Below are 115,343 nucleotides of genomic sequence, written 5' to 3' on the forward strand. Positions count from 1 at the left end.
CTGGCCCGTAATGGCCGCGACTGGCACACACTTCTGGAGTTCTGCACGCTGGTGAACAGCCTGATCATTGATGAGGACGGCGTTTACGATCCAAAGCTCACCAATGACCGACTGCTGCTAGGTATGAAGGGGACGTTCAGCGAACTGGAACTAACGATCTTGCGCCAGCGCTCACAAGAAGCACTGCGCCTCAAGGCAGTACGTGGCGATCTTCACACGAGTGTGGCCGTCGGCTACGTGCGCAGCAGCGACGACAGGCTTGAGCTGGATCCGGACAGGCGGGTGCGCGAGGCGCTCCATTTGGCGTTCCGTAAGTTTGCCGAGTTTGGCAGCGTGCGCCAGGTCGCGATTTGGTTATGCGATAACGGCATCAAGATGCCGATTGTCGTGTATGGTCCACGCGGCCGAATGGTGGAGTGGCGGCTGCCACGCTACAATACGATTCACCGGCTGCTGACCAATCCGATCTATGCTGGCGCCTACGTATTTGGTCGGACCGGCTCGCAGGTTCGAATCGAAGCCGGCCGCAAGCTGGTCACCCGTAATGTACGGCGAACGCAGAAAGACTGGGAAGTTCTGATTCGTGATCATCACGACGGCTACATCTCCTGGCAGGATTACGAGAACAATCAACGGACCATCAACGGGAACGCTAACATGAAGGGCGCGATGGTGCCGGGATCGGTGCGCAATGGCGGTGGATTGCTGGTCGGCCTGTTGCGTTGTGGACGTTGCGGTCGCAAGCTCAAAGTGCAGCATAATGGGCTGCGAGGTGTTGCGCGCTACCTTTGCAACGATGCCAGCGTTAATCACGGAAGACGAACGAAGTGCATTGCGTTTGGCAATGTGCGAATCGATGCAGCTGTGTCGGCCGAGGTATTATCGGTGATTGCGCCTCTCGGCCTTGACGCTGCTCTGCAAGCAATCGCGGACCGCGAGCGCGCCGGCCGAGAGCGGCTGCAGCACATAGAGCTTGCGCTCGAGCAGGCACGCTATGAAGCGGCTCGCGCACACCGACAATATGATGCGGTTGATCCAGAAAACCGCCTGGTCGCTGGAGATCTCGAGCGGCGGTGGAATGAACGGCTTGCGGAAGTGGCGCGCCTCGAAGATGATCTTCGCATTGCCCGCGACAAACAGCCGCCCACTCTAACCGACGCAGAACGCGCAGAGATTCTTGGACTAGGGACAGACGTGGAGCGCCTGTGGAGCCATCCGGCAGCCTCGGCCGCGACACGAAAGCGGATATTGAGAGCGGTTCTCGAAGAGATCATCGTCACCGTCGAGCCACGAATATTGCACCTAAAATTGCACTGGAAGGGGGGCGACCACACCGCGCTCGAAGTTGTGAAGAACCGGGCCGGACAGCATCGGTGGAAGACCGATGCTTCAACTGAACAGCTGATCTGTGATCTGGCTCGTTTGCTGCCGGACGGGAGCATTGCATCCGTTCTTAATCGGCTTGGCACACGCACGGCCAAAGGCAACACGTGGACCCAGCAACGCGTTTGCGTCTTCCGCAACGACCACAACATCCCTGTCTACCGAGATGGCGAACGCGCCGAGCGTGGAGAGCTGATCCTGCACGAGGCTGCAAGCCGTTTGGGTCTCAGCAAGATGACGGTGGTACGACTAATCAAGGATGGTATCCTGCCGGCCAAACAGAGTTGCGTAGGCGCACCGTATGTGATCCGGGAGATTGACCTGAATCGGCAGGAAGTCCGTCATGCGGTGACCAATGGTCGCGCAGTATCACAAGATCCGCGGCAACGAAGCTTCGATTATCAATGACATAGCGAGATGTGCATCATGCCACCAGCCCGGTCAGGCCGGTGATGATGAAGTTCTCATGGGCTTTCAGCCAGGCGCCTTGCGCCAGCTGCAGGGTGTTGCGCCGGTCAAGGCCGCGGCGGGACGCGACGTCGACGTCTTCGATACAGGCGTCGACGAAGCGCAGCTTGGCTGCGGCCAGCCGATTGGTCAGGCGCCGGTCGGCACGCATGGCGGCTTCGCGATCGAGCATCAGGCCGAGCCACTCATCCCGGCTGAGATCGGCGGCATTGTCCTGTTCGGCTAGTTGCCGGTAAGCGGCCGCCATTCCGGCAAGGCCGAGCGCCTGCATCTGCTCGAGGGTCGGGTGGGTCAGCATCGCGATGTTCCTTTCCTTCATTGATAATAGCCCCCACCACGGATGTTGGCGTGCGAGGGGGTGGCTTTGACGGGTGCGGCAGCAGGGCTCGCGCGGTCGAGCCCGGATTTGAGGATCGCGCTCACCGAGGAGTAGCTGATCGCGTTGATGACGAGTGCCCGCTCGCAGGCCGCTTCGAGCCGATCGCGCTCGTAGCGCCGTGCCAGGGCGATGATCCCCATGGCGGAGCGATAACCCTGCTCGGGATGCGGGCGCTCACGCATCATCCGCTCGACCAGAGTGGCGGTGTTGACGCCGATCCGCGCTGCCATCTTGATCAAGCTCGCCGGCGTCATATTGGCATAACGCTGATGGGCCTTGGGCATGTGCTCGTTCACGGTGACATGGCCGCTGCGCTGAGAGCGGCGCACATGGCTGGCGACACGCGTGTGATCCTGGAAGATCTCGACGGCTCGATAGGTGAGCCGGACGTCCACCCGACGGCCGATCAGCCGGTGCGAGACCGAGTAAAAGGTCTTGTCGACTTCGACGTGATAATCGGGGTGGACCTTCGCCGTTTTCCACTCGGCGTATTCGAACGGCTCGCCCGGCAGCGGCGTCAACGCAGCGCGCTCGATCTCCTCGAACAGCTGCCGGCGGGATTTGCCGATATGGCGCATCGGCCGATGGTTCAACTCCTCCAGCAGACCGGCGATCGCAGTATTGAGATCGGTCAGGTTGAAGAACCGCCGATGGCGCAGCCGTGCCAGAATCCAGCGCTCGACAATCAGCACCGCGCCTTCAACCTTGCCCTTGTCAAAAGTCGTCGACTGCAGGTCATGCGGGTACGGCCCGGCAAAAGGTGCGGATCACGCATCCGTTCCATCCGCTTTGCGGTCGCAAGTTCGAGCTGATCTGCCGACGCCGTCATTGGGGCGAAGACCGGGTGGTCTATGAGGGCCAGAACGGTCGACTTTGCACGATCGCGAGCGCGTGGACCGATATCGATCCACCCGATGAGTTCCGGCTGATCGCTACGGGCAGAGCAGCCTTTTGCGTGGCTGACCTGTTGGCGCTTTGTGACGCGCTGGACCGACTTGCCGAGAGCATAGGCGCCAGCGATGCGTAAATATAAATACGCCGCCTATGTAAAGATAATAATGCCATGCCGTCGACGCGATGCGGCGTATTACTTCGCGATTATTAGCGCAAAATCCTCATATAGCGTTGACGTTTCCATTGACGCCCAACATATAGAGGCGTATTTATATTTACGTCAGATTGAGACCGAGCATGGCCACGGCGAAGAAGCGGGATCCGAAGAGCGAGGCGTTGGCGCAAGACGGCGTTCTCAATCCAAATCCGGAAGCAGTCCGCGACACCTCGTTCGTCAGCAACCCATTCTTCGATGCGAAGGACCTGGTGCAGGTGCGCTACGAGATGGTGCGACGCCACCAGGTCGACGGCGTTGCGATCAGCGAGGCCGCCGAGACATTCGGCGTCACACGGCCGACCTTCTACAAGGCGCAGAGCGCCCTGCAGACCGTCGGGCTTGCCGGCCTGTTGCCGAACCGGCGAGGCCCCAAAGGCGGCCACAAGGTCTCCGCCGAGGTCGTTGCGTTCGTCGCCGCTCTCAAAGCTGCAAGGCCCGAACTGACCACGTCGCACTGCCTCGATGCGATCGAGGCGCGATTCGGCGTCAAGGTGCACCGACGCAGCCTGGAGCGGGCGCTGGCGCGCAAAAAAAAAACGACTCAACCCAGCCTGATTGTCGCGCCGGACGCAACAGACAGCTACGAGAAGCTGCGCGCCGCCGCATTGCGTGCCGAGTTCACGGCCTGCCCGGGTCTCGCCATTCTTCGTCGACGGGGATTGGCAGCGTGGATCCGAGCACGCGGACAGGAGGTCGATGCCGAGGAGGCCTACCGCGACCATCGGCTCGCACACTCGGCCCTGGACGATCCGTCGCCTGCAACAAGCGACGTCACGCGCCTCATCGCCGGCATCCTCGTCGCCATCGCAATGGAGCCCTTCCATGCCTGAGCTTAAAGTCACCGCCGACCATCTCAAGCGCGACGCCTACCTCTATGTCCGCCAATCGACCCTTCGCCAGGTCGCCGAGCACGGCGAGAGTACCCAGCGCCAATATGGGTTGCGGGACCGAGCAGTTGTGGCCGGCTGGCCGGTCGAGCGCGTCCACGTCATCGATCGCGATCTCGGCAAGTCCGGATCAAGTATGACAGCACGCGACGGCTTCCAGCGACTGGTGAGCGAGGTGGCGCTCGGCAAGGCCGGTATCGTCATGGGACTGGAGGTCTCGCGCCTTGCGCGCAACTCGGCTGACTGGCACCGGCTCATCGAGCTTTGCGCATTGACGGCGACGCTCATCCTTGACGAAGACGGTATCTACGATCCAGCCAGCTTCAACGACCGCCTCCTGCTCGGCCTCAAAGGTACGATGAGCGAGGCCGAGCTGCACATCCTCAAAGCGCGCATGCGTGGCGGTCAGCTCAACAAGGCCCGGCGCGGCGAGCTCGAGATGTGCCCTCCGGTCGGGTTGGTTTACCGGAACGATCGGATCATCGGCCTCGATCCCGACCTCCAGGTGCAGAACGCAATCCGTCTGGTGTTCGATACCTTCGAGCAGACCGGAAGTGCGATGCAGACAGTCCGCTTCTTCCGGGAGCAAGGTTTGCTGTTCCCACGCCGGCTCCGGACAGGGCCGAACAAGGGTGACCTCCTATGGGCTGCGCCGCACCATGCGCGCGTCCTGCAGGTGCTCCACAATCCGCGCTACGCTGGCGCTTTTGCGTATGGCCGAACGCGCATACGGCACCGGCCCGATGGTGGCACCAGTGTCGTCAAGGTTGCCAGGGCCGATTGGCAGTTCGTCATGCCGGGAATGCACCAGGGCTACATCGACTGGGAGCGCTTCGAGGCCAACCAGCGGCGGCTCGCCGACAACGCTCGTGCCTTCGGTGGCGAGCGGCGGTCAGGGCCGGCGCGCGAGGGACCGGCGCTCCTCCAAGGTCGCGTAGTCTGTGGCCTATGTGGCGAACGCATGGGTGTGCGCTACAGCCAGGAGCACGGCCGCACCGTCCCAACCTATCTGTGCCAGGCGAACGTAATACGCTGCGCGGGAGCGACCTGCCAAACGGTTCCCGGGAAGATCGTCGATGCGGCGATCGCGAGCCTGATGATCGAGCTGATGACGCCGATGACGCTGGCCGTCACCCTTGAGGTGCAGCGCGAGCTTGAGGCGCGCGCCGCAGAGACCGACGCTGCGCGTCGCCAGCATGTCGAGCGGATGCGCTATGAAGCCGAGCTTGCGCGTCGACGCTACATGAAGGTCGATCCCGACAACCGACTCGTCGCCGATTCGCTCGAGGCCGAATGGAACGACAAGCTGCGCCGTCATGCCGATGCCGCTGAAGACTACGAGCGCCGGAGCAAACAGCAGGCTGCGGCACTCAGCGCAGAAGCCCAACGACGCATCCTTGACCTCGCCGAGCAGCTTCCGCGGATCTGGCAAGATCCGCGAGTTGACTCCCGTGAGCGCAAGCGCATCGTGCGTCTGCTCATCGACGACGTAACCTTGATCAAGTCGCAAATGATCACGGCCCATGTCCGCCTGTCGGGCGGCGCCACGCGTACCTTGGTGCTCGACCGGCCGCTACCCATCGCCCAGATCCGCAAGTTCAAACCTGAACTCGTCGCCGAGGTTGATCGTCTTCTTGACGATCATTGCGATCGCGAGGTCGCCGAGATTCTCAATAATCACGGCTGGCGTACATGGGAGGCGAAGGCGTTCAATCTGAAGAAGGTTGCCTTCATTCGCGGCGCCTACAAACTCGCGAGCCGATATGAGCGGCTGCGTCGACGTGGTATGCTTACGACGCGCGAGATCGCCGCCAAATTCTGCGTCTCCGAGACAGCCGTACACACGTGGGGTCGCCAGGGGCTCATCATAAAATGCTATACCGACAGTCTGAACCGTGGCCTGTGGGAGGTCCCGCCTGGCATGACGATCCGCAAGGGCTGTGGTGGGCGCGGCGCCCGCTCGGCGCAGCTCACCGCTATCACCGCGCCATCAAAGGAATGAGGTGCAGTATGAAGCGCTCGCCTTGTCGCGCGGCTTGCGGCTGCGGGTCGGCAAAATCGTCGTGTCGTAGTGCTCGGCCATGGCGGCAAAGGTTTGGTTGAGCGTCGGCTCGAACCACAACGCCTTGACGACCCCGGCCTTCAGATTGTCGCAGACGATCGCCTTGGGAACTCCGCCGAAGTACGACAAGGCTCGGGTCTGGCCTTCGATCCAATCTGGTAGTCGCTGACCGAAGCTCCCCATAGCGAAGATCAGCGACGAGGCCCCGAGCACCGCGACAAATATCTGCGCCTGACGGATCTCGCCGGTTTGCGGATCGATCACCTCCACCGTCGGACCGGCATAGTCGGTCTGCATCACTGCACCCGCCGCGTGGCGATGACGGAAGGTCGGGTTCGCCCAGCGCCGATAGGCGTCAAACTTCTCGCAGAACCACATGTAACCATAGGCCGTCGGGATGCGCCGTCCGGTATTCCTGCCACAGCAGCGTCAGCGTCACGCCCTTGCGCTTGAGCTCCTGCGCCACCCGTGGCCACTCAGGCTCGCTCAAATCCTGCGGGGGGCGCCCGACCCGCCGGAACAAGGCTCGCTGCAAGGCCGCCTCGCTCTCGTAAATCGGCGGCAGCGGCCAGCTCAAACCCGCTTCACGCGCTCGCAGCAGGTAGGTGGCAACCGAACTCTTGCTGATCTGCAGCCGTTCCGAGATCTCCCGAACCGACAGGTCCTGCTCGTACGTCAGCCTCAGGATCGATCGTAGGTCCTTCACAGTGGTTCGTTTCGCTTGCTTCCGTCTCGGCATTGCCCCTCTCAAACTCAGCTTGAGAGAGAACATTGCCTGAACGGCGCTCCCGAAAACCAACCTCCCGCAACTGTCCGCGATTTAGCGGAATCCCTGTCCCGGAATTACTGAAATCGCTGTCCGCGAATTAGCGAAATTGCTGTCCGGAAATTGCCGAAACACGCAGAAATCTTGTGTTCACCATTCGCTTGAGACAACATGGGAGAAGGCGGGCACGAGTAATTCCAGGATTGCAAGTCGATGGTCATGAATCTCCGGCAGATGGAGATTTTCCGTGCTGTTATGAGAGAAGGCTCGATTACGGGAGCGGCGAAGGCACTGAATATCTCGCAACCGTCAATCAGCGAAATCATTCGCAATGCCGAGGCTCGTTGTGGTCTACAATTTTTCGTGCGCGAAAAGGGCCGATTGAGACCGACGCCAAATGCATCACGTCTCATAGACGACATCGATGCGGTGTTTCATCAGGTTACGAAGGTGAATCGGGTCATAGAATCCCTTCGATCTGACCGCGACGTCACCCTTATTTTGGGATGCACCTACTCATTATCGCTATCACTCGCGCCAAAAATAATCTCGTTTCTCCATTCGCTCGAGCCCAAGCTGAAGCTGCACATTATGGTGGAGCGCCGGGTGGAGAGCGCGAATAAAGTGGGCTCTGGATCGATTGATGCTGCCATCAGCTTTCTCGCAGAGACTTATTCAAACGTGGAAATCATTACGCTGACAACGGCAGCAGCGCGTTTCATTTGCCCGAAGTCACACCCACTCGCGCAAAGAAAGTCCGTATCCGTGAAAGATTTGCGAAAGGAGCGCTTCGTCGGCTATTTTCCGTTTCTTCAGCTGCGCAAGCGGATCGATGCTTTTTTTGGGGCGCATGGCTTTCCATTCAACCCGGCAATCGAAGTCGAACAAATTGCGCAGGCTTGGCATCTGGTCCGATCGGGCGAGGGAGTTGCGATCGTCGATCCCTTCTGTGATCTTCAAGTGTTTTTTCCGGAGATCGTTTCTCTTGCGCTGCGTGACGCGCCTCGCATTCCCCTACAGCTGCTCGTCAAGAAAGGAAGAAACCTCACTCCGACATTGTCTTTGCTGGCCTCGAAATTCACAGAACTTGCCCAGACGTCCTCCGGTGAAATGCCATAGAAGCACCGTCGAGTGGTCGGTAGACACCAACATCGAGGCGGTTGGTCGGACGTTTAACCGAGTTTCCCTTAAGAAGCAGGCGAGCGCGGTTTGAGCGTGGCCTACCGAAATTAGGCAGCGAGAAGCGCCTTCAGACCGAGCGCCAAATCCTCTTTGAGGTCGTCCGGATCTTCAAGACCAACATGAAGCCGAACGGTCATATCACGGCGATTTGCAGGGGCGCATCTGCGCGTATATCGGGCGGGCAACACCAGGCTTTCAAATCCGCCCCAGCTTGCTCCGATGCCGAACAACCGCAGACCATTGATGAATCTCTCGACCGCCTGCTTGTTGTCGATATCAAACGCGACGCCAAACACGCTAGACGCACCGGTGAAATCACGCTGCCATAAAGAATAACCACGGTCGCCAGGCAAAGCGGGATAGACGACTTCCCGGACGCCGGGCTGCTTTTGCAGCCAGCTCGCGACGTTCAAACAACTGGCTTGCTGATGTCGCAGCCGCAAGGTCAGCGTGCGACGTCCGCGCAATGCGAGATAGCAGTCGTCAGGGCTTGTGCTGAAGCCGAAATCGGCAACCCGCTCGCGGACCGGAGACCACCACTTCTCTGAGGTTGCGATAACGCCCATTAGAATATCGCTGTGGCCGTTCAGGTATTTAGTTGCTGCTTGAATTGAGATGTCGACGCCGTGCCCCATCGCATCAAAAAATACGGGCGTTGCCCACGTATTATCCAGGATCAGCGGGACGCCATTGCCTTGCCCAACTTTCACTAAGGCAGGGATATCCATGACTTCGAATGTCATGGAGCCAGGACTTTCACAAACGATGGCCTGTGTATTGGATCGGACAAGATGCTGCAGCTCAGAACCTGTCATGGGGTCAAAGTACTCGACCTCTACGCCCCCTTTAACCAAAGGACCGTCGCAAAACGAGCGAGGGGGCCCGTAGACGGAGTCGGCAACCAGCAAGTGACCACCGGGACTTACCACTGCGCCGAGCGAGGCAGTCACCGCCGCAAGGCCCGACGGGACTACGATGGCTCTGAAACACTGTTCAAGGGAGGTCAGTGCCTTTTCCAATTGGAAGAGCGTTTCCGTACCATAGACGCCATATCGAAGCCGGCTGACGCGGTCTGTTGACGCCAAATCGTAGCTGGCCATGTCTTCAAACAGGATGGTCGAGGCACGCATCACGGGTGGACTTACTGGGCCCGCTGCGGGGCGCCCTGCGTGGGCGAGCCGTGTGTCGAGCTTCATTCGCTACCGAACCTTCATCTAGATTGGATCTATCAGGAAATGCCACACTCGAGGGGCAAATGTCTCTGCAGGTGATGTTCTCGTGCACATTCCGCGTTGTTCCGCTTCTCATCCTTGGGAACGGCCGGCGACGCCCGATTGATGGTGTGCATGCGACCTCAATCGCTCCTCACCTGGTGATCGGTGCGCGGCGGCGATCAGGGTGAGACTTCAGCGACAATCAAGGTGAGACTGCGCCGATGGGGGCGGACCGAAGGGAGGGCGTAGCCCGACCGGAGGACCGTCCCCATCGGCGTCGCGCGTTTTTGGACCCGTCTGGCGGCCGGGTGCGGCTGGTGCAAGCTGTTGATTCGTCTCGACAAGAGGGAATCGATGCCTTGCCTGGCCTCCACATCACCGACCACCAGATGAGGCTGTACATGACCTACCGACAGACACTGTCCCCCGAGGCCGCCGCGGCCAAGGCGGGGTTCTCGAAGGCAAGCGCGTATCGAATCGAGGGCGATTGTCGCCCGCCATCGCAGAAGAAGACGCCGAGGGGCCGGCGCCGGTCCGATCCGCTCGCGCAGTATTGGGAGGCCGAGATCGTTCCGATCCTGAAGGCTGCGCCCGGCATCCGCGTGATCGGCGTGCTGGACGAGCTGCGCCGACGGCATCATGACCTGAACCCGAACATCCGCCGCACGCTGGAGCGGCGCATCAACGCCTGGCGGGCGCTCAACGGCCCCGAACAGGACGTGATCTTCCGCCAGCAGCACGAGCCCGGCCGCCTGGGTCTGTCCGACTTCACCGACGTGAGCGCGCTCGGTATTACCATCGCGGGTGAGCCGCTCGATCACCGGCTCTATCACTTCCGGTTGGCGTTCTCCGGCTTCGAGCATGCCCATGTCGTGCTCGGCGGCGAAAGCTTCGTCGCCCTGGCGGAGGGCTTGCAGAACGCGCTGTGGGCGCTTGGCGACGTGCCGCGGGAGCATCGCAGCGACAGCCTGTCGGCAGCGTTCCGCAATCTGGCCGCCGACGCACGGGAGGATCTGACGCAGCGCTACGCCGGGCTGATGGGCCACTATGGCATGGCGCCAACGCGCAACAATGCGGGCATCGCACATGAGAACGGCTCGATCGAGAGCGCGCACGGCCATCTCAAGCGGGCACTGGAAGATGCGCTGTTGCTGCGGGGGACGCGCGACTTCGCCAGTCTCGATGCGTACCGGGCTTTTGTCGACGAGATTGTCGGCCGGCGCAACGCCAACCTCGCCAAGCCGATCGCGCTCGAGAAGGAGGCATTGGCGCCGCTGCCAAAAGGCCGCACGACCGACTTCGAGGAGAAAGTGATCCCGGTGACGTCGTCAGGCGGCTTCATCCTGCGGCGCGTGTTCTACACCGTGCCTTCAAGATTGATCGGCCATCGCCTGCGTGTGCGCATCTTCGACGACCGGCTCGAATGCTTCCTTGGCGTCACACCGGTCGTGACGCTGCGGCGCGGTCGGCCTGTGTCCGAGAGCCAGGGCGGTCATGTCGTGGATTACCGGCATGTCATCCATGCCCTGCGGCGCAAGCCGATGGCGCTCCTCAATCTCGTTTATCGCGACCAACTCTTCCCGCGCGCAGCTTACAAACGTCTGTTCGAGACCTTGCGGGAGCATGGTGATGACCGGCGCGCCTGCAAGGTGACGGTCGAGCTTCTGGCGCTGGCTCACGAGCGCGCCTGCGAAGCAGAACTCGCCGAGGCGATCGCGATGGATCTGGACGCCGGACAGTTACCCGATCTTGCCGCGCTGCGCGACCGCTTCCGGCCCGAGGCGGCCTCGATCCCGCGTGTCGCCGTCAAGCTGGCGCCGCTCGACGTCTACGATGAACTCGCCTCCGTCAGCGTCATGTCGGGCCGCTCGAACCTGGGAGAGGCAGCATGACCGGTATCGCTACCTCCGTCGATGCTGCCCGTGTCGAGCTGCTTCTCAATGAGCTCCGCCTGCCGGGCGTCAAGGCGATCTGGCCGAAGCTCGCCGCACAGTCGGACAAGGAAGGGTGGCCTGCCGCCCGCTTCCTCGCCGCCCTTGCCGAGCACGAGGCCGCCGATCGCACCCGCCGTCGGATCGAGCGGCACATGGTGGAAGCGCGTTTGCCCGCCGGCAAGACGCTCGCAACCTTCGACTTCGAAAGCGTGCCGATGCTATCAAAGGCACAGGCGATGGCGCTCGCCGCCGGCGACGCCTGGTTGAAGGCCGGCGCCAATTTGCTCTTGTTCGGTCCACCGGGCGGCGGCAAGACCCATCTCGGCGCGGCGATCGGCCTGGCTCTCGTCGAGAACGGTTGGCGCGTTCTCTTCGCGCGAACCACTGATCTGGTGCAACGGCTGCAGGTCGCGCGGCGCGAGCTGGCGCTGGAGTCCGCGATCGCCAAACTCGATCGCTATGACCTCCTGATCCTCGACGACATCACATATGTGAGCAAGGATCAGGCGGAAACCAGTGTGTTGTTCGAGTTGATCGCCGCCCGCTACGAACGACGCTCGCTGCTGATCACGGCCAATCAGCCATTTGGCGAATGGGGGCGTATCTTCCCGGACCAAGCAATGACGTTGGCTGCCATCGATCGTTTGGTCCACCACGCCACGATCCTCGAGATGAACGTCGAAAGTTACCGTCGAAAAGTTGCCCTCGATCGCAAGCGCGGTCCAGGCCGGCCGCCTGTTCACACTACCCCAAACGAACTCGACAAGACTTTAATTGACGCTGGCAGCGCCGCTTGATTGTCGCGCAGCGTCAATCAACGCTTGCCAAGTCGACGGCCAGCGTCAATTATCTCCTGACTCGGCCGCCTCGTCTCATCTTGATTGACGGGCCGCTCTCATCCTGATTGTCGCGCTATAGTGATCGGGACCAACTGTTCGGAATTGCCTGACCGGCGGCGTGTAATCCAGTGGGAAGAACGTGCTTCTGGGCTCTTTGTCCGTGAGCGATACCGAACGGCGAGGCACAGTCGGATTGGCAACGGGAACGGCCGAAAGGAGACGGCGGGTATAGGGATGACCTGGCGTCGAGAAGACAGCGCTTCTGCTCCCTATCTCAACGATCTCTCCAAGATACATGACCGCGACGCGGTGGCTGATGCGCTCAACGATCGCCATGTCATGAGAAATGAAACGCATCGATAAGTTGCGTCGCGCCTGCAGCTCAAGCAAGAGGTTCACAATCTGAGCTTTGATTGACACATCGAGGGCAGACACCGATTCGTCGGCAATGATGACTTTCGGACGGGACGGCTATGGCGCGGGCGATGCAAATGCGTTGACGCTGTCCGCCGGAAAACTCGTGCGGATACCGGCTTGCCGCGGCGCGATCCAGCCCAACCTCCTCAAGTAGTTCTCCAACGCTGTGACGGATCTCTGCGCCGCTACCGGTTCCGTTGACAATGAGCGGTTCCGCAATCGACTCGCCCACCTTTAGTCGTGGATTTAAGCTCGCAAACGGGTCTTGGAATACCATCTGAATGACCCGCCGCCGCTCACGCAACTCGGACGCGTTGACGCCCATCAACTCTTGACCGCATAATTTTATTGATCCGGAGTCCGGCTCGACGAGACGCATAATTGAGCGGCTTGTGCTCGATTTGCCGCATCCCGACTCGCCGACCAATGAAAGCGTTTCACCAGATCTGATGGAAAAGGAGACGTCCTCAACCGCGTGCACGCGCCCGACAGCGCATGACAACAAGCCCTTGCGAACGACGAAGCGCGTGGTTAGATCGCGCACCTCCAGAACCGGGGGCCCATCGTCCTCAGCTAGCAGGGCGCTCGGATTCAGACACGGCCGTTCGGCGCCGGTTACGTCAAAAGGCTCAGGAAACGGCTTGCCGGTCATCGCGCCAAGCTTTGGCACAGACGAGATTAGCGCTCGTGTATAGTCGTGCTTCGGTTCTGCAAAAATCTTTGTTGTTGGCCCCACTTCAACGCCGTTACCGCGAAACATGACGAGCGTACGGTCCGCGACCTCTGCAATAACACCCATGTCGTGCGTGATGAAGATAACGGCCATACCTTCTTCGCGCTGAATGGCACGAATAAGGTCAATGATCTCGGCTTGAACCGTAACGTCCAGAGCAGTCGTCGGCTCGTCAGCGATCAGCAGCTTCGGCCCGCAAGCCAGAGCCATGGCGATCATGACTCTCTGACGCATACCGCCGGAGAATTTATGCGGATAGTCTGTCAGGCGGCTTCGCGCCGCTGGAATCCTCACTCGCTCAAGCAGCTCCACCGCCTGGTGCCTGGCCTTCCGACCACTGATGCCTCTGTGGATGCGCAAAGCTTCCGATATCTGATAACCGATACTAAGGACAGGGTTTAAGGACGTCATCGGCTCTTGGAACATCATGGCGATCTCGTCGCCACGTACTTTAGCCATCTCCTTCTCTGGTAGAGCCAGCAGGTCCCGCTGACCGAAGAGTGCTTTTCCTTTGATAGTCGCCGTCCTCGGCGAGACGAGCCGCATGATCGAGAGCGACGTTACGCTCTTGCCACTCCCGGATTCTCCCACGAGCCCGAGTGTTTCCCCAGCTTGCAGATCAAAGGACAGATCACGGATGACGGTACGCCAACCGTCTGTTGTTTTGACGCTTACCGTCAGGCCTTGAACTGAAAGCAGCGGAGACCGATCAGTGGTGTCTTCGTGGGAGCGGACCAAAAGGCTCATTCTTTTTCGATCGTTTGAGGAAGCGGTCGCCGGTTTTGTTTGAGGCGGCGAGGGTTCTTTATTGACACATCAGTGTGTCCCAGCACGTGGATCAAGCAGGTCACGAACGCCATCGCCGAGCAGATTCACCGCCAGAACTGTGACCGACAGGAACGCGGCGGGAAAAACGATAATCAGAGGTTGAACAAGCCAAAGCGTCCGACCGCCAGCCATTATATTGCCCCAAGACGGAATGGTCGGGGGAACGCCGGCTCCGATGAACGACAGAATGGATTCGACAACCATGGCGCTGGCGCAGACATAGGACGATTGAACCATAAGTGCCGGAAGTGCATTTGGGACGATATGTTTGAGGACAATTCGAAGGTGGAACACGCCGATCGACATCGATGCCTCGATGTAAGGTTGTTCGCGTAACGATAGAATCGTGCCGCGTACGAGACGCGCCGTTCGTGGTATCTCGGCTAGGCTGATAGCCAGCACCACGCTGCCCAACGAGCGGTTCCAGAGTGCCATGAGGGCGATCGCCAACAGCACGGACGGAATCGCCATCATGGCATCAACGAAGCGCATGATCAGACCGTCCAGCCGCGGGACAGAGCCGGACAGAAGGCCCAGAGCGAGTCCAAGAATACCGCTGATGGCAGCAACCGACATGCCCACGACCAGCGAAACCCGGGCGCCGTAGATCACACGAGAATAGACGTCCCGGCCGACCATATCCGTTCCGAACCAGTGCACAGCGCTCGGGGGCTTTAGGCGGTCCATTGGGGCGAAGACGGTGGGATCCGTTGTTCCCAAGACAGGTGCCAAGAGCGCGCAAGCGATCGCTAGCGAGAGGAGGCCGCCCCCTATGACGATCAGCTTATGCCGTCGCCATGAACGCATTGGCCTGCTTTCAAGTTGAATCATCTTGGAGGACACTGTCATCGATAACGGATCCGCGGGTCGACCAACACATACGAGATATCGATGATCAGATTGACGATCACATACGCGAACGAGAAGACCAGGACCACTCCTTGGATGATCGGGTAGTCGCGCATGGCGATTGCATCGAGAGTCAGGCGACCAAGGCCTGGAATGGCGAACACGGTCTCGGTCACCACGGCACCTCCAATCAAGAGAGCCACGCCAATTCCAATGACGGTGATGATCGGAACGCCAGCATTCTTCAAGGCATGAACGAACAGAATCGCGGATCGACTTGCGCCTTTGGCGCGCGCAGTTCGGATATAATCCTGCCCCAAGACCTCAAGCATAGACGCACGTGTTACGCGAGCGATAAGGGCAATGTATACAGTTGAGAGAGTGAGCGAAGGGAGGATGAGGTTGCGAAGCCAGGGCCACACGCCCTCCGTTATGTCCTTGTACCCTTGAACAGGAAGCCACTGTAGCTGCCGCGAAAATATGTACGCGAGAATATAGCCGAAAACAAAGACCGGAACTGAAAAGCCGATCACGGACAAGCCGACGACCATCCGATCGATCCAACCTCCCGCGCGCCATGCGGCGGCGACGCCGAGAGGAACAGCGATCAGCACTGAAATTATCATTGTTATCAGCATCAACGACATTGTCGCTCCAAGCCGGTCCAGAATTAGGCCGGTGACGGACGCTCCGTTGAACACGGAATGACCAAGGTCGCCGTGAAGAATGTGCCAGAACCACTCTGCAAATCGAACCAAGAACGGTCGGTCAAGGCCCAGCATCTCTCGGACGTGTCGGATTTCCTCAGGGCTCGCACGATCGCCGGCAATGACAACCGCAGGATCACCTGGCGCCACATAGAGGATCGAAAAGACGATGAATCCCACGAGAACGAGGACCGGAACAGCAGAGACCAGTCGACGCACGATTTGACTGATCATATCAGGCTCCCCTTGTATGAGGCCTTGAGACTGTCGGCTATCTTCTCTGCCATCATCAGGACCGGAACGTTGATATTGGCGCAGGGGATCGTCGGCATGAGCGACGCGTCGCAAACGATTAGTCCATCCACGCCGTATACGCGGCCATCGGAAGCGGTCACCGCCATCCGGTCGTCCGGTGATCCCATTCGAGCCGTTCCGCAGGGATGCCAGACACCGCCAACGTTATGCTTGAGGAATTCGTCCAGCTCGTGATCATCGTTCAAGAGCCGGGCCAGTGATGGCGTATCCCCTTGGATGACGCACACCAGCTGCCGACGAACAAGATCGCTGCGATCGATAAGAGGCGCTGCGAAATCGGTGATCATGCGATTTCGGAGGCTCGGAGCCAGCAGCTTCTTTATTCGTGCCGAGAAAGTTGATGGCACGGCAGCCCAGACGACGTTCGCAAGCCTTGGGTGCGTCACAGCTCTGGCGGACAGCCGAAAGGCGTCGGCCAGACGGCGCAGATCTCGGACGTCCGAAAGCATTTTAAACTCAATCTGAGCCGGCGTTCGGCCGTCGGCGGAGCGCAGCCGCACGTGGCCAGTGGAATATGACTTGTTGACCCATGAGAACAGGTTGGCAAGCTGGCCGCCGACGGCATGCCAGCCTGCGCGGGCGACGATGCCGGTGTGCATGTCGCCGGCGGGCGTGCCTTCAAGAGCGGACGTCCATCGAAGCAGACTTTGAATGTGATAATTCTCGCCGGCCGGCAGACGCGCTTCCGGAGCGATGAGCGCGGTCACACCGATGGAGGGATGTTCCATCAGGTTTCTGCCAACACCGGGCCGATCGGCCGCGACTTTAAGGCCCAGATTGACGAGATCTGCCCCTGGACCAATCCCCGAACGCAACAGGAGTGTCGGCGTTTGGAGCGCACCGGCACAGACGATGGTCTCGTGCGCGCGTATGATCTGAAGGTTTCCGCCTTCATCCATAAATTCGACTCCGGTCACCGCGCCGTGGGAGGCGATGAGTCGGGTCGCGAGCGTATTGCAACGGATCTCGAGCTGCGGCCTTCGTCTCACTTCGTCGCGCAGATAGGTCGTTGCGGTCGTGGCGCGGTGCCCGGCACTATCGAGGTTGACGGCGGTCGGGTAGATACCGTCCTGCCAGATCCCGTTCTGATCTTGTCTTCTCTGGTATCCAAATGATGAAAAAGCGTCATGGATGGCCTGGGTAAAGCCAGAGAAGCTTGCAGGATCGATATGAGTGATAGGCCATGGACCGTCGGTCCCGTGCAGGGCACCATCGCTCGAATATATCGCCTCCGTTTCGAGTTTACGAAAATAGGGTAGGACGTCGTCCCAGCCCCACCCGCTGGCGCCGGCGTCCCGCCATTGATTGTAGTCGTCCGGTGATCCGCGGTTCGATCCGATGCCGTTGATCAGCGAGCCGCCACCCAAGCCTCGAGCCTGTTCATAGGGGGTTTCTGATCGATTCGAGCGCCGAGCCTCTCCCGTAAGCCTGACCGTCAAACCTTCCCAGGTGAGATGTCTGTCGAAGTACGCGCGGCCCGGGTAGGGTGACCTCACGTGCGGAGGAAGTGTCTCCTCATCGAAACTAGATCCAGCTTCGATGAGGAGAATACGAAGGCCGTGGACCTCGCTCAGCCGCGACGCGATGACCGCGCCTGCCGAGCCGCCGCCAATGACCAGATAATCGTAAATGGGACCGTTCCCTGCCATGGTCTTCCTGTCCGAACGAACGGTCTGCGTTCGTCGCAATCATTTCTCGACGTTCCAGAACACCGGCATCGGGGTATTGAGGAAACCCTTCAGGCTCTTCTTGAAGGCGATCGGCGAAAAGAACTTGCCAAGCGGCACAACTGGAAGGTTCGCCGCTGAAAGCTTCTGAAGTGTGTCAATCGAGCTTTTAGCGGCCTCTACCATCAGGGTGGATCGCGTTGTTGTCAGGAAGACATCGATGTCGATACTACATTTCAGGCGACCGCTGACAAGGCTGAGCCAGGACGAGGTCGCGGCCGAAGCGGACCTGACCAGGCAAACTATTGTCCGGCTGGAACAAGACACATCTTCGGCTCAAGAGCGCACGCTCCGCAACGTGCGACCAGTGTTCGAGGCGCGGGGCGTTCAGTTCTTGTTCCGCGATGGTCTGGGGGTAGGCATCTTTCAATTACCCACATTTGACGTCGGATTTGAGCGAGGCGCGGCGGGCGAAACCTTGAATCGGTAGAATCTGTTGTGATTCCTTGTTGAGCACCTGATTCGGAAGCGCGGGGTGCTCGATGGGCTTGGTGAAGGGACGCACGGGGGCGCGTGCTCAGCGATTGACGACTGGTATCGAGACGTGGGTTGATCAGGAAGTTGCGGGATGCGAGTTTAAGGATGAGCGGCTTGGTCGCCGGTTCTGCAAATTGCTCGCACAAATCGGGAGCGACATGGGTCAAAGCATCCCGTTGGTTTGTCAGGATTGGGCCAACACGAAGGCCGCCTATCGCTTCCTCTCCAACGAACGGGTCAACGAGGCGGATATTCTTTGCGGTCATTTCGAGGCGACGCGCGGGCGCGTAGCGGCGACGGAGGGACCGATCCTCGTCCTCCATGACACGACGGACTTCAGCTTCAAGCGCGAGAAGCCGGACCTGATCGGCTTTACGGGCAAGACGGCAGGACGCACACAGTGCGGCATCCTGATGCATTCGAGTCTCGCCGTAACGACCGAGGGGCTTCCGCTCGGACTGTCGGCAATCAAGTTCTGGACCCGCAAGAAGTTCAAGGGGACGACGGCGCTGAAGCGAAAGATCAATCCGACACGAGTGCCGATCGAGCAGAAGGAGAGCATCCGCTGGCTCGAGAATTTACGGCAATCGACCGACCTTCTCGCTGCCCCTGAACGACGCGTTCATATTGGTGATCGCGAGAGCGACATCTATGAGCTGTTTTGCCTGGCCGAGGAGGTTGGAACGCATTTTTTGGTGCGAACCTGTGTTGATCGGCTTGCCGGGGACGGCAATCATACAATTGCCGACGAAATGGACGAGGTTACGATCAAGGGTCTGCATCGGATCAAGGTCAAGGACGACAAAGGCGATCCCGACGACGCCGTTCTTGAGATCAGGTACCGCAAGATATGCGTCCTGCCGCCGATCGGCAAACAGACGAAATATCCCGCACTCACTCTGACCGTGATCCATGCTCAAGAGCGGGGAAGGCCGAAGCGGCGAAAGAAAATCGAGTGGAAGCTCCTCACCGATCTCCCGGTCCGATCGCGCAAGGATGCCATCAAGAAGATCGAATGGTACGCGTTGAGGTGGAAGATCGAAGTCTTCCATAAGATCCTCAAATCTGGCTGCAAAGCAGAGGACTCAAAATTGCGAACTGCTGAGCGTCTGGTCAATCTGGTCGCGGTCTTCTGCATTGTGAGTTGGCGCGTCTTCTGGATGACGATGCTCAATCGCTCCTCACCGAATGCCGTACCGCAACGGCGCTGACGGATCCCGAAATCAGGCTTCTTGATCATTTTGTGAAAGACGGATTGCTCTCGACGAAGCACGCTCTCGCACTATGTCGTCAAGATCGCGCGGCTCGGAGGATATTTAGGCCGAGCCACCGATCCGCCTCCAGGAAATACCGTGATCTGGCGCGGACTATCGCGGCTGACCGACATCGAACTGGGAGCTGCGATCGAGGCAACAATTATGGGTAATTGAAAGCAAGCTGAGGCCGTCAGGCGGCGTGGTTCCATGGCATAAGCGCGTCGATTTGGCTGCTCGGCCAGCCGTTGGCTATTCGCGAGTCATCGAGGGCACGCGGCAATCGCTCGCGATCGGCTTCGGCGGCGCCGGCCGCGACACCACCCGTTGACGCCGGATCCGCCCAGAACATGTAGGACCGCAAGACAGCCTTCCTCAACGCCTCGACGGACAAGCGCACGGTCAGTCCGGACCGGCTCGAGGCCAAGGTCTCGCCTTATGTTGTGCAGGCGGGCACCGTGATCCCGGCGGCGCTCATCACGGGCTTCCGCTCCGATCTGCCCGGGCTGATCAGCGCGCAGATTACCGAAGCGGTCTATGATCGCCCGTCCGGCAAATATCTTCTGATCCCGCAAGGTGCGAAGCTGATCGGCCAGTATGATAGTTCCGTCGCGTTCGGCCAGAGCCGAATTCTCCTGGTCTGGACCCGCATCATCATGCCCGACGGCAACTCGATCGTGCTGGAGCGCCAGCCCGGCGCCGACACCGGTGGTTATGCTGGACTCGAGGACAAGGTCGACAACCATTGGGGCATGCCGTTCAAGGCCGCCGTTCTCTCGACGCTGCTCAGCGTCGGAGCCGAGGCGGGCACGAACCAGAATGAGAACAACCTTGTTCAGGCGATCCGCAGCGGCGCGTCCAACAGCGTCAGCCAGACCAGGCCGCAGATCGTGCAGCGCCAGCTCAACATCCAGCCGACGCTGACCATCCGGCCAGGTTTCCCGGTGCGTGTCATTATCACGCGCGACTTGGTGCTGGCGCCCTACGCGAAGGGAGGAGGGCCGTGACGAAGCTTGAGCTTGGACCACTCGAAGACGACAAGCCGGTAAAGCTCACGATCGAGCTGCCGGCGGCGGTCGTCAGGGATCTCAAAAGCTATGCCGAGATCCTGACGCGTAGCGGAGCAGCGACGACACCGACCGAACCCGCTAAATTGATCGCGCCGATGATCGAGCGTTTCATGGCAACCGATCGCGCCTTTGCCAAGGCATGGCGAAATGCTGCTCAGCCCGCACCTGGATCAGCCGAGAGGTCCGGATAGCGCTCGCGAAGCAGGTCGAGGAGCGGACGCAGCGATGGATTGCAGTTTGTCCGCTGCCAGTAGGCGCGGAAGCTCAACCGGGTCGGACCGTCGCCATCATGCACCTCGCGGAAGGTGACGCCCGGATAGGCCGCACCGGTCGCACCCTCGAATGCCAGCAGGATACCCCAGCCCGCGCCGACCAAGGTGAGGAGGCGGTCGAGCGCCACATCATGCCGAAGCAGCCGGCAAGGATCGGACCCTCCCATTTTGCTGATGAAGAGCTCGTGGAATTCCGATGCCGGGCCGCGCTGTGACAATAGAAGCGCTTCCTCCCTCAGTTCGCCCCAGTGCACCACATCACGTTCTGTCAGCGGACGGTTTTTGGGGAGAGCGACGACTACACGTTCGCTCCAGAGCAATAATGACTTGTCGCTCCAGCTTGGGATAGGTTCGGCCACGAAGGCGATGTCAATCGCCGAGCTGGCGAGGTCAGAGATCAGGTGGTCTCTCGAGCCGTCGACCAGATGCGTCTCGACATCGGGGAAGCGGTGCCGGTGGTCGAGGAGGGTGGCCCGGAGATTGCCGGTTGAAAATGAAACGTTGACTCCGATGGTCAATCGACCGCATTCGCCGCGCGAACGGCTCTTGACACGAACCGTGATCGCTTCCGTCTCATCCACGATGCGCCGGGCGGCATCGAGGAATTGCTGTCCCTCGATGGTCGGTCGCGTGCCGCCGTTGGTGCACTCGAAGAGAATGACGCCCAGTTTGTATTCGAGATTGCGCAGGCGGCGACTAAGCGTCGACTGCTTGATTCTGAGCGTCTCTGCCGCTTGGCGCAAGCTCCGGTGTTGGGACGCGATAATTGCCCAGCGCAGTTCTCGCAATTCCACTGGCACGGTTGAAACCTGGTGAGTTGCCGACGACTAGAGTCTTCCCTATCGTAGAGATTGGCCACGGAGGCACCAGTAATAGACTTGCCACGAGCGCCGGTGTGGGGCTGTTCGATCAGCGTCAGGACCTCGGCGTCGAGGAGCTCGCCGCCGCGGCCATTCGCCAGGCCTTCCTTTCTCGGCAGATCGTTCCAGGAAACTGTTTATCGAGCGACGATCAATCGATCTTGTCGGACTGGGGTAGATGCAGTCCATGCAAAAGTCGTGATCGTTGGAATCACAGCAAGAGCAGTCTAACTGCATTTTTGGTACAACACAGTGCGATAAAATTCGTCGTGGCGCTTTATGACTTCCTCGATAGTAAATTTGAGGACTCTCCCTTTGCGTCAAGGACGACGCTGTCGCATTGAACACGCAGAATTTAGGTAGGTGCGTCCGCCAGTCGTCGGGGTCTTGAGAACTGCGCTGTTTCCCGACTTCGATCCGCCGCCGCTCGCTGCCTTGAATTTTTAAACCAGATGGGTGCACTTAAACGCTCCGCGAGCATATAGATCAAGATCGTGATGCTATCGATGCTCTGACAACTCTCCGACACTGCTGTGCGCATGCCGTCACTAGCTTGATAGCAGACTTATTCCACCTCTTTGATGATTTTTGGCGTATCGGGGAGCGGGCTGCACGTGCACTTGGATTTCGACGGTTCGCGTATTTTGGATGGCGCTCCTTCGCACCTCTTCTGATTTCGTCATACCCAAAGTAACTGGACCGACTATTATTTCGGTGAAGGCTACCAAGATGTTGATCCGGTCCTACATCGCGCGCCTGGCGCCAGTGCCTCGCATGGGCATCTCGCGGCGGGACGATGGAAGAGCTAGGCGTAATTCTCGATATCAGGTCAGGAGCCGTAAAGTTTCATCTGGATAGTGCGCAGAAGATTCTGGCTGCTTCACGCTGTCGCGCTGCCCGTTCGTCTCGGCCTGTTGCCATAGCGGCGGGATCCGTGTGACGCAATTGTTAGCCGCGATCAAAATTCCAAAGAGTTGTGACGCCCTCCGGGACACGGATGAGTGCCGCTGCACGCGGCTGCATCGACTCGTGCTTATGCCGCCCAGTGTGTGAACTTGATTGTTAAAAATGCAAAGCCAAGGATGTACGCGAATGCCGTCGACCGGTCGAAATTTGGGCAAACAGATATAGTTGAACGCGTACTCCTGCTGAAGTTCGAGGAGTAGCACTGCGCAGCGCGACGTACGGAGCGGGTCTACGTAGTGGACTCTCAATCATGAACGGATACCGAGCCGATCAGGCAGGGGGATAGGTTCCTCTTGTCACGTTGGATTGACTGCATTGGCTTGCAAAATCGAACAGCTGACCGCGAAAAAATGAACGAATCTACGAACACCCAACGTTGATCTGTGCGAGAGACTATGCGTTGAATGAGTGCGGGCATTGGCCGAAGAAACGTTGGGCGGGTTCATGTCTGGAAATGCCGCTGGTTTGGTGGCCGATAATCGGTATGTCGCTTCGTCTAGCCTGAAATTCGACTATGCAGGTGTATCACCCTCCGTTGAGACGTTCTTGCGTAGTCAGGCCAATCGTATTCGTAGGCAATGTGCCAGCTCGATAATTCAAATCGGCAAAGCGCTTCTCGAAGTACACGCGCGACAAACCGTTGATCGCGGCCGTCGAAGGCTGCGCCTATGGTGGAGGCTTTGGCCTGGCTCTGCTGGCAGATCTGATCGTTGCAGGCGATACCGCGCGCTTCTGCATGTCCTTTGCCCGGGTAGGCCTTGTCCCCGACTCCGCGTCGCTTTACACATTGCCGCGCGTCGACGGCGCGCAGCGCGCCAAGGAGTCATCGTGACAGAGGTTGTCGCCGCAGGCCACGCCCTGGCCTCGTGCACTGTACTTGGCCGCGACCCTATCGCAAGCCTCCTCGACGGCGACGGCGCTCACCAAGACCGCGATCAACAACTCACTCTCATCGGACCTGCGTTCGTTGCTGGAGTTCGAGGCTGCAGCGCAGTGCGTGGCCTTCTGCTCCGACTTCCACCGCCAAGCCGTCGCACGGTTCCTCGCCAAACAGCCCAGTCAATTCCGCTGGCCGCCGTCAAAGGAGACGGCCAAGTGAATGGATGTTCCGGGCCTCTGTCGGGCATCGAGGTGCGCGATCTCGCGACCGTGTTCATGGGGCCCTTGACCAAGCAGATGATGGGCGACGTTGGCGCCAACCTCATCAAGGTGGAGGCGCCCAGTGCAGAGGCAACGCAGGGCGCGAACGGGGCCGTTCGGGATGGGAGGCTTCCTTAATGCGCACAATCAGGATCGGATCGGGTGCGGGTTATTCCGGCGATCGTATTGAGCCCGCGGTCGAACTCGCCGAAAAGGGCGAGCTCGACTACCTGGTTTTCGAGTGCCTCGCCGAGCGGACCATCGCCCTGGCGCAACAGGTCCGGATGAAGGATCCACAAAGTGGCTTCGACCCCTTGCTGGTCGCTCGCATGCAAGCCGTTCTGCCGATCTGCCACGCGAATAGGATTCGGGTTGTCACCAATATGGGCGCGGCCAATCCCGTCGGTGCGGCGGAGGCGACGCGGGAGGTCGCCCGCCAGCTCGGCCTGCATGGGCTGAAGATCGCCGCGGTGACCGGAGACGATGTCCTGGCGACAGCACGCGCAAGCGATCTGACGCTGGAAGATGGGAGCAAGCTCTCTGCGCTCGGGAACCGGATCGTGTCGGTCAACGCCTATACCGGCGCAAGGCCGATCGCCGAAGCTTTGGCGAGCGGCGCGGATGTCGTGATCACGGGTCGGGCGGCCGATCCCGCCCTGTTTCTGGGGCCGCTCGTCCACGAGTTCGGCTGGACCCTGGACGATTGGGACCTGCTCGGCAAGGGCACGGTGGCAGGTCACTTGCTGGAATGCGCGGGCCAGATCACCGGCGGTTATTTCGCCGATCCCGGGCCGAAGGATATTCCGGGCCTCGCGCGACTCGGATTTCCGATCGGCGAGGTGCGCGAGGACGGCGAACTGGTCGTCACCAAGGTGGAAGGCTCGGGTGGCCGCGTGACGCCCGCCACGGTGAAAGAGCAACTCCTCTACGAGATTCATGATCCGGCCTTGTACTATCAGCCGGACGTCATCGCGGATTTTTCTCAAGTGCGCGTCGAGGAGATCGGGCTTGATCGCGTCCGCGTGACGGGCGGCCGCGGCAAACCGAAAACGGGATTCCTCAAGGCATCAGTTGGTTACATCGACAGCTATATCGGCGAGGGGCAGATGTCTTATGCAGGTCCAGGCGCTGTCGAGCGCGGCCGCCTGGCGCTCGAGATTGTGCGCGAGCGGCTCGACATCATCGGCGTTCAGTCCACCGAACGGCGCTTCGACCTGATCGGCGTCAATGCGATGCACGGCGACGAACTTTCACAGAGCCGCGAGCCCTACGAGGTGCGCGCACGCGTCGTCGGCCGCACCGGAAGCCTGGCCGAAGCGATCAAGATTGGCAATGAGGTCGAGACGCTTGGCACGAACGGGCCCGCCGCTGGCGGAGGCGCCTGGAAATCGGCGCGCGAAGTCGTCGCGGTTGCCGCGACGCTGGTGCCCGAAGGCGCGGCGCAGCCGAACATTTCCATCCTGGAGGCTTGAGCGATGAAACTGCGCGCACTCGCCCATTCGCGCACCGGCGACAAGGGCGATACCTCCAACATTTCCGTCATCGCGTTCCGGGACGAGGACTACCCCTTCCTGTGCGCGCACGTCACGGCAGAGCGGGTGAAAGAGCACTTTCGCGAGATCGTGAAGGGTGAGGTGATCCGCTACGAACTGCCGGCAATCTCGGCGCTGAACTTCGTACTCAGAGGGGCGCTGGGCGGCGGCGTGACGCGCTCCCTTGCCCTCGACGGTCACGGAAAGGGCCTTAGCTCCGCCTTGCTTGACCTCGAATTGCCCAAGCGAGGCACAAGGGAGGGCGCATGAAAAGCCAAAAACTGGTTTTGGGGTGTATGACCCGCGTCCTGCGGGCCGGCAAGTCCTTGCAGGCAGCCGGCGCACCTTAAGGCTGAAGAGTGGCTCGTACGACACACGAAACCTCCATTGACCCAATGAATGACAAAGACACGGATGGCAAGACATGAGGAAAGATGAGACTGCCGGCCCGCTGGCCGGTGTGAAGGTTGTGGACATCACAGCGGTATTCATGGGGCCCTCGGCCACGCAGATGCTGGCCGACCTCGGCGCCGACGTGATCAAGGTGGAGTCGAAAGGGGGGGACAGCACACGTGGCATCGGCCCGTGCGGCGGCCAGAAAATGGGGCCGCTCTTCCTGGGGTTGAACCGCAATAAGCGCAGCATTGTGCTGGACCTGAAGGCGCCGGCGGGGCTCGAGGCTCTGCTGCGCCTTGTAAAGGATGCAGACCTGCTGGCGTACAACGTGCGTCCCCGGGCCATGAAGCGCCTCGGGCTGGACTATGAGTCGCTGGCGAAGATCAATCCGCGCCTGGTCTACGTCGGCATGTTCGGCTTCTCCCAGCGTGGCCGCTATGCACCGCAGGCAGCGTTCGACGACCTGATCCAGGCCGCGACCGCACTGCCGCTCGCCGTCTCGATGGGGAGCGGCGACATTCCGCGCTATCTACCCCTCACTATCGCCGACCGGTCGGTTGGTCTCTATGCGTTCGGCGTGATTTGCGCCGCGCTCTATTCCCAGGCGCGCACCGGGAAGGGGCAGCGCGTGGATGTGCCAATGTTCGAGACCATGGTGCCCTATGTGATGGGCGACCATCTCTATGGTGAGACCTTCATTCCGGCCAAGGACGGTTTCGGTTACCCGCGCCTGCTTTCGCGGGAGCGCCGCCCGTACAAGACAAAGGACGGGCATGTGTGCTGCCTGATCTATCACGATCACCATTGGCGCGCCTTCCTCAAGGTGATCGGCAAGCCTGACCTGTATGACGCCGATCCGCGCTTTGCCACCATCACCACCCGCACCGCGCATATCACCGATCTATATTCCATGGTCAGCGACGAACTGGCCAAGCGCACCACGGACGAGTGGCGTACGGCGCTGAGGGACGCGGACATACCGGTCTTCCCGATGCACACCTTCGAGTCCCTGCTCGAAGATCCGCATCTGAAGGACGTCGGCTTCTTCACCGAGTCCGATCATCCCGCCGTCGGCCGTATCCGCGAGATGGCGGTGCCGAGCGAATGGCACGGCACACCGCCGCAGATGCGCCGCCATGCGCCCCGCCTGGGCGAACATAGCCGGGATGTGCTGCGCGAAGCTGGCTACGATGATGCCGCCATCGATGTGATGATGGCGTCGGGTGTGTCGACGGAAGCTGGCGCGGCATAACAACCAGAGATCGACGCGAGAGGCCAATATGGATGAAGAACTCCTGAGCGACGTGCGCGGCGCGGTCCTCTATCTGACCATCAATCGACCAGAGCGCCGCAACGCGGTGAATCCGACAGTGCTCGCGGGGCTGCGTGATGGCATCGAGAGCGCCAATAGCGACGGCAACATACGCGCCGTGGTTATCACTGGTGCGGGAGACCGGGCCTTCTGCGCCGGTGCCGATTTACAAACGGGAAAGTCGTTCGCATTCGACTATTCCGAGCCCTATCAGGGCTTGGCTGATCTATTCCGCTGTGCCCGCAGGTCGACAGTGCCGCTGATCGCCCGTGTTAACGGCGCCTGCATGGCTGGGGGCATGGGACTGATGGCTATGTGCGATATGGCGGTGGCCAGCGAGCACGCAATTTTTGGACTGCCTGAAGTCAAGGTAGGCGTGTTCCCGGCACAAGTGCTCAGCGTGCTGCAGTGCCTGGTACCGCGCCGGGTGCTTAACGAGCTGTGCCTGTGTGGCGAGCCGCTCTCCGCCCGGGATGCCTTGTCCGCTGGGCTAATCAATCACGTCAGCGACGATCTCGACGCCAACCTCGACTGGTTGTTGGGCCGTTTGCTGAACAAGTCGCCTGCGGCTGTTCGACGTGGTCTCTACACCCTCAAGCATTCGGAGGACATGCCTTTTGAACAGTCGATGGCCTTCAACGAAAGCCAGATCGGACTGCTCGCGGTGACAGAAGATGCACGCGAAGGTCAATTGGCCTTCCGCGAGAAACGCCAGCCCAATTGGACGGGCAAATAAGGAGGATACATCGATGAGCGGGAAAACGGTACGCATCGGCGGTGCCTCAGGCTTCTGGGGTGACAGCAGCGTCGGTGCGCCGCAACTGGTCCGCCATGGCGACATCAATTATCTGGTGTTTGACTACCTGGCGGAGCTGACCATGTCGATTCTCGCGGCAGCCCGGCTGCGCAAGCCAGAACTTGGCTATGCCACCGACTTCGTGACGGTCACGATGAAGAGTCTGCTTCCGGAGATCGCCGCGCGCGGCATCCGCGTTATCAGCAACGCAGGTGGCATGAACCCGCAAGGCTGCGCGCAGGCCGTCGCGGAGCTGGCTAAAGAATACGGCCTGAGCTTGCGAATCGCCGTGGTGGAAGGCGACGATGTAATGCCGCTGCTACCCACGTTGCGAGAAGCCGGCGTGCGCGACCTGCAGAAGGGCCGCCCGCTGCCGGACAAGGTAGTCAGCGCCAACGCCTATTTGGGCGCGCTGCCGATCAAGCAGGCGCTCGACCAGGGCGCACAGATCGTCATTACGGGGCGTTGCGTGGACAGCGCCGTCACGATCGGCGCGCTGATGCACGAGTTTGGCTGGCAACGAGATGACTACGACCGCTTGGCGCAGGGTACCCTGGCCGGTCACATCATCGAGTGCGGCTGCCAGGCCACGGGCGGCCTGCATACCGACTGGGAAAGCGTGCCAGACTGGCCCAACATCGGCTATCCGGTGGTGGAATGCCGGGCCGACGGGACTTTCCTGGTGGGCAAACCGCCAGCGACAGGTGGATTGGTCAATACTGCAACTGTCGGCGAGCAGGTGCTCTATGAGATCCACGACCCTTCTGCTTATCTGCTGCCGGACGTGACGTGCGACTTCACGCAGGTCAGGCTGCGGCAAGCTGGCCCGAACCTGGTGGAAGTGAGCGGCGCACGGGGGCGTGCGCCTGGCGGCGCCTACAAGGTCAGCGCCACCTTCGTCGAGGGCTATCGCTGCGACGCGCAGCTTACCATCGTCGGCATTGATGCGGCGGCCAAGGCGGAGCGTACGGCTGCGGCGATACTAGAGCGTACGCGCAAGCTCTTCGAAGAAAATGGCTGGGGCGACTACACGCGCACTCGGATCGAAGCGCTCGGTGCAGAGTCTTGTTTTGGGCCGCACGCTGCCACGCGTCACACCCGCGAAGCAGTGATGCGCTTGGCCGTGATGCATTCCCAAAAGGCGGCGTTGGAATTGTTTGCCCGCGAAATTGCAGCGACGGGAACGAGCTGGTCGCCCGGCACGACCGGAATGGGTGGTCGCTCCCGCCCGTCGCCATCGATCCGGCAGTATGCCCTTCTGCTCGACAAGGGCGCGCTGGCCCCAACAGTTGTCATGGACGGCGTGCGCACGGCAGTGTCGATTCCGACGGGCGGGCCGGCGATTCCTGAGCCGGCATCTACGCCGGCGCAGGTTACGCACGAAAGCGCCAGCCAGCCCACGCAAGACACCGTTGAAGTTCCCCTAATCCGCCTCGCCTACGGTCGCAGCGGCGACAAGGGCGATACCTCCAACATCGGGCTCATCGCACGCCGGCCGGAATATTTGCCTCTTCTCCGCGCTGAGGTAACCGCGGCGCGCGTCGCCGAATGGCTGGGTCATCTGGTGGAAGGGCCTGTGACCCGCTACGACCTGCCCGGCTTCGATGCAATGAACTTTGTTTGTGAGTCAGCCCTCGATGGCGGCGGCATGGCATCGCTGCGCAATGACTCACTCGGCAAAGGCATGGCACAGATTCTGTTGACGATGCCGGTGCGGGTACCGCGAGGCGTATTGTCATGACCACGGGGTCCGGCGAATGCGGCCAGGCAACGACGGTGGCGCGCTTCCCGACGTCGCCTCCAGCGTCGTCACCCGCTGTCGCCAACCGGCGAGCATACAGAAGATCGCTTCGGGCGCACCGCTGGCCGTTCAGGACAAGCGTCGGACTCTTAGCGGTGGCCTTGCCGATGAAGTGCGCGGCGCTCGAGCGTGAACTGAACTGTCAGTTAGCGCACATAGGCAGCGCCGACTTCCGGGAGGGCATCAAGGCCGCGGCCGAACGCCGCGAGCCGGCGCTTGCCGGCCAGTGAGCTCCACCCAAAGGACAGGAAACACCCGATGACCGACGCCACAACCGTTACTGCCACTGCGTCCGTTCCAGAGGGGCCGCTTACGGCGTTATCGACCTGAGCCGCGTCTTTGCGGGACTGTGGTGCGCGCAGATCCTGGCCGAACATCGCGCTGACGTGATCAAGGTCGAAGTGCCTGCAGGCGACGAAACCCGCGATTTGGGCGCCAAGCTGCCTGGTGACCGGTCGAGCTACCGCGGGAGCCCAGGTATGACGGCGGGCGAGCAGGAAATTCTGTGCGACCTGCGCGCGGCGACGCCCCGCGCGGCATAGACCCAATACAGGGAGACGAGTATGTCACCGCATCGACGTTCACAGGCTGGCCGACGAGGCCAAGTTCAACCAGTTTCACGCCACCGTCCTGGCTTGGATCTTCTTGATCGTCGTGCTGGATGGCTACGACCTCGCCGTTTCGGGGATCGCCTTGCCGGGCATCATGAAGGAGATGGGTGTCGAAGCCACCAAGGCAGGGTTCATGGTGAGCTCCGCGTTGTTCGGCATGATGTTCGGCGCGATGGGCCTCGGCGTGCTCGGCGACAAGCTTGGCCGCCGCTGGGGCATTGCGCTCTGCGCTCTGCGTGCTGCTGTTCAGCGCCTTTACCGCAGCTGCGGGATTCGCCCGTGATCCAATCACCTTCAGCGTGCTGCGGTTCATCGCGGGCCTCGGTATCGGTGGTGTATTGCCGCTGTGTGTCGCGCACCTGACCGAATACGCGCCGGCCGGCGTCCGTGCGCGCCTCGTCACGATCGCGGCGGTCGGCTATTCGGTCGGCGGCGACATTTCGGCGCTGCTCGGCAAGGCGCTCCTGGGATCCTATGGCTGGCAAGCGGTGTTCTTCGCTGCCGGTGCGCCGATCGTGCTGATCCCGTTCATTTTGAGATTCGTTCCTGAGTTGCTGCAGTTCCTGCTCAAGAAAAAGCGCGATGCCGAGGTGCGCCGGATCGTCGGCAAACTTGCGCCCGGCCTGCAGTTGCAGGCGCAGGAGCAGGAGCAGGAGCAGTTTGTTGTCCCGCACGAAGACGAGGCGGCGCCGATCGGCAGGCTGTTCGAGGGCGGCCGCGCATTTAGCACGCTGATGGATTCTGCAGTCCAACAAGAACAGGAGATAGCGTGACGTCATCCTACGTACGACGGGCCGCCGATGCAGTCGTCTATTCGCCGGCGAACCATACGGGCATCGCCAATCAGCGCATCATCAGCAGGGAAACCGTCGGTGCATCCAGGATCGAAGTACTGATCGGCACCATCGCACCAGGGCACGGGGCGCTGCCGCATGCCCATCCCAATCTGGAGCAAGCTAGTTACGTGTTTTCTGGAAAAGGCCTTGCCCAGACGCCGGGCAAGCAGCAGATGCTGGACGCGGGTGGCTGGAGCTTCAGCCCCTTGGGCGTCTTTCATCGCTTTGAAGTCACGAGCGACGTGCCGGTGCGGCTCATGGTGATCTATGCGCCGCCATACAGCGAGAACCCGAATGCCGCCGTCGTCGTAACCGGCCTGGACGATCAACGTTGGCAGGCCGGTGCGAGCGGAGACGATATCAAGGACATCGAAGCCGCCGCTCTGCCTTACTACCGGCACGCACTCGCAAAGCCGATTGTGACAGGCCGAACCGTCAACGCCCGTTTTCTTGAGATTCATGACGTGGAAATCGCAGCCGATGGCGGTGTTGCGCCGCACTCGCTGCCGGAAATAGAGCAGGTTCTTTTTGTGAAGAACGGAGCCATCCGAGGACGGATCAACGGACAGGAGTTCGCTGCGGTCGCACAGGAATGGGTCTTCGTACCCGAAGGCGCGGAGTTCAGTTTCGATGCCGACCGCGCATCCTGCGGGATTTTCGTCATCCGTGCAGGCGACCCTCTGCAGGGCCAAGAGCTTGGCGCAGGTCGCTCAGGCCTTGGCCGATCATAACTCGGGGCGTGTCATTGCCGGTCACTCACCGGTTGAGACCGCACGCACGCCGGCACCGTTACCGGCGCCGCTGTACTTCGAGCGGGTCGCCCCATTCGTTGGAAGTGACCAGAGCAAAAACAACCACCAGGGAATCAGGAGACATTCATGGAGCAAGGACCAATGTTGGAGGTTGCGGCAACACATCGTTCGCAGGCGTTGCCCGCGGAGACTGCCGGACTGACTGGATCGCAGATCAAGATGCTCGGCATCGCGATGCTGGGAGGTGCGTTTGAATACTACGAGTTCATCGTCTTCGGATTCATGGTTCCAACGCTCAGCCAGGTGTTTTTCTCCGATTCAACCGAGCGATGGCTGAGCATCCTGCAGACGCTCGCGGTCTTCGCCGTGGGCTACCTCGTCAGACCCATCGGAGGGATCATCCTTTCGTCGCTGGGCGATCGATTGGGCCGCAAGCGCATGTTCATGGTCACCTTGGTTCTGATGGCCACACCCACGTTGTTTGTCGGCCTGCTCCCCACCTATGCGCAGATCGGCGCGTTTGCGCCGTTGCTGCTGCTTGTATGCCGGCTGTGCCAAGGTCTGGCAATGGGCGCGGAAATCCCTTCGGCACTGACGTTCGTCGTTGAGCATGTGCCCGAGCGTCGCAGCGGATTGGCCATCGGGCTCATGGGTTCCGGGTTGTCAGCCGGCCTGCTGCTCGGGATCATGGTGGTGTCCGTGGTCAGTCACGCGTTCTCCAAAGATGAGATCCTGGCTTATGCATGGCGGGCACCGTTTGTGCTGGGCGGCGTATGCGGCCTGCTATCGGTCGCGTTGCGGAGATTCGCACACGAAACACCGGTTTTTGCCGAGATGGCCGCTCGCAAAAGCTTGAATAAGGCCATGCCGCTACGAGGAATCTTGACGACGGCCCGCTGGGAACTGCTGATCGGCCTGCTCGCGAGCCTAATCGGCAACGGGATTGTCCAAACAGCAATTCTGTTCCCTACCACATACTTTCAGACGGAGATGCATTTTTCCGCAGCGACCGTGCATACAGCCCAAGCGGCATTGATTGCGGTGAGCATTTTTTCGCTACCGTTGAGTGGCTGGATGATGGATCGATTCAGCTGGACCACATGTATCGCCGTCACGGCAACCGTGCTTGTTGCAGCCCTGGTCAACGTCTATGCCGCGCCGACGGAGCATAACATTCTCGTCAATATGGCGCTGATGGGCATTCCCGGCGCGCTGCCGATCATGTTGAACAATCACACGGTCGGCGTGTTTCCTGCCCAGATCCGGATCACGGGGATTGCGGCCGCACACAATATCGCCACTGCGGTCGCAGGCGGAACGCTGCCGATCCTGATGGGATTGCTGGCTCACTTCGATCCACGCGCCTTGATCTATGTTCCTGCCGCCTTTGCCATCATCGCGCTCGCAATCACGCCAGTCGCGACTCGATATCGCAAGCCGCTGGCGTTCCAAGCGTGAAAGGCCATCGCCAACTTGAGCTAAGGGCCATTTGCCGCGCCGCAAATCCAGAGAGAGAGGACATGATACCCGTTACCGTAAATAGGCTTGTGATTGTCTCGGCGGCACCACTTTCGCTCATTGCCGCAACCACGGGCGGCGCCCTTGCACAGAAGAAATACGACACCGGCGCCAGCGACACCGAGATCAAGATCGGCAATATCATGCCCTATAATCCTTCACACGGTTGCCTATGATGGACGCCCGTTACATCTTTGAGCGTGGGTGGCGTATCGGACGTGGAACCTTTCGCGTTGAAGCAGGCCATTACCATCCTGTTCGGACCGGCCGCCATTAGCATTGCATCGCCGCTGCCTCGCGCGGCCTCGCCGTTCGGCCTGGAATACCCGTCCTATCGACTGTTCATCATGGCGATCTCGACCGCGCTCGTGGTCGCTACCTTACCTCTTGCTCTATGCCACTTCGATTGGTCTCCAAATCAGGGGCGTGATCGCCAATCGTGCAATGGCGGCTTCACTCGGGATCAATACCCGCCTGATGGACCGTGCGATCTTCGCCATCGGTGCCGGCCTCGCGGCGATCTCAGGCGCCGTCATGGCGCCGATCATGAGTGTCGATCCTCAAATGGGTGTTGGCTTTCTAATCCCGGCGTTCCTCGCCATTCTAGTTGGAGGTCTCAATTCTCTGGTGGGCACCATTCTCGGTGCGGGCGTTATCGGAGGGGCGACGACCGTCGTCTCGAGTTTCATGTCGCAGGCGTTTGCGCAAATCGCGGTGTTCGGTCTTGCGATCGCAATTATACGGCTGTTTTCCAATGGCCTTTCGAAAAGGAATCGCTGAATGGCCGCACGCCGATCGCTGCTCCTGACGGCAGCCGTCTGGCTCGCATTCCTGCTGGCACCCGCGTTGCTGGATGAGTGGCGGATCAGTCAGATGGCTCAGCTCGTGACCTACGGGCTCTTCGCAATGAGCCTCGCCCTGACCTGGGGGCAAGCGGGCATTCTCTGTTTCGGACAAGCGATCTTTTTCGGTGTCGGAGCTTACATTGTGGCGCTGGTAACACTGGGTAAGATGCCCGCCGTCGGCGACAGTCAATGGACCGACCTCTTGTTGGCCGTCGCCGGCGGTGGAATCGTGGCGCTGTTGCTCGGATTGTTCATGTTCGGCGGCCAGGGCCTGACAGGCGCGCATTTCGCTGTCGTGACGTTATGCGCCTCCGTCATCGCCGAGGTGGGTGCCAGACGATGGGACTTCATCGGCGGCTTCAATGGTCTGTTGGCGTGCCGCCACTCGTTTGGCCAGTCCCATGGCAGGACATGTATTTGCGCGGGGGCGAAACTTACTTGCTAATTCTCGTGCTGACCTTCGGCGCGTATCTGTTCCTTCAGTGGCCGAGCCGGACCCCACTAGGCACGTTGACGATGGCGATCCGGAGCAATGAGAACCGCACGCGGTTCTTCGGTTCCAATGTGACCAGCCTGAAGTTGTTCCTCTTCGTCGTATCGGCGATGCTGGCATCACTCGTTCGGTTTTGTGTCGCCACCGCTGGTCGGTTTTGCGCTATCGACCGAAGTGTTGATCTGGGTTGCCGTGGGCGGGCGCGACGTCTTATTGGGGGCGCTGATAGGAGCGATGCTGGCGCGCTCGGTCGAAAACGCGCTTTCCGATACACTCGGCAGCTACTGGTTACTGTGCACGGGACTCTTGTTTGTCGTTGTGGTGGTGTTTGCGCCGCAAGGGTTGTTCGGCAGGCTGCTATGCTTGCAAACGCCACCGAACGAACCGCACTAAACTGGAGCTGCGGCGTGCCGGACAATCTGGGCCGGAGCTGCGCTGTCCATTGCCTCCCTCTTCGCGTCTCGCGTGGTCGCATTCTTGGACTCTCTGGCGCGATCTCTGCGACGGTAACGAGTGATACCCGCTGCTGCACTACCGTGCTCGGGAAGTCCCCAACACATGGTGCAGAATTGCCAGTGCGCGGATGGGGCGCTGAATATTCGACATCGCCGTCGTTGAAGACGATCCCGCATTCGAGGTGACCATGGCGCGGCGTGCCGGCGCTTTTGCGGTCGGCGTCTCGACGGGCGTCGCAGGTCGCGACGCGTTCTGCCATTGCGCACGGGTCCGGCTGCCGAAAATCTCCGCGAACAGCGCCCGCCTCTCCTCGGGCGGGGCCATGCTGGTCAGCCAAGACCGTGGCCAGATAAAGCCAGCCCTGGTCGATCTCGACGTAGGTGATGTCGGCGAGCCAGATCTGGTTGGGCGCGGTGGCGATGAAGTTGCGCTTGAGCAGGTTCGGGGCGATCGGGAAGTCGTGACAGCTGTCGGTGGTCCGCACCCGTCGTGGCGTCGCCATGAGGGCCCTGATACCGTGGCGGCGCATCAACCGCTCGATGCGACCACGGCTCGCCCCGCGGCCCCGAGCCTTCAACTCGACATGGATACGCGGGCTGCCATAACGCCCGCGGGTGTCACGGTAGACCCGCCTGATGTCGTCGACGAGGTCACGATTGGCGGCAGATCGTCGGCTCTCCGGGCGCGAGCGCCAAGCATAATAGCCGGCCGGCGAGACGCCGAGCACGTCGCACAGGAGCGCCACCGGATAATCGGCGCGGCGATCTTCGATGAAGGGGAATCTCATGTCCGTGTTCCAGCAAAGATCGCGATCGGTTTAAAATGTCGCGCTCCATGCGCAACCGCTCTTTCTTTTGCTGCAAGCGCGCGCTCTCTGCCGCGTGGTCCACCGACGGCAGCGTCGCCTGCATTGTGGGGCGCCGCGTCGCCGCCGTCAGCTCCAGCCGCGCCCCGCGCTGCTCCACCCACCGCCGCAGCACGGAATCGCGCAGGCCAAGCTCCTTGGCAACAGATCCGATCGAGCGCCCGCTCGACGCTACAAGATCAACCGCTTGCCGCTTGTACGGGATTGCGTTAGCTGGCCCGGGCGATGGCGAAGGACACCAAGCCTAGCAACGTCGCTGTGGACCAGCTCATAGGGACGATTTACGCACTTTACTCAAAAAATGCCGGCCGATTCTAAAAGTCACTGACACTCGACCTTGCTAGCGGTTTTCGGCAAGCGTATTTGATCTCATGTTGGCGCGACATGCATGACTCGCTGCGGCGCCAAGTGCACCTTGCCGCCTTTTTCGAAGAGGGTTGCTTGCCATGACCGGATATGTCGCTCGCCATTGATTTTCTCCCCCAGCTTTTGGCCGGCCTTGCATTCGCCGGCGCCGTAGTCTGGTTGATAACCCGAAATGCGAGCAGTCGCTCCGTCCGAAATGCTGAGTGCCGGCAGGTCGCCGGGCTGACCATTGTCGACGTTGCGATGGTCGACAGTCGGCGTAGCCTCGTTCTGATACGTCGCGATAGTACTGAGCATCTACTGTTGATCGGAGGCCCAAACGACATCGTAATCGAGTCTAGCATCGCACGCCTTACGTTGTCTGGCGAGAGCCGACCAAGTGAAGTACAACGATTATCGGAAGCTACGCCACTTCCCAACGTCTTCTATTGGGATGATGTTGCCGCTATTGGTTCCGAAAGCGAACCGGCATCGTCAGCGTTGCAATCAGGTAAGACCGAGTTGCACGGCCAGTCGCGGGCTGTCGCCGAGAGCGGTGCCGCTGATCCGCAGGTGAGCGACGGACTTGCAAGCCTTGCCCAGGAGCCGATGGTGCATTCCAAGCCTCCCGGGTCAGGACACGAACCTCTAACCGACCACAGTGCCGCAGGGGCGCGAACCTCCCACACCCCGATCGCTCAGTTCCGCTGCATATCTTCCGATATTGCTGTCCCTCCGTCGCAGAGCAAGGATCAGATACCGCCAGTCAGCTTAGATGATGCGGTTCTCGACGAGCTCGAAAGCGGAATCATCAAGTTGGTCAAGCGCCTTAGCGCGATGCGGTGAGCCTCCGAACGCTGTATACATGCTTTGCCGTCGGAAGAACGTCGGGCTTCCATCGGGTTGAGGCAAGCGCTTTGGCTTGCCTGACCTATCAAAGAGATGTGCTGACCGGACCGAACGCCGAAACGCAATGCCAGATTCGTGCGGAGCTCTCCCGAGGCGCAACACCGCAGAAGTAGCTGATGATACTGCGTCGATCCGCCGCCAAGGCCGGGTCCCTCGCGGGAACGATCGTAAGCGTAGCTCTGCGGCCCTTTTGAATGGCGCTTGACGCCTATTTTGTTCGCGTGGCGCGTCGCCGCGGTTTCCATGTGTCGGACAACGCGTTGACGGCGGCTTCGAGCGCCTTCCGATCGACGACGTTGGGATCGAACCGCTCCGGGCCCCAGAGGCGCATATGTTCGTGCTCTGGATGGTGGGGTCGCCGATGGCTTCGAGGTATTCGGCATAGCCTGGCGCACCGCCGACGTCTTCCGGAGGACAACGACCGGCGGCCTCGAGCAGGAAGGGAAGCCCCTCCGTCGTGGTGTTCTCGAACCATTTTTCGAGCTTGATCACATGGTCCCAGCTGTCGCCGAAGTCATAGAGATATGGATCGTCTTGGCGCCGGTCTCTCGAACGATATCGCAAAGCCGCGCTTTGCGGGCGTCCATGGGCTGGTGGCCGTAATCGTTGTGGGGATCAGGAATCCCCCAACGGACCTCACCAGCGAAGAACTCGAAGAGGTGACTGTTCGTCCAGCCGAATGCCTCCTGAAGCGTCAGGTGCAACCGATCAAGGCGCAGGGTGAGCGGCACGACAAGGCGACGCATCACCTCCGGCTTCACATCCTTGAGGGTCACCTTGATCCGGACCGCGGTGTGTTCAGGCTCATGCCGCCAGCCTCGGATCGTGTGCATGCATCGTGTAGATCGACGCCCAGGGAAGCAGTTCGTCCAATCGCGCCGCAGGCCAACCATTGACGAGCTTGGCGAGAACGTCAGCGAGCCAGTGCTCGGCACTGACGCCATTGAGCTTACAGGTCTCAATGAGCGAAGCCAGCAATGCCCAATTCTCGGCACCTTCGTCGCAACCGGCAAAGAGGGAGTTCTTGGCATTGAGCTTGATCGGCCGCATCGCTCGCTCGACCGCATTGGTGTGTGTGCCTTGCAAGGCGCACTGTTCTCCCTGGTGTAAACCCAGGCCGGCAAACTCTCGCTCCAGCCGGAAGTATTCGGGGCGGGTCAGGAGGCGACGAATGACCTGAAGCACTCCGAAAATGTGCCCTTTCGAGGGTCGACGGTCCGCGCGGGCCGCAACGTGAGTGAACATTGAGCAGGCCTCGAAATGTCGTTGTGGGAGCCGACCCGCCATTCTAACGGGGAAAGCCGATGCCGTGGGGGAAGCGAGCGAGAAACGCACCCCAAGGTCCCACCGGGGTAGTGATGGCAGCACGCGCGGGACATGGACAGTGAGCAACAAGGGAAGTCTGCCGCCGTGGATGGGCGCAAGCCTGTATCCAACGGCAAACCCGTGAGGGGCAGTGCCGGCGATGGCAGATGGCGGATGGGTTCGTATTACCGGTGATGTCGGGTAACGCCGACGGAGGAAAGGGACCCTGACTCGATCCATGCGAGAACGACAGTTGAGAACACGGCGATTGGTGATGAACCTAGCAACACCGGAAATATCTGTTCAGAAACTTCAAACCTCGCTGCAGGCGAAAGCTAAGGCTGAACTATCGATTTTACTCTCTTTGGGACAAAGTCTGCAGACTGGATGTGCTGGAAGAAGCCTACAGGCGCTGCCGCGGAAATCGGGGCGCTCCTGGGGTGGACGACGTCACATTTGCTCAGATCGAAACCGAGGGACGCGAGCGATGGCTGGAAAATGTCAGAGAGGAGCTGATGTCGGGCAACTACCGACCACAGCCCCTGCTGAGGGTATGGATACCGAAGAGTAATGGCGGACGTCGACCGCTTAGCATTCCAACCGTAAAAGACCGGACGGTCATGACGGCAGCGATGCTGGTGATCGGCGCCATCTTCGAAGCGGACCTGCTGGACAACCAGTATGGCTTCCGTCCGAAACTGGACGCCAAGATGGCGGTGCGCCGCGTGTTCTGGCACATCAGAGACCATCGACGATCGGAGATCGTCGACGCGGATTTGAGGGATTACTTCACCTCGATTCCGCATGCACCACTGGTGAAATGCCTCACACGCAGGATCGCCGACGGTCGGCTCCTCTCAATGATCAAAGACTGGCTGACAGTCGCGGTCATCGAGAGAGACGGTCGGCGAACCACAAGGACGGCGGAGGCCCGTACGAAGAAAAGAGGAACCCCACAAGGCTCACCTTTGAGCCCGCTGTTGGCGAATCTCTACTTTCGTCGGTTCCTGCTGGCTTGGCGCAAACACGGACACCAAGACCAACTCGATGCGCATATCGTGAATTACGCGGATGACTTCGTGATTTGCTGCCGCCCAGGTTCGTCCGAGATGGCAATGACGCGAATGGAGACGCTAATGAGCAGGCTCGGGCTGGAGGTGAACGAGACCAAGACGCGTCTCGCCCGTATCCCGGAGGATAGCGTAACATTCCTCGGGTATACGATCGGACGCTTCTATGGAAAGGGAGGTCAAGCGTTCCTTGGTACAAGACCTTCCAAGAAAGCCGTTCGACGATTGCTCAGACAGATCCATGAGCGCACGACACGTCAGTGGTATCCGGACACACCGGAGAACACAGTCGCTGTCATCAACCGCTTTCTACGCGGTTGGTGCGGCTACTTCGACCAAGGGCCAGTGGTGGAAACTTACAACCTCATTCGGCAATACGTCGATCGCCGTCTGCGACATTGGTTGGTTCAGCGCACCGGGGCGCGCGGACGGGGCTTCAACCGTTACTCGCAGGAGTTCCTGCATGAAACGCTTGGCCTCTACCGCCTCCCCAGAGCACGTGCCGACATGCCGAGAGCGAAGGCTTGATAGATCGAGAGAAAGCCGGGTGCGGGAAATCCGCACGCCCGGTTTGACGAGCGGCGACTGGAAACGGAGCCATGGTCCGAAATGAGGCACCGGCGCATCAGCGAAAGCTGCCGGCCAACCGCAACTCCTCGGAACCTGTAGCCACCGCGCCAGTCGTCGACTCTACCCATCTCGATGCGCCCGTCATCAAGGTAGAACGTCAGGCCGTCCCAATGACGCAGCGCGTAACGCAGGGCCTTCGCCGTGTCGCTCTTCTGCGCAAGGTGAGCAAGCTTGGCCTCAAACCACTGCTTCAAGGCTGCAGCCAGAGGCCGGGCATGCGCTTGTCGCCCCGCGCGGCGCTCGTCCGCAGATCGGCCGCGGGGTGCCTTCTCGACCGCGTAAAGCTGGGCGATGCGCTCAAGGGCCTCGCGGGCAACCGGAGCTGGCGCCGGCGCAGCCTCCCGCTCGATCTTCACAAACTGGCGCCGCAGATGCGACCAGCAGAAGGCGAGCGTCCCGGACAGGGCGTCCGCACGCGTCTCTCGGGTCATGGTCTTGTAAGCCTGATAGCCGTCGCAGTGGATGATGCCGCGATAGCCCTCAAGCAGCCGCAAGCCATGAACGGCCCCACGGCCCGGTGCATAGGCATAGATCACCCCAGGCGGATCAGGTCCGGCCCAGGGCCTGTCATCGCGTGACAGCGCCCAGAAGTAGCCGGTTTTGGTCCTGCCGCGCCCTGGATCCAGCACCGGCGCCGGGGTCTCATCGACACAGAGCTTCGAAGAGGCGAGCAGAAGCTGGCGCAGACGATGCCACAAGGGCTTCAATTCCTGGGCGGCGTAGCCGACCCAAAAGGCGAGCGTGGAACGGTCGATGGCGATACCGTGCGTCGCCAGCATCTGCACCTGGCGGTAAAGCGGCAAATGCCAATGATACTTGGCATCGATGACATGCGCGACCAGTCGCTCGGTAGGCAATCCTCCCCTGATCAGTCGCTCGGGCGCGGCGTGCTGGAGGACGACGCCATGACAGGCGCGGCAGGCCAGCTTGGGCCGGCGGGTGACGATGACGCGATACCGCGCCGGCACGACGTCCAGCCTCTGGCTCTCATCGTGGCCGATCTCAAAGAGATCGCCTTTGCAGGACGGACAGCAGGTTGCAGCGGGCATCAGGGTCTCGACGATGCGCGGCAAATGCTCCGGAAGCTGACCAAGGTTGGTTCTACGCTCGGCCGCTCTCTTCTCGGAGGTTCTGGGATTGACGCGATCCTCGGCTGCTTCGAGAGCTGCAACCGCCTCTTCGATGTCCTCCAGAACAAGCTGTAGCTGATCAGCATCCAGCTTTTCCGAGGACCGACCGAACTGCGCATCCTTCGCAAGCTTGAGCAACCGCTCGAGCCTGGCGCAGCGATCCAGCAGAGCCGCGGCAAAGGCACGCAACTCGGCGGGATCGCTCGGCAGCTCATCAGGCAAATCACTCACGGGCCCGAGTCTGCCATGCTTCGCGCCCCGATGCAGCGAAGAGTTTATGTCCTACGCAAGCGCTTTCGGCTGCAGGATCCGAGGCGCGTGCATCCGCGTCCAATCCATGCCGGCCAGAAGCGCGGACAGCTGGGCGGCATTCATCCGCATCACGCCGGTCACGATGGGAGGCCATTTGAAGCCGCTGCCATCGAGCCGCTTCCAATACATCACAAGGCCGCTGCCATCCCAGACGACAATCTTCACTCGATCGGCGCGCTTCGCACGGAACACCACCGCCACGCCCTTCATCGGGTCATGGCCCAGCGTCTCCTTCGCCAACAGCGCCAAGCCCTCCGCACCTTTTCTGAAGTCCACAGGTTGCGTCGCCACGTAAATCATCAGGCTCGCGGGCGGCGTCAGCATGAACGTGTCCGTCGAAGCGCCAAGAACACATCACTCAACACAGCAAGGCCAGGCGTCCCTCGCACCTCCACTCGTGCCCCCTGCAGTTCAACCGTCAGAACGGCTGCTTCCGGTTCCGGCGACCCGGTGGGCTCTGCGGCCGCCGGTAGCGCCAATTCCGACACCACCGGCACGAACGACAGCGTGTCCGCCGAAGCCGGCAGCACCAACTGGCCCAAACGCGCCCGGCGCCGCCAGTCATGCACCTGCTGGGGCCGGCACCTATGGCGACGGGCGACGTCTGTGACAACCGCCCCCGGCTCGAGGCTTTCTGCGGCAATCTGTGCCTTCAAATCATCCGGCCAGCGCTTTCGACCTGCGCCTGCGTACACTTCGATACGCGGTGACAACGGTCGTCTTATGTCGTCAGAATGGTCGTCCATTGTGAGCCCCCTTCCAGAAGATGACTCTTCTAGCGGTGCTCTCAAGACTCCGCACAAACAATCCAAAGGGCCTCGACGCCACGCTTACGAACGATCACCGCTGCTTTGGAGATTAACTGTCGGAGGGCACCGCCCTCAGGTCGGTATCCGTCCGGTGGACACTTCGCCGGATGCGTACTCAGGTCGGCGAAGAACTCGAGAAAAGTTTGAGCTTTCGATGAAGGGTTTCAGCACCGCACTGGCGTCTTGCCACACTCGCCGCTCGACCCGCGGTGGCGCGCTGGGCCACTAGGTCGTGCGGAACTCGATGTTCATTCCTGCAGGAGGTGAGCTTCAGAGACGCGAGTCCAACAGCAGACCCATGGCCGGCTCTTCAAACCCAAACACCGAAACGACTGCAAAGGGGGGATGTCCCGCTCGCTGTTGAACTACGTCGGGCCGACGTTGCCGGAATGAATGTTACGCGGCGAACGTGACGTGGGCAACGGGCTTGATCGTCAGTCATGCGATCGTGGTGAGCTTGAAGGGCCGCCCGCAGAATCGACAATTGCTTATGCGCCTTCAATCGTCGGAAGCCTTTGTTGGCCTCGATCATGCCGGCACCTCTATCTTACCGCCGTGGAAACCGATCCGACCTCGCGTTCGGCCCCAACGATGCGCCCGCCTTCGTCGACAAGATGAGTGGCCTCCACATCAAGGTCCAGGAGTGCGTCGAAGCGTGGCAAGGACGGGATCGGTACAGAGAACACAGGAGAATGTGAATCCGCTTCGCTCTTCTTCTGGCGTCAGTGTCGATATCCCCCAGGCACATTGAAGGAGGGACCACGTTGGTTAAATCGTGAGAATTTGATCTAAACTTGAGTGAATTGAACAACGAGTTATCAGCTACGACAAGTGGGTACAGGACGAACGCACAAACTTCCGCTCCGATCTCAAAGCGTCCCTCCCAGTCTTGCTTTGAATGCGTCACACGGCGATGAACGCAGGGAATACATGGAAGCTCTATTGTTGAGTTGCATCGATTGTGACAACAGTGTCTTGGTGAGGGGAACGAATCTGGGCCCCGACACTTGGAGAAAGTTCTACTGTCGGACATGCCGATCCGTCGGCGCACGCGGCCGGAATATCATGATAGAGCGGGTCGACATCCTACGACAGCGATCGCTATCAGCCACGCAAAACGACATGGCCGTGCGGATCCGACCATGACAACCGGTTTCACGAATGGATGATCGGCCGTCCAGTCAAACCCCAGCTTGGGGTCGGGGGACAATGTATCTTGGAACTGTTGCAACGATAGCGGACAACGATGAGAACGCGTGGTGAGCAGGCGACGATTTCACAAGCTGCAAACACCGCTTCCCTTGGGGTATATCATTGCCCTGGGTCACAGCCTCGGGCGTACAGAAGCTCCCGAACGGCGAAGGTGATCTCCCACTCCTCAGTGTCGCTGTGTAGTGATCTGAGGCCGGCAAACTGAACCATTTTTGGCTAACGTTTTCGCTGCCGAATCCCCTCAGCTGGGAGGAGCGAAAGACGATGAGGGCCTCGACGTTTTCGGACGCCCAGAAGGCGTTCATCCTGAAGCAGGGCAACGATGGGGTTCCTGTTGCGGAGATCTGCCGCAAGGTCGGGATCAGCCAGGCTGACCTACTTCAGTTGGAAGAAGAAGTGTGACGGACTGCTGCCGAGCTGCCGACAGAGATGCTGCGGTTGAAGCAACTCGAGGGTAAGCGGCAAGGAGACCTTTCAATTACCCATAATTGTTGCCTCGATCGCAGCTCCAAGTTCGATGTCGGTCAGCCGCGATAGTCCGCGCCAGATCACGGTATTTCCTGGAGGCGGATCGTTGGCTCGGGCCAAATATCCTCCGAGCCGCGCGATCTTGACGACATAGTGCGAGAGCGTGCTTCGTCGAGAGCAATCCGTCTTTCACAAAATGATCAAGAAGCCTGATTTCGGGATCCGTCAGCGCCGTTTGCGGTACGGCATTCGGTGAGGAGCGATTGAGCATCGTCATCCAGAAGACGCGCCAACTCACAATGCAGAAGACCGCGACCAGATTGACCAGACGCTCAGCAGTTCGCAATTTTGAGTCCTCTGCTTTGCAGCCAGATTTGAGGATCTTATGGAAGACTTCGATCTTCCACCTCAACGCGTACCATTCGATCTTCTTGATGGCATCCTTGCGCGATCGGACCGGGAGATCGGTGAGGAGCTTCCACTCGATTTTCTTTCGCCGCTTCGGCCTTCCCCGCTCTTGAGCATGGATCACGGTCAGAGTGAGTGCGGGATATTTCGTCTGTTTGCCGATCGGCGGCAGGACGCATATCTTGCGGTACCTGATCTCAAGAACGGCGTCGTCGGGATCGCCTTTGTCGTCCTTGACCTTGATCCGATGCAGACCCTTGATCGTAACCTCGTCCATTTCGTCGGCAATTGTATGATTGCCGTCCCCGGCAAGCCGATCAACACAGGTTCGCACCAAAAAATGCGTTCCAACCTCCTCGGCCAGGCAAAACAGCTCATAGATGTCGCTCTCGCGATCACCAATATGAACGCGTCGTTCAGGGGCAGCGAGAAGGTCGGTCGATTGCCGTAAATTCTCGAGCCAGCGGATGCTCTCCTTCTGCTCGATCGGCACTCGTGTCGGATTGATCTTTCGCTTCAGCGCCGTCGTCCCCTTGAACTTCTTGCGGGTCCAGAACTTGATTGCCGACAGTCCGAGCGGAAGCCCCTCGGTCGTTACGGCGAGACTCGAATGCATCAGGATGCCGCACTGTGTGCGTCCTGCCGTCTTGCCCGTAAAGCCGATCAGGTCCGGCTTCTCGCGCTTGAAGCTGAAGTCCGTCGTGTCATGGAGGACGAGGATCGGTCCCTCCGTCGCCGCTACGCGCCCGCGCGTCGCCTCGAAATGACCGCAAAGAATATCCGCCTCGTTGACCCGTTCGTTGGAGAGGAAGCGATAGGCGGCCTTCGTGTTGGCCCAATCCTGACAAACCAACGGGATGCTTTGACCCATGTCGCTCCCGATTTGTGCGAGCAATTTGCAGAACCGGCGACCAAGCCGCTCATCCTTAAACTCGCATCCCGCAACTTCCTGATCAACCCACGTCTCGATACCAGTCGTCAATCGCTGAGCACGCGCCCCCGTGCGTCCCTTCACCAAGCCCATCGAGCACCCCGCGCTTCCGAATCAGGTGCTCAACAAGGAATCACAACAGATTCTACCGATTCAAGGTTTCGCCCGCCGCGCCTCGCTCAAATCCAACGTCAAATGTGGGTAATCGAAAGCTCAGCTTGCCGCTTACACTCGAGGAGGAACCCGCTTGCGTGATATCGAAGCGATCGTTCCGGTCGTCGGCAAGGCTTGCCAAGATCTTGAGTTCGCAGCTGTCTGCTCGCAGACACTTTCGTGGTTCAACCTAGATTAATAGATGCAACTCGTTCCACGAGCATGCACCTCGCCATGTTGCGTCAATCTTAGGCTTAGGTAATATCCGGTCAGATTGCTGTAGGCGATTTCAGGCAACGGCTAGTCCGAACATCCACCGGCAACGATCCCCAGATTGCGAATGTCCGCCCTAACCGACTCCAGGAATTTGCTGACCCGGGACTTCAGGCAAGCGCATTTTCTGAACAGTGCACGTGCAGAATTGGGCACCTGGCGACGAGGCGGGATGACTCGTTGGCACTGCTGCTCGTCGGCGATGTTCCAGGCAACTTCCTGCGTTCCTTGGGACGCCTCGGTCACTTTTTTCTGGTTCTCACCAGCTGTTTTTGCCCTCCTATTACCGCTGAACCTGCGCGCCAACTTCCTGAATGGCAAGCACAGAGTAGCGAGTCTCCTCGCCGCCTTTCCATAGGCTGATATCGGCACTGGGCGTCTCCCGTCGTGCTATCTCACCGTGCTGGCGATGGCCTATATTCTGGCCGCAATTCCGTGCCTGCACTTCAAGCCGCCCGTGTCTCTGAGCGTGATGGTGGTGAGGCGACAATTGCCGATGCGGCGTCTCCCGCCATATGTCGCCGCTCGGGCATCTTCGGTGTCGTTCTGATCATTGCGCTGGGCTCGACGGCCATCCGCACTACAATTCGGTTCGCGTGCTCTCGATCGGAGCTGTGCTGACAGGCCGTGGCGTTGATTCCACTGACGAACACGTCGCTCAATTCCGTCCCTTCAGTTTATCCGGTGTTCCTGATGGCAGACAGCGAGTTTGAGCGACTTGCTCAGACCGCTGGTTAGCAGCGCTGTCGTGCGATTGCGGAGGCATCGTGCGACCTGAGAAGGAGGACCAACGATCCTGACGGTTGCACTGGCGCAACAGCAGGCCGCGCTTCAGGGCCTTGATGTCCCTTGGACAAGAAATGTTCGAATTCGAAATATGCGGACCGATGATTCAAGTATATTATAGCACTTTCATTGAAATTCACTAATGCACGCCTTGCACGGCATTTGCTTCTTGCAGGCGCGGACATGTAAGAGCACGACATGTCAGCAAATTTCACCAAGTGAGTTTATGCAGGAGGGTTGTTGAAATTACTTTGACTCAAGTTTTCGGTCGCCATGGCAGTGTGGCGGTTTCCTTGAACTAAGGCACGTTCGCGGCTCCCGCAGGACAGGTCAATCTTCTGATCCCGTAAACACCGATTATTGGCGCGCGGTCCGCCCTCGCTCCGCTAAAATCGCGAGAAACCCGTGAGACCACTTTGATGCCGTCATCTGTTTCCAACAAGATCGCGCTCTTCATCGACGGAGCCAATCTTTTCGCTACTGCGAAGACGCTCGGCTTCGACATCGATTACAAACGTCTTCTCAAGGAATTCCAAGGTCGCGGCATTTTGCTCCGCGCCTTCTATTACACGGCGATCATCGAGGATCAGGAGTATTCGTCGATCCGCCCGTTGATCGACTGGCTCGACTACAACGGCTATACGGTCGTCACGAAGGCGACCAAGGAGTTCATCGACGCCAGCGGCCGTCGCAAGGTGAAGGGCAACATGGACATCGAGCTCGCGGTCGATGCCATGGAACTTGCCGAGCACATTGATCAGATGATTCTATTCTCCGGCGACGGCGACTTCCGCTCACTGGTCGAGGCGGTGCAGAGCCGAGGCGTCCGCGTCACCGTGATCTCCACCATCGCCAGCCAGCCGCCGATGATCGCCGACGAACTGCGCCGTCAGGCCGACGTCTTCACCGACCTCGTCGAGCTGCAATCCAAACTTGGCCGCGATCCGTCCGAACGTCCGGCCCCGCGCGAACCCCGCGAACCGCGTCACCACTCCCCGCAATTCCTGCAGCGCGCGACCACTACGATGGCCCCATAGGCATCCGGTAACCATCTCGGCGAGTAGTCTCGCGGTCCTTAATCAGCTGCTCGCTCTGCCCACGGCTCGTCACCCTTCGCATGACGGCCCGCGCGTGCGAGCCGGGCTGGTTCAATTCGTGGATTCGCTTGGATTGCCGGATCAGCGACTGTGAGCTGTGCGCCGCCGCAGATGCCGCGGAGATCAACACCTGTCCGCAGTTTCTGCTCAGATCGCACTTAGTTGCAGCTTCTCCGACTGCGCCCATTTATCGACGGTCTTGGAGCTGGCTCTGGAAGCGACACCCTCAACCTACAGGCGGCGACGCAGATAACACGTTGAATGGCAGAGCTTGGATGAAGCGCCGTTCTACTGAGGCCGGCATCGCCGATCTGTGCGCCCGACGGAGGGGGCCGGGACGCGCCGCCAGAACCGCGTGGTCCGAAATGGTGACCGATTTCAAACAAGACTGACCGATTATCAAGGCATCCTGAATGAGGGTGTGCTCGACGTTACAGCAGTCGCATCTCCACGACAGCGGTCACATGAGGATGCTGCCTCCACGAGCCTCCGCAGCAGCCTGCGGCTATCGGGCGTCGCTGGAGCCAGGTACAGATGGTGACGGCGCACAGTACCTCCCGCGCCAGTAACTCGAATGAAATTGGTAGAGGCGCGGATGCGTAAAGTGACATGTAACGACGGGAAAATGCGGGAGTGGCTCGTTCGGGCCGCGACAGGAATGGTCGGCGGCGCCTTACTGTCCGCAATCAGCGGGCCGGCACTGGCAAATAACGAATGCGGCACACCGTCGGGAAGTTCAATCACTTGCCGTGGGACAAGCTATTCATCGGGCATTTGGTATGGCGTGGCTTGGCAGTTTCCAATTTATTATCCGTCTGGCGCAACGCCGCCAGCGCCGACGCCGTCCTGGAGGGTACGTCCACAGTTCCCGAATGGATTCACGCTCGTTCTCGACAACCCCCAAATGGTGGTGGGACCTGACGCTCCGAGGGATTTTCATTATAAAATGCCTGAGATATTTCTCATGGATTCTACGCCGGCCCCTTTAGTGGTCGATGTCAGGAACGTGCAGTCGATCGGCGGTACCGGGCCTGGCGTCGGGCGTGGGATTCATGTGGCCAACGACGGCACGGGCGCGGCAACGATCTATTTCCGAAACGGCACGCTCATCTCGAACAACCCCTACCAACCGGAGCTGGGATTGTGGGCCACGAATGATGCAGGTCTCCAACTCAACCCAGCGAATCATAGCGATACGTCAATTTATATTCTGGGTGGAACAATCACAAGCTTGAGTCATGGCGCATTGTCCGAGAATTGGGGGCGGGGCGGGGATGCTATTATCGACATGTCCGCTGGAACGGTGGCCACGCAGAACGCCGGGGCCAACGGCCTTTACGCTCTTATCCTGGATTCCCAATCGACAGGCGCGGCGCGGGTGACGCTGTCGGGAGGCAGCGTGACGTCCAGGGGCGGCAGCGGCCTTGTTGCTCAGACGCCCGGCCTCGGCGCGGCGCTGGTGACGATCTCGGGCGGGACCGTCAGCGCGCAGGGAAGCAACGGCCACGGCGCCTTCGCCACCATCACCAATGCGGCGAACGCGAAGGACGCCACCATCACCCTGACGGTCGGCTCCGTGACGGCCACGGGCACGGGCGGCAACGGCCTCAACGCCACCACCGCCGGCACCGGCAATGCCGTGGTCACGGCAGGCGCCGGGACAACGATCGTCTCGCAACGGGGTGTCGGCATCAACGCCGTCTCGAACCGCGGCAACGTCGTCGTCACATCCAACGGCACCGTCACCGGTGCCACCGGCATTCGCGGCAGCGCCCCCGCCGGCACCGTGACCATCACCACCGCCGGCGCCACCACGGGCACCGCCGGCAGCGCCATTCAGGTCGACGGCGCGTTACGGGCGACCGTCAACAATTCCGGCAACGCGACGACCTCGAGCCTGACCGCCGCCGTGGTCGATGTGCGCGCCACCAACGGGACAATCATCAACAACCAGGCGGGCGGGCAGATCAGCGGTGCCAGCGACCTGGCCATCCTCAGCCATTCCGGCACCACCGTCATCAACAATAACGGCACCATCATCGGCTACGTCACGCTGCTGGGCAGCAACAACGTCTTCAACAACAACTCGCCCAATTCCTTCGACACGCGCGACTATGTCAACGGCGTGCAGCATGTCGCCGTCTCGCAGATCAATGGCGACTTCAACAACAACGCCAATGGCGTCCTGCGGCTGCTCTATGTCGACCGGCCGCAGAGCGTCGACAATACCGGGGCCTACCAGCCGGCCGGCAGCCTGCTGCCGACGCCCACCAACGGCGTTGCCCAGGGGCAGCTGCTGGGCGTCAGGACGTTCGACAACCGCGGGATCATCACGCTCCAGGGGGCCGACACCGGGGCGGGGCGCCCGATCGCCGGCGACGCGCTCGTGATTACCGGCGGCACACGTCCCGGTACTGACGGCGGCGGCGTCTTCATCTCCGACGGCGGCGGTCTGAGACTCGACACCGTCCTGAACGCCGGTGGCCCTCAGAGCCTGAGCGACGTGCTCGTTGTGGACTCGACGCGCCTTGGCTCCGGCGGCGCGACCCGGATCAGCGTCGCCAACGCCGGCGGCGCGGGCGCGCCGACGCTAGGCAACGGCATCATGCTCGTCGATGTCCTGAACAAAAACGCGTCCGCGCCCGACGTCTTTGTGCTCAACGGGCAGTACACGACCAAGGACGGCCGGCCGGCCGTGGTCGCCGGGGCCTATGGCTACACGCTTTTCCACGGTGGCGTCGGCGGCAGTGCGGCGGATGGCAACTGGTACCTGCGCTCGCAACTCGTTCCGCCCAATCCAGTCCCGCCCCCCCCAGCCAGTCCCGCCTCCCACGCCGCCGACAGTGCCTCCCGCGCCGACAGTGCCTCCAGCAGCGGCGTACCAGCCCCTCTACCAGCCGACAGTGCCGGTGGCTGAGGCCTATCCGCAGGTGCTGCTCGGCCTGATTGGCCTGCCAACGCTGCAGCAGCGGGTGGGCAATCGTTACTGGTGCGACGACCGGGAAAGAAGAGACGCGGCCGACGCCTCCGATCGGACGGCCCGTCCGTTCGGTTGCGAGAAGGATCCCACCATCGAGGGGGGTGGCTTCTGGCTCCGCACGGAGGGACGCCATGATCATGTCCAGCCAGCCCTCTCGACGGCGAGCGTGAACCGCGACGTGGACCAATGGCAGGTTCAGGCAGGCGTCGATGGGCTTCTTTATGAATCCACCTTTGGCGATCGCCTGATCCTCGGCGTGACTGGCCAGTACGGCAATGCCAGCGCCAGGCTGGTCTCGCCGCACGCCGACGGCTCCATCAATGCCGATGCCTATGGCATCGGTCCGACCCTGACCTGGTATGGCCGCCATGGCTTCTATGTCGATGCCCAGGGACGGGCGACCTGGTTCAACAGCAATCTGTGGTCCGATCAGGCCGGCCTCATCGCCCACAACAACACCGGCTTCGGTTACGCGTTCTCGCTCGAGATGGGCCAAGACCTGCACATCGCCAGGAGCTGGACGGTCACGCCGCAGGCGCAGCTGATCTATTCCTCCGTGACATTCGATGGCTTTACCGACCGGTTCGGGGCGAGGGTCTCGCCCGACAAGGGCGACAGCCTCCGTGCCCGGTTCGGCATCTCGGCCGGCTGGGAGAAGGCGTGGAAGGACGCGCATGGCAACGCCGAACGCCTCAAGCTCTATGGCATCGCCAATCTCTATGCCGAGTTCCTGGGGGGGACCCGGGTGAGCGTGGCCGAGACGTGGTTTGTCAGCCGCAACGCCTCCTCGACCGGGGAGCTCGGGTTGGGCGGGACCTATGATTGGGGGGACAACAAATACTCCCTCTATGGCGAGGTCGCCGCCTCCACGAGCCTCGGCAACTTCGGCAGCAGCTACGGCAATCGCGGCATTGCTGGGGCCAGGTACAGATGGTGACTGCACACAGGATCGCCCGCGCGAGTCGGACGCGTCCGCTCCGTCAGTGCGCGCGTCAACTCCACCGCTCACCTCGATGGTGGTGACGCTGTCGTGGGATGCCGCCCTTGGGCTTTGTCACCGGCCAGACCATTCCGGTCAACGGCGGCCACTCTTTCGCACTGTGATCGCTGTGACCAACCTCATCCGCTGATTTGCTAGATAAGGACGCCTTTGGATGACGATGACCGACCAACTCAAAGACTTCAAGCCCGCTGCAATCGACAAGGAGCGGCTGCGCCTGAAGTATCAGGAGGAGCGCAACAAGCGGCTGCGTCCTGACGGCAACGACCAGTATCTCCAGATCAGGGACCAGCTCGCGCATTATCTCGACGATCCCTACACGCCGGTCGTTGAGCGCGCGCCGAAGACTGATCACGTCACCTTCGCCTTCATCGGCGGCGGCTTTGCCGGGCTCGCCACCGCGGCGCGGCTGACCGAGGCCGGCGTCAAGGATGTCCGCATTGTCGAGAAGGGCGGCGATTTCGGCGGCACATGGTACTGGAACCGATATCCCGGCGCGCAATGCGACACCGCGTCGATGGTCTACATGCCGCTGCTCGAAGAGACCGGCCACATGCCGACGGAGAAATACGCGCATGCGCCCGAAATCCTGGCGCATTGCCAGCGGATCGGCCGGCAGTTCAATCTCTACGACAATGCGCTGTTCCACACCGAGGTGACGAGCCTCGATTGGGACGCCGCGCAATCGCGCTGGATCATCCGCACCACGCGAGGCGACGCCTTCACCGCGCAATATGTCGGCATCGGCACCGGTCCGCTGCACGTGCCGAAGCTGCCCGGCATTCCCGGCATCGAGCGCTTCAAGGGCCACTCGTTCCACACCAGCCGTTGGGATTACGACTACACCGGCGGCGATCCCAGGGGCGCCTTGATGAATAAGCTTGCCGACAAGCGCGTCGGTATCATCGGCACCGGCGCGACGTCGGTGCAGTGCATCCCGCATCTCGCGCGCGCCTGCAAGGAGCTCTACGTGTTCCAGCGCACGCCGTCGTCGGTCGACGTGCGCGGCAACGGCCCGATCGATCCCGACTGGTTTGCCGAGATCGCGACGCCGGGCTGGCAACAGCGCTGGCTGGAGAATTTCACCGCCAACCAGGCCGGTGGATCGGCCGAGGAGGATCTGGTGCAGGACGGCTGGACCGACCTGTCGAAGCGGATTCGCGCCAAGGTCATGCTGCTGCCGCGCGAGCAGCGGACCCTGGAAAACATGCGGGCCGCCTTCGAGGATTCCGACTTCGAGAAGATGGAGGAAATCCGCAACCGGGTCGACGCCATCGTAGCCGATCCCGAGACGGCGAAAAACCTCAAGGCCTGGTACGGCCAGCTCTGCAAGCGGCCATGCTTCCACGACGCCTATCTCCAGGCCTTCAACACGCCGGGCACGCATCTGGTCGATACCGACGGCAAGGGCGTCCAGGAGATTACTGAGAACGGGATCGTCGTTGCGGGCAAGGAATACACGCTCGACTGCATCATCTATGCGTCGGGATTCGAGGTCGGTACCGAATACAAGCGGCGCGCGGGCTTCGATCTGACCGGCCGCGATGGCGTCAAGCTGTCGGAGCATTGGGCCGAGGGCATGCGCACCAAGCACGGCATCCACGTGCACGGTTTCCCCAACGTGTTCTTCGTGCAGCCGACCCAGGGCGCCAATCTGATCTCCAACGTGCCGCACAATCTGACCGAAGCGGCGCGGACCATCGCCCTGATGGTCGGCCACGCGCAGGACAACGGCTTCAAGGAAATCGAGGTCAGCAGGGAAGCCGAGGATCGCTGGGTCGAGCTGCTGCTGACCGGCGTCGGCCGGATGATCGGCGGGCCCGATTGTACGCCCGGCTACTACAACAACGAGGGCCGCGAGCCGGGCCCGGCCGCGAGGCTCAATGTCGGCCATCCCGCCGGTGCGCTGGCCTACTTCGAATATATCGACGGCTGGCGCAGCAATGGCCAGTTCGAAGGCGTGCAGTTCCGCTGAGTGAAACGCGAACAGGACGTGATGTCCGCCAAGTGAGGGGGAGCTGAGTATGACAGAGACGACCGCAGGTGAAAACGTGACAGTAAATCCCGAAGACCGCATGGATAGGACAGCGAATGGCGATCTCGACATTCCCGCCGACATCGCGGCCACCCTCGTCGATCCCGTCGCCTATGCGGACGACCGCATCCACGACAGCTATCGCTGGCTGCGCGCCAACAACCCGCTCGGCATCGCGCGGCCGGACCAGTTCGATCCGTTCTGAGTGGTGACCAAGCATGCTCACATCCAGGCGATCAGCCGGCAGAACGAGTTGTTCCACAACGCCGACCGCTCGACCACGCTGACGAACCAGGCGCTCGACGAGCGGGTGCGCAAGATCACCGGCGGCCCCAATCTTGTGCGCTCGCTGGTGCAGATGGACGCGCCAGACCACCCGAAATATCGCGCGCTGACGCAAGGCTGGTTCATGCCGGCCAACCTCGGCAAGTTCGAAGGCCGCATTCGCGAGATCGCGCGCGCCACGGTGCAGCGCATGCTCGCGAGGGGCGGCGCCTGCGACTTCGTCGAGGACGTCGCGCTCGGCTATCCGCTGCACGTCATCATGGAGATCCTCGGCGTGCCCGAGGCGGACGAGCCGCGCATGCTCAAGCTGACGCAGGAGCTGTTCGGCCCGCAGGATCCCGACACCGCGCGCGTCCGCGACGCGCTGAGCGCAGAGCAGGTCTCGGCGATGCTGCAGGCGATCATCGCCGACTTCTCCGCCTACTTCCGCAAGATCACCGAGGATCGCCGCCAGCACCCGCGCGACGATCTCGCCACCGTCATCGCCAACGCGAAGATCGGCGGCGAGTACATGCCGGAGCACGATCAGACCAGCTATTACATGATCGTCGCGACGGCGGGCCACGACACCACCTCATCCTCGACCGCCGGCGCGATCTGGGCGCTGGCCAGGGACCCCGCGGAATTCGCCAAGGTGAAGGCCAACCCGGAGTTGATCCCGGGCCTGGTCGACGAGTCGATCCGCTGGATGACGCCGGTCAAGCATTTCATGCGCTCGGCCACCGCGGATACCGAGCTCGGCGGCCGCAAGATCGCCAAGGGCGATTGGCTGATGCTGTGCTACGCCTCCGGCAATCGCGACGAGGAGGTGTTCGAGGACCCCGATCGCTTCCGCAGCGATCGCAAACCCAATCGCCATGTCGCGTTCGGCTATGGCGCGCATCTCTGCCTCGGCCAGTACCTCGCCAAGCTCGAGATGCGCATCCTGTTCGAGGAACTGCTGCCGCACCTGAAGTCGCTGTCGCTCGACGGCGAGGTGAAGATGACGCAGGCCTATTTTGTCAACGGCCCGAAGAAGCTGCCGATCCGGTTCGAGGTGAATTGAGTACTTGTCATTCTGGGACGATACGAAGCATCGAACCTCAGGCGCGCAATTGCGCCAGCGTGCGCGAGCGCCGATCTTCGCGAAAATCGTGTATCGTCGCGCGATGCGATCGTAGAGATAACGCCTCTTGCGCGCGCAACATTCGAAATTCCATTTCATTGACGATGGTGATATCGCGCCGCATTCTATTTTGCCGAGCTGCGCAAGCGGATCCTCAGCCTGCTCGAGCTGGAGGCGACATACGGCTGCAAGGGAGGTCTCTCACCCAAGTGCGCCTGAGCACGTTGTGCGCGCCTTGCGGCTTGCCGAGGTGTTTGCCGCGCGTGCTCCGTCTCACGACCGCGATGCCAGCTTTCCGTTTAAGATTTTTGCCGACCTTTCGCGTGAAGGCCTGCTGGCCCTCACCGTGCCGGCGGCGCTCGGCGGGGTGGGGGCGGGCGCCCGCGATACCGCGCGCGTGCTTGGCATCATCGGCCGAGCCGATCCCTCGACGGCGCTCGTGCTGTCGATGCATTACATCCAGCATCTGGTGATGGTGCGGAGCACGCGTTGGCCTGCACGTCTCTCGCGCAAGCTCGCCAAGGAGACGGTCGAGGGCGTGGCGCTGATCAACGCGTTGCGCGTCGAGCCCGAACTCGGCTCGCCGTCGCGCGGCAGTCTGCCGGCAACGATCGCGCGTCGCACTGAGACCGGCTGGCGGGTACGAAGATTTATTCGACCGGAGTGCCGATCCTGAAATGGTATGTGGTGTGGGCCAGGGCAGATGAGGCGGAGACGCGGGTCGCACTGTTCGTGGTTCCGGCCGGCTTGCCGGGAACGCGGACTCGCCTTCCAGTTGGCGACGCCGAATGCGATTAGGCCAAGCGCGCCGAGCTCGCGGATTTCGTGCGACGACTGGTTGCGGCCCGTGCCTGGTCGCTCGCTCCTTCTCAGACGCGATCGTCAAGGGAGCGGGTTTGTAGAGCGAGATCGTGATCAAGAAATGACTCTGGTGAGCCGCCCGATTTCGGCGCCTAGGACCTACAGCCGGCGGCACTTCAGACCAGACGCGAAATTCCCTCGCTCCGATGCGCACTACCACATGCCAGCCGTCGGCGGCGCGGCGGCCCCACCGTTCCCGGTCGAAAGCGTCCCTCAAAGCCATGGCCGTGGAACCGCAGATGCGGCGGCGCTGGGAGGAATTTGATCTAGGGCAACGTGCCTCCCGGCCGGCCGCGCTACCTTGATCCCCGGAAAGTCACAATCAGTTTCCTGACAGCGATTTTGCTCACGGCAACTTAGCTATGAAGACGGTGTCCAGAGTGACTACCATAAACCGGTACTACTATGGGCCCCGGTAACGAAGAGCGATGCGACCAATGAATACGTCTTACCGGACAGACCAAACGGTGCTTAACGTCGGCTCGGAACTATCTATTTTGAGGACAAGCGAAACCTTGGGGTGGCCGAACATCAACGCTAGTTTCGCGAGAGGGCTGCCACATGGTTACGAAATAGCCCATCGGGCCACACCCGATGTTTGGATCGCCATGTCGCACAGTTTGGTGGACGTGTCTTTGAGTTTGGGCCGGCAGAAGCAGCGGCTTGTCTGTCCGAGCCGACGGGTCCTGCTGCTCGCGCCGGAGACCCCCATTGGAGTGAGAAGACAGAATGAGATCTACGGACTTCATGTATTTCTGAAGGCCGAGATCTTGGCCGAGGTTGCAAGCGAAGTATTTGATCGCGACCCCAAGAGCTTTGAAGTCGTTTCGGCGTTCGGGTTTGAGGATCCGTCCATGAGTCTGCTGTTGGACTCACTGAATTACGCACTCTCTGAACCGAGGGAGCATTCGAGCCTAAAAATCGAGTATCTTTCACGCGCGCTGGCGATCGATGTGCTTTCGAAGCATGGAGCTACAAAGCTAACCACCGGCATACAAGCAAGCGAGCGCCTGACAACGAAGCAGGCTCGATTGGTGACCGAATACATCCATGATCACCTCTCTTCGGAAATACTGCTGAACGATCTTGCGAAGCTGGCCGGACTCAGTCGCACCGTCTTTATTAAGCGGTTCAAGGCATCATTTCAGCTCACGCCGCATCGATATTTGATGGAAACACGCATTCGTCGCAGCCAGGAGTTGTTGGCGACGACCAACTTGTCATTGACGCACATCGCAATGATCTGCGGCTTCGCCGATCAATCACATTTTAGTATGGCTTTCAAACGTGCGGTTGGCTGGTCCCCATCGGTATATCGAAGGAACGCCTAGGTGTTTAGTCCTGGCATTTGCTGGAGCGGATTGAGTTTGAATCGTTCTGGCTGGGAAGTCCAGCATTTGCAGATGTATTCGTAGGGTGTGAGGCCCTTCAGGGTCTTCAGCCGCCGAGCGTAATTGTAGGCGGTGATGAAGTCGGCAAGGTGAGCTTCGAGCTGATCGTGTCGATCCTAATGGTAGCGTTGGACGGTCGCTTCCTTGATCGTGCGGTTCATGCGTAAGGCCGTATGTCCGTGTCTGCCGATGAGGTGGCTCGCCCTACACTGCGCGTCCGAGGGTTGCTCGGGCGTACCGAGCCGATCCTCATTACAGGAGGACGAGCCGTGGCAGATTGAGCTATGGGGGATTTTGGGTGACGAGGTGATCAGGCGGCGTGGCTTGCCGGCATTTGGATGACCTCGATGCCGTCGTTGAATCTGACACCTGCGATGACCTTCGGCAACTGATTTGTGCCTCTGAGCCGTCGCCAGGTCTTTGATGCGGCGATCACCAGCTTGAACACCATCAGCCTGGCGGTGGTCGGCGACAACGAGCCCTTGGTGCGCACCGTCCGGTGCCGCACGGTGGCGAACACGCTTTCGATGGGATTGGTGGTGCGCAAGTGATCCCAATGCTCGGCAGGAAGGTCGTAGAAGGCCAGCAGCGCGTCGCGATCCTTGACCAGGCATTCGACCGCCCGGCCGTACTTGGCGCGGTAGTTCTCGGCGAAGACGTCGATCGCCGCTTCGGCGGACGCCCGGTTCGGCGCCCAGTAGACCTCGCGCAGATCCTTCTTCATTGTGGCCTGTACCGAGAGCGGGACCTTGTCCAGGACGTTCACGGTCTTGTGCACCCAGCATCGCTGGTGCCGCGTGCCGGGAAAGATCTCGTCGAGCGCCTTCCAGAAGCCGAGCGCGCCGTCGCCGACGGCAATTTCCGGGGCGATCTGCAACCCGCGCTGCTTGACGTCGATCAGGAGCTCGCGCCAGCTCTGCGCGCTCTCCCGCACGCCGACCTGAAAGCCGACCAGTTCCTTCTTGCCTTCCGGCGTCGCGCCGATCAGCACCAGCATGCATGGTCTTCCATGCGGGCCTGCAGGAAGACGCCATCGGCCCACACGTACACGTATCGCCGCGCCGACAGATCGCGCCTCTGCCAGCGTTCGTACTCGCCTTGCCACTCGGCCGTCAGCCGGGAAATCACCGCGGGCGACAGGTTCGGCGCGTCCTTGCCCAGCAAGGCCGTCAGCGCCTCCTGGAAATCGCCGGTCGAGATGCCGCGCAGGTACAGAACCGGCAACAGCGCATCCAGACTTCTGGTCCGCCGTGCCCACAGCGGCAGGATCGCCGAGCTGAACCGGATCCGCTCGCCATCGCCGGCCGCCCCGCGGTCGCGAATCTTCGCCCGCGCGACATCGACAGGGCCGATGCCGGTCTGGATCGTTCGCGCCGGGCCGTAACCATGCCGCACGACACGGGCGCGCCCGTCGGCAAGCTTCAAGTCCTTCACCGTGGCAAGAAATGTCTCGACTTCGGCCTCGACAGCCTGCGCCAGAAGCTGCCGCGCACCAGCGCGCAGGACATTGGTCAGTGGATCATCGATCTCGTCGGGTGTCGATCTCGTCGGGCTGACGAAGCGGGACAATGTTGCTAGTCTCATTCATGGCGTATCGCTCTCCTTGAGAGGTTCTGGCAGGCTCGACACCCGCCTCGATACGCCGCCTATCTCAGGTCATCACCCACTTTCCCGCATAGCTCTGGCAGATTATAGGGAAGCATTTGTCGGAATCGACGTCGCAAAGCTGAAAAACGCCATCGCGATCGCGGAAACAGGCCGGGAAGGAGAGGTTCGCTTCTTCGGTGAGGTCGACGCGTCGGCGATCGGCATGCGCCGGGTCGTTGAACGGATCGCCAGCCGGTTTGGTGGTGTGCATTTCTGTTACGAGGCCGGTCCGACTGGCTATGGCCTTTATCGCCTGATCCGGTCGCTCGGCCATGAATGCACTGTGGTTGCGCCGTCGCTTATCCCGAGGAAGCCGGGCGATCGCGTGAAGACGGTACGCATCCGACGGGGCTTACGATTACCTACATTTTTCGGGGTGCACTGAGCCGAAAAACTTGAGTCGCCAGAATCGCTTGTGATTCTTTGATGGGCACCTGATTCGAGAAGAGGTGCTCTATGGGACTGGCTTCACGCGCCCGGGATGAAAAGGCGCATCGGTTGACGTCTGACGCGGTGACCTGGTTTGACCGTGAAGCTGCGCTGTGCGAGTTTCAAGATGCCCGACTTGGCGAGAGATTTCGCATGCTGCTGAAGCAGATTGGTGGAGACATCGGACAGAGTATTCCGATGGTTTGCCAAGACTGGGCGAACACCAAGGCGGCCTATCGTTTCTTCTCCAATGAACGAGTAAGCGAGGCCGACATCCTGTCTGGTCATTTTAAATCGACGCGGGAACGTATCGCGGCCGCGAAAGGACCTGTTCTTGTCCTGCATGATACGACCGAATTCACCTACCAACGGGAGCGTCCGGATCTGATCGGGATGATTAAGCGCATCCCCAAAAGCAACTCCCGAAGACTGGACGGAAACCCCCCAAACGTACACGACGTGCGGAATATTGATGCATTCGAGCCTTGCGGTGACCCTCGAGGGGCTTCCACTGGGGCTCAGCGCCGTGAAGTTTTGGACCAGAAAGAAATTCAGAGGGGTCGCTGCGCTCAGGCGCGAGGTCAACCTGACACGGATCCCCATTGAAACCAAGGAGAGCATTCGGTGGCTGGAGAACCTCAAGCAATCCACGGAGCTGTTCGAGGAGCCATCCCAGTGCATCCATATCGGTGATCGTGAGGCCGATATTTATGAATTGTTCTGCGCCGCCCAAGAGGTTGGAACGCATTTCTTGGTAAGGACCTGTGTCAATCGCCTCGCAGGCGATGGCGATCATACCGTTGCAACGATAATGGACGAGGTCGTGGTCAAAGGTCTCCACCGGATCGAAGTCCAGGATAGCAAGGGCAATCCAGACCAGGCTGTTCTTGAAATCCGATATCGTAAAATCCGTATTCTGCCACCGATAGGCAAGCAGTCGCGGTATCCAGCTTTGACATTGACAGTGATCCACGCTGATGAAAGAGGAGCGCCAAAACCAGCGATGCTGGGTGCACAAGACCGTGAACGTCCTGGACAAGGTCCCGCTCTCGGTACAGGCCACAATGAAGAAGGATCTGCGCGAGGTCTACTGGGCGCCGAACCGGGCGTCCGCCGAAGCGGCGATCGACGTCTTCGCCGAGAACTACCGCGCCAAGTACGGCCGGGCGGTCGAATGCCTGGTCAAGGATCGCGACGCGCTGCTGGCCTTCTACGACCTTCCTGCCGAGCATTGGGATCACTTGCGCACCACCAATCCCATCGAAAGCGTGTTCGCCACCGTGCGGCACCGGACGGTGCGCACCAAGGGCTCGTTGTCGCCGACCACCGCCAGGCTGATGGTGTTCAAGCTGGTGATCGCCGCATCAAAGACCTGGCGACGGCTCAGAGGCACAAATCAGTTGCCGAAGGTCATCGCAGGTGTCAGATTCAACGACGGCATCGAGGTCATCCAAATGCCGGCAAGCCACGCCGCCTGATCACCTCGTCACCCAAAATCCCCCATAGCTCCCTGTTTGGAGTACTATTTGCGATCCCATTGCTCTGGATCAAGGGCTATCTGTTACGGACGCTGTTGGGCACGGTCTTGCCGTTACTGGTAGCGTGGTGGTCATGTGGCTCCTCTCGGATCCCGTACTCTTTCGTACAAACGCCCACACCCACCTTGCTTCGTTAGGTAGGTTTTGCGCGGCGCATCTGAGACTGCTCTGGTCTTTTGTCAGTTCTCGATTGCAGTCGCGAGATAAATAGCAGACAGCGCGTTTGGGCTGACTGCTCGACTTGTCAGGTGACCGGGAATTTTCAGCCTCTGATACGGCTATCCAGGCATCAAAGCCTGAAGGCTCAAGCTTCACCGCAAGTGAGTGGTAATCGCCTGTTCTCGCTTGCAGCTACTGTCTGCTCGCAGTTCTCGTGACGTGGTCTTCGTACCAGTTCAGCCCGAGCTGATCTGGGGAACCCCTTGATCCTGTGAAGCGCTGCTTGCTCCCCAGTTATCGACGGACTGTCCGTCGTCAGATGATTTGAGACTGATCAGGCGTTAGGCGAAGGGAGGCTCTGGCTCATCTGGGGTTAGAGTTTAAGCGGCCTGCAGTCGATGCTGCAAGCGACGGTTTGCAATGGTCTGGCGTTTGATGCGCCGACGCTCAGTCAGATCGTCTCGGCTCTGCCGAAGTAGACGTCGGCGGGCGTCAGATTGTCGATGCTCTCATGATAGCGGACGTGGTTGTAGTGTTCGATGAAGGCGCCGATCTGCCGTTCGAGATCGCCAGGCAGGTAGTCGTTGTCGAGCAGGATGCGTGTTTCGGCAATTTCCGGACAGCAATTTCGCTAATTCGCGGACAGCGATTTCAGTAATTCCGGGACAGGGATTCCGCTAAATCGCGGACAGTTGCGGGAGGTTGGTTTTCGGGAGCGCCGTACTCCTTTCCTGTATCGAACTTTCATCGACTATCCTTCGCCAGTTTCACTGGCGCACTACGCATCCGACGGGGGCCGTTTTGCGTGACGGGTGGCAATTCGCGAAGCGTGTGGCCTTAAGTCTAGCTTTAAGGTCATCAGGCGATGCGGGTCGAGGTTTTGGGCGGGCTAGAGCGGCGGCAGCGCTGGTCGCAGGACGACAAGGCGCGGATTATCGAGGAGACGTTGGTGCCGGGCGCGAAGGTGACTGAGGTTGCGCGCCGCAACGGAGTAGCGGCCAGCCTGGTGTTTACCTGGCGTCGACAAGCACGGACATCAGAGCAGGTTGTACCATCTTTTGCGCCGGTGCAGATCGTTGCTACGGGGGTGAAGGAAGCTCCGTAGCTTTTGCCTGCGAGTGACGGCCGGGTGCGCTCCGTAGCGTCCGCGCGTGTCCAACGCCATCTCGCCAGAGACTTCTTCACAGCCTGTTAAAGCGGCGCACCTATCGGAACGTCCTGCTCGCATGACCCGCGCGTGCGATAAGAATACACCATCACAGTCTAGGACTAATCATCTAGTGTCGAAGCCACCAGAACAGTGAGCTGAAAGCCAAGCAGAATACCGTTATGCTAAGAATCAATCGAGCTATTCCGCCAACGCTGTTATTGCCGATCAGCAGCCCATACTTCTCTCTTAAATCTGGCATCTTGATCAACTCCAGTGGCTGCCGCACGAGCCGTCTCTTGTTAGGCCAGCGTAGTCCAGGTCCACAGAACAACGGTCATTGTGAGCGAGAATGCAAAGGTCGCGATGGCCGACCGGCGCGACGTCCGATTCTCGAATCCAAATCCGAGATCCAGGATCAGGTGACGCAATCCCGACGCGAGATGTTGGCACACACACCACGTCAGGCTGAACAGCACGAACGTGCCAAACCAGCTGCCGGCAAAGGACTCGAATTGTCGGTAGCTATTCGGTCCCATCGCGACAGAAAGCAAATACCAAGTCAGAAGCGGCATGCCGCCGAAGTACATTACGATTGCCGTTAGACGATGGGTAATCGACGCCTTCATCGCCGTCGGCGGACGATAGATCGTCGTATACGGCGACAACGGCCGTTCAATCTTGGGATTCATTGATGCCCCTTGTACATCAAAATCGAGAATATCCAGTTATGCTGAGCCTAGGACGATGCTTTCCGTTGACGAGCGCACGAACGTCATTGGACATCGGGCGGTTCTAGGCGCTTCAGCGTACATCGAGAACCAGCATTAACCCTCCGCCCCCCTCCTGCTCCACGTTGTTGTTCGCCGTGTGGTGAGGAATATGGCAATGGACCAGCCATTTCCCTGGCTTTCGCGCGGTCCAGATCACGTCATACCGCTGTCCGGGTCCCACGTTGACGGTGTCAGTCTGATAGCGCACCCCCTGCGCAAGAGTGACGCCGTCAACGGCAACGACTTCGAAGGGCCCGCCATGGATGTGCATCGGATGAACGAAGTTATTATTGGTACCAATAAAGCGGATCTTGATGGACTGACCGACTTTCATCGGTACCCTGTCCGTGGCAGGATAGGCCTTACCGTTGATCGTGAAGTAGTTCGGCATGCCGCCTTCCATCAACATGGCCGGATAAGTCAACCGTTCCCGTTTGAGCCACTCCTGGAGCTGGATCGTGTAATCGAAGTCGGACTTCACCTCCTGGGTTGGGTCCTTGGGGGCGATGATGAGGGCACCGTATAGGCCCAGCGCCTGTTGCCGGTCTGGATGATCGTGGCTGTGATAGAAGTACGTCCCTGACTGTCCGACCGTGTATTCATAGGTATAGAAGCCACCGGGCGGGATCGGCGGCTGCGTGACCTTGGCCGGCCCATCCATTTCGTTGGGTACGATCAATCCGTGCCAGTGCACGGTGGTGCTCTCGGGGAGGGCATTGTGGAAATTGATCCGAACGTGGTCGCCTTCGGTCAGCTCGAGCCGCGGCCCGGGTACCTGGCGGTTGTAAGCGTAGGCATCCACGGCGACCTCCGGCAGGATGTTCCAGCGGATGATTGATGCTTCGATGTCGAATATCTTGATGCCGTTTTCGATCCGCGGCTGCAGCACCCGATCTCCGCGGGCATCTGCGGCGGCCCGGTAACTCACATCGCGGGGCATCACCGCGGCCATGTCCTTCATCGCCTCGGCCGGCAGATCGTAGGTGTTGAGCATACCGGGCGGCATGATGGAGGCCCCGACGTCGCGTGTGCTCAGGTGCAAGTTAACCCAAAAGCCGGGGAACACCATGCCGGTGAGCAGAAGGAACGACGTGACGAGACCGAGTGCGGTGATCTGTGCCCTCGTCGCCTCACTGTTCATCGGATGTCCGGCGCGGTGCCCGGGGTCGTCATGCTCGCTCTGACGCCCGTGCTCGGCATGCTTTTGTTGTTCATGAGAGTGTGGCGGCTCGGTCATCAAACCGTGCTTGATACCCTTCTTCACCATCCAGACATTGCACGGATAAGCCGTGGCGAAGCCGACCATCACGCCGAGCGACATTACGCCCCAGAAGACGAACTCAAATGGATCCATGGCGCGCATGTCGCGCCCCATCATCAAGAGGCTCATGGTTGGCGCCATGCCCGCCATCATGGCGTTCATGCTGATGAACTCGGGCATGAAGCTCTTCTTGACGTTGTCCCAGTAGGAGCCTCCCATCATCCGCTTCATGAAAAGTGACTGGAAGATCAGCAGGCCGAACGAGAAGCCTGCGACATACTCCACCAACAGGTCGATCCACATTGGGAGCCCAAGAGAAGCAGTGACAACCGCGGCAAGAATGATGCCTGTGGCGTCGCCAGCGACGCAATGAATCGTACTGCCGACGCCCTGCTTCCAGAGCGGAGAGGTGAACCTCTCATGTTCGCCCGGACGCGGCTCCTTGTCAGCGAGCACATATAGAAGTAGTCCGAATGGTCCCATGTACAGGGTGACAAGAATAAAGCCCCACTTCATTACCGTCGGCTCGGGGTTGCCAGTGAACTGATCGTAGGCGACATAGGTCGTCGACCCGAGAGCGAGTACAAACCATGCGATCAAATAGTAGTCGTAGGGCATGACGATCATGGCCGATCCTTCCTGACGTGGTCAACCGCGCGTCTAAGCTATATCGGCGGATTCCCCATCCGTCGCGATCTCGTCCCAACCCCCGTCATCGGACAGCAAGGCCCCGGCCGCTCTTCCGAGGAAGATCGTCGTTGGCGTGCCTAGCCACAGCGTCCGCACTCTTGGCCACGTGTCGGTGTTGAGTATCGGCATAAAGACGCGAGTCTATGGGACGTGTCCTCGTCGACGCATGATCATAGACATGGATGACGTCCACAACTTGTAACTCATCCAAGCAAGGCGCCGGTCCGGTCCGAACGGCGAGGCTGTACCGGGCACAAGCACGCAGAACAGGTAAAGGAGAGCGATCACTCGCCCCGCAAACTTCCGTTTCGATCTCGTCCACCAAGCCATCCCGCCGTCGCACCTACGATCCAACCCGAATAGCGCGTCGAACTACGATTTAGCAAAGTCGGATGCAAGCAGCGCCGTTGCCTCGGCACCTTGAAAAAAGACCTGCAGCTTTTGAAAACGATCGTTTTTTGCTACGACGGAAAGCTTCGGTCGATCAGGGACTGGCGGGGACGCCTCGCACGGCGGCAACATGCGTAGCGGTCGAAACCGCCGTAGCCAATCGTAGATCTGCCAGCGTGTCGCAGCGTGCTTGCGCGCCACCTCGGACACCTGCGCACCGGGTAACAGACTCTCGGCGACGATCCGAGCTCTCTCAGCTTCCGAACGCACGTGGCGCCTTCCAGCCGACTCACCGACCCCGCCGATGAGCCGTTTAAATGGACGTCCTTTTTGCTGTCCAATCCCATCCCAAACCTCCGTCCAAGCCGGAGGCTTCTTCGCACAGCTATCCAGATCCCGAAGCAAGGGTTGTCTGATGTCCTTTTGCAAGACCTAATCGCGCGTCAATTTACCCGCGCCGATTTCCCGGTCGGTTCTCATCACTGAAGTGCCTATCGGAGGAGACGTGGCCTGGGACGTAGGTGAACAAGCTCTGATGCGCGGATTGGGTACCGCAAGTCCATGTATTCGTCCGGGGCTGGTCCTCTCTTACAACGGGCGTCGGCATTGCCGGCCACAAAGCGTTGCCGGGAATTCCCCATTCAACGCCACGTCCCCACCGATAGACACGATAACGATAACCATAGGTCAGGTCGCCGCCAGCTGATCGTCTATTCTCGCGATGGCCCACATGAAGGCAGCAAGCTCGCGAGCGACCGCGGTCACCGCCACGGTGCTGCGCTTGCCGCGAGCAACGAGGGCACGGTAACGCTTGGTCAAACGTGCTTGGGCCTTCCATGCAATCTCTCGCACGACCTCAGGCATGTGCCGGCTTGCGAAGTACTTTCGTTTTCCCAACTTGGCCGGATAGCGGTAAGTCCATGCGGTCTCAGCCAAAACCCGGCGCACTCTGGCGTTTCCGGTCTTGGTGATGCCAACCCGGCGTACGGCATCACCGGTCGAGCGTTCCGAAGGTACAAGGCCGAGATAGGCCATTAACTGCCGCGGGTTCGTAAAGCGACGGACGTCACCGACCTCAACCATGAAGGTCGCTGCGCAAATGAGCCGGACCCCGCGCAAAGCCTGCAAACGTTCGACCACCGGTGTAAGTGGCCAATCGAGCATGCTGTCTTCGATCGCCTTTTCCAAACGCAATACTCTTTCCCGGCACTGCGACTCCGCGACGATCAACTCCTGCAGGACAGTTTGCTGGCCCGAATACGCTAAGCTGAGCCCGTGCATCCACTTAAAGTACTTCGTTCCCCAGGCTTTCAAGCCGGGAAAAATCTTGCCGTGTCGCAACAGAAAGGATCGGATCTCCTGTCGTTTGCGGTTCCGACCCTTCACCGCCGCCTCCCGCGCACGGATCAAGTCACGCATTGCCTCATGCGCTGCGTCCGGGGTCCAGATCTCCGTCAGTTCACCGGCGCGGAACAACCGGGCAAGCTTCTCGGCATCCCGGCGGTTTGTTTTGATCCGATCGCCAGGCTTGTGTGGAATCAGGGACGGGGCAATGACAGCACATTCATGGCCAAGCGCTTCGATCTCTCGCTCAGTCCATATCCCGTCGGCCCAGCCTCATAGCAAAATCTTAAACGTAAACCTGGCCGCGCGAGCTTGCGGACGAGCCGGCCTACCGACGCGTTGTCAGAGGATATTTCACCCAGATAGCGAACCTCACCGTCGCGCCCGTTCTCGGCAATCGCAACTGCATGCCGATCTTTGGCCGCATCCAAACCTACGAAATTCTCGCTATAATCTTTCACGGTTCGTCCTCCTGGCGTGAGGATAGGCTCCTTGAGCAACCCTCGTTTCAATACCGCCAGTGTAGGGCGACCCACCCCACCGCCGGCATCAGAAAGGACATACGGTCTTACGTTGAAGCCGTGGTTCGAGAAACAGCTGTCGACGATCTCCAGCGGTTCGACGCTCGCCGAGGACATCCGCTACGCGCTCAATCACTGGCAGGGGCTGACCCGCTTCCTCGAAGACGGGCGCCGGTTATGGCCGCCTTTCTACACCACGCTCAGGGACAAGATCGGTTTGCGGGGCCTCGAGCGATTGCGACTACAGATTCGAGCCCATTTGGCGCAAGGCGCCGGGGCGAATACCGAAGCGGCGCTGAAATGCCCGGCTCAATGATGTTTCCGACTGATAACCGACGTCCGCTGCAATCCTGTGGAGCGCTTCAGAAGTATGCGAGATTCGATTGCGGGCCAAGCCTAACCGAAGCTCTGTCAAAAAGACTTGCGGCGGCATTCCGCAGATTCGTCGGAATGCTCGCACCAGTGTTGCTCTGGATACCGCTGCGATGGAGGCCAATTCGTTCAGCTCCCAATGTCTGGCAGGATCGGCGAGAATTGCGGCCGCTGCTCGCGACGTCTCTCGTGCGCTCAGTAGGCCCAGCAATCCTTGTATGGAGGGAGCGAGCTCGAGATGCTGGCGCAGCAGCATTACAAACAATGCGCTTGACAGATCATTGGCAATGGCTGTGGCACCGCAACGACCGTTTTCCAGTTCGTCACGGATCAAGCGTACCACGGCCGCGCACTGCAGCATACCTCCTAGCTTGAGCACGATCACATGAGGGAGCGCTCGCAGCAGAAGGTTTTCGGTAGCGCTCTCCAGATGCAGGCGACCGCAGATCAGCTCGGTTTCCGCTGCCGAACCTTGCGTCTGTCTCACGCGAATGTGGTCGTGATAGGTGGCGGTGATGTTCCGGGATTCTTCCCTTCCGTCGCCGGCATAGACAACATGCCCGTCCCCATGCGGAAGCAGCAGGACGTCCCCGGCCTCAAGCTGGACCGGCAGTTGCCCGGCTCGCTCGATGCAGCAGGCGCCCTTGGTGACGATGTGGAAGGCAGCCCAGCCTGGTCCTTCAGGTTCGTGCACAGTGCGCCACGTGCCACCAAACCGACAGAAATCCTGCAACTCGGGCCGGACGCGAAGCATCGGCGCTAGATTGCTTAAGCCGTCCTGCGGTCCAGACACCGATCGGCGCTCCCTTTGATCCTTGCGGTCATTGAGTAGCGCCGCCCGGACATCGACAGGAAGGCCTCTCTTCATCACCTTATGGTTATCTGATCACATTGCCGGCCGCCCCCGGCGAACAGCGCCCCGTCGAGACGAGCAGGCTGGGCTATGGGTTTCGAGGTATCGAAGAAAATGACCGATCGTAGAGACCATTCCCCCGAGAGTATCGAGGGTCGACTGTCGCGAAGAAACTTCCTAGCAGCGTCCACGGGGCTTGCGGGAAGCATCGTGGCGGGTCGGGCCGCGGCGGCGGACTCTCTCGCCGATGTGCCGCCGCGAGAGGACGGTGCCGACCTCTCGGGCCACAGCGAGCGATCGAAGTACGTGAAGATCGCACGTATTCCAGAAGCTGGTCCCGGCAAGCGCAACATCGATCCGGGCGACGCGATCAATTCGAAGGCGCCGCTCGACAAGCTCTTCGGCAGCATCACGCCGACCGACCTGCACTACGAGCGAAGCCATTCCGGCGTGCCCGACATCGATCCGGCCAAACACCGGTTGCTGGTGCACGGTATGGTCCAAAAGCCGCTGGTGTTCAACGTCGAAGATCTGAAGGCAATGCCGTCGATCTCGCGGATGATCTTCCTCGAATGCACCGGAAACGGCTGGGAAAATTGGAAGAAGGCCGATCCCAACCTTACCGTGCAGAACACGCACGGATTGGTCAGCACCAACGAATGGACGGGCGTTCCTCTCAAGTTCATCGTCGATCTCGTCGGGAAGGATCGCAATTCCACCTGGATGCTCGCCGAGGGCGGCGACGCGGCAGGCGTTGCCCGCAGCATTCCGCTCACCGACGAGATTCTGAACGAGGCATTCGTTGCCTATGGGCAGAATGGCGAGCCGTTACGGCCCGCGCACGGCTTTCCGATGCGGCTGGTGATGCCGGGCTTCGAGGGCAACCTCAACATCAAGTGGTTGCGCCGCCTGAAGTTCGGCGACCAGCCCTGGATGACCCGCTGGGAGACAGCCCGCTACACGCAACTCCAGGCCAACGGCAAAGCCATTCAATTCCAACTCCGGATGGAGACCAATTCGGTGATCACCGCGCCCTCCGGCACCATGATGATTAAGCCCGGCTACCAGCGCATCACGGGGCTGGCCTGGAGCGGTCATGGCAAGGTCGCGAAGGTCGAGATATCGACCGACGGCGCAAACACCTGGAAGGAGGCGCAGCTCTATTTCCCGGCGCTGCCGAAAGCGCAGACCCGATTTCAGATGGATTGGGTCTGGGATGGCAAGCCGACCAAAATCGCAAGCCGTTCGACCGACGACAAGGGCAATATCCAACCCGATCGCAAGTCCTTCATCGCGGCAATGGGGACCAACGCCTTGTTTCACTACAACGCACAACAAACCTGGAGCATCGACGAGACCGGGAGGGTCAGCAATGTTCTCGACTAACAAAGCTCTTCTCGTCGGGGCGTTCGCGCTCATGCTCGTCTCGCCAGTCCTTGCATATGACTTCGGCCGTCCAGCAACGCCCGCCGAGATAGCGTTGTGGGACATCGACGTCAGGCCGGATGGAACGGGGCTGCCGCCAGGAAGCGGAACAGCGGCGCGCGGCAAGGAGGTCTTCGCCGACAACTGCGCAGCGTGCCACGGGGACAAGGGCGTCGGCGGCATCAAAGACCGCTTGGTGGGCGGGCAGGGCACGCTGACCTCGAATGCACCCGTGAAAACTGTCGGCAGCTACTGGCCCTACGCCACGACGCTGTTCGACTATATCCATCGGGCGATGCCCTATCAGGCGCCGGGCTCACTGAGCGTCGACGACACTTACGCCGTTGCCGCTTACATCCTAAGCCTGAATGGCATTCTGCCTGCCGACGGCAAGCTCGATCGTGACAGCCTGCCGAAGATCAAGATGCCAAACCGCGACGGGTTCGTGCCGGAAGCGGAATTCGATCCGGCGAAGCTGTTCAGGAAGCAATGACATGAGGTTTGCTTGGACTGTCGCTGCTGTATTGATCGCAACTCTGATACTGGGAGAGCCGGCAATGTCCACCGATGGATTAACTACTGTGCGCAGTAGCTTCGGCCCGCAAGAGACCATGAAGCGATTGGAGGCCGAGGTCCGTGCCAAGGGCATGACGGTCTTCGCTCACATCGATCATGCCGCTGGCGCCGCCGCGGTCGGTCTACCGCTGCGACCCACAGACCTTCTGATCTTCGGCGCCGCCAAGGGAGGCACGCCGCTGATGCAAGCATCGCAGACGATTGGCATAGACCTGCCGCTGAAGGCGCTGGTCTGGCAGGACGAGGCGGGCTCGACGTTTCTGTCCTACAACGATCCAGCGTTTCTTACGCATCGGCATGGGCTCGACGAATCCGTCAAGCCAGTCGTCGAAGCGATGTCGGACGCGCTGAAGGCAATTGCGGCCAAGGCAACCGAGACACCCTGAGATCGGCGCGAGTCAGTCTCTCACCAAACGAGAAGCGCGTTCGGCTAGGGGGCTACGCAACCGTGGCAACGTAAAGGTGGGTTCCGCGTAAGCGCGCGCGGTTCCTGTTCCTGGCGGAAACCTGGCGGCTGCATCCGGATGCGGCTGCGATCGCTCGCTGGACTCGAAAAGCAGGCCGCGTCAAACGAAGGGGAGCGACGCACGGAACATCACGATGTAGCGTCGCACGTTCGCTCCAGAGCAGTAATGATCAGTCGTTCCAGCTTGGGTTGGGGTCGGCGACGAAGGCGATGTCAATCGCCGAACTGGTCGGAGATCAGATGGTCTCTCGAGCCATCAACCAGATGCGTCTCGACATCGGGGAAGCGTTGCCGGTGGTCGAGAAGGGTGGCCCGGAGATTGCCGGCTGAAAATGAAACGTGGACTCCGATGGTCAATCGACCGCTTTCGCCGCGCGAACGGCTTTTTGACACGAACCGTGATCGCTTCCGTCTCATCTACGATGCGCTGGGCAGCATCGAGGAATTGCTGTCCCACTGAAGCCGCCACCACACGATCGAGCCGTGTCGCGCCACGCGACCTTGCTTGTGATCCAAGGCTGCCGTGCCGCCAGCCTGGAACTTGCGGACGACATATCGGATTTGCTCGTCATTCTTCATCAGGCCAGCGCTGCGGAGTTCATCTGTCCGGGCTCGGTCGATCTTCCGCCAGCGGATCAGCTGAGGGCGCAGACGGCTGGCGATCTTCGCTGGAGGGCGGCGCTTCTTGGTTGATCGCTCCAAGGACCCCTTGCCTTGATAGGGCCGCAACGCTACCCGATGGGCATCGTAGATCTTTTGCAGCATCGTTCCGGGCGCGGTCATGGCTCCCTCTCTGGGTCTCCAATATGGTCAATTGGCTTGACATTAAAGGGGGCTCGCCCGACAGATGATGGCGAGGAGAGGCCATGATCGACCAACGACAGAAGGCGCTTCAGGTGGCGCTGGCGGCAAGTGCTCGCGCCGGAGGGCAGGGGGAGGGCCGCATCGAGGCGCTCCGTCAGCTTGGCGGTGGCGCGAGCAAGGAGAGCTGGTCCTTCGATTTCGTGACCGCCGAACGATCTGTACCCATGGTGCTGCGGGTGGCGCCCTTGTCCGAGCGTTTCAGCGGCAATGGCGTTCTGCCGATCGCAACCGAGGCGGCCTTGATCCGCGAGGCGTATCGTGACGGGCTGTCAGTCCCGGAGTTTTTCTTCGAGCTGACACCCGATGCCGAGGTCGGCGAGGGCTATGCCATGGCGCGTCTGACCGGTGAGAGCGTGGGGCCGCGGATCCTCAAGTCGCAGACCCTCCACGGCGCGCGCGCGGGTCTGGCGCGACAATGCGGGATGGCGCTGGCACAACTTCATGCGCTCAGCCGCGATCATCTTCCGGCACTTCCAACCGCCCACCCCGCTGTCGCATCGCAGGTGCTGGAAGACCGCTTTCGCGCGACGGGCCAGTCCCGCCCGGTCTTCGAACTGGCTTTCGGCTGGTTGAGCAGGAATCGTCCCGAGCCGCGGCCCCTTGCCCTGGTTCATGGCGATTTCCGGAACGGCAATCTCATGGTCGGCCCGAACGGCCTCGTCGGAATTCTCGATTGGGAGCAAGCCCATATCGGGGATCCGATCGAAGACCTTGGATGGTTGTGTGTGGAGAGTTGGCGCTTCCAGAATCCCTCGCAGCCCGTGGGCGGCTTTGGTGGCTATCAGGATCTGATCGACGGCTATGCGGAGGCTGGAGGGCGAGCACCGAGCCTGGGCGAAATCCGCTACTGGGAGATCTACGGATCACTCCGCGGGGCGTGATGTGCGCGGAAGTCGCCGAGCGCTTCAGGGAGGGCGTACGAAGCATCGAGGGCGCGATGATCGCACGGCGCGCGTCGGAGACCGAATATAGTCTCATTCGCCTAATCGGAGGCTGATCAGCCTGCAGCTTCAAGCTCGACCGCAAGAGGCTCCAACGCCGGGCGTACGACCTTGCCTGCGGGGTTGCGCGGAAGTCGCTCGACGAAGAACACCGTCTTGGGAGTTTTGTAGCCCGCGATCTGCTTGCGGCAGCGCTCGATCACCTCTGCCGCGCTCATCTCCGCCTCCGGGCGAAGTGCGACCATGGCGCAAATGGCCTGGCCCCAGCGCTGGTCGCGCCGTCCGAACACGGCGACCTCTGCAACCTCGGGAAAAGTTGCGATGACATTCTCGACCTCCGACGGATACACATTCTCGCCGCCGGTGATGATCATGTCGCCCCATCGTCCGATGACGCGAACATAGCCGTCCGTGTCCATCGCGCCCATGTCACTGGTCGCGATCCATCCATCGCTTCGGGCGATCGGAATGCGCCTGCCCTGCCGGAGATAGGATGGAGCGGGGTAGGACAGCTGAACCTCGATTTCGCCGACCTCTCCCGGCGCAACTTCACGACCATCTTTATCGACGACGCGAAGCGAGATGCCGGGGTTGATCGAAACTGTGGGCGGCCCTCCCGAGCCCCAATCGATCCGGTGCGCAGCGGGCGCGAGATGGCCGACGGGGCCGACGGTCTCGGTGAGGCCATAAACCTGAGAAAATTCGCAGTTGAAGGTCTGGTAGCAGCGCTCGAGCATCTCCGGCGCGATCGGTGCTGCCCCGTAGGCGATCATGCGCAGGGCCGAGAGATCGCGCGGATTGCGGGCCTGCTGTTCCAACACAGTGTCCAGCATCGTGGGGTGCCATTGCACATGACTCGCACCGAGATCGGCGACTGCGGAGGTCATGCGATCTGGCGAGGCTTGGGGCAGCAGAATGATTGTCATGCCACCGGTTAGCCCGTAGCAACACCAAACCCATCCAGCTGTATGGAAAAGCGGAGCCACGATCTGCAGCCGCGACTGCGCGTTAAAACCAAGAGTAGTCGGCGCCGCAATGGCGCGTTCGGCGGACTCGAACGAGAATTCGACTGCCTTGGGAAGCCCGGAGCTTCCGGAGGTGAAGAAGATCGAGCAGGGATCGCCCGCCTTGATGGCGACATTGTCGAACTGCGGCACCGCTTTCGACAACCTGTGAAGCGCCTCGCCGGCCTCAAGGGATGGCGTAGACGGCGGCAGCTTTGCCTGGAAGTCGCGGTCGGCAAATACGACGGAAACGGGCAGATCATTCATACACTGGCGAAGGCGGCCATCGTTCGTCCGGGTCGTCTTGTATCTCATAGTCATGCGGCAGCTGCCGATGGTTTTACACGCCCGCCGTTCGCTCAACCGGTGGGCATCCATGAGATGGGCGACAGCTTTCCGTTCAGCTGCGGGCGTCACCACTTCTTCTCCAGCAAGTCCTTCAGGGCGACATTGTCGAGCATGACATTCGCCAGCAACCGCTTCAGCCGTGTGTTCTCATCCTCCAGTTCTTTCAGTTGCTTGGCATCTGACACCTCCATGCCGCCGAACTTCGCCTTCCATTTGTTGATGCTGGCGTCGCTGACGCCATGCTTGCTGCACAGGTCGGCGACGGAAACGCCGGCCTCGTGCTCCTTTAAAATCCCAATGATCTGCTCTTCCGAAAAGCGGCTGCGCTTCATACTCCGGTCCTTGTCGTGGGCCAGGAAGAACTTCAAGCAGGATAAAGCCCGTGGGGCAAGGTCAACGCCATCGGCTTGTCGCGTTCCTTGCCGTTGTTTCGACGATCGTCATCGCTGATCTGTCACGGCTGCGCTGATTTCCAGGGAAAGCGGCCTCTGCTGAACGGTCTGCGTCTCGTCTCCGCAGCAAACGAGGTCCCTGCTCATGGCTGCCGTCCCGCCGCACGACACTTTCACACGCTTCCTCTGTCTTCCGTCGGCAAGTCGGCACCTCGCTGCCGCATCCTCACGGCAGACAGAACGTTTGAGAAATGTCTGAACTAGCGAGTACGGAGGCATCGTGGTTAGCTGAGAGGGAGGACCATTGGTCATGGACGTCACACTGGTGCGACGGCAGGCCGCGCCTAACCGCGTCGCTTGAAGCAAGAAATGTTCGAATTCAAAATATGCGGACCGATGATCCAAGATTACTGCGGAGGTATCCTTGATGCTTAATGGCGCGCTCCTTGCGCGGTATTTGTTCTTGAGCAAGCGCGGACACGCAGCCGCTGCCGACATAAAACGGCCAGCCCTTTGATTTCCCGTAACATTCGCGAAATCAAGGATGCCCATCAGCTCGCCGCGTAGCTCGGCATGGACCTCGCCGCGTTTCTCGCCGGGGGGCAGCACGATTTCGCCGATGAGCGAGCGGAGCGCCTGGGCTGCTTCCCGGCCTCCGTCCGGATCGTCCAGAGCCTCGGTGAACCGGACTACGTTCTTGCGGTAGATGTTGGCGACGTTCGGGTGAACGTCCGGGATATCGGCGGGAGCCTGGGTAAGACGCTCGGTGATCTCCGCCCTCTGCCGTTCAAGCTCGTCCATCCGGGCCTTCATCGACGGCTGGTAGAGGCCATCTTCGATGGCTGCCATGATGCCGGCCATGGCACTTTCAAGGACGGGCGCGGCGATCGACGTCGGCAAATGGCCGTGACGCGGGCGGCCCTGCGGCGCAACCGGACCGAGCGCAACCGCCATCAGGCGGCACAAGCGCGTCATGATATGCGCACATGGCAGGTCGAGCGCCGCAAGCGCACGCGGCATCTCATTGAGCTCGGCGGTCTCGTCGTCAAGGCCGGGATCGTCGAGCTGACCAACGATGATCGTGTCACCATCCTCGGCGCGCTGCTCTGGGTGGCGGACAAGCTCAAAAGCGATCAGCAAGAACAGGCACGGGCGCTTTGGGCCGAAAGGGGGATTATGGCGTTCAAGGCAGACCTGGCAACCCACAAGAGAGCAGATCGAACTGCTCCAACCGTCATCCGTTGACACACGACAGGGCACGTCAGGCGAGCGCGATTGTAAGCTACATGCCGCTGGCGAGCGTGGACAAGTTTCGAGCCGACGCGTTGTGGTCATACGCTGACCAGATCGCCGAAGATACCGATGCTCCAGTTCGTCTGCTCGTCCGGAACTATCTCAGCAGCAGGGTGGTTGTAGCCCTCCCGAGAGCTATGTGGCCCTGTTTGCTGATATGGCCAGAACTGATGTCCGTACCAGACTACTGTTGCGACGGCGTGTGTCCGAAATACTCCGCCGACCGTCTGTATCGCCGGGATTTTGTCAGACGTTGATTTTGAACAATCTGCCGACAATGGACCTAACACTACACACCGTCATCAGCCCAACAGACCGGATGCTGGACGACTCGTCGGCCGCAAGCGGTTGCGCCGGTTCGGCGAAGTACAATCCGCCGACGCAGCGGTAGCCCCCGCCGTTCCTTCTTAGACACCATCGGTTTGGAGAGCGAGCCGAACGGTAGCGTCTGGCGGTCATCGGCCGATGCACAGCGAAGACCGTATGGGGTTGTTTTTAATTGCAATCGTGTGCTTAAAAGCCGGAACGTTGCCTCACAGCGCGAGTACAACCTTGTCTCAGGCCTCAAATCATCGAATCCTTATTGAAAAGTTCACTGGCGAACTAGACGGAGTAGTCGTCGTTCCCGGCAGCAAGAGCATCACCAATAGGGCCATCATGATGGCCCTCTGCAGCAGGGGTGGGTCGACCATTCGAAACCCGCTCGACAGCGATGACACCAAGGCCGGGCTCGCCGCCGCCGAAGCTCTCGGATGCAAAATTGAGAAGGTGGCTGACGGATTCACTGTCTATGGAATTGGACGAGACCGTCCCGTTACTGGGACTGCCCTCAATGTCCACTCGGCGGGCACGGTCGCGCGCTTTTTGCCGTGCGTGCTGGCTATGGGTGGCGCTGGGGAGTGGCAAATCGTAGCCAGCAAGCAGATGACCATGCGGCCCATGAAGGGTTTGTTCGATGCCTTGGCTATGCTCGGGGAGTGCATCCAGCCTTTAGAACGTCCCGGATTTCTCCCCGCTTTGGTTCGTGGCGGTGCCATTACCAATACCGAAGCTTTCGTCGATGGCGGCGTATCCAGCCAGTATCTCAGCGGACTCCTTATTGCTGCCCCTCAGGCCGAGCATCCCATGGTCTTCCGCACAGACGGTCATGTCGTTCAGCGTCAATATGTCGACATCACGCTCGATTGCATGCGCGCCTTTGGAGCGGAGGTCGATGCCACGAGCGATCTATCCAAAATCCGCGTGCAACCGACCGGCTATTTCGCCACCGATTTTCAGGTCGAAGCGGATGCCTCAACGGCGTCCTATTTCGCAGCGCTGCCAGCTGCTCTCAAGGGTACGCTGGTGATCCCCAATGCCATCCGACATAGTCGTCAGCCCGACACCAGATTTATCGACCTCATTGCGCAACTTGGTTGTGAAGTAGCCTGGCTCGGTTCGAAGGGCGTGCGGATTTCACGCCCCGCAACTCTCTTGAAACTGAAGGGCGGATTCACCCTCGATCTCAATGATTGTTCGGACATCGCCCTGACGGTCGCCGCGCTGGCCCCTTATGCTGATGCTCCCATCGAGATCCAAGGAGTTGCCCATATCCGCAACCATGAGTGCGACCGCGTCGATGCGATGACGCAAGCACTTCTCGAGGTGGGCGTTCCGGTCGAAGAAAGGGCGGATGGGTGGAAAGTTTTCCCGGGAATTCCCCGCTACGCCGAGCTTCGAACCCGCGACGATCATCGAATGGCGATGTCTCTTGCCGTTCTCGGAGCGGCCGGCGGTGGCGTGAGCCTAGATCATCCCGAATGTGTCGCCAAGACCTGCCCTGAGTTCTATCGCTTGATTTCTCAAGTCGGGCTTGCCGTTCGAGACATACCTCCGCTTTGACCGTCAAGTTCACCACCGCAAGCAGCCGTTGCGTACGCCGCTACTACGGGGCCCCATCTGAGCGTTGTACGCAGGATAGTGGTCGACCTTCGCGGCGCGGAGCTCCAAATTCAGTTTGCCCTCGCTAATGGAAAAGTGACGCGGCTTTTGAAGAATCGTGGTTCCTGCATTGCGGCGGTCAGCGGGAGCGATCGTTATGTCGTGTGAATGCCCCCGATGATCTCGTGGTAAACCTTGCGGTCGGGATCGAACGATCCTCTACAAATCACCTCGCAACAATACGTGATCTGAGGCCCCGAGCAAGCTTCGCCGGCATGACTTTTGTCGTTGACTAAAGACGCTAGCAAATCCTCCCTTACTGGATCTGGTGCTAGACGAATATTCTTGCCTAGCAGGCTGTTGAAAAAAGGCGGTCGCCGCCGACCGAGGATCATGATTCATTGGCTCCGACGAGATTCGGAGATGGTGCGTGCGCGGCGGCGACAATCGAACGGGCGAGCTGTTCAGCTACGTCGACCTGGAAGCAAGGGTGCGGCGTGATCATCCGCTGCGAGGGATCCGGACGATCGTGAACGAGGCGCTGGCGGCGCTGGAGCACGAGTTCGCCGCCCTTTATTCGCCGATTGGACGGCCGTCGATCCCGCCGGAGAAGCTGCTGCGGGCGATGCTGTTGCAGGCGTTTTATTCGATCCGCTCGGAGCGACTTCTGATGGAGCGGTTGGAATATGATTTGCTGTTCCGCTGGTTCGTCGGAATCGGCGTCGACGATGCAGCCTGGGACCATTCGGTATTCTCGAAGAACCGCGACCGGCTGCTGGAAGGCGACATCGCGGCGAAGTTCCTGGCGGCGGTGCTGGCGCAGCCCAGGGTGAAGAAGCTTCTGTCGAGCGATCACTTCTCGGTCGACGGCACGCTGATCGAGGCCTGGGCCTCGATGAAGAGCGTCAAACCGAAGGATAGCTCCGGCGAGCCGCCGGCCCAAGGCGGCGGGCGCAATGCTGAAGCGAACTTCCATGGCCAGAAGCGCTCCAACGACACCCATGCTTCGACCACCGATCCGGAGGCCAGGCTCTACCGCAAGGGGAAAGGCAAGGAGACGAAGCTGTGCTTCATCGGGCACGGGCTGATGGAGAACCGCCACGGCTTGCTGGTCGACGCCTGCCTGACGCAGGCCGGTGGGCATGCCGAACGGGTGGCCGCGCTGCACATGATCGAGCCTCGTGCCGATCGACCGACAGCGATCACGCTTGGTGCCGACAAAGCCTACGATGCAGAAGACTTCGTCAACGAGCTGCGCTCGATGAACGTGACGCCGCATGTTGCGCAGAATACCGGCGGCCGTAGCTCTGCGATCGACGGGCGTACGACCCGGCACGGCGGTTATGCTGTCAGCCAGCGCATCCGCAAGCGGATTGAGGAGGCATTCGGCTGGATCAAGACGGTCGCCGGGCAAGAGAAGACCAGATTCCGTGGCCGTGATCGGGTCGGATGGGCCTTTACCTTCGCTGCGGCCGCCTACAATCTGGTGCGGCTGCCCAAGTTGATCGCGGAGACCGGTTGATGGCCAAGGTGCCCGGCTTTGCCAAGGCCTTTGCCGGCCGCTGGCGCATCGTCGAAATGGACAACTGGGACAGCGACTTCCTCGATCTTGTCGGAGAGGCGCATCTCACCTTCCGTGGCAAGTCCGATGGCGAAATAGCGTTTGGGGCTCTCAAGGGCTTCCTGGATGCTCGCTACGGCACCCGCGACGGATCGGCCTGCGCCGAGTTCTCATGGGAGAGGCACGACGAGAATGATCCGTCCTGTGGTCGCGGATGGGCCATGATCGGCACTGCGGGCAGGCTCGTTAGCCACTTCTACATCCACAATGGCGACGATTCAGCCTTCGTTTGCGAACGCGGCTGAGTTCTTCAACGGCCTGCTAGTCTGACTGAGTCACAAAACCGCAGGCTCTAGCCGGCCAGAATCAGCGATGGTTGCAGCATGGACCATTAGCCGATGAGGCCGACATGAGCGGGCGTGGCACCAGGACGAGCGAGAAGCGATTTGCGGCGTATTTGGAAGGGCTTGCCAGTGTCATCGGTCATGCTGATCGGAAGGCGCCGCTGCGCGACTATTGCGTCGGCCTGATGGCCTGCGGCGGTCGCAAGAGCGTGGAGCCGATGGCGGCGGTGACGGCTCCGGAGCGGACGGCGGCCCAGCATCAATCGCTGCTGCATTTCGTCGGCAGCGGCGCCTGGTCGGATGAGAAGGTGCTGAGCAAGGTACGCGAGATGGTCCTGCCGGCGATTGAACGCCAGGGCCCCATCGAAGGCTGGATCATCGACGATACCGGATTTCCCAAGCAGGGGCGACATTCGGTTGGAGTTGCGCGGCAATATTGCGGGCAGCTCGGCAAGCAGGATAATTGCCAGGTGGCGGTGTCGCTGTCGATTGCCAACCACCACGCCAGCCTGCCTGTCGCCTACTGCCTTTATCTTCCGAAGGAATGGACTGAGGATTGCGATCGGCGGCGTAAAGTGGGCATTCCCGCCGAAGTCGGCTTCCGGACCAAGCCGGAGATCGCGCTGGAGCAGTTGCGGTGGGCCTGTGCGAGCAACCTTCCACGTGGTGTCGTGCTGATGGACGCGGGCTATGGCAACAACAGCGACCTGCGCACGGAGATCACGGCGCTGGGATTGACCTATGTGGCGGGTCTTCTGTCGAGCACAACGGTATGGGCGCCCGGCACCGGTCCCTTGCCGCCGAAGCCATGGTCGGGCCGCGGCCGTCCACCGAAACTGATGCGCCGCAACCGTCAGCATCAGCCAGCCGCCGTGAAGGCGCTCGCGATCGGCCTGCCGGCCCAAGCTTGGCGCACCATCACGTGGCGGCAAGGAACGAACGAAGAGCTGACCTCGCGCTTTGCCCGCGTGCGGGTTCGTGCCGCGCATCGTGATTATTGGCAAACCACCCGGCGATTGGAGGAATGGTTGCTGATCGAATGGCCGAAAGGCGAGGACGAGCCTACCAAATACTGGCTCTCGACAATGCCGGAGGATGTGGCATTCCGGACGCTCGTTGAGACGGCTAAATTGCGCTGGCGCATCGAACGCGACTATCAGGACCTCAAGCAGGAGGTCGGGCTCGGCCACTTCCAGGGACGCGGCTGGCGCGGCTTTCATCATCACGCAACGATGTGCATTGCGGCCTACGGATTCCTGATCTCCGAGCGGGAGACGATTCCCCCCTCAGGCGCGCGGCGCGCCCAGCCGATCCCGCTCGCTCGCCTTCCCGCAGATTATAGACCCCGCGGATCTGCCGCTGCGGACCCAACGTCACATTCCAAACTCGATCGCGACGATGCGACGGCGGCTCGAGCATGGGCTCGTCCGAACGCTGTCGAGATGTCCTTGTTGTGCGATCAAGTTCGACCACTACACAGATCGTCGTTTGTGACGCAGTAAGACTAGGTCCGCACTTGAAAGTCCCGAGCAGCTTTCTTGCGTTATGCGAAGCTGAATACAACGATCATTCATCATCGCGCGACGACTCACTTTGTCTATTTTGGGCCCTGTTTCGAGACGAAGAAAACGTTCGGTCTGTTTTTCGAGCCGCGACGGAATTTTCTTCTCGCAATGCTGCGGTAATGTTCCGGCTGCAAGTCAGATTGCACTCTTCTAAAAACGCAACTCTTGACTCACATCCACGAGATGCATAACACTTTGATGACAATTCAAAGTAAAGGCGCTCTAAAGTTGAACACCAAGTATGATGTAATTGTGGCTGGTGGTGGAGTCATCGCCCGAGCTACAGCTCTCGAACTTTCAGCGCGTCGCCTCTCCGTCGCGCTCATTGCCCCAAACTCAGGCTTAGAGAAAAGTGCAAGTCACGCGGCCGGCGCCATGCTCGGGTCATTCGCCGAGTTCTGCAAAGACAAGTGGACGCTTGCTGATCAAGAGGAGGCAAAGCTCCGCATCGAATCAGGGAGGGTCTGGGAAGCATGGTATCGCTCGGTCGCCGAGCGTGCTTCCAGCGACGGGCGCGTGGGACGCGGCACATTCATTGTTGCCACGAATCACGGCAGTCAGGATGTCGAGAATATTCGTTTTATCAAGGCTCAGGCTGATGCCTGGGAGGAACCCAGTGAGTGGGTCGAACCGAAAGACGTCCAAGGGCTCGCGCCCCACAAGCTTTCACGGCCGCAGCTCGTGCTTTCGCTGCCCAAAGAAGGCTACATCGAAAGCCGAGTGTTGCTTGACACGCTCGGCAAGGCAATTTCGCTGGACCGTTCCATCACCGTGATTGATGAGACGGTCGTCTCAATCGAAGCCGACACACGCCGCGTTCAGGTGAAGACGGATCGTGGAGCCGTCCTCGATGCCAAAGAAATCGTCGTTGCTGCCGGCGTTAATACATTGCGGTTGCTACCCTGGCTCGACGTTGGCGTCGGTCAAAAGCTCGTCATGTTGGGCGGACGCGGTTCGAGCGCAATCGTCGAAGCGCCTCTTGCATTCGCGGGCGTAATGCGGACCCCCAATCGCGACTTCGCGTGTGGCAGTCACTTGGTCCCGCTCTCGGGGCGACGAATATATCTGGGAGCCACGAACCGCCTTGAGACGGCTGAATTCGATGATCCCAAGCCCACCGTGGGCGAACTTTATGCGCTTTGCCACTCGCTAGCCAATGAATTGAATGTGCATCTTCGGCTTGGGGCGGTTCGTGAAACACGAGCGGGATTCCGCCCGATTACTTCCGACGGATGTCCACTTTTCGGGCGAACGGCCCACGACCGTGTTCTAGTGGCGACCGGCACCTACCGGAACGGAATCCTGATGGCGCCCGTTATCGCGCGATCCATAGCCGATGAGCTCACATCTTCGTCCGGTGCCGCGAACAATCCGTTTTCGCCCGGCAACCGAGCTCGCATGCGAGAGGACAGGGATCCGGTCAAAGAGCTGTTGGCGAGCGTCGCTCAGATGGTGTCCTTCATGCAGGAGCCAGACGGGAATCTGCCCTTCGACCGCGCCGCCGAACTCGAAGGATTAATTCGAAGCCTCCTGGGCGGTGTCGTGAGGGAGGCCGATCGAAGCGCGGTCAAGGAAACGATCGAGCAGACTCTCGCGCGCTATCCGATTCAGGAGGCGATGCCGTTGATCCTCTACGCGATCAACTCTCGATAATTCCTCCAATTCTGGTGGTACTTCGTATGGCCCACATGCGCGCCCAGTTTGCTGTGCCTGAACTCGTCGTATTCGACCTTGATGGAACATTGCTGGACAGCAGCCTGTCCATGCGTTCGGCCTTCGAGCGTGCGTTCCGGCGAGCGAGCCCAGCTAGCGATGTTATCCCATTTCACGAGCTTCTCGCGCGCCAAGGCATTCCATTCAAGGACATCACGCGTGAACTCCAATGGCCGGCGTCGCTTCCGGCGCTGTTCGAGGAAGAGAGCATCGCGAGCTTGTCCCTCAATCGGCTCTTTCCCGCAGTGGGGTCGCTCCTGACCGGGCTCGCGGCCAACGGAACGAAGTTAGGTCTATTCACGGGCAAGGCGCGGGCTCGCACCTTGTTACTGCTTGAGCATTTCGGGCTGGAACGCGCGTTCTCAGGCATTGTATGCGGCGACGATCCGTTGCCTGGGAAGCCGTCGGCCGATGGCTTGCATCACATCATCGCGACGACCGGAAGCCATGCGGGTCGTTGCGTGTTCGTCGGCGATTCCATGAACGACCTCAAGGCCGCTCAGGGGGCCAGCGTGAGGTTCTTGCCCGTGCGCTGGCCCGGCCAGCCGGAGTTGTTTCCACGAGGCTGCGTTCGCCGCATCATTGCGGACATCGAGCTTCTCCTGGATTGCTGCGGAGGCGGTCGGTATGTCTGACGTCATCCTGATCAACGGTCCCAATCTTGCGCGGCTAGGCCAACGCGCGCCCGCGATCTATGGTTATGTCACCTTGCGGCAGATCGAAGAGAAGGTCCATCGGCGAGCTGAAGCGAGTGGACTATCTCTAAAGACCTTTCAAAGCGACATCGAAGGAGAGATCATTCGGTTTGTCGACGCGCACCGCGACGCGCGCGGATTGATTATCAATCCCGGTGCCCTGATGATGAGCGGTTGGGCCTTACGAGACTGCCTCGAGGACTTCGCGGGCTACAAGATCGAGATTCACATCTCCAACATCTTCGCGCGCGAAGCGTTCAGGACCCGCTCCGTCCTGGCGGACGTGATGAACGGCATGATCGCCGGCTTGGGCGTAGCCGCCTATACGCTCGCGGTCTCCGCGATCGAGCAAGCCATTCGTCCAGAAGCGGACGACGCTCGATGACAAGAGCCGACTCAAGATACCTCGCCCTCGATCTTGGCGCGACCAAGTTTGCGTATTGCCTGTCGAATGACGTGTCGTTGCCCAAACCCACTCGGATCGAAATCCCATTGCTGGGAGATCCGAACCGCGAATTCGCTATTATCGCTGATGTGCTCGCGCGTCGCGCGATATCCTTCCAGGGAACTGCCGTCGTCTGCGTGGCACCCAGCGTCGATGACGCCGGCATCGTCACATCGTGGCCAAATAGACCGTATTGGCGGGATTTTCCGCTCGTCGTCCAGTTTGAACAGCTCTTGGGATGCGCCGTACGATGTATCGGCGACGGCGAAGCAGCGGCTCTGGCGGACGCCGGCGAGGATCGCGGGCGAGCCTATGTGTCCCTTCATTTTGGCACGGGCGTGGGCGGGGCGATCGTCGTCGACGGCGAAATCGTGCGCCTCGGCCCCTTAAATGCCGAACTCGGTCACATCATCGTCGATCCATCGGGGGCGCCCTGCAAATGCGGCAAACGGGGTTGCCTGCAGGCCGAGTGGCAAGCCTCCCGCACCACGGACGAGGCGCTCGACGGCCTTTTAAGTAAGCTGGCACTGATGATTTCAAATTTAGCGCAGATTCTCCCGGCTTGCCAAATAACCCTTGGCGGCCGTTTGTTGGAAACTCGCCAAGACGCTACTGATTGCGTTCGCCGCGAGGTGAACGCGATCCTCGACCGCTCCGCATGGACGCCCGCTATCCGAAGTTCTGCATTCGGCAGCAACGCGCCTTTGGCGGGAGCGTTGAGGGAAGCTGTCAAGTTGGGGGCGTTCGGTGCTTAACGAACGAACCGGACCGTTCCGTATCGCCTTCGAGGGTATCGACGGCGTCGGCAAGAGCTCTGTCATTGCGCGTGTGCGTGAGACGCTTGGTAGGGATTATGGCGTGCTCTCGGAGGCGTTTGCACCGGTCACGCTGGACCTGCTCAAGCGGTTTGGCGAACATGTCGGCGAAGGCCCCCAAGCATATTGGACACGGGTATCTCGGCGAACGAAGACACAATGCTTTCTCACCGAGGGTGTTGTTCGTCCTCACTATCTCCGCTCTGACTACCAGTCCTACGATGTCGTCCTCCACGACCGATGGTGGCAGACCTTCAAGGCATACAGCAACGGTCCGGTGGAATTCGATGCACGATGCGAGTTTCTCAAGGACAAACTGCCACCTATCGATCTTACGCTGTTCCTACGAGGCGATCCGGATATCTGTGCATCAAGGCTGGTTGCGGCCGATGACTGGTTGGTTAAGCAGCTGGGGCCCGACCAAACCCGATCATTCCTTCGGCACCTCGATGCGAAATACGTTGATCTCTTTCAACGTGACCGGACGTGCGTTGAGGTGGATACTCGAGGAAAATCCCTCGACCAAATCGTCCAAATCGTTCTCGACCTCGTTGGCCAGCACGTGAACCTGTCGGATCGGCGGTCCGATCCGCACCGCCCTGTCGCGAACATCTCACCGGCCCGGTTCCGGCTACCGGATGCTGAGATATTCGCGATCGAGGGCGTGGACGGCTCGGGCAAAACGAGCATCTGCACGGCGCTTTCGGCACAACAAAGCCGCGCGGTCCGGTGCTGCCGCTTGAGTGCGGCAAGTCTCGCCGCGTTCAAGAGCGCGAACCCGCCAAGCGCTCAGGGTGACGCGTCGTCCTTCATCCGCACAACGTTCGAAGACGAATTTAGGCACCAAACGTACATCGTCGATGGATTGGTTCAGCTTGCCTGCATGGCGACGAGCGCAGCACCGCCTCAGAAGCTGCTGTTCGACAGATGGTTTCCTGCGTTTGCCATCTACCAGAACGACATCTGCTCGGATCGCGAGTTGTTCGACTTCTTGCTCGCACAGTATCCTGTGCCGGAAACGCTATTCTATTTGAACGTTGAGCCCTCTGTTGCAGTGGATCGCCTGCGTGATCGTGCCGACTGGATGATCGCCTCCCTCGGTGCGCAGGCCACGGAGGAGAAGTTATCTTGGATGCAGTCGGTCCATCGAACGAAGATGGAAGAGATCCACGGCATTATTCAGCTCGACGGGCATAAGCCACTCGCTGACATTGTTCAGCAAGTCAACGCGAGACTGTCAGCATGATCGTGCTGGTAGGAATGCCTGGTTGCGGAAAGTCAGCGCTGGCACGTGCATATGCTGGCGCAAAAGGCCTGCCGAGATACGATACCGACGAGATCCTTCGCGAGCGCCATGGCGATATCCTTGGGCCTGCTCCGTCTGAGCGGCGTTGGCAAGAATTCCGCTGGCGTGAGGCTGCGCTCGTTGATGAACTTTCTTCTAGGCAGGAAGGTATTCTCGCTCTTGGCGGCGGCGCATGGGAAGCTGGCAGGCATCTCCTCCTTTCGAAGCATCTATGCGTCTACCTCGAATGCGAGCACAAGATCCTGATCGAGCGGCTAATGAGTGGCGATCGCGTGATGTTCTCAGCAACCTCCCTTGAGCAACAGGCGCGCGAGTTGCTGAAGCGGCGGGAGGCCATCTACCGCCTAGCCCATAGAACTATCGACGCAAGCGAGCCGCTTATGGGGCTCGTTTTCCAACTGTCCATCCTACAACAAGATGGCCTTCCAGCCGCAGTGAGGATCGCATGAAATTCGACAATATCGAATGGCCACGCTTCGGTTCGGATGAGAAGAGCGCCCTCAACGAGGTATTGAGTAGTGGGAAGTGGTGGCGCAACGAAGGGCGATTTGTTGTTGAGGTCGAAAAACAGCTTGCCGCACTCGAGGGCGCGCGGAATGTTGTTGCTGTCTCCAGCGGCACGCATGCCCTTGAACTCGCGTTGACAGCGACGGGGGTGCCGCGCGGCTGCGGCGTAGTCGTACCAGCGCTAACCTTTAATTCGTCCATGTCAAGCATCCAAAGGCATGGGGCTTATCCCGTTGTGGCGGATGTGGACCCCGACACATGGACGCTTTCAACGGAATGGCGAGACATCCCCGCAGAAATTCCAATCGGCGCGGTGATGCCAGTCCACTATGCGGGAATTCCTGCGGACCTTGAGGCGCACGGCAAGAGCGCCCGGGATCTTGGTGCTGTCACGATTCAGGACTCGGCGCATGGACCGGGCATTCGCTTTGGTGGCTCGTCAGTCTCCGCGTATGGCGAGGCGGTTTGTTACAGCTTCCAGAACTCAAAGCTGCTGCCGGCAGGTGAAGGCGGCGCGGTAATTTTTGCCTCCGACGAGGCCTACAAACGCGCGCAGCTCGTACACAATTGCGGTCGCGGACTGGGGGAGACTGGCTACGATCATCGTGAGATCGGATCGAACTACCGCATGAATGAATTTTCTGCCGCCGTGCTCGCCGGGCAATTCAAGCGCTTCCAAGAGCAAAGCCGCATCCGGCGCGATAACGCTGCGCGATTTCGCAAGCGCCTTGAACGATGCGAGCCGCTCGTATTCCAGAAATCCGCTGGCGAAGGCAGCGAATGCTCCGAGTATCTCGTCCAGGCGCGGCTCCAAACGGATCTGCCGGGGGCGGAATTGAGAGACAGGGTGGTTCACGATCTCCAGGCGCTCGGTATCCCCGCCAACCGGCTCTATCCTCCCCTCTTCACCTTGAAGTCGTATTGGCAGCAGGCGGAGCCGGGCGCGTCGCCAGAGGGTTTAGCAAAACGTTGCCAGAATGCCATTCGGATCGCCGAAACCGGCTTCTGTCTCCATCACCGGATGTTCCTGGCCTCGCCGGATCTGATCGAGCGCTTTGCCGATACCGTCGCAATTGTCGTCCGGGAAGCGCTGGTTTCAACATGACGCGCAGCGTGGTCTTCATAGGTCGAGGGTGGGTGGTAACCGACATCTGGTTACCCAACCTTCAGCGTGCGGGAGTATCACGCTTCTGCTGCATTGATCCGTTCGCAGCCAATCAAGGCGAGCGTTCCGCTTCGCTCCGGACCGTCCACGGCCTGGATGAACTCGAGCCAGACGATGTCGACATCGCGATCGTCGCCTCCCCCAACGCCATGCATGTTGAACACGCGCACGCTCTCTTGAGCAGGGGTGTGTCCACAGTCATCGAAAAGCCCGTTTGCTTTTCATGCGACGAGGCATCGCGGCTTGGAGTGACCTCAACGGCGTCACGTTCCCAGCTTCTGCGTAGCTGCGCGTCAATTTTTGATCCCCACTTTGAGGAATTCAAGCGCTTGGTCCATGGCCACGGCGCCGCTCGCATCCAGTCAGTCGCGGCGCACTGGATTCGTGGTAACGGCATTCCCTCCTCGCGTTGGCTGACAGAATCGCAGCATGCCGTAGCAGGGTCTTCCGTAGATCTCGGCTGGCACTTGCTGGAATGCATCCTGGCGCTACTCGACTATCCCAAGATGACGCTCACGAACGCGAAATTCTCCTTCCTTGCGTCGGCCGACGGTGCCCAAGGCAAGTTTGCGTCCTGGTACGGGAGCCAGTTGGGGCATTCGTCGGGTTTGGTCGACGTCGATGTTGCTGCCGAGCTGAAGTTCAGGACGGCGGCAGGCGCAGATGTTGCGATGAAGACAGCTTGGCAGGCCAATGTTGCGCACGACGAGGTTCGTTTGGCGGTCGCAGGTCAGGGTTTTGAGTTGGATTTGCGCACCATCTTTGGGATGTCGCGAAACGGCCCCGCTCGCCCGCACATCTACGGAATAGTTGACGGCAAGGCGTTGGAGTTCGAGCTACCCAAGAAGGAGCCGGGTGAAGCTCACGCGAGGATGATACAGACCTTTGTCTCCGCAGGCTTCGATTCAGGGCGCGTCAATCAGAATATTCGTCAGTTGGAAGCCTTGGCGAGCGCTTCCGCGCAGATTGTGGATCACCACCGGCTCTGGCGAGCAAGGGTTTCTTAAAGGAGAGGCCATGGAAGATCGCGGCGGAACTCTTGGTGGGCTCGTGCGGAAGTACGGCGATTTTTCGCTTGCGTGCTCGTTGGCCCAGCCCCGGCTCAGGTTCTATGGGGATGAACACGGCGGCCTTTGTTACGACGAACATAAATCTTACGGTAGCTCGACCCGCTTAGTTTTGGGGGAGCCACTAGCTGATGTCGAATGCTGGGAGCGTATCCTCATTGAATTTCTGAATCAGTCAGAGGATGTGATCTTCCTCAACGTGGGGGAGGTGTTCGCGAAGGTTCTGAAGGCTCACGGCTTCTATACCAACTGTATCGGATGGGAGGCCCTTGTTGACCTCACCACCTACGAACTCGCCGGGCCCAAAAAACAGAATATCCGCAATGCCATCCGGAGATGCGAGACCAACGGCTATTCCATTGAAGAAGTCGATCCGGCTTCCGGCGCGTGGCTGGAAGTCGACAGCGTCTCGCAAGACTGGCTCTCACGTAAGTCATTATCGCGGCCCGAAAATCGGCTGATTACCCAACCGCTATTACGAGCCAATATGGGGCAGCGGGTCTTTGCGATGCGCGACAGCCGCTCTGAGATGGTACATTTCATCACGATAGATGAAATGTGGAAGGATGGCGCCCTTCTTGGTTACCATTCCAATATTAACCGCGGCGTCGCAACCTCTCCGAAGAACGCCGACTACGCAATTCATGCGCATATCATCGCCCAGCTCAAGCGGGAGAAAGTCGACTTGTTCTCGCTGGGCTTATGCCCGGACATGGGTTCGATGAGAGATGGCAAGTCAGAGAATATTTACCTCGCCATTGCGCTCCTTGCTGGAGCCAAGCTAGGCAGCCACATCTACAATCTTTCGGGAATATCAGCGCACAAAGCCGCGTTTCGGCCCGACATGAAACGGTCTGTCTTTGTTGCGACATCGCGGCCATGGCCAATTCCAAGCCTTGCGAGAACGCTTAGTGCCATGAACCTGATCTAGTCCATTTCGTAAGGCGCGGGCGGCCGACCAAGTCGTCTCTTCACAGAACGAAGCCTAGAGGTGACATGCGGGATTGGTCGAGCCCGGCGCGCTTGGTGAACCCCGAAGGAGTTGCAGCAATGAAAGACACAGCGCGGACCGAAAGCTTCATCAATGAGCTTCGGCATTCGGATAACCTTCTTGAGCTATTCCAGAAGAAGGGCTTCAGCCTAGAGAAATTCTCCCGCCAATTGACGGGTTCGATAGACGACGTCGGCATCTTGTTGGTGGGATCCGTGGCCGAGGGTTACGCCACTACGTCGTCCGATATTGACCTGTTGGTCTTGAGCTACGTCTCTCGAGATGAGGTCGATCTGAGCGACAACCTTCGGATTGAATCCGGAAAATCGTTGGAAACGCTGGTCTATCTCGACGGCGTTGAGATCAACGTCGAAGTGGTCTTGCGAGAAGACTACGACCACGTCGCCAAGTCTCTGGACAAGATTGCCGCGGATGCTGCCTTAGGGCGAGGCATGACGAAGATGCCGATGATCGACAATTACAGCCTGCGGTTCCTACATCGGCTGCGGACAGGGATCGTCGTCGAAGGCGAGGCCGTGATCGATGAATTCCGGAACGATTTCCGCGTCCAATCCCTTCCGCTCTACCTGGCGATCAAGCGCATCATCCTCGCGAGGGAATCGCTCGAGGACGCTAAATCGTCCGATCCTGCCGTTTATGGGTTGGTTGAATTTATCTGCCGCGACATCATCGAGCATGCATGCCTCGCCCTGGCCGCCGCACGAGGTTTCACCTCGCAAAGCCGCCGCTTCGTTCTGAATTGGATTAATCAGCGCTCGGGTGAAGAACAACAGCTCGCGCTGCTTCACGCGCTTCGCCGGCAACTGGTCGAGACTCGCGCCTTGGAGCCGGCCGCCAAATCAGAACTGGTGCGCCGTACCGAGGGGCTCTATGTCGAGGTCCTGAAGGTTCTGCAAGAAGACTATACGATGCGGCGCATCCTCGATCAGACCTTCGCGAACATCTCCTACGCCGAGTAGATCAAATGAAGCGTGTGTTTGTGGTCACGGGAGCGTCTGGTTTTCTCGGGAAGCAGCTTTTGCTCGAGCTGGCGTGCCGCACCCCTGCGCGGCATATCTTTGCGCTTGTTGGCAACTCGGAGCCGGAATCTGTGCTAGCGTGGCTGCGTTCCCGGAATGTGGTGCCCGCGCATCTCACGGTTCTCTCCACGCAGTTGCAAGCGGACCATTGTGGTGTCCCGATGGAGGCGTTTCGGGAGTTTCGTGATTGTGAGATTCACGTCATTCACTGTGCCGCGCACTACGACCTCGACCAGGATGATTGGAACAAGTGCTTCGACACAAACGTCACCGGTACGGCCAATGCCATTGCGTTGGCGCGGCGCATAGGCGCGGCGTCCTTCAATCTCATCAGCACAATCGCTGTGGCGGGGGAGTATCCCGGCGTCTGGACAGAATCGCACTTCCGGGAAGCCAAGAAGTGGAGCAACAACTACGGAAGGACGAAGCATCAGGCGGAAGGCTTGATCCGCGAAGCGCAATTCCCTGCGGCGAATATCTTTCGTCTGGGTGTGCTGGTTGGAGATACGCAGACCGGCAGCTACTTCAAGGCCGACGGCATCTATAAGTTCTTTCCGGCCCTGAATGGTGCACTCAGGTACTTGCCATCAGGAATGCCCCTTCCGTCAATCGGTTGGGCAAACATACCCATCTGCCCAGTGGACCACGCCGCCCGGGTGATCGCCTCGCTGGTTGCGCAAGCCAATACGGGCCTGGCCGTGCATCATGTTTTTGAAGACACGAGCTACAGCGTAGATGACATCCTAGAAATTTTTATCAAGTCCGCCGACCATGATGGATTCGTGGTGCCGACTGGCTCTTCCCACATTCTGACGTGGCTTAGCGAGTTCACGCGGCACGACCGAGTATTGGATAGGCTTAAGAACGAGCTCCTGGACGCGTTGGGTGAACTGGATGTCCCGACGAACCTGCTCAAGGAGCTGAGGCAGCCCACTCAGTTTGTCAACAAAGAGACCTCCCGGCGTCTCTGCTCTATGGGGATCGCCTCGCCGGAGCTGCCTGATTACGCGCCGAGGCTGTGGCGGGCATGGCAAGCGGGCCGCACCATTCAACGCCGGCACCAGACGACCACGCATTTTGAGAACAAAAATGTCCTCCTCACGGGAGGTACTTCGGGAATCGGAAAGGCCATCGCTCGAAAGTTGGTTCGGCGGAAGGCCAACATCGTCGTGCTGGCGAGGAACCGCGATGCGTTCGAGAAACTTCGCGCGAGCCTCGGGAGTCCGGGAGCCGAAAGGTTGCGTTTCATTGAATGCGATCTCCTGAACGATGTCGCGATCTCGGAGGCGCTGACGGAGCTCTCCCGCGGCAAGTGGATTCCCGACGTCTTCATTCACGCCGCGGGCCTTTCAGTAGCCAGGGAATTCCTCAAGATGTCCGCACAAGCCGAAGAGACCAAGCGAATGACGCAAGTCAATTTTCTGTCGGCCGTAACTCTCCTGCGATCGCTATTGCCCGGCATGATCGAGCGAGGCGGTGGCCATGTTGTCGCGCTTTCCTCGATTTCTTCCGAGATGGATGTAGCAGAATACGCGAGCTATTCCGCGAGCAAGACGGCTCTCGATCAGTTTTTTACGGCGTTGCGGGCGGAGTTGCTCGGGAAAGGTATTCTCTTTGGGATTCTCCATCTTCCTTTGGTCAAGTCGCCAATGACTAGCCGGAATATCAAGCTGCGCAATTTTCCGATGATGTCGGAAGACGCCGCGGCCTCACGGGTCATCGAAGCCATCCTCGCCGGACGCTTCCGAACGAGCATGCCCTACGGAAAGGTCTTCGCGGTCATCAAATCGATGTTCCCGAAGGGGTCGCTGGTGCTGTCGACCATCACGTGGCGGATCGTTGCAAGATTCCCGTATTTTGCGAAACTTCTGGACGCGACGTTCGACGCACCGGCGCGGTGACGTATGGGCATGCCCTATCAAGTCAATCCTGCGCACATACCTGATGAAAAGACCATCGTAGCGAAGTTACCCCGCACATCGACGTCCTACGGCTGGATACTCGGTTGCTCGGTATTCTTCGCCTCGTTTTCTCAGTTGGCTGCGTACATATGCGTTCCGGCCGTCCCGCTCTTTTCGTATCTGTTCCCATCCGACCAGGGCGCTGTGGCCATATCCACGTATCTGCTGTTCTCGGCAGTTGGGCAATTAACTTGGGGAGCCGCAAGCGATCGCTCGGGCCGCTTTCAGACCGTGTTATGGGGAGCTCTTCTCGGTACGGCTGGAACATTACTCTGCATCTTCGCCACGACCTGGCAAGTGCTGGTGTGCGGACGAGCCCTTCAGGCGCTCGGCTTTTCAGCATGCTTGATCAATTCGCGGTCGATCCTGCGGGACTGGTTTGACGGCGATGAGTTGACCAGAGCGGTAGCTTTGTGTTCGGTCTGGATCTCAGTCGCGCCCATACTGACCCCGCTTGCCGGCGGAGCACTCGCCAGCGCCTGGGGATGGCGGGCTCCCTTTGTCCTTACACTTCTGGTCACCCTGTTTTTGCTTGCACTCTCCTACTCCGGGATTCGCCGCGACCGCGTTATTCCAAGTTCGATTCGTGTCAGGGATGCGTTTGCGACTTGTTTCAAGACGCACACCGTGGTCTGGGGCGCGGCGCTGGGCGGCGTCTATTGCATGGCTTTTGGCGCCTACATGGCAAATGCTCCGGACTTGGCCAAGAGGCTCGATCTTTATGAGCCAATCAGGTTTGGCATCGCTCTCAGTCTTCTAACCCCCTTCTTCATTCTCGGAGCGCTCGTGGTCAGAAGATGGCCGAGGATGGTGCAAGGTAGCAGGATTCTGCTTCCGCTCACGGCCCAAATGCTGTGCGCCTTGTTCTCGCTGTGGTGGCTCGCCAATGGGCAAGTCCTCTCCCCCGGCAACGTGATCTGCATGGCAGCTTATGCGGTGCTTCAAGGTGTGGTCCTGCCGGTGATCATCGCGCGCACAATGAGCGACTCCGCAGAGCTCAGTGGCACTGCTTCGTCGCTATTCAGCGCGATGCAGATGGCAGGTGGTGCATTGGGAGCCTGGTGGGCTCATACGATGCTGTTCTACTACGACGGCGGAATCCATGTAGTGGCAATATCAAGCTTGGCTCTAGCTAGCCTCCTCGCAGCACGCATGGAACTTAAGGCCGTTTGATCGTGGTTGCAGCAGGTATTTGCCTGCCGAATTCGGCTTCTGCCGGGCGGGAGGGGACGAAGTGTTGAGCCGAGGAACAGCTGTAACTCGAATGGCGGGGCGCGCCTCAAACCTCTAAAATAGGCCTGCCCAGGTCTTGACTGAACTCAGGTTCAGCGGGGGTGCAGCCATGACCGCCCTGGTGGTCTCTAGGCATTCAAGCCGGCGCAAACGCAAACACCGCCCCGATGGTTAGACCGGGACGGTGAGTGAGTTATGACAGAAGTGGTTGCGGGGACCTGCAAGAGCAGGAGATGGCAGAAAATGCCACAAGCGCGGTTTTGCAGGAGGGTTGTTGAAATTGCTTTGGCTCAAGGCCTAGTCGCCGTGGCAATGTAGCTGTTTCTCTGAGCGAAGGCGTGTTCGTGGCGCCCTAGCAGGCCGTTGAAGAACTCAGCCGCGTTCGCAAACGAAGGCTGAATCGTCGCCATTGTGGATGTAGAAGTGGCTAACGAGCCTGCCCGCAGTGCCGATCATGGCCCATCCGCGACCACAGGACGGATCATTCTCGTCGTGCCTCTCCCATGAGAACTCGGCGCAGGCCGATCCGTCGCGGGTGCCGTAGCGAGCATCCAGGAAGCCCTTGAGAGCCCCAAACGCTATTTCGCCATCGGACTTGCCACGGAAGGTGAGATGCGCCTCTCCGACAAGATCGAGGAAGTCGCTGTCCCAGTTGTCCATTTCGACGATGCGCCAGCGGCCGGCAAAGGCCTTGGCAAAGCCGGGCACCTTGGCCATCAACCGGTCTCCGCGATCAACTTGGGCAGCCGCACCAGATTGTAGGCGGCCGCAGCGAAGGTAAAGGCCCATCCGACCCGATCACGGCCACGGAATCTGGTCTTCTCTTGCCCGGCGACCGTCTTGATCCAGCCGAATGCCTCCTCAATCCGCTTGCGGATGCGCTGGCTGACAGCATAACCGCCGTGCCGGGTCGTACGCCCGTCGATCGCAGAGCTACGGCCGCCGGTATTCTGCGCAACATGCGGCGTCACGTTCATCGAGCGCAGCTCGTTGACGAAGTCTTCTGCATCGTAGGCTTTGTCGGCACCAAGCGTGATCGCTGTCGGTCGATCGGCACGAGGCTCGATCATGTGCAGCGCGGCCACCCGTTCGGCATGCCCACCGGCCTGCGTCAGGCAGGCGTCGACCAGCAAGCCGTGGCGGTTCTCCATCAGCCCGTGCCCGATGAAGCACAGCTTCGTCTCCTTGCCTTTCCCCTTGCGGTAGAGCCTGGCCTCCGGATCGGTGGTCGAAGCATGGGTGTCGTTGGAGCGCTTCTGGCCATGGAAGTTCGCTTCAGCATTGCGCCCGCCGCCTTGGGCCGGCGGCTCGCCGGAGCTATCCTTCGGTTTGACGCTCTTCATCGAGGCCCAGGCCTCGATCAGCGTGCCGTCGACCGAGAAGTGATCGCTCGACAGAAGCTTCTTCACCCTGGGCTGCGCCAGCACCGCCGCCAGGAACTTCGCCGCGATGTCGCCTTCCAGCAGCCGGTCGCGGTTCTTCGAGAATACCGAATGGTCCCAGGCTGCATCGTCGACGCCGATTCCGACGAACCAGCGGAACAGCAAATCATATTCCAACCGCTCCATCAGAAGTCGCTCCGAGCGGATCGAATAAAACGCCTGCAACAGCATCGCCCGCAGCAGCTTCTCCGGCGGGATCGACGGCCGTCCAATCGGCGAATAAAGGGCGGCGAACTCGTGCTCCAGCGCCGCCAGCGCCTCGTTCACGATCGTCCGGATCCCTCGCAGCGGATGATCACGCCGCACCCTTGCTTCCAGGTCGACGTAGCTGAACAGCTCGCCCGTTCGATTGTCGCCGCCGCGCACGCACCATCTCCGAATCTCGTCGGAGCCAATGAATCATGATCCTCGGTCGGCGGCGACCGCCTTTTTTCAACAGCCTGCTAGGAAAGGTTGATCTTCTTATCCCGCTAACACGGATTATTGGCGCGTGGCCCGCCAAAATCGCGATGAACCCGTGCGTGAGATCACTTGAATGTTTCAACAAAATCGCGCTCTTCACGAGCCAATCTTTTCGCTACGGCGAAGGCGCTCGGCTTCGCGTCTTGACGCGGGAGCGCGATGCCGACACTGGTGCTGGGGCTACTAATGCTTACCGTCTGCGCCGGTAGCACCACGACGGCGCCCTTGGCGATCTTGCGGCCGCCGAGCTCGGTATCCGCGGTGGCCGAGCGCATGAAATGCTTCACCGGCGTCATCCAGCGGATCGCTTCGTCGACCAGGCTGGGGATCAGCTCCGGGTTGGCCTTCACCTTGGCGAACTCGCCCTCGTCCTGCGCCAGCTGGGTCCATCGCGTCCGAGATGACGGCGTCCGGGCGTTCACCGTCTTCGGTATCGAAAACCTGATCAAAATCGTCCGCATGTACAAAGAAAGTCCGGAACTGCTCAAGCGCTGGCCGCCCAAATAATCCAACCAGCCCGCGACCTACGCCGGACGCGTATGTCAGATCGCAATTTGTTGCGGGTTTTTCGAGTACGCCCATTTAACGACGGTCTTCAAGCGCCCTTGACGCGACACCCTCGGTCTACAAGCGGCGGCGCAAATAAGACGTTGACTGACAGAGCTCGGATGAAGCGCCGTTCTGTTGAGGCCGGCCTTGCCAATCTTTGCGCCCCGACAGAGGAGGCCGGGACGCGGCCGCTGCCAGCGGCGCCCGATCAAAAATCTTGACCGATTTCAACAAGGACTGACCGATTATAAGCATCATTTTGAATGAGGGCGTGCTCATCTTTATTGATGCGGAACAAATTATCGATTCATCGCCCCTTCTCGATCGCACTGTTGCAGTTCTGCCATCGGTCTGTCGGCGCAGCCTTGCCTGCTGCGCTGGCCACCATGTTGCTGGCTATAAGCAGCGGCGAGACGTTGGCACAGTACGAGTGCGGTCATCCGACCTCGAACCCGGCCACGATCACCTGTGGAGGCGCCTCCTATCCTGGTGGCATCTACTATGGCGGTCTGGGTTGGGGATTCTGGCCTCTCGCCAATAACCTGACGCTCGTCATCGTCAACCCGGGCATGGTCGTCGGGCCTTCATCTCAGCCGAACGGCGTGGTCCAGAATGACGGATACGACAATATCGTCGTCGACATCAAAACCGTCGGGACGATTACCAATCCGTACAACAGTGATGTCATTGCCTTCGACTTCGGCAACGGCAATTCAACGGTGATCCTCGACAACGGTACGATCGTTGCCGGCAAGCACGGTCTGTGGGCGGGCAATCAATTGGCGGGAGCGGGAAAGGGGGACATGTCGGTCATCATGACGGGTGGCTCGGTCAGGGCGGGGCAGGTGGGTTTGCTCGCTTGGCAGGCGGGTAGTGGCGCTGCCACAGTAACGATGAACGGTGGGACGGTAACTGCGGGACAAAGAGGGCTTCTAGCCTGGATTACCAACGGTGCGAATGCGCGCGATGCACGAGTGACGATGACGGGCGGCACAGTCACCGCCGGTGCAATTGGCCTCTTTGCGCTCAACCAAGGCAGAGGTGCTGCGACCGTTGCCGTCTCGGGCAATAGCCGCGTCGACACGACAGCGGCCGGGTCACACGGTGCGCTCGCCCAAGTCTTTAATACCGCAAGCTCAGCTGACGCGACGGTCACTCTGGCGGACCACGCGACGGTCACGACAGGGGGCGCCGACGCCGTCGGCCTCTATGCTTACAACGCCGGCCTCGGCGGGGCGCTGGTGACGATCTCGGGAGGGAGCGTCACCGCGCAGGGAAGCAACGGCCACGGCGCCTTCGCCACCATCACCAATGCGGCGAACGGGCAAAACGCCACCATCAGCATGACGGGCGGCTCCGTGACGACAACGGGCACGGGCGGCAACGGTCTCAACGCCACCACCGCCGGCACCGGCAATGCCGTGGTCACGGCAGGCGCCGGGACAACGATCGTCTCGCAACGGGGTGTCGGCATCAACGCCGTCTCGAACCGCGGCAACGTCGTCGTCACATCCAACGGCACCGTCACCGGTGCCACCGGCATTCGCGGCAGCGCCCCCGCCGGCACCGTGACCATCACCACCGCCGGCGCCACCACGGGCACCGCCGGCAGCGCCATGCAGGTCGACGGTGCGTTACGGGCGACCGTCAACAATTCCGGCAACGCGACGACCTCGAGCCTGACCGCCGCCGTGGTCGATGTGCGCGCCACCAACGGGACAATCATCAACAACCAGGCGGGCGGCCGGATCAGCGGCGCCAGCGACCTGGCCATCCTCAGCCGCTCCGGCACCACCACCATCAACAACGATGGCACCATCATCGGCTACGTCACGCTGCTGGGCAGCAACAACGTCTTCAACAACAACTCGCCCAATTCCTTCGACACGCGCGACTATGTCAACGGCGTGCAGCATGTCGCCGTCTCGCAGATCAATGGCGACTTCAACAACAACGCCAATGGCGTCCTGCGGCTGCTCTATGTCGACCGGCCGCAGAGCGTCGACAATACCGGGGCCTACCAGCCGGCCGGCAGCCTGCTGCCGACGACGCAAAACGGCGTCGCCCAGGGCCAGCTGCTGGGCGTCAGGGCGTTCGACAACCGCGGGATCATCACGCTCCAGGGGGCCGACACCGGAGCGGGGCGCCCGATCGCCGGCGACGTGCTCGTGATCACCGGCGGCACCCATCCCGGTACTGACGGGGGCGGCGTCTTCATCTCCGACGGCGGTGGTCTGAGACTAGACACCGTCCTGAACGCCGGCGGCCCTCAGAGCCTGAGCGACGTGCTCGTCGTGGATTCGACGCGCCTTGGCTCCGGTGGCGCGACTCGGATCAGCGTCGCCAACGCCGGCGGCGCGGGCGCGCCCACGCTAGGCAATGGCATCATGCTCGTCGATGTCCTGAACAAAACCGCGTCCGCGCCCGACGTCTTTGTGCTCAACGGGCAGTACACGACCAAGGACGGCCGGCCGGCCGTGGTCGCCGGGGCCTATGGCTACACGCTTTTCCACGGTGGCGTCGGCGGCAGTGCGGCGGATGGCAACTGGTACCTGCGCTCGCAACTCGTTCCGCCCAATCCAGTCCCGCCCCCCCAGCCAGTCCCGCCTCCCACGCCGCCGACAGTGCCTCCCGCGCCGACAGTGCCTCCAGCAGCGGCGTACCAGCCCCTCTACCAGCCGACAGTGCCGGTGGCTGAGGCCTATCCGCAGGTGCTGCTCGGCCTGATTGGCCTGCCAACGCTGCAGCAGCGGGTGGGCAATCGTTACTGGTGCGACGACCGGGAAAGAAGAGACGCGGCCGACGCCTCCGATCGGACGGCCCGTCCGTTCGGTTGCGAGAAGGATCCCACCATCGAGGGGGGTGGCTTCTGGCTCCGCACGGAGGGACGCCATGATCATGTCCAGCCAGCCCTCTCGACGGCGAGCGTGAACCGCGACGTGGACCAATGGCAGGTTCAGGCAGGCGTCGATGGGCTTCTTTATGAATCCACCTTTGGCGATCGCCTGATCCTCGGCGTGACTGGCCAGTACGGCAATGCCAGCGCCAGGCTGGTCTCGCCGCACGCCGACGGCTCCATCAATGCCGATGCCTATGGCATCGGTCCGACCCTGACCTGGTATGGCCGCCATGGCTTCTATGTCGATGCCCAGGGACGGGCGACCTGGTTCAACAGCAATCTGTGGTCCGATCAGGCCGGCCTCATCGCCCACAACAACACCGGCTTCGGTTACGCGTTCTCGCTCGAGATGGGCCAAGACCTGCACATCGCCAGGAGCTGGACGGTCACGCCGCAGGCGCAGCTGATCTATTCCTCCGTGACATTCGATGGCTTTACCGACCGGTTCGGGGCGAGGGTCTCGCCCGACAAGGGCGACAGCCTCCGTGCCCGGTTCGGCATCTCGGCCGGCTGGGAGAAGGCGTGGAAGGACGCGCATGGCAACGCCGAACGCCTCAAGCTCTATGGCATCGCCAATCTCTATGCCGAGTTCCTGGGGGGGACCCGGGTGAGCGTGGCCGAGACGTGGTTTGTCAGCCGCAACGCCTCCTCGACCGGGGAGCTCGGGTTGGGCGGAACCTATGATTGGGGGGACAACAAATACTCCCTCTATGGCGAGGTCGCCGCCTCCACGAGCCTCGGCAACTTCGGCAGCAGCTACGGCAATCGCGGCATTGCTGGGGCCAGGTACAGATGGTGACTGCACACAGGATCGCCCGCGCGAGTCGGACGCGTCCGCTCCGTCAGTGCGCGCGTCAACTTCTCCCCTCACGAAAGTACTCCGTGGTCCGAACTTCCGTTTTGCTCCTGGCAGCTTTGTTCGCCGGGATCCTTTTCATCGGCGCATCGCCTTCGAACCAGATCTTGGCCCAGGAGACGACCAGCCAGCCTACGACGATCATGGAAACCTACGATGCCTGGGCCTTCCGCTGTGATGCGCGCAATGCCGACAGGCAATGCCAGATCAGTGCGGAGCTCTTCCAAGACGCGACGAACCAGAAGGTATTGTCGATACTGCTTCGTCCCGCTGCCAAGGCCGGGTCTCTGGCGGGAACGATCACCGCAGCCTTCGGGATCAAGTTGTCGGAGGGTGTTACCCTCAAGGTCGGCAACAAAGACTTCAGAAAGATCGAGCTGCTGACCTGCCTGCCGAACGGGTGCTTAGCGACTACAGAATTCAACGCCGATGAGGTCAAGGTCCTCGGCACTCAGCAGAAGGTTGTGGTTCGCATGGTTACTTACGATGGCGGCAATCCGGTCGACTTTGAGCTTTCGATGAAGGGTTTCGGTGCCGCGCTGGCGCGCCTTGCCAAACTCGCCGCTCGACCCGTGCCCTGACGTTCCTTGCGGAAGTCATCGCTCATTCCTGCTGGAGATGCGCTGCAGAGACGTGGATATTTTCTGTCAGCTCGGATCGTTGAGATTCGGATCTATGCTCCGGTGTGTCATGCTTAGCTCGCCCTTCTGATCGGCTTCGATCTAATGCATGAGGCATCTGCGTGACATCGAAACGGGAGCACAGAATTCGTAACTGCACTTCTCAGACGACAAAAAGCTCGAATGTGAAAGTGCCGGAACGATCATCAAAGTTTTTGACCGGACCACGTTCTACCGGTCGTCGTCGTGCCGGATGTCAATGACTTCCGTTTGCTGCCTGCGGGCGGCCAACTTTTGCCGCGGGGTGGCGCTTGCCATTTGCAGGCTACAAGCCGGACGTGAGATCCATTGCTGGCTTAATGCGGCGTTGGCAAGCTATACGGCGTCTCTTCCCAGTCGACGTTATCTCCACGACGACACTTGCTCCGGCATTTGTCTGCCGTCTCGCAACGCCCATTAGCGCGGCGCAAGGTTCCTTTGGTGCCGCGCTACGATTCCTGGTCCGGTCGCCGGGGCGGCCAGCGCGAGGCGGACGAGGGTTGCGTATTGGTTTTGCCGTCGCAGCGATCGTCTCCTGCTCGCTGAGCGGGTCGGCTCACGCGTTCGACTTCTTTGGCCTGCTCGGTTCAGACGACCCACCGCCGGTCAGCACCACCACATTGTCCTATCGTCTGGTGATCGAGGCCAGGACGGAGGACGGCAAGGAGGATAGCGATGCCGAACAGGCCTTGCGTGACGCCTCCGCTACCTATCGGCTCCGACAGGAACCGCCACCGGACGGAGACGGTCTCGCGCGTCGCCTTCAGGCCGACATCAACCCGCTGCTCGACACGCTTTGGGGCCTTGGTCGCTACAACGCGGAAGTCGATGTGGCCATCGACGGAGTTCCCGTCTCGCCGCTGGACGAGGCCGGATTTGCCGCCGCGGCCGATCGGGCCGACGCACTTCGCAACAAGGCCGTCGTTCCGATCAAGGTCACCGCGCGGCTCGGTCGGCTGTTCAAGCTGCGCACCATTGACGTCGACTATCCGCACGACCAGACGCCGCAGGGGCTGCCGCGCCGCGCCTTCGGGCTGAAGCCGGGAGATCCGGCTGTTTCGGCTGATCTCCGCACCGCGCAGCTTAAACTCGTCGACTGGTTCCGCAGCAGCGGACATCCGTTGGCGAAGATCGCCGACGTCAAGGCAACGGTCGATCACGCAGCTGGCGCGATGGATCTTCGTATGCGGGTCGAACCCGGGCCCAAGGCCGGCATCGGCGCCGTCACCATCTCGGGCGACGGTGCTGTCGACCCGCGGGTGGTGGCGACCCATGTTTATCTCAAGGAAGGCGAGCCTTATTCTCCCGAGCGGCTGGCGCTGACCAAGACCTCCATCGCCAAGATGCCCGCCATCGGTGGCATTCGCATCCGCGAGGCCGACAAGCTCGACGCCAACGGCAACCTGCCGGTCTTCATCGATGTGACGGATCGCCCCCGGCACGCGGTCGGTCTCTCGGCGAAGTATTCGACGGTCGATGGTCCCGGCATTTCGGGCTACTACGAGGATCGGAACATATTCGGCGGCGGCGAGCGCTTGCGGCTCGAGGCGTCCGCCTCCCTCTTGCAGCGGGTCGATGGAACGTCCTTCAACGGTTTCAGCAATCTCCACGCTTCAGACTTCGGCGCGCGATTCACGGGAACGTTCATCAAGCCGGGCCTGTTCGGCACCCCCAACGACCTCTTGATCGAAGCCACCGCCTTCCGCGAGCGCGTCGGCAACAACGAGCTCGGTGGTTATACCGACGACACGGTGCGCGGCACGATCGGCGTGGTGCATCGCTTTTCGGAGACCGCTTCGCTGCAAGGCGGCTTTCAGGTCGAGCAATCGAAATCGCAGGACGTGCTGGGCCGAGTCGATGCGACGCTCGTCGGCTTCACCGCGACCGGCCGTTACGACACGACAGACAATCCGCTCGATCCCACGCGCGGTGTGCGGCTTGCTGCGACCGTCAATGCCTATCCGAAGCTGATGGGCTCCACGATCGATCTGTTCGAGGGCCGCGTCTCGGCTTCGGCCTATTACGCACTCGACGAGCAGGCCGACTACGTGCTCGCGGGCCGGCTGGCCGCGGGCTCGCTCGCGGGCGCGCCGCTGGCCGACATTCCGGATTCGCATCGTTTCTTCGCTGGCGGCGGCGGATCCGTGCGCGGCTACGGCTTCAATACCATCTCGCCGATGATGTTCGGTCAGATCACCGGTGGCAGCAGCCTGATCGAAGGTTCTGCAGAAGTGCGCGTCAGGATCACGCCGACCATCGGCCTCGTGCCGTTCCTGGACTTCGGCTCGGTGTCGCACTCGTCGCTGCCGGGCTTCAGCGACTATGTCGGCTACGGGGCGGGGCTCGGCCTGCGTTATCTCACGCCGGTGGGCCCGATCCGTCTCGATGTCGCGACCCCGCTCAATCCGCGACCGGGCGACAGCCGGTACGCGATCTATGTCAGCATAGGGCAAGCCTTCTGATGCGCGCGCGCCGTGCGCTGGTCATCGGTTTTGCCATCGCGGCGCTCGGGGTCGTCTCTGTCGCTGTGCTCGGCATCGTCTTCTACGGAATGGCCGGCATGTCCGACGCGAACCAGCAGGACATGCTCGCGGGCCTCGTCTCGCGAACGCTTTCAACCCCCGCGACCCAGGTCCATATCGGCGCCGTCGACGGCGTGCTGTCATCGGATGCCACGGTGCGCGACGTCAGCATCACCGACAAGGACGGAGTTTGGCTGACCCTCGACAAGGCCCGTTTCGTCTGGCGCCGCACCGCGCTGCTGATGGGGCGGCTGGAGATCGATCGGCTCGAGATCGGCACGCTCGATATCAAGCGAAAGCCGCTGCCATCAGACGAGCCCGCCGCGGCGTCCGACCAGCCGATTCTGCCGGACATTCCCGTGAAGGTGCAGGTGAAGGCTTTCGACCTGCATGCGCTGGTGCTGGGCCAGTCCATTCTCGGCGAAGCGCTCAGCGTGAAGGCGACCGGCAACACCGAACTGGGCTCGCCCTCGGAGGGCCTCGTTTTCAATCTCGATGCGACCCGCAACGATTTCCCGGGCCGCTTCAAGGCCGCGCTCGCCTTTGTGCCGCATGGAAACGCGTTGACCCTCGACGTCATGCTCGACGAGCCCGCCCACGGACTGATGTCCAAAATCGGTCATCTGCCGGGCGAGCCGCCCGTCACGTTCGCGCTGGGTGGCAAGGGCACGCTCGACAGCTTCGGCGGTGCTCTGAAGTTTCAGGCCGGTCCCACCATCGATGCGACCGGTGCGATCACGCTCGACCGCAACGGGGCAGGCCGGGTCCTTGCAACCCGTCTGTCGAGCCATCTCGGGCCGCTGCTGCCGTCGGTTGCCGCGCCCGTCTTTGCCGGCGAGACAAATCTCGACAGCACGACGCATTTCGGCGACGACGGCAGCGTCGTGCTGGATGGGCTGGCGCTCACGAGTCGCCTCGCCCGGCTCGATGTGAAGGGCCTGCTCGGTGCCGACAAAGTCATGGATTTCTCGGCCTCGATCCGCGCCCTGCCGAGCAATGGCGATGTCACGGAAACAGACCAGGGTTCGATCCGCAGCCTGGTTTTCGACAGTCGGGCCAACGGACCGATCAAGGCCCCGACGCTCAGGGCCAAGCTGGCGCTGTCAGGCGCCCGCCTGCCGGATGGAGATATCGATTCGCTCGACGCCTCGCTCACGGCGATTCCTCACTCAGAGGCGAGCGACCTGGCAACGCATATCGTGCTAGATGCGAATTTGCGGGCCTCCGGCATCGCGCCGCGCGATCCCGGTCTCGCAGCAGCCATCGGCAACGCCGCTTCGCTCTTGCTCCGCGGCAGCACCGATCTGGGCGGCCACGCCACCATCGAGCGGTTGGAGATCGGCACGCCCACGGTCCACGCCACCTATGCCGGCGATGTCAGCCCCGATCGGCTGCATGGCCGTGCGACCGGAAACCTGCCTGACCTCGGCCGCTTCAGCGATCTCGCCGGGTTGAAACTCAAGGGCGCGGTGGCGCTCGGTCTCGATCTCGACGCCGACCGCGAGCACGGTCGCTTCGGCGCCAAATTGTCCGGCACCGGCGAGCAGATCGCGACGGGACTCGCCGCATTGGATGGGCTCACGGGACCGCGCGTTTCGCTTGCGGCGGATGTCGGCGCAGATACCGGCCGCGACATCTATATGGTCCGGGACGTTTCGCTCGACGGTGCCCATGTCGCGGTTCGCGCCAAGGGAACGGTGACCCGCGAGACGAGCGATCTGTCGGCGCGTATCAGTCTGCCCGATCTTGCCGCGGCCGATGCGCGCCTCACCGGTGTGGCAGCTGTCGACGTCGGCCTCACCGGAGGGCTCGCGCGTCCCGGCGTGTCGTTCTCGGCTTCGGTCGATCGCGCCACCGCGATGCGCCGTCCCATTCCGCATCTGGAACTCGCCGCGACCGTCAATGACGTCAAGGGACCCTGCACGATCGATGCCAGGCTCGACGGCTCGGTCAACGGCAAGCCGGCCCGCGGGATTGTGCAAGTGAGCCGTCAAGGCGGCGACGCAGCGGCATCGGCTGTTGCCGGATGGGACGCCAAGACCGTCGACATCGCGATCGGCTCGGTATCACTGAAGGGGGCAGGGACGGTCGACGCGCAAAGCCTCGCGCGCGGGGAACTCCATTTCGCAGCCGGCTCGCTCGCCGACCTCTCGCCGCTAGCCCTCATGGACCTTGCCGGCTCCGCTTCGCTCGATCTTGCCGCAACCGCCGATGGCGGTCAGCAATCCGTGCGTCTCGCCGGCAAGGGTGCGGCAGTCCGCGCCGCCGGCGCCGCGATCCGCAGTTTCGATCTGCGCGCCGATGCGGCCGATCTTTACCGCCATCCGTTGCTCAACGCGGACGCCAAGGTCACCGGCGCCGAGATTGCCGGCCAGGCTGTCTCGAGCGTCGCCCTGACCGCGCGCGGAAACGCTGGCACGAGCATCATTGGTCTGTCGGCCAAGGCGGCTGGCTTCGATCTCGATGCTGGAGGCGTGCTGACGGCCAGGGATCGCACGCGGTTCGAGCTCAACCGCTTCACCGCGCGGCGCGGCGCCAGGGCGATCGTGTTGCAGGGGCCGGCGAGCTTCACGCTCGACGACGGAAGCGTGCTGATCGAGCATCTGGCGCTCGGCGTCGGCAACGGTCGGTTCACGGTCGACGGCAGCGTAGGCAAGACGCTGAACGTCAAGGCCATCGCGAGCGCAATCCCGCTTCCCGAGGCCGATGTCGTGATGCCGGGCCTGGGCCTTGCCGGGACGCTAGACGCCTCGGCTGTGATCGCCGGCTCGACGAGCGCCCCGACAGGCCAGTACAAGGTATCTGTCAAACAGCTAAGCGCGCCGCAGAGCCGCAGCGCCGGCCTGCCGCCGATCGACGTCGCGGCGGATGGGCGCCTCGAGGGAAGCCGCGCCAGTCTCGCCACCACGATCGCGGCGGGAAAAGCCGGCACGATCACCGCCTCGGGTACGGTACCACTCGATGCCACGGGCCCGATCGCGCTGACCGCGAAAGGCCGTCTCGATGCAGCCGTCGCCAATGCGGCGCTATCGGCGTCCGGCCGCACCGTTGCGGGCACCGTCGTGCTCGATGCCCGTTTGGGCGGCACGCGCGCCAGGCCCCAGATCGGCGGTGCCGCCACCTTGAGCGCGGGCACGTTCCGCGACAGCCTGCTCGGCACACGCTTCGACGACATCGAGGCGAAAGTCTCCGCCGAAGGCGACCGTATCGTCGTCGAGCGACTGACCGCAGCGACGCCCAACGGCGGCACATTGTCGGGCTCCGGCCAGGTGCGGGTCGCCCCGGATGCAGGCTTCCCGGGGACGGTCTCGATCCGTGGGCAACGGGCGACCCTCGCGGCCAGTGCGCTTGCGACCGCGCAGGCCAATCTCGCGATCGACGTCAGCGGTGCCCTGGCGCGCGATCCACGGATCAGTGGCCGGATCGACCTCACCCACGTCGCCGTCGATATTCCCGATCGCCTGCCGTCGACGCTGAAGCCAATCGACGGCATCAACCACGTGAACGCCGCGGGTCAGGCGGCCGCGCGCCTTGCGGCGGCGCGCAAGGCCGAAGCCTTGAAAGGCAGCAAGGGGCGTGCGGCTTTGTTCAATGCCGCGCTTGACGTTTCGGTCTCGGCGCCGAACCACGTCTTCATTCACGGCCGTGGGGTGACTGCGGAGCTCGGCGGCTCCGTGCATGTGGGCGGTACGACCAACGCTCCAGTGCCGAAGGGCGCCTTCTCGCTATATCAGGGCAAGCTGGCGGTGCTCGGAAAGACGTTGACCTTCACCAAGGGCATCCTCTCCTTCAACGGCGATCTTGCCCCCGAGCTCGACTTCGCGGCGGAGATCGCAGCCTCCGACATCACCGCGCAGGTCGGCATCTCCGGGCCGGCGGCCGCGCCGGTGTTCGCCTTCACGTCACAGCCGGAATTGCCGCAGGACGAGATTCTGTCGCGCATCCTATTCCAGAAGGCGTCCGGCAGCCTGACGACGTCGCAGGCGCTGCAACTCGCAGAGGCGGCGGCACAGTTCGCGAGCGGCGGCGAGGGGACGATGGACCGCATGCGCCGCTCGCTCGGCGTCGACAGCCTGGACGTGGGTGCCGGGGCTGGCGGCCCGATGGTCGGTGCGTCGCGCGCCATCGGCGACAGGCTGAGCGTGGGTGTGCGGACAGGTGCGAGCGCCAGCCAGTCCGGCGTGTCGGCCAATGTGGACGTTACGCGCCACATTCGGGTCGAATCGGATGTCGACGCGAAAGGTTCGACATCCGTCGGGGTTGGAGCGCGATACGAATGGTAGCACGGGCGATTTCTGCAGTGACACTGACAGCTTGTCCGATAGGCCAAGCCGGCCGCCGCAAAGGGCGCGATGTCTAGATTGCTATAGTAAGGTCGCTCTTGCAGAACGGTCGGTGGGATCAACGAGATCAGCGCTGTGTCTTCTGCCTAATGGGCAAAAGCTGTTGGAACACGGGAGGAGGGGCGGCATCGAAGGTCTCGGGCGGTGCTTCGAGGGGTAGGGACGATGCTTCCTGTCTCTCTGACGCGGTCGACATCACTGCTCCATGTGGTCCAACGTACACTAGGAAAGTTCAGGTAATGGCGTCTACAGCAAGGAAAAGATCTAGCTTACAAATTTGCGTCCAACTTTCCTATCGCTGGGCATCTTCTTAGGTCTATTCAGTAACATCGTTCCAGACGCCGAACCAGAAGCCGCCCTTGTTTAGCAAAACGCAACCTTCGAAGCTACACTCCTCGCGGGAGGAGTGCCCGACGTATGGAATGAGGAGTAAGACTCTAGGCGTGCAAGACAGTGTTGAGCAAGCCCTCTCAAATGTGGGGCCGGCGTTTACGATCTGGTTTCAGCCAATCATGAACATGGGGCACGGCGACACGATATTCTCGCACGAAGCGTTGCTGCGCGGTCCGTCCGGCGAAGGTGCGGCATTCGTTCTCAGTCAAATTCCGAGATCTCAGATAATTGAGTTCGATGCATTCTGTAGGGAGTGGGCTGTCCAATTGGCCCAAGCGAGCGGGCTTCCCGCGCGGCTAAATCTTAACATTGTTCCTAATGCAATTTGTGATTCACAATTTGGACTGGATAGCACGGTTAGTGCAGCCCGCGAGATTGGCTTCTCAGAGCAACGTTTGGTGTTTGAAATCGTTGAGAACGAGCGGATAGCAGACACCAAGCAGGTGCGTGATAAGCTTGGCGCACTTAGAGATAGCAAGATATTGATTGCACTCGACGATGTTGGTGCGGGATACAACGGCCTGAATTCGCTAGTCGAATTGATGCCGGACATTGTCAAATTGGATATGGCATTGATCCGGGGAATCGACGCAAGCGCCAGGCGACGGTGCGTAGTTCAGGGTATTGTGGCGATGTGCAAAGACCTCGGCAGTCGGCTCATAGCAGAAGGGGTGGAGACAGAGAAGGAAGCGAATACGCTCCATGCGCTTGGGATTGATCTCATGCAGGGATTTTTGTTCGGTGGTCCGTGTGCGGGCGGTTCACCGGTAGTTTTCCGATATCCCCTGCGCAGAAACGAATCGCACCGCGCTATCGAGTGAGCGCGCTGCCTTCGACCGCTGCATTATCCGCCCGAACAGGCGAAAGGGGCGTTTAACCGTTTGTGATCAAGCGCGAGATACCAGCTCCTGTAGCACGCTCAGATTGGAGAGGCTGGTCTAATTCAGTTTAGCTGGAATTGGACACGTTGTGTCTTTCCGACTGGTTACGCGCGCTCTTGAGTGCGCTTGGGCATTTAACGAAACGATCGCCCTATCAGCGAGCTGTTGCTGAGACACCAGCCAGCAGCGCTCGAGTGGCCCGTATGTGTCACGCATTGATCATTTTCGTTCATGATTCGATCATTTCGAGAGTGATCACAATATGCAGCGTGATGGAGGTGCTAGAGTAGTGTTTGGTAATAGAAATGATGAGAACTAAGTATGACGGACGAAATACCCCCTCAGTTCGATCACTCTGCCGACCTTAACGATCCTAAAGTTGATCAGTTGAGAGGCATCACAGGCCTGTCGGTGGCAGGCGTTCAATACCTTCTTTTTCAATGGGAGGAGCCTCCACATTCTGTCTTCGCAGAGCTGGAAAAATTGCTGACGATATTCAAAAGCAAGGCGGCGGGTGACAAGACGACTCTGCGCGCGAGCGGCGTGCTCAGACTTGTCAGAAGTTAGTATGAAGGCGCTCAAGCCGGGTCGACTGAGGACATGCAGGACATCCGCGGGCGCCTCGACGCCTGCCAGCGCGGTGCGTCGCCCCGTCAAAAGCACGCGCCATACAATAATTTCGTCGCCGAGATCAAAAACATCGCGGCGAACGCCGGCTGCAGGAGCGAAAGATCGAAGGATGTCATTCGCTACAGGGCGGCGAGGTTATCTGGATCGCTACGTCGCCCCCTCGATTAGCATGTATCGCGCGCGTCTGACGGGGGACCCATTCGCACGGTGCTGACGGTCAATAGGTGACGACGATCGATCTGCCGCCGGCGCCGACGTTACGACCGCCGAGGCGCCTAACGCCGGCGGACGCACCGGCGCTGAGCGGCGATGCCCCGGTGACGCGCCGCTGATTGGCTTCATCGACAGCGGGGCCTCGGCTACTAGTCGGGCTTGACGCTGAGGAGGTATTTGATCGCCTCGCGCGGGTCGAAGCCAATGGCTTCGGCAAAAGCAAGAAGCTCAACGACGTCGACCTTTCTTTGTCCCACTTCAACTGTGGCGACAAAGGATTGATACCGGCGGAGCTTCTTCGCGACCTCCGCCTGAGTTAGGCCCGCCTTTTTCCTTTTCATGATCAGGAAGGTCTTCAAGGCTTGATGTCTTGAAGAGTGCAGTGTGCGAGACATGACCGACCGCTCGGAATCGAGGGTCGTCCAAATAATGCGATTTACAGATTATCTCAAAACCAGATAATTTAATCACGATCATCAGCGCATCGTCGCAGCCCTTGGGGCGGTAATTGGCATCGACTGCCGGAAGCAATCCATTCGATCTGTCGCGGCTGTCTGATGATGTCCGGAGTACGGCGGCCGCGATCCGGCGACATCCAGCGTTTCGCGCGACGCTGCGTTCGTTTTGCAGCGAGTATGCCGGGATCTTTCAAGGAAATCGCCTTCTCACCACAATCGCAACGGGCGAGGCCCGCCAGCTGATCTGTGCCTTCATGGTAGCGCTGCATTATCGGCGAGATGTCAATGACCCGATATCCGGAATTGTGGTTTCACGCGTCGAGGCGTTTGCCCGCCAGCATCGGCTCGCAAGCCACAATCGTGTCATCGATCTCGTTGACCTAATGAAGGCGGCCGGGTATTTCCGTTCGGTCCGCAGCATGTTCGACCGACGTGTGGTTGTCCTGGAACCGACGGATACGTTGGCGGACCTGGTGCGGAGCTTCGTGCGGCCGTTTCTGAGGGCCTTCGACAGGATGAACGGTGACGGCAGTTTTGAGCTGCGGCTGGCCCGTAACGACATCTTCAAGGACGCGATTTTGACGCGTGCGCTCGAACTTTATGTCGACGGCTGCGCGCTTTGCGATGCCGTCCCGGCGATTCGCCTCTTTGATGGGCGCATTGCAGGCTACGAGATGATGCTATGGATTTGGACGACTTCCCAATCAGGGAACGGGAGTGATGTGCCTGTTCATCTCCGCTACACAGCCAGGAGCTTTGGCGTGTCGGACACGCATTTACGCCGGTTGGTGCAAGAGGCGGAACGGCAGGGCTATCTCCGCCTGGCAACGCGCCATGGAGTATCTCTCGTTGAGGTGCGTTCGTCGCTTTCCGATCTAGTTGAACTCTTCGTCTCTCTCAAGCTCGCTCTTTTCCGGTGCGCGATCGCCCGAGTTGACACCGAAGCCCCGCCAGCCAATCCGCCTCTCAGCCGCGGTTGATCCGCGTTGGCCAGCCGACGCCGGTCGCTCGATACGTGGCCGGCGAGAGTGGGCGACTCCGACATTCTTTTCCGCCGGAGCTCGAGGAGGGCAGTCGCGATCATGAATTGACGGGCCGCGCTCTTCCGGATCAGAGAGCGGAACAGGCCGCCAAAATTGGCCCGCCTGGATCCTCGAATCGGTGGACCGTTTGCCGCGGCATCATCGGACGCGAGCTGATGGACATAGATCGCGAGCAGGGCAGTTTGCAGCGAACCTATGGTATTCTCGCCTTCCGCCCAGGCATCAGGGCTAGCCCCGAAACCAGGCCGCAGGATTCGCCCCGCGGCAACAAAATCCGCGGCCGAACGGCAATTTATGCCGGCATCAGAGAGCGCCGGACAGGCCTCCACGACGAGAGCTAGCGGAAAGGCTTGATCTGACGCTGCAATTGCGGGTTGCGGCGGTTCGGATGATCCGCGGTCGGCGTCCCCATCATTCTCGCAAGCCGCTTTGGAAATCTCGTTAGAGTTTTCAGGGTCCTTTTCTAAATGGCGGGCATTGTGCCCGGCTGAGCCGGGCATTTTCTTGTCATTGGATCGATCGTCCAACGACTTAGTGAGTTCGTAGAACAGTCCCTCAGCTCGATCGCGCAATTCGACCAATGAGGCCAGGATGGGCTCACGCGGGGCGATCCGATCACGGCGCGGGATTCTGCGCTCGAGCTCCGTGAGCTCCGCAAGCAGTGGCTCGGTCTTGCGCTGCTGGTCATAAGAAACGGCGGCGGTGAGGGCGGCGCGGGTAGCGATCCTGTGTCGCGAGATGTCGTCGTCGAGGGCGGCGCGAGCTTGGCGATCGCGCTCTTTCTGAAGGACGATGCCGGCGAACTCGGCATGGAGGTGGATCAGGGGCGAGAGGATAAACCCGAACGCGTCCTCGATTTCGCCGCCGGCGCCTTTACTCGCGTAGCGATAACGGCGCGGGGAATCCTTGGGGATGATAAGGCCGAGGCCGATCAGTTGCTGTATTGCTCGGCGAATGGTGCGCTCATCAAGACCAGTGGCCGCGACGAGCCACTTGCTCGCCGGCCAAACGATGATCTCATTCTTGATCGGTTTGCCTCCGTAACAGGCACAGAGTTTTTCCAGCACGTGGCGCGGGGCACCCCGCAGGCCCAGGGCCTGAGCAGCATCCTTTTGAGCGAGAATGAGTCGATCCCGGCTTGGTGATCCAAGCCGGTCTCTGATGGCTTCGGTCGCCAAGGATGCTGCGATCTGCACGGGAGTGATCCCGCGCAAACCGGGCTGGGGGAGATGTGTTCGCATGCGGTTTTCCATTGGAAAACGCAAAGCAATCCCGTTCGCCGAATCGGCGTTGCCGTATTGACAGTGGTGACGGGAAAAGGCAGGTTCGACCCGTCTTCTGTTTGTCGAACGATCGACTGATCAACGATCGAATGATGCCTTCCCGGATCACCGGGTGCACGTAAACGAAAACGGAATCAGCCTCACCAATTGCTGTTGGTGGGGCTTTTTCTTTGCGTGATTGCTACTCCAGGTTTTGGCGCGACTCACGCTGCCGCTCGTTGCCGAGTCGTGTAAAGCGACGCAGAAGCATGGCCCCCCAAATGATCAGTATGCGACCCAAATTGATCAGCAGATTCGCTCCGCACGAGCGCTAGGTTGCTAGACAACAATCAGACGCGCTCCGATTGTGCGATACGTCATGACCGCGCGAGCCCGTAAGGCCCATCGGTAAGCGACGTGGAGCGTTGTGGCCGCAGGAGAAGGGCTTTGGATGACTCAGCGCTGAAAGATGTGAGGGCACAGATCTTGACGCCAGCGTATGGCGACCAGGTCACAGTTGCATATACGCAGAGCATGATGGCGCTTGTGAATGCCTGCTGGTCTCGCGGCATGATCATGAAGATCGCCGTCGAGAATGGTCAGAGTCTTATCACGCGCGCCCGCAATGAGATGTTGGTAAAATTTCTGGACACGCCAGAACTGACGCATGTTTTCTGGATCGACGCTGATGTCGGCTTCCGCTCAGAGGACGTGTTCAGGTTTCTGTCGTCGGACCTGGATGTCGTCGCGGGAGCCTATCCGATCAAGCAGTATGATTGGCCAATCGAGATTCCCGCCGGGACACAGACGCTTTCGCAGGAGCAATTCGAGAGTCTCGCCTTGGTTTACCCGGTAAACGCGAATGAGGATGCCGGACTGTCCTTCATTCCCGACGACGATGGGTATCTCGAAGTAACTGACGCCCCGACCGGGTTCATGTGCATCAAACGGCGTGTGTTTGACCGGATGATGGAGGCCTATCCCGACCTACAATATTATCCGGACTTCGATTTGCAGCCAGGTCGGGAAGCCAAAGCAAAGTACTGTTATCGTTTTTTCGACGTGATGTTCGACGCATCTTCAAAGCGATATTTGTCGGAAGACTACGCCTTTTGCCGCCGCTGGCGCGATATCGGCGGCAAGGTTCACGTCTGCACCCGCACACGGCTCACGCACGCCGGAACACATCGCTTCAACGGAGACATCCAAGGCGCGCTTGCGGTGCGGCCGCTCGAAGCGATTGGGGGAAGGAGGGGTCGTCGCACTCCGGAGGAACGCGGGAGATAAACGAAACGGGGTGCAGAGACCGGTCTCCGCGCCCGACAGCGGAAGCTATCGGGCCTCACTGCGGAGCGAGGCCTGCAGGATATGTGAGCTTGATATGGCCCGCCAGGCGAGCCGCGTCACGCAGTTGGCTCAGAACTCGGACCCGCTACGCCGGAGATATCCATATATTCTGATTAATAACGGACGTGGGAGTGCAAGCCCCGCGCTGCCTCACGCTACATGGTCACGCCGGGCCAGGCTCCTGATTGTTGCAAGGATCGTTCGTGGATGAGATGCGCGGCTGTGGAGAAACAGCCGACTTGGTGCGAGGGTGAGACCGGGTGAGCCGTCCCGAGAATTTTTATTCGAGGGCGCGCCTATACGTCGTTCCGACTGTCGCCTTCATGTGCCAAGGTTCAAACAGCGAAAGAGGCCCACTCGTTCTTTACTTCGACGTGGCGAGGTGCGCGCAGATGAACTGTGTGCCGGATCGCATTAACCGCGATCTGCAAGACCTTGACCGCCGTGTTCAACCACGAGCGGATTGCGGAGTTACGCCAAATCATTTGGCGATGCCGCCATTCCACAATATTCTTGACATCGACCAAACCATGTGGGCGCGCCCTCCCTCGAAAAAATCTCGCGATGGACCGCGCCGTGCCACACCGTCCCGACAACATAGAAGCAATCAGCAAGGCGCTCAACTGTCATCGTGTCATCGCCGCATTGACAACGAACGAAGACGATGGAGGCAACAATGTGCAAGCTGCGGGACTTCGACACGGAGCTGAAAGCGCTTGAGGACAAGGCGCGAGACCTCCGAAGCCGCGAGGTGCTCGGGCTTGGCGAACTGGTCATCGCCACCGGAGCCGACGCGCTCAGCGCCGACGACTGCCGGGTGCGCTGGTCGCCATCGCGGAAACGAAAGATACCGTAAAGACGGAGGCGTGGGTGAAGCGCGGGCCCGCGTTTTTCGAGGCGCGAACACCGCGATCTACGTCAGCGCCGTGACACCGAGCGCTCTCGGTCACATTCGAGCGGCGCGCAACCGGCGTCAGGCGGCGCGGGCGCGCATGACATGCGAAGCTGGCAGATCGAGCGCCGCAGGCGCTCGCGGCATCTGATCGAACTCGGCAGGCTCGTCGTTAAACCCGGCG

At 60.5% G+C, this 115,343-nt stretch carries 89 protein-coding genes and 22 pseudogenes (2 of these 111 running past the window's edge); 73 read left to right on the forward strand and 38 right to left on the reverse strand.

Features of this window, described 5'->3' with window-relative positions; all coding sequences use genetic code 11:
• Nucleotides 1-1,791, forward strand: partial view of a recombinase family protein gene (locus tag J2R78_RS45070; RefSeq protein ID WP_253610578.1) — the 3' portion only. 225 nt of this gene lie to the left of the window's left edge; 1,791 of the gene's 2,016 nt are visible here — the last part of the coding sequence; the start codon falls outside the window, past its left edge; it ends in the stop codon at nucleotides 1,789-1,791.
• Nucleotides 1,792-1,807: 16 nt separating this feature from the next.
• Here J2R78_RS45070 and J2R78_RS43195 read toward each other — a convergent pair whose 3' ends face one another.
• Together J2R78_RS43195 and J2R78_RS43200 are read right to left on the reverse strand one after the other, a co-directional pair.
• Entirely contained in the window at nucleotides 1,808-2,149 is a 342-nt protein-coding gene (locus J2R78_RS43195; protein ID WP_305884506.1) for an ATP-binding protein, read from the reverse strand.
• A 17-nt stretch (nucleotides 2,150-2,166) separates the two neighbouring features.
• A pseudogene (locus J2R78_RS43200) lies at nucleotides 2,167-2,946 on the reverse strand (IS21 family transposase); the annotation flags it as partial.
• Nucleotides 2,947-2,990: 44 nt separating this feature from the next.
• On the opposite strand from J2R78_RS43200, the gene J2R78_RS43205 reads away from it, so the two are divergent.
• From J2R78_RS43205 to J2R78_RS43215, 3 genes are all read left to right on the forward strand, one after another.
• On the forward strand, nucleotides 2,991-3,257 hold the full coding sequence (locus J2R78_RS43205) for a DUF5372 family protein (RefSeq protein WP_253610186.1): 267 nt from the start codon (nucleotides 2,991-2,993) through the stop codon (nucleotides 3,255-3,257).
• 164 nt (nucleotides 3,258-3,421) lie between these two features.
• Nucleotides 3,422-4,171, forward strand: coding sequence for a helix-turn-helix domain-containing protein (locus J2R78_RS43210; protein WP_253636057.1), 750 nt, complete (start codon nucleotides 3,422-3,424; stop codon nucleotides 4,169-4,171).
• Complete coding sequence (locus tag J2R78_RS43215) at nucleotides 4,164-6,230, forward strand: recombinase family protein (RefSeq protein WP_253610612.1); 2,067 nt, start codon at nucleotides 4,164-4,166, stop codon at nucleotides 6,228-6,230. The genes J2R78_RS43210 and J2R78_RS43215 overlap by 8 nt, the downstream gene beginning before the upstream one ends.
• Nucleotides 6,231-6,251: 21 nt before the next feature.
• Here the strand turns inward: J2R78_RS43215 and istA (J2R78_RS43220) are convergent.
• A pseudogene (gene istA, locus J2R78_RS43220) lies at nucleotides 6,252-7,029 on the reverse strand (IS21 family transposase); the annotation flags it as partial.
• Between the two features lie 240 nt (nucleotides 7,030-7,269).
• Between istA (J2R78_RS43220) and J2R78_RS43225 the strand changes: the two are divergent.
• Nucleotides 7,270-8,175, forward strand: coding sequence for a LysR family transcriptional regulator (locus tag J2R78_RS43225; protein ID WP_253610576.1), 906 nt, complete (start codon nucleotides 7,270-7,272; stop codon nucleotides 8,173-8,175).
• 110 nt (nucleotides 8,176-8,285) lie between these two features.
• On the opposite strand, the gene metC is transcribed toward J2R78_RS43225, so the two are convergent.
• Complete coding sequence (gene metC, locus J2R78_RS43230) at nucleotides 8,286-9,434, reverse strand: cystathionine beta-lyase (RefSeq protein WP_253610575.1); 1,149 nt, start codon at nucleotides 9,432-9,434, stop codon at nucleotides 8,286-8,288.
• A gap of 407 nt (nucleotides 9,435-9,841) precedes the next feature.
• Between metC and istA (J2R78_RS43235) the strand changes: the two genes are divergently transcribed.
• Together istA (J2R78_RS43235) and istB are read left to right on the forward strand one after the other, a co-directional pair.
• Nucleotides 9,842-11,344 carry an IS21 family transposase gene (gene istA / locus J2R78_RS43235; RefSeq protein WP_253610645.1) on the forward strand — a complete coding sequence of 501 codons (1,503 nt, stop codon included), beginning with the start codon at nucleotides 9,842-9,844 and terminating at the stop codon, nucleotides 11,342-11,344.
• Nucleotides 11,341-12,183, forward strand: coding sequence for an IS21-like element helper ATPase IstB (gene istB, locus J2R78_RS43240; protein ID WP_076832955.1), 843 nt, complete (start codon nucleotides 11,341-11,343; stop codon nucleotides 12,181-12,183). Before istA (J2R78_RS43235) ends, istB begins: the two co-directional genes overlap by 4 nt.
• 75 nt (nucleotides 12,184-12,258) lie before the next feature.
• On the opposite strand, the pseudogene J2R78_RS43245 reads toward istB, so the two are convergent.
• From J2R78_RS43245 to J2R78_RS43265, 5 genes and pseudogenes are all read right to left on the reverse strand, one after another.
• Nucleotides 12,259-14,122: pseudogene (locus tag J2R78_RS43245) on the reverse strand (ABC transporter ATP-binding protein).
• Between the two features lie 69 nt (nucleotides 14,123-14,191).
• Nucleotides 14,192-15,052: an ABC transporter permease gene (locus tag J2R78_RS43250; protein ID WP_375167159.1), complete on the reverse strand. Its 861-nt coding sequence runs from the start codon at nucleotides 15,050-15,052 to the stop codon at nucleotides 14,192-14,194.
• Nucleotides 15,049-15,993: an ABC transporter permease gene (locus tag J2R78_RS43255; protein WP_253610573.1), complete on the reverse strand. Its 945-nt coding sequence runs from the start codon at nucleotides 15,991-15,993 to the stop codon at nucleotides 15,049-15,051. Before J2R78_RS43255 ends, J2R78_RS43250 begins: the two co-directional genes overlap by 4 nt.
• The gene (locus J2R78_RS43260; RefSeq protein WP_253610572.1) at nucleotides 15,990-17,723 is read right to left on the reverse strand and encodes a GMC family oxidoreductase; all 1,734 of its coding nucleotides are present in this window, start codon (nucleotides 17,721-17,723) and stop codon (nucleotides 15,990-15,992) included. The genes J2R78_RS43255 and J2R78_RS43260 overlap by 4 nt, the downstream gene beginning before the upstream one ends.
• Nucleotides 17,724-17,762: 39 nt before the next feature.
• Nucleotides 17,763-17,927, reverse strand: a complete 165-nt coding sequence (locus tag J2R78_RS43265; protein ID WP_253610571.1) for a hypothetical protein — start codon at nucleotides 17,925-17,927, stop codon at nucleotides 17,763-17,765.
• A gap of 356 nt (nucleotides 17,928-18,283) precedes the next feature.
• Here J2R78_RS43265 and J2R78_RS43270 point away from each other — a divergent pair, with 356 nt between their 5' ends.
• The 3 genes and pseudogenes from J2R78_RS43270 (at nucleotide 18,284) to J2R78_RS43280 (ending at nucleotide 20,792) form a co-directional block, all read left to right on the forward strand.
• Nucleotides 18,284-19,489, forward strand: coding sequence for an IS4 family transposase (locus tag J2R78_RS43270; RefSeq protein WP_253610570.1), 1,206 nt, complete (start codon nucleotides 18,284-18,286; stop codon nucleotides 19,487-19,489).
• A 347-nt stretch (nucleotides 19,490-19,836) separates the two neighbouring features.
• A pseudogene (locus J2R78_RS43275) lies at nucleotides 19,837-20,538 on the forward strand (TrbI/VirB10 family protein); the annotation flags it as partial.
• Nucleotides 20,535-20,792, forward strand: a complete 258-nt coding sequence (locus J2R78_RS43280; protein WP_253610568.1) for a DUF2274 domain-containing protein — start codon at nucleotides 20,535-20,537, stop codon at nucleotides 20,790-20,792. The pseudogene J2R78_RS43275 and the gene J2R78_RS43280, both read left to right, overlap by 4 nt.
• Here J2R78_RS43280 and J2R78_RS43285 read toward each other — a convergent pair.
• Nucleotides 20,756-21,673, reverse strand: coding sequence for a LysR family transcriptional regulator (locus J2R78_RS43285; protein ID WP_253610567.1), 918 nt, complete (start codon nucleotides 21,671-21,673; stop codon nucleotides 20,756-20,758). The genes J2R78_RS43280 and J2R78_RS43285 overlap by 37 nt on opposite strands.
• A 1,660-nt stretch (nucleotides 21,674-23,333) precedes the next feature.
• On the opposite strand from J2R78_RS43285, the pseudogene J2R78_RS43290 reads away from it, so the two are divergent.
• The 17 genes and pseudogenes from J2R78_RS43290 to J2R78_RS45545 all read left to right on the forward strand — a co-directional run.
• Nucleotides 23,334-23,531 (forward strand): annotated as a pseudogene (locus tag J2R78_RS43290) (enoyl-CoA hydratase/isomerase family protein); the annotation flags it as partial.
• Between the two features lie 323 nt (nucleotides 23,532-23,854).
• Nucleotides 23,855-23,977 carry a hypothetical protein gene (locus J2R78_RS45535; RefSeq protein WP_375167196.1) on the forward strand — a complete coding sequence of 41 codons (123 nt, stop codon included), beginning with the start codon at nucleotides 23,855-23,857 and terminating at the stop codon, nucleotides 23,975-23,977.
• Nucleotides 23,977-25,311, forward strand: coding sequence for an acyclic terpene utilization AtuA family protein (locus tag J2R78_RS43295; RefSeq protein ID WP_253610662.1), 1,335 nt, complete (start codon nucleotides 23,977-23,979; stop codon nucleotides 25,309-25,311). Before J2R78_RS45535 ends, J2R78_RS43295 begins: the two co-directional genes overlap by 1 nt.
• Nucleotides 25,312-25,314: 3 nt before the next feature.
• Nucleotides 25,315-25,641, forward strand: coding sequence for a hypothetical protein (locus J2R78_RS43300; RefSeq protein ID WP_253610564.1), 327 nt, complete (start codon nucleotides 25,315-25,317; stop codon nucleotides 25,639-25,641).
• Between the two features lie 154 nt (nucleotides 25,642-25,795).
• Entirely contained in the window at nucleotides 25,796-27,019 is a 1,224-nt protein-coding gene (locus tag J2R78_RS43305) for a CaiB/BaiF CoA-transferase family protein (RefSeq protein WP_253610563.1), read from the forward strand.
• Between the two features lie 28 nt (nucleotides 27,020-27,047).
• Entirely contained in the window at nucleotides 27,048-27,815 is a 768-nt protein-coding gene (locus J2R78_RS43310) for an enoyl-CoA hydratase/isomerase family protein (RefSeq protein ID WP_253610562.1), read from the forward strand.
• A 13-nt stretch (nucleotides 27,816-27,828) separates the two neighbouring features.
• Nucleotides 27,829-29,616 carry an acyclic terpene utilization AtuA family protein gene (locus J2R78_RS43315; RefSeq protein WP_253610560.1) on the forward strand — a complete coding sequence of 596 codons (1,788 nt, stop codon included), beginning with the start codon at nucleotides 27,829-27,831 and terminating at the stop codon, nucleotides 29,614-29,616.
• A 155-nt stretch (nucleotides 29,617-29,771) separates the two neighbouring features.
• Nucleotides 29,772-29,906 carry a hypothetical protein gene (locus tag J2R78_RS44880; RefSeq protein WP_256559089.1) on the forward strand — a complete coding sequence of 45 codons (135 nt, stop codon included), beginning with the start codon at nucleotides 29,772-29,774 and terminating at the stop codon, nucleotides 29,904-29,906.
• A gap of 135 nt (nucleotides 29,907-30,041) precedes the next feature.
• Nucleotides 30,042-30,218, forward strand: a complete 177-nt coding sequence (locus J2R78_RS43320) for a hypothetical protein (RefSeq protein ID WP_375167197.1) — start codon at nucleotides 30,042-30,044, stop codon at nucleotides 30,216-30,218.
• 103 nt (nucleotides 30,219-30,321) lie between these two features.
• The gene (locus tag J2R78_RS45540) at nucleotides 30,322-30,570 is read left to right on the forward strand and encodes an MFS transporter (protein ID WP_256559088.1); all 249 of its coding nucleotides are present in this window, start codon (nucleotides 30,322-30,324) and stop codon (nucleotides 30,568-30,570) included.
• Entirely contained in the window at nucleotides 30,524-31,060 is a 537-nt protein-coding gene (locus J2R78_RS43325; protein ID WP_375167162.1) for an MFS transporter, read from the forward strand. Before J2R78_RS45540 ends, J2R78_RS43325 begins: the two co-directional genes overlap by 47 nt.
• Entirely contained in the window at nucleotides 31,057-31,854 is a 798-nt protein-coding gene (locus J2R78_RS43330; protein ID WP_253610559.1) for a cupin domain-containing protein, read from the forward strand. Before J2R78_RS43325 ends, J2R78_RS43330 begins: the two co-directional genes overlap by 4 nt.
• A gap of 147 nt (nucleotides 31,855-32,001) precedes the next feature.
• The gene (locus tag J2R78_RS43335; RefSeq protein ID WP_253610558.1) at nucleotides 32,002-33,333 is read left to right on the forward strand and encodes an MFS transporter; all 1,332 of its coding nucleotides are present in this window, start codon (nucleotides 32,002-32,004) and stop codon (nucleotides 33,331-33,333) included.
• 62 nt (nucleotides 33,334-33,395) lie between these two features.
• Nucleotides 33,396-33,548 (forward strand): annotated as a pseudogene (locus tag J2R78_RS43340) (branched-chain amino acid ABC transporter substrate-binding protein); the annotation flags it as partial.
• 232 nt (nucleotides 33,549-33,780) lie between these two features.
• Entirely contained in the window at nucleotides 33,781-34,173 is a 393-nt protein-coding gene (locus J2R78_RS43345) for a branched-chain amino acid ABC transporter permease (RefSeq protein WP_256559087.1), read from the forward strand.
• Entirely contained in the window at nucleotides 34,174-34,683 is a 510-nt protein-coding gene (locus tag J2R78_RS43350) for a hypothetical protein (RefSeq protein ID WP_253610556.1), read from the forward strand.
• Entirely contained in the window at nucleotides 34,650-35,372 is a 723-nt protein-coding gene (locus J2R78_RS45545; protein ID WP_375167198.1) for a hypothetical protein, read from the forward strand. Before J2R78_RS43350 ends, J2R78_RS45545 begins: the two co-directional genes overlap by 34 nt.
• 326 nt (nucleotides 35,373-35,698) lie before the next feature.
• Here the strand turns inward: J2R78_RS45545 and J2R78_RS45550 are convergent.
• From J2R78_RS45550 to J2R78_RS43375, 5 genes and pseudogenes are all read right to left on the reverse strand, one after another.
• Nucleotides 35,699-35,932 (reverse strand): annotated as a pseudogene (locus J2R78_RS45550) (IS3 family transposase); the annotation flags it as partial.
• Nucleotides 35,838-36,257 carry a transposase gene (locus J2R78_RS45555; RefSeq protein ID WP_375167199.1) on the reverse strand — a complete coding sequence of 140 codons (420 nt, stop codon included), beginning with the start codon at nucleotides 36,255-36,257 and terminating at the stop codon, nucleotides 35,838-35,840. The pseudogene J2R78_RS45550 and the gene J2R78_RS45555, both read right to left, overlap by 95 nt.
• A 164-nt stretch (nucleotides 36,258-36,421) precedes the next feature.
• Nucleotides 36,422-36,715 (reverse strand): hypothetical protein, encoded by a 294-nt coding sequence (locus J2R78_RS43360; protein WP_253610554.1) that lies wholly within the window; start codon nucleotides 36,713-36,715, stop codon nucleotides 36,422-36,424.
• A 799-nt stretch (nucleotides 36,716-37,514) separates the two neighbouring features.
• A pseudogene (locus J2R78_RS45560) lies at nucleotides 37,515-38,114 on the reverse strand (plasmid pRiA4b ORF-3 family protein).
• Nucleotides 38,111-38,377, reverse strand: a pseudogene (locus J2R78_RS43375) (transposase domain-containing protein); the annotation flags it as partial. The pseudogenes J2R78_RS43375 and J2R78_RS45560, both read right to left, overlap by 4 nt.
• A 674-nt stretch (nucleotides 38,378-39,051) precedes the next feature.
• Between J2R78_RS43375 and J2R78_RS43380 the strand changes: the two are divergent.
• Nucleotides 39,052-40,209, forward strand: coding sequence for a reverse transcriptase domain-containing protein (locus tag J2R78_RS43380; protein ID WP_253610550.1), 1,158 nt, complete (start codon nucleotides 39,052-39,054; stop codon nucleotides 40,207-40,209).
• Between the two features lie 167 nt (nucleotides 40,210-40,376).
• Here the strand turns inward: J2R78_RS43380 and J2R78_RS43385 are convergent.
• From J2R78_RS43385 to J2R78_RS43400, 4 genes and pseudogenes are all read right to left on the reverse strand, one after another.
• Nucleotides 40,377-41,672: pseudogene (locus J2R78_RS43385) on the reverse strand (IS66 family transposase); the annotation flags it as partial.
• 51 nt (nucleotides 41,673-41,723) lie between these two features.
• Nucleotides 41,724-42,077, reverse strand: a complete 354-nt coding sequence (gene tnpB, locus J2R78_RS43390; protein WP_253610445.1) for an IS66 family insertion sequence element accessory protein TnpB — start codon at nucleotides 42,075-42,077, stop codon at nucleotides 41,724-41,726.
• Nucleotides 42,071-42,499 (reverse strand): transposase, encoded by a 429-nt coding sequence (locus tag J2R78_RS43395; RefSeq protein WP_253610548.1) that lies wholly within the window; start codon nucleotides 42,497-42,499, stop codon nucleotides 42,071-42,073. The genes tnpB and J2R78_RS43395 overlap by 7 nt, the downstream gene beginning before the upstream one ends.
• 459 nt (nucleotides 42,500-42,958) lie before the next feature.
• Nucleotides 42,959-43,100, reverse strand: a pseudogene (locus tag J2R78_RS43400) (IS256 family transposase); the annotation flags it as partial.
• Nucleotides 43,101-44,038: 938 nt separating this feature from the next.
• Between J2R78_RS43400 and J2R78_RS45565 the strand changes: the two are divergent.
• Nucleotides 44,039-44,296, forward strand: a pseudogene (locus J2R78_RS45565) (transposase); the annotation flags it as partial.
• Here the strand turns inward: J2R78_RS45565 and J2R78_RS43410 are convergent.
• Nucleotides 44,253-45,674 (reverse strand): IS4 family transposase, encoded by a 1,422-nt coding sequence (locus J2R78_RS43410; protein WP_253610547.1) that lies wholly within the window; start codon nucleotides 45,672-45,674, stop codon nucleotides 44,253-44,255. The pseudogene J2R78_RS45565 and the gene J2R78_RS43410 overlap by 44 nt on opposite strands.
• A 1,538-nt stretch (nucleotides 45,675-47,212) precedes the next feature.
• Here J2R78_RS43410 and J2R78_RS43415 point away from each other — a divergent pair.
• From J2R78_RS43415 to J2R78_RS43440, 6 genes are all read left to right on the forward strand, one after another.
• Nucleotides 47,213-47,830: an NYN domain-containing protein gene (locus J2R78_RS43415; RefSeq protein ID WP_253610546.1), complete on the forward strand. Its 618-nt coding sequence runs from the start codon at nucleotides 47,213-47,215 to the stop codon at nucleotides 47,828-47,830.
• Between the two features lie 1,024 nt (nucleotides 47,831-48,854).
• Nucleotides 48,855-50,807: a hypothetical protein gene (locus J2R78_RS43420; protein WP_253610545.1), complete on the forward strand. Its 1,953-nt coding sequence runs from the start codon at nucleotides 48,855-48,857 to the stop codon at nucleotides 50,805-50,807.
• Complete coding sequence (locus J2R78_RS43425; protein ID WP_253636059.1) at nucleotides 50,752-51,807, forward strand: autotransporter outer membrane beta-barrel domain-containing protein; 1,056 nt, start codon at nucleotides 50,752-50,754, stop codon at nucleotides 51,805-51,807. Before J2R78_RS43420 ends, J2R78_RS43425 begins: the two co-directional genes overlap by 56 nt.
• Nucleotides 51,808-52,024: 217 nt before the next feature.
• Entirely contained in the window at nucleotides 52,025-53,845 is a 1,821-nt protein-coding gene (locus J2R78_RS43430; RefSeq protein ID WP_253610543.1) for an NAD(P)/FAD-dependent oxidoreductase, read from the forward strand.
• Between the two features lie 100 nt (nucleotides 53,846-53,945).
• On the forward strand, nucleotides 53,946-54,110 hold the full coding sequence (locus J2R78_RS45570) for a hypothetical protein (protein WP_253610542.1): 165 nt from the start codon (nucleotides 53,946-53,948) through the stop codon (nucleotides 54,108-54,110).
• A 78-nt stretch (nucleotides 54,111-54,188) separates the two neighbouring features.
• Complete coding sequence (locus J2R78_RS43440; RefSeq protein ID WP_375167200.1) at nucleotides 54,189-55,235, forward strand: cytochrome P450; 1,047 nt, start codon at nucleotides 54,189-54,191, stop codon at nucleotides 55,233-55,235.
• 37 nt (nucleotides 55,236-55,272) lie between these two features.
• On the opposite strand, the gene J2R78_RS43445 is transcribed toward J2R78_RS43440, so the two are convergent.
• Complete coding sequence (locus tag J2R78_RS43445) at nucleotides 55,273-55,419, reverse strand: hypothetical protein (protein WP_253610538.1); 147 nt, start codon at nucleotides 55,417-55,419, stop codon at nucleotides 55,273-55,275.
• 102 nt (nucleotides 55,420-55,521) lie between these two features.
• On the opposite strand from J2R78_RS43445, the pseudogene J2R78_RS43450 reads away from it, so the two are divergent.
• Nucleotides 55,522-56,057: pseudogene (locus J2R78_RS43450) on the forward strand (acyl-CoA dehydrogenase family protein); the annotation flags it as partial.
• Nucleotides 56,058-56,593: 536 nt separating this feature from the next.
• Nucleotides 56,594-57,487 (forward strand): AraC family transcriptional regulator, encoded by an 894-nt coding sequence (locus J2R78_RS43455; protein ID WP_253610536.1) that lies wholly within the window; start codon nucleotides 56,594-56,596, stop codon nucleotides 57,485-57,487.
• On the opposite strand, the pseudogene J2R78_RS43460 reads toward J2R78_RS43455, so the two are convergent.
• Nucleotides 57,484-57,711 (reverse strand): annotated as a pseudogene (locus tag J2R78_RS43460) (IS3 family transposase); the annotation flags it as partial. The gene J2R78_RS43455 and the pseudogene J2R78_RS43460 overlap by 4 nt on opposite strands.
• A 146-nt stretch (nucleotides 57,712-57,857) precedes the next feature.
• A pseudogene (locus J2R78_RS43465) lies at nucleotides 57,858-59,131 on the reverse strand (IS256 family transposase).
• A 97-nt stretch (nucleotides 59,132-59,228) separates the two neighbouring features.
• Between J2R78_RS43465 and J2R78_RS43470 the strand changes: the two are divergent.
• The 3 genes and pseudogenes from J2R78_RS43470 to J2R78_RS43480 form a co-directional block, all read left to right on the forward strand.
• A pseudogene (locus tag J2R78_RS43470) lies at nucleotides 59,229-59,528 on the forward strand (IS110 family transposase); the annotation flags it as partial.
• Between the two features lie 122 nt (nucleotides 59,529-59,650).
• Nucleotides 59,651-60,229: a transposase DNA-binding-containing protein gene (locus J2R78_RS43475; RefSeq protein WP_253610535.1), complete on the forward strand. Its 579-nt coding sequence runs from the start codon at nucleotides 59,651-59,653 to the stop codon at nucleotides 60,227-60,229.
• 389 nt (nucleotides 60,230-60,618) lie between these two features.
• A pseudogene (locus J2R78_RS43480) lies at nucleotides 60,619-61,101 on the forward strand (transposase); the annotation flags it as partial.
• 599 nt (nucleotides 61,102-61,700) lie between these two features.
• Here J2R78_RS43480 and J2R78_RS43485 read toward each other — a convergent pair.
• Nucleotides 61,701-61,927 (reverse strand): annotated as a pseudogene (locus J2R78_RS43485) (integrase core domain-containing protein); the annotation flags it as partial.
• A 258-nt stretch (nucleotides 61,928-62,185) separates the two neighbouring features.
• Between J2R78_RS43485 and J2R78_RS43490 the strand changes: the two are divergent.
• Nucleotides 62,186-62,425 carry a transposase gene (locus J2R78_RS43490; protein WP_253610534.1) on the forward strand — a complete coding sequence of 80 codons (240 nt, stop codon included), beginning with the start codon at nucleotides 62,186-62,188 and terminating at the stop codon, nucleotides 62,423-62,425.
• 344 nt (nucleotides 62,426-62,769) lie between these two features.
• On the opposite strand, the gene sdhC is transcribed toward J2R78_RS43490, so the two are convergent.
• The 4 genes and pseudogenes from sdhC to J2R78_RS43510 all read right to left on the reverse strand — a co-directional run bounded on the left by sdhC (nucleotide 62,770) and on the right by J2R78_RS43510 (nucleotide 67,386).
• Nucleotides 62,770-63,159 (reverse strand): succinate dehydrogenase, cytochrome b556 subunit, encoded by a 390-nt coding sequence (gene sdhC / locus J2R78_RS43495; RefSeq protein WP_253610533.1) that lies wholly within the window; start codon nucleotides 63,157-63,159, stop codon nucleotides 62,770-62,772.
• Between the two features lie 112 nt (nucleotides 63,160-63,271).
• Nucleotides 63,272-65,128: a DUF4396 domain-containing protein gene (locus J2R78_RS43500; protein ID WP_253610532.1), complete on the reverse strand. Its 1,857-nt coding sequence runs from the start codon at nucleotides 65,126-65,128 to the stop codon at nucleotides 63,272-63,274.
• A 435-nt stretch (nucleotides 65,129-65,563) separates the two neighbouring features.
• Nucleotides 65,564-65,851, reverse strand: coding sequence for a transposase (locus J2R78_RS44885; RefSeq protein WP_309145063.1), 288 nt, complete (start codon nucleotides 65,849-65,851; stop codon nucleotides 65,564-65,566).
• 417 nt (nucleotides 65,852-66,268) lie between these two features.
• Nucleotides 66,269-67,386: pseudogene (locus J2R78_RS43510) on the reverse strand (IS110 family transposase).
• Between the two features lie 16 nt (nucleotides 67,387-67,402).
• On the opposite strand from J2R78_RS43510, the gene J2R78_RS43515 reads away from it, so the two are divergent.
• A complete protein-coding gene (locus J2R78_RS43515) occupies nucleotides 67,403-67,762 on the forward strand; it encodes an IS66 family transposase (RefSeq protein ID WP_253636060.1) in 360 nt (119 codons plus the stop codon).
• Here the strand turns inward: J2R78_RS43515 and J2R78_RS43520 are convergent.
• The gene (locus J2R78_RS43520; RefSeq protein ID WP_253610531.1) at nucleotides 67,688-68,611 is read right to left on the reverse strand and encodes a cupin domain-containing protein; all 924 of its coding nucleotides are present in this window, start codon (nucleotides 68,609-68,611) and stop codon (nucleotides 67,688-67,690) included. The genes J2R78_RS43515 and J2R78_RS43520 overlap by 75 nt on opposite strands.
• A gap of 270 nt (nucleotides 68,612-68,881) precedes the next feature.
• Here J2R78_RS43520 and soxC point away from each other — a divergent pair, with 270 nt between their 5' ends.
• The 3 genes from soxC to J2R78_RS43535 all read left to right on the forward strand — a co-directional run bounded on the left by soxC (nucleotide 68,882) and on the right by J2R78_RS43535 (nucleotide 71,058).
• A complete protein-coding gene (gene soxC, locus J2R78_RS43525; protein WP_253610530.1) occupies nucleotides 68,882-70,057 on the forward strand; it encodes a sulfite dehydrogenase in 1,176 nt (391 codons plus the stop codon).
• On the forward strand, nucleotides 70,044-70,589 hold the full coding sequence (locus J2R78_RS43530) for a c-type cytochrome (RefSeq protein WP_253610528.1): 546 nt from the start codon (nucleotides 70,044-70,046) through the stop codon (nucleotides 70,587-70,589). The genes soxC and J2R78_RS43530 overlap by 14 nt, the downstream gene beginning before the upstream one ends.
• 64 nt (nucleotides 70,590-70,653) lie before the next feature.
• Nucleotides 70,654-71,058 (forward strand): DUF302 domain-containing protein, encoded by a 405-nt coding sequence (locus J2R78_RS43535; protein WP_375167165.1) that lies wholly within the window; start codon nucleotides 70,654-70,656, stop codon nucleotides 71,056-71,058.
• Nucleotides 71,059-71,555: 497 nt separating this feature from the next.
• On the opposite strand, the gene J2R78_RS43540 is transcribed toward J2R78_RS43535, so the two are convergent.
• Nucleotides 71,556-71,921, reverse strand: a complete 366-nt coding sequence (locus J2R78_RS43540) for a hypothetical protein (RefSeq protein ID WP_253610525.1) — start codon at nucleotides 71,919-71,921, stop codon at nucleotides 71,556-71,558.
• Between the two features lie 83 nt (nucleotides 71,922-72,004).
• On the opposite strand from J2R78_RS43540, the gene J2R78_RS43545 reads away from it, so the two are divergent.
• On the forward strand, nucleotides 72,005-72,883 hold the full coding sequence (locus J2R78_RS43545) for a phosphotransferase family protein (protein WP_253610524.1): 879 nt from the start codon (nucleotides 72,005-72,007) through the stop codon (nucleotides 72,881-72,883).
• A 116-nt stretch (nucleotides 72,884-72,999) separates the two neighbouring features.
• Here J2R78_RS43545 and J2R78_RS43550 read toward each other — a convergent pair whose 3' ends face one another.
• The 3 genes and pseudogenes from J2R78_RS43550 to J2R78_RS43560 form a co-directional block, all read right to left on the reverse strand.
• Nucleotides 73,000-74,214: a class I adenylate-forming enzyme family protein gene (locus tag J2R78_RS43550; protein ID WP_253610653.1), complete on the reverse strand. Its 1,215-nt coding sequence runs from the start codon at nucleotides 74,212-74,214 to the stop codon at nucleotides 73,000-73,002.
• Nucleotides 74,212-74,627: pseudogene (locus J2R78_RS43555) on the reverse strand (transposase); the annotation flags it as partial. The gene J2R78_RS43550 and the pseudogene J2R78_RS43555, both read right to left, overlap by 3 nt.
• 108 nt (nucleotides 74,628-74,735) lie before the next feature.
• Complete coding sequence (locus J2R78_RS43560) at nucleotides 74,736-75,548, reverse strand: hypothetical protein (RefSeq protein WP_253610523.1); 813 nt, start codon at nucleotides 75,546-75,548, stop codon at nucleotides 74,736-74,738.
• 117 nt (nucleotides 75,549-75,665) lie between these two features.
• On the opposite strand from J2R78_RS43560, the gene J2R78_RS43565 reads away from it, so the two are divergent.
• The 17 genes from J2R78_RS43565 to J2R78_RS43645 all read left to right on the forward strand — a co-directional run bounded on the left by J2R78_RS43565 (nucleotide 75,666) and on the right by J2R78_RS43645 (nucleotide 94,248).
• On the forward strand, nucleotides 75,666-75,932 hold the full coding sequence (locus J2R78_RS43565) for a conjugal transfer protein TraD (RefSeq protein ID WP_253610651.1): 267 nt from the start codon (nucleotides 75,666-75,668) through the stop codon (nucleotides 75,930-75,932).
• A gap of 513 nt (nucleotides 75,933-76,445) precedes the next feature.
• Nucleotides 76,446-77,861, forward strand: a complete 1,416-nt coding sequence (gene aroA / locus J2R78_RS43570; protein WP_253610522.1) for a 3-phosphoshikimate 1-carboxyvinyltransferase — start codon at nucleotides 76,446-76,448, stop codon at nucleotides 77,859-77,861.
• Between the two features lie 469 nt (nucleotides 77,862-78,330).
• Entirely contained in the window at nucleotides 78,331-79,422 is a 1,092-nt protein-coding gene (locus J2R78_RS43575) for an IS5 family transposase (RefSeq protein WP_069276043.1), read from the forward strand.
• The gene (locus J2R78_RS43580) at nucleotides 79,422-79,766 is read left to right on the forward strand and encodes a hypothetical protein (protein WP_253603703.1); all 345 of its coding nucleotides are present in this window, start codon (nucleotides 79,422-79,424) and stop codon (nucleotides 79,764-79,766) included. The genes J2R78_RS43575 and J2R78_RS43580 overlap by 1 nt, the downstream gene beginning before the upstream one ends.
• A 104-nt stretch (nucleotides 79,767-79,870) precedes the next feature.
• Nucleotides 79,871-81,307, forward strand: coding sequence for an IS701 family transposase (locus tag J2R78_RS43585; RefSeq protein ID WP_253610521.1), 1,437 nt, complete (start codon nucleotides 79,871-79,873; stop codon nucleotides 81,305-81,307).
• A gap of 261 nt (nucleotides 81,308-81,568) precedes the next feature.
• Nucleotides 81,569-83,023, forward strand: coding sequence for an FAD-dependent oxidoreductase (locus J2R78_RS43590; RefSeq protein WP_253610520.1), 1,455 nt, complete (start codon nucleotides 81,569-81,571; stop codon nucleotides 83,021-83,023).
• Between the two features lie 26 nt (nucleotides 83,024-83,049).
• Entirely contained in the window at nucleotides 83,050-83,718 is a 669-nt protein-coding gene (locus tag J2R78_RS43595; RefSeq protein WP_253610519.1) for an HAD family hydrolase, read from the forward strand.
• On the forward strand, nucleotides 83,711-84,163 hold the full coding sequence (locus tag J2R78_RS43600) for a type II 3-dehydroquinate dehydratase (protein ID WP_253610518.1): 453 nt from the start codon (nucleotides 83,711-83,713) through the stop codon (nucleotides 84,161-84,163). Before J2R78_RS43595 ends, J2R78_RS43600 begins: the two co-directional genes overlap by 8 nt.
• A complete protein-coding gene (locus J2R78_RS43605) occupies nucleotides 84,160-84,978 on the forward strand; it encodes an ROK family protein (protein ID WP_253610517.1) in 819 nt (272 codons plus the stop codon). The genes J2R78_RS43600 and J2R78_RS43605 overlap by 4 nt, the downstream gene beginning before the upstream one ends.
• Nucleotides 84,971-86,284: a hypothetical protein gene (locus J2R78_RS43610; protein WP_253610516.1), complete on the forward strand. Its 1,314-nt coding sequence runs from the start codon at nucleotides 84,971-84,973 to the stop codon at nucleotides 86,282-86,284. Before J2R78_RS43605 ends, J2R78_RS43610 begins: the two co-directional genes overlap by 8 nt.
• Entirely contained in the window at nucleotides 86,281-86,793 is a 513-nt protein-coding gene (locus tag J2R78_RS43615) for a shikimate kinase (protein WP_253610515.1), read from the forward strand. The genes J2R78_RS43610 and J2R78_RS43615 overlap by 4 nt, the downstream gene beginning before the upstream one ends.
• The gene (locus tag J2R78_RS43620; protein WP_253610514.1) at nucleotides 86,790-87,956 is read left to right on the forward strand and encodes a DegT/DnrJ/EryC1/StrS aminotransferase family protein; all 1,167 of its coding nucleotides are present in this window, start codon (nucleotides 86,790-86,792) and stop codon (nucleotides 87,954-87,956) included. Before J2R78_RS43615 ends, J2R78_RS43620 begins: the two co-directional genes overlap by 4 nt.
• Nucleotides 87,953-89,023 carry a Gfo/Idh/MocA family protein gene (locus tag J2R78_RS43625; RefSeq protein WP_256559080.1) on the forward strand — a complete coding sequence of 357 codons (1,071 nt, stop codon included), beginning with the start codon at nucleotides 87,953-87,955 and terminating at the stop codon, nucleotides 89,021-89,023. The genes J2R78_RS43620 and J2R78_RS43625 overlap by 4 nt, the downstream gene beginning before the upstream one ends.
• A gap of 10 nt (nucleotides 89,024-89,033) precedes the next feature.
• A complete protein-coding gene (locus J2R78_RS43630) occupies nucleotides 89,034-90,014 on the forward strand; it encodes a DUF2156 domain-containing protein (protein ID WP_253610512.1) in 981 nt (326 codons plus the stop codon).
• A gap of 119 nt (nucleotides 90,015-90,133) precedes the next feature.
• Complete coding sequence (locus tag J2R78_RS43635; protein WP_253610511.1) at nucleotides 90,134-91,054, forward strand: nucleotidyltransferase domain-containing protein; 921 nt, start codon at nucleotides 90,134-90,136, stop codon at nucleotides 91,052-91,054.
• Nucleotides 91,055-91,059: 5 nt separating this feature from the next.
• Nucleotides 91,060-93,015 (forward strand): SDR family NAD(P)-dependent oxidoreductase, encoded by a 1,956-nt coding sequence (locus tag J2R78_RS43640; RefSeq protein WP_253610510.1) that lies wholly within the window; start codon nucleotides 91,060-91,062, stop codon nucleotides 93,013-93,015.
• A 9-nt stretch (nucleotides 93,016-93,024) separates the two neighbouring features.
• On the forward strand, nucleotides 93,025-94,248 hold the full coding sequence (locus J2R78_RS43645) for an MFS transporter (RefSeq protein WP_253610509.1): 1,224 nt from the start codon (nucleotides 93,025-93,027) through the stop codon (nucleotides 94,246-94,248).
• A gap of 432 nt (nucleotides 94,249-94,680) precedes the next feature.
• Here J2R78_RS43645 and J2R78_RS43650 read toward each other — a convergent pair whose 3' ends face one another.
• From J2R78_RS43650 to J2R78_RS43660, 3 genes are all read right to left on the reverse strand, one after another.
• Nucleotides 94,681-95,025 (reverse strand): hypothetical protein, encoded by a 345-nt coding sequence (locus J2R78_RS43650; RefSeq protein WP_253603703.1) that lies wholly within the window; start codon nucleotides 95,023-95,025, stop codon nucleotides 94,681-94,683.
• On the reverse strand, nucleotides 95,025-96,116 hold the full coding sequence (locus J2R78_RS43655) for an IS5 family transposase (RefSeq protein ID WP_069276043.1): 1,092 nt from the start codon (nucleotides 96,114-96,116) through the stop codon (nucleotides 95,025-95,027). The genes J2R78_RS43650 and J2R78_RS43655 overlap by 1 nt, the downstream gene beginning before the upstream one ends.
• 161 nt (nucleotides 96,117-96,277) lie before the next feature.
• Nucleotides 96,278-96,715 (reverse strand): hypothetical protein, encoded by a 438-nt coding sequence (locus tag J2R78_RS43660; protein ID WP_253636061.1) that lies wholly within the window; start codon nucleotides 96,713-96,715, stop codon nucleotides 96,278-96,280.
• A gap of 333 nt (nucleotides 96,716-97,048) precedes the next feature.
• On the opposite strand from J2R78_RS43660, the gene J2R78_RS43665 reads away from it, so the two are divergent.
• The 6 genes from J2R78_RS43665 (at nucleotide 97,049) to J2R78_RS43690 (ending at nucleotide 109,881) form a co-directional block, all read left to right on the forward strand.
• Entirely contained in the window at nucleotides 97,049-100,459 is a 3,411-nt protein-coding gene (locus J2R78_RS43665) for an autotransporter outer membrane beta-barrel domain-containing protein (protein ID WP_253610507.1), read from the forward strand.
• Nucleotides 100,460-100,542: 83 nt separating this feature from the next.
• Nucleotides 100,543-101,097 carry an invasion associated locus B family protein gene (locus J2R78_RS43670; RefSeq protein ID WP_253610506.1) on the forward strand — a complete coding sequence of 185 codons (555 nt, stop codon included), beginning with the start codon at nucleotides 100,543-100,545 and terminating at the stop codon, nucleotides 101,095-101,097.
• Between the two features lie 578 nt (nucleotides 101,098-101,675).
• On the forward strand, nucleotides 101,676-103,637 hold the full coding sequence (locus tag J2R78_RS43675) for an autotransporter assembly complex family protein (RefSeq protein WP_253610505.1): 1,962 nt from the start codon (nucleotides 101,676-101,678) through the stop codon (nucleotides 103,635-103,637).
• Nucleotides 103,637-107,980 carry a translocation/assembly module TamB domain-containing protein gene (locus tag J2R78_RS43680; RefSeq protein ID WP_253610504.1) on the forward strand — a complete coding sequence of 1,448 codons (4,344 nt, stop codon included), beginning with the start codon at nucleotides 103,637-103,639 and terminating at the stop codon, nucleotides 107,978-107,980. The genes J2R78_RS43675 and J2R78_RS43680 overlap by 1 nt, the downstream gene beginning before the upstream one ends.
• 503 nt (nucleotides 107,981-108,483) lie before the next feature.
• Complete coding sequence (locus J2R78_RS43685) at nucleotides 108,484-109,254, forward strand: EAL domain-containing protein (protein WP_253610503.1); 771 nt, start codon at nucleotides 108,484-108,486, stop codon at nucleotides 109,252-109,254.
• 381 nt (nucleotides 109,255-109,635) lie between these two features.
• A complete protein-coding gene (locus tag J2R78_RS43690; RefSeq protein WP_253610502.1) occupies nucleotides 109,636-109,881 on the forward strand; it encodes a hypothetical protein in 246 nt (81 codons plus the stop codon).
• 425 nt (nucleotides 109,882-110,306) lie between these two features.
• Here the strand turns inward: J2R78_RS43690 and J2R78_RS43695 are convergent, their stop codons facing one another.
• Nucleotides 110,307-110,516 carry a helix-turn-helix domain-containing protein gene (locus J2R78_RS43695; RefSeq protein WP_253610501.1) on the reverse strand — a complete coding sequence of 70 codons (210 nt, stop codon included), beginning with the start codon at nucleotides 110,514-110,516 and terminating at the stop codon, nucleotides 110,307-110,309.
• Nucleotides 110,517-110,665: 149 nt separating this feature from the next.
• On the opposite strand from J2R78_RS43695, the gene J2R78_RS43700 reads away from it, so the two are divergent.
• Nucleotides 110,666-111,595 carry a hypothetical protein gene (locus J2R78_RS43700; RefSeq protein ID WP_253610500.1) on the forward strand — a complete coding sequence of 310 codons (930 nt, stop codon included), beginning with the start codon at nucleotides 110,666-110,668 and terminating at the stop codon, nucleotides 111,593-111,595.
• Between the two features lie 83 nt (nucleotides 111,596-111,678).
• Here the strand turns inward: J2R78_RS43700 and repC are convergent.
• Nucleotides 111,679-112,911 (reverse strand): annotated as a pseudogene (gene repC, locus J2R78_RS45575) (plasmid replication protein RepC); the annotation flags it as partial.
• 456 nt (nucleotides 112,912-113,367) lie between these two features.
• On the opposite strand from repC, the gene J2R78_RS43710 reads away from it, so the two are divergent.
• From J2R78_RS43710 to J2R78_RS43720, 3 genes and pseudogenes are all read left to right on the forward strand, one after another.
• The gene (locus J2R78_RS43710; RefSeq protein WP_253610498.1) at nucleotides 113,368-114,207 is read left to right on the forward strand and encodes a hypothetical protein; all 840 of its coding nucleotides are present in this window, start codon (nucleotides 113,368-113,370) and stop codon (nucleotides 114,205-114,207) included.
• Between the two features lie 736 nt (nucleotides 114,208-114,943).
• Nucleotides 114,944-115,258: pseudogene (locus J2R78_RS43715) on the forward strand (conjugal transfer protein TraD); the annotation flags it as partial.
• A 6-nt stretch (nucleotides 115,259-115,264) separates the two neighbouring features.
• Nucleotides 115,265-115,343: the 5' portion of a conjugal transfer protein TraD gene (locus J2R78_RS43720; RefSeq protein ID WP_309145064.1), read on the forward strand. Its footprint extends 59 nt past the window's final position; only the first 79 of its 138 coding nucleotides appear in the window; the start codon lies at nucleotides 115,265-115,267; its stop codon lies off the right edge, out of view.

It is taken from the genome of Bradyrhizobium sp. USDA 4538, from assembly GCF_024171045.1.
In the GTDB taxonomy this organism is placed as follows: Bacteria; Pseudomonadota; Alphaproteobacteria; order Rhizobiales; family Xanthobacteraceae; genus Bradyrhizobium; species Bradyrhizobium australafricanum.

Coding starts and splice junctions, on each gene's coding strand:
- J2R78_RS43195 (WP_305884506.1), bottom strand. CDS start 2,149: ATGCTGACCCACCCGACCCTCGAGCAGATGCAGGCGCTCGGCCTTGCC.
- J2R78_RS43615 (WP_253610515.1), top strand. CDS start 86,281: ATGATCGTGCTGGTAGGAATGCCTGGTTGCGGAAAGTCAGCGCTGGCA.
- istB (WP_076832955.1), top strand. CDS start 11,341: ATGACCGGTATCGCTACCTCCGTCGATGCTGCCCGTGTCGAGCTGCTT.
- J2R78_RS43530 (WP_253610528.1), top strand. CDS start 70,044: ATGTTCTCGACTAACAAAGCTCTTCTCGTCGGGGCGTTCGCGCTCATG.
- aroA (WP_253610522.1), top strand. CDS start 76,446: ATGCACAGCGAAGACCGTATGGGGTTGTTTTTAATTGCAATCGTGTGC.
- J2R78_RS43635 (WP_253610511.1), top strand. CDS start 90,134: ATGAAAGACACAGCGCGGACCGAAAGCTTCATCAATGAGCTTCGGCAT.
- J2R78_RS43560 (WP_253610523.1), bottom strand. CDS start 75,548: ATGGCCGGCATCATGGCAGCCATCGAAGATGGCCTCTACCAGCCGTCG.
- J2R78_RS43315 (WP_253610560.1), top strand. CDS start 27,829: ATGAGCGGGAAAACGGTACGCATCGGCGGTGCCTCAGGCTTCTGGGGT.
- J2R78_RS43335 (WP_253610558.1), top strand. CDS start 32,002: ATGGAGCAAGGACCAATGTTGGAGGTTGCGGCAACACATCGTTCGCAG.
- J2R78_RS43455 (WP_253610536.1), top strand. CDS start 56,594: ATGAATACGTCTTACCGGACAGACCAAACGGTGCTTAACGTCGGCTCG.
- J2R78_RS43350 (WP_253610556.1), top strand. CDS start 34,174: ATGGCCGCACGCCGATCGCTGCTCCTGACGGCAGCCGTCTGGCTCGCA.
- J2R78_RS43305 (WP_253610563.1), top strand. CDS start 25,796: ATGAGGAAAGATGAGACTGCCGGCCCGCTGGCCGGTGTGAAGGTTGTG.
- J2R78_RS43210 (WP_253636057.1), top strand. CDS start 3,422: ATGGCCACGGCGAAGAAGCGGGATCCGAAGAGCGAGGCGTTGGCGCAA.
- J2R78_RS43605 (WP_253610517.1), top strand. CDS start 84,160: ATGACAAGAGCCGACTCAAGATACCTCGCCCTCGATCTTGGCGCGACC.
- tnpB (WP_253610445.1), bottom strand. CDS start 42,077: ATGCTGACGCCGCCCGCGAGCCTGATGATTTACGTGGCGACGCAACCT.
- J2R78_RS43250 (WP_375167159.1), bottom strand. CDS start 15,052: ATGACAGTGTCCTCCAAGATGATTCAACTTGAAAGCAGGCCAATGCGT.
- J2R78_RS43225 (WP_253610576.1), top strand. CDS start 7,270: ATGGTCATGAATCTCCGGCAGATGGAGATTTTCCGTGCTGTTATGAGA.
- J2R78_RS43500 (WP_253610532.1), bottom strand. CDS start 65,128: ATGATCGTCATGCCCTACGACTACTATTTGATCGCATGGTTTGTACTC.
- J2R78_RS43595 (WP_253610519.1), top strand. CDS start 83,050: ATGGCCCACATGCGCGCCCAGTTTGCTGTGCCTGAACTCGTCGTATTC.
- J2R78_RS43255 (WP_253610573.1), bottom strand. CDS start 15,993: ATGATCAGTCAAATCGTGCGTCGACTGGTCTCTGCTGTTCCGGTCCTC.
- J2R78_RS43625 (WP_256559080.1), top strand. CDS start 87,953: ATGACGCGCAGCGTGGTCTTCATAGGTCGAGGGTGGGTGGTAACCGAC.
- J2R78_RS43620 (WP_253610514.1), top strand. CDS start 86,790: ATGAAATTCGACAATATCGAATGGCCACGCTTCGGTTCGGATGAGAAG.
- J2R78_RS43490 (WP_253610534.1), top strand. CDS start 62,186: ATGCGGGTCGAGGTTTTGGGCGGGCTAGAGCGGCGGCAGCGCTGGTCG.
- J2R78_RS43310 (WP_253610562.1), top strand. CDS start 27,048: ATGGATGAAGAACTCCTGAGCGACGTGCGCGGCGCGGTCCTCTATCTG.
- J2R78_RS45535 (WP_375167196.1), top strand. CDS start 23,855: ATGGGGCCCTTGACCAAGCAGATGATGGGCGACGTTGGCGCCAACCTC.
- J2R78_RS43415 (WP_253610546.1), top strand. CDS start 47,213: ATGCCGTCATCTGTTTCCAACAAGATCGCGCTCTTCATCGACGGAGCC.
- J2R78_RS43430 (WP_253610543.1), top strand. CDS start 52,025: ATGACGATGACCGACCAACTCAAAGACTTCAAGCCCGCTGCAATCGAC.
- J2R78_RS43585 (WP_253610521.1), top strand. CDS start 79,871: ATGAGCGGGCGTGGCACCAGGACGAGCGAGAAGCGATTTGCGGCGTAT.
- J2R78_RS43545 (WP_253610524.1), top strand. CDS start 72,005: ATGATCGACCAACGACAGAAGGCGCTTCAGGTGGCGCTGGCGGCAAGT.
- J2R78_RS45545 (WP_375167198.1), top strand. CDS start 34,650: ATGTATTTGCGCGGGGGCGAAACTTACTTGCTAATTCTCGTGCTGACC.
- sdhC (WP_253610533.1), bottom strand. CDS start 63,159: ATGAATCCCAAGATTGAACGGCCGTTGTCGCCGTATACGACGATCTAT.
- J2R78_RS43645 (WP_253610509.1), top strand. CDS start 93,025: ATGCCCTATCAAGTCAATCCTGCGCACATACCTGATGAAAAGACCATC.
- J2R78_RS43215 (WP_253610612.1), top strand. CDS start 4,164: ATGCCTGAGCTTAAAGTCACCGCCGACCATCTCAAGCGCGACGCCTAC.
- J2R78_RS43535 (WP_375167165.1), top strand. CDS start 70,654: ATGTCCACCGATGGATTAACTACTGTGCGCAGTAGCTTCGGCCCGCAA.
- J2R78_RS43475 (WP_253610535.1), top strand. CDS start 59,651: ATGGGACTGGCTTCACGCGCCCGGGATGAAAAGGCGCATCGGTTGACG.
- J2R78_RS43580 (WP_253603703.1), top strand. CDS start 79,422: ATGGCCAAGGTGCCCGGCTTTGCCAAGGCCTTTGCCGGCCGCTGGCGC.
- J2R78_RS43630 (WP_253610512.1), top strand. CDS start 89,034: ATGGAAGATCGCGGCGGAACTCTTGGTGGGCTCGTGCGGAAGTACGGC.
- J2R78_RS43690 (WP_253610502.1), top strand. CDS start 109,636: ATGACGGACGAAATACCCCCTCAGTTCGATCACTCTGCCGACCTTAAC.
- J2R78_RS43260 (WP_253610572.1), bottom strand. CDS start 17,723: ATGGCAGGGAACGGTCCCATTTACGATTATCTGGTCATTGGCGGCGGC.
- J2R78_RS43300 (WP_253610564.1), top strand. CDS start 25,315: ATGAAACTGCGCGCACTCGCCCATTCGCGCACCGGCGACAAGGGCGAT.
- J2R78_RS43420 (WP_253610545.1), top strand. CDS start 48,855: ATGGATTCTACGCCGGCCCCTTTAGTGGTCGATGTCAGGAACGTGCAG.
- J2R78_RS43680 (WP_253610504.1), top strand. CDS start 103,637: ATGCGCGCGCGCCGTGCGCTGGTCATCGGTTTTGCCATCGCGGCGCTC.
- J2R78_RS43395 (WP_253610548.1), bottom strand. CDS start 42,499: ATGGACGACCATTCTGACGACATAAGACGACCGTTGTCACCGCGTATC.
- J2R78_RS43360 (WP_253610554.1), bottom strand. CDS start 36,715: ATGCTCAGTACTATCGCGACGTATCAGAACGAGGCTACGCCGACTGTC.
- J2R78_RS43640 (WP_253610510.1), top strand. CDS start 91,060: ATGAAGCGTGTGTTTGTGGTCACGGGAGCGTCTGGTTTTCTCGGGAAG.
- J2R78_RS43410 (WP_253610547.1), bottom strand. CDS start 45,674: ATGGGCTTGGTGAAGGGACGCACGGGGGCGCGTGCTCAGCGATTGACG.
- istA (WP_253610645.1), top strand. CDS start 9,842: ATGAGGCTGTACATGACCTACCGACAGACACTGTCCCCCGAGGCCGCC.
- J2R78_RS43265 (WP_253610571.1), bottom strand. CDS start 17,927: ATGGTAGAGGCCGCTAAAAGCTCGATTGACACACTTCAGAAGCTTTCA.
- J2R78_RS45570 (WP_253610542.1), top strand. CDS start 53,946: ATGGATAGGACAGCGAATGGCGATCTCGACATTCCCGCCGACATCGCG.
- J2R78_RS43650 (WP_253603703.1), bottom strand. CDS start 95,025: ATGGCCAAGGTGCCCGGCTTTGCCAAGGCCTTTGCCGGCCGCTGGCGC.
- J2R78_RS43565 (WP_253610651.1), top strand. CDS start 75,666: ATGCGCACATGGCAGGTCGAGCGCCGCAAGCGCACGCGGCATCTCATT.
- J2R78_RS43600 (WP_253610518.1), top strand. CDS start 83,711: ATGTCTGACGTCATCCTGATCAACGGTCCCAATCTTGCGCGGCTAGGC.
- J2R78_RS43540 (WP_253610525.1), bottom strand. CDS start 71,921: ATGACCGCGCCCGGAACGATGCTGCAAAAGATCTACGATGCCCATCGG.
- J2R78_RS43665 (WP_253610507.1), top strand. CDS start 97,049: ATGCGGAACAAATTATCGATTCATCGCCCCTTCTCGATCGCACTGTTG.
- metC (WP_253610575.1), bottom strand. CDS start 9,434: ATGAAGCTCGACACACGGCTCGCCCACGCAGGGCGCCCCGCAGCGGGC.
- J2R78_RS43270 (WP_253610570.1), top strand. CDS start 18,284: ATGGGCTTGGTGAAGGGACGCACGGGGGCGCGTGCTCAGCGATTGACG.
- J2R78_RS43550 (WP_253610653.1), bottom strand. CDS start 74,214: ATGAATGATCTGCCCGTTTCCGTCGTATTTGCCGACCGCGACTTCCAG.
- J2R78_RS43590 (WP_253610520.1), top strand. CDS start 81,569: ATGACAATTCAAAGTAAAGGCGCTCTAAAGTTGAACACCAAGTATGAT.
- J2R78_RS43295 (WP_253610662.1), top strand. CDS start 23,977: ATGCGCACAATCAGGATCGGATCGGGTGCGGGTTATTCCGGCGATCGT.
- J2R78_RS43445 (WP_253610538.1), bottom strand. CDS start 55,419: ATGCGGCGCGATATCACCATCGTCAATGAAATGGAATTTCGAATGTTG.